The organism is Pedobacter sp. SG908 (genome assembly GCF_011759615.1).
Classification (GTDB): Bacteria; Bacteroidota; Bacteroidia; order Sphingobacteriales; family Sphingobacteriaceae; genus Pedobacter; species Pedobacter riviphilus.
Map to the genome: position 1 here is coordinate 1600827 of NZ_JAAOYY010000001.1, position 115343 is coordinate 1716169.

Sequence of the window (115343 nt, forward strand, 5' to 3'; positions counted from 1 at the left end):
TATTCAGTTTGTATCCACTTCTAAAAGATTTGTTCCGCATTTTCATATTCCACTACAGTCAGGTTCTGATAAAATTTTAGGCTTAATGCGCCGTCGTTACCGTAGCGATTTGTATGTAGAGCGTGTGGCCAAAATTAAAGAAGTAATGCCACATTGTTGTATAGGTGTAGATGTGATTGTGGGTTTCCCTGGCGAAACGAAAGAAGATTTTTTGGATACCTATCAGTTTTTAAACCAACTTGATATTTCTTATTTACATGTATTTACTTACTCTGAGCGCGAATTAACAGCTGCAGCCGAAATGAAGGGTGTTGTGGCAGGAAGTGAGCGTAATGAGCGCAGTAAAATGCTTCATATCTTATCTGATAAAAAGCGGAGGGCTTTTTACGAATCTCAAATTGGTGCTGAAGCTGAAGTGCTTTTCGAAGCCGATCAGAAATCTGGATACATGCATGGTTTTACAAAAAACTATGTAAAAGTACGTGCCAAATACGATCCGGTTATGGTAAATGAATTGAAAGCAGTTAAGCTTTTAGAAATTACTGCCGATGGAGAAGTAGAAGTAGCCGAATTGGAAACCACTCACGTGCACCATTAGTTTATTCCGAAGTCATTAATCGGAAGTCCTACCTCCATATTTTGAACTATCGTTCTGAACGTCGAAGGAAGACTTATTTTTGGAATCTGTTTTTAACACCTGATAATCCTCCAAGAACTTCTCCAGTAAGTTAATAAAACCTGACCGGAGCGGGCACGAATTCCGTTTTAAGCACTTTTTTTTGCTTTTTTATGGTGTGCTTGCTTGTTTCACAGGTTTTCAATCGGAGAGTAAAGTGGAGCGCAGGACTGAAATAACCGATGAAACACGGTACTGCGCTTTTCAAAAACAAAAAAGAGTTTTTTAGCTTTTAATCATCAATTTTGGTCGTTCAGCTTAGAGGCTGAAGCCTTTCCATTTTTAGTCTTTAAGCTTTGGTTTTTAATCTTTCAGCTTTGGTCTTTCTTTCCTATCTTCGCAACAAACTATTTGTATGTTTCCTACCGTTTCACATTTTTTAGAATACTTATTCGGTATTAATTTACCGCTTCCGTTTAATACTTTTGGCGTTTTTGTAGCACTGGCTTTTGTTGCTGGTTATTGGGCTTTTACCAAAGAGCTTAAGCGTAAAGAAGCGTTGGGCATACTCCACCCAATTAAAAAAACAATTGTGGTTGGGAAACCTGCTACCACATCAGAGTTGATCATGAATGGCCTTTTTGGCTTTGTTATTGGTTATAAATTGGTTTATGCACTATTAAACTATAAACTTTTTGTAAATGATGCACAGTCGATTTTAATGTCGACCAAAGGAAATATAATTGGTGGTTTGTTTTTTGCAGGTTTGTTCGCCTATTGGGATTATACCGAAAAGAATAAGCATAAATTAGATAAACCAAAAGAAACACAGGTAACCATTCACCCATACCAAACGATGAGTAACCTGATTGTTTGGGCAGCTATCTGGGGCTTTTTAGGGGCAAAATTCTTCGATAATTTAGAGTATTGGGATGATTTTGTTCAACACCCTATAGAGCGCTTATTATCGTTTAGTGGTTTAACTTTTTATGGTGGTTTAATTTGTGGCGGTGCTGCCGTATTAATTATCGCTAAAAGAAATGGAATTAAGCCCTTGCACATGCTTGACGTAGGTGGGCCTGGAATGATGCTGGCCTATGCTGTAGGCCGAATCGGTTGCCACTTAGCTGGCGATGGAGACTGGGGTATTGTAAATTCAAATCCAAAGCCATTTTCGTGGCTGCCAGATTGGTTGTGGTCTTATAAATACCCGAACAACGTAGTAGGAGAAGGTATCCCGATTCCTGGTTGTACCGGCAAATTTTGTAACGAATTGGCGCAAGGCGTATACCCAACACCGATTTATGAAGTAATTATCTGTTTAATCCTTTTTGCCTTTTTATGGCGCATCAGAGATAAAATAAAGGCACCAGGTTTAATGTTTGGTATATACATGATATTAAACGGTATTGAGCGTTTCTGTATCGAATTAATCCGTGTAAACTCAAAATACCATGTGTTTGGTTTATCGTTTACACAGGCCGAAATGATATCTACTTTTCTTGTAGTAGGTGGCATCGCACTAAGTGCTTATGCTTTAAGGAACAAGAATCAACTGGCTTAAACTTTAATAAGTTCATCTTTAATCCAATAAACGCCTCGTTTGTTAAATAGCTATGAATTACGAATTATTATGCAATAAGATAATCTCTATTGTTAAACTTACCGGAAATTTTATCCGCAAAGAGTCGATACAATTCGATGTCCAAAAAATTGAATATAAAGGGTTAAATGATATGGTTTCTTATGTTGATAAAACAGCAGAGCAGAAACTGGTTCAAAACCTCGAAAAATTAATTCCTGATGCAGGTTTTATAACCGAAGAGAAAACTATTAATAGAACAGGTAAAACTTATACCTGGATCATTGATCCCTTAGATGGTACAACTAATTTTATCCATGGTATTCCAACCTATGGCATTAGCGTGGCACTTTATGAAGATGGATTACCTGTAATTGGTGTAGTTTACGAATTAAATAGGGGAGAAATGTTTTATTCATATAAAGGCGGACCTGCCCTTATGAATAAAAAAGAAATTAGGGTTTCCATCAATCCTGATCTAAAATCGAGTTTATTGGCTACAGGTTTCCCATATTATCAGTTTGATAAACAGCCTCAATATTTAAAATTATTGACGGAAATGATGCAGAAAAGCCATGGAGTGCGTAGAATTGGTGCCGCGGCGATAGATCTTGTATATACGGCCTGCGGACGTTTCGATGCTTTTTTTGAATATAATCTGCAGCAATGGGATTTTGCAGCCGGATGTTTTATTGTTCAGCAGGCAGGAGGAGAGGTGTACGATTTCGCTGGAGGTAATGATTATTTTGAGAAAAGAGAGATATTGGCCACCAATGGTAAGCTAACTGATGAAATGCTAACTGCAATTAAGCAGTATTTTTAGTAGAAGTAACGTTATGCTGAATTTGTTTCAGCATCCTTTTTGCATTAAGACCCTGAAATAAATTACCTTCGGTGAGCTCGCTTAGGCTCGGTTCAGGGTGACGGTTGGTGTACAACAAAAAAGGTCCCGATTCTCATCAGGACCTTTTCACTATATACTATGAAAAATGCACAATTTTAAAGCGCTTCTGAAACGACTTCTGTAACTTCCGGTACCATTCTCTGCAATAAGTTTTGGATTCCTGATTTAAGCGTAATGGTAGATGATGGACAGCCACTGCAAGAGCCTCGCAGCTCTACCGTAACCACACCTTCATCAAAAGATTTGTACGTAATGGCACCACCATCCTGTTCAACAGCTGGGCGTACATAATCGTGCAGAATCTGTTGAATTTTAACTTCGGTTTCTGTACCTTCAAAAGCAGGCGCTTCTTCGGCGGTTGCTTCTTTAATTTTTAATTCAGATTCTACAGCACCCTTTACAAATTCTTTTAGAATGGCTTCAATATCAGCCCATTCTGCATCATCTGTTTTGGTAATGGTAACAAAATTACTGGCGAAAAAAACACCAGAAACAAAGTTGAACTTAAATAACTCTTTAGCAAAAGGCGAATGCTCTGCACTCTCTTTAGTCGCAAAATCCTCACTGCCATTTATTAACAGTTTGTTTACCATAAATTTCATGGTAGCTGGATTTGGAGTCTGTTCTGTATATACGTTAATCGTCATGTCTTAATCAATTTGAATAAACAAAATTAACAATTAGTCACCAATAAAACCCTTGTTAGCTGTCTGCTTAACGTCAATTTAATTTGACTAGAAAACGCCAGTATAGTTAAAAGGTGTAATGGTTCTCAATTGCACTTTTATAGCTTCTGAAACCGCTAAACCTTCAATAAATTCGGCAATACTTGCTGCATTGATTTTTGCGTTTGTTCTGGTTAATTCTTTTAAGGCTTCGTAAGGGTTAGGATAGTTCTCTCTTCTTAAAACCGTTTGAATTGCTTCGGCAACAACTGCCCAGTTTTCATCTAAATCGGCATGTAAGGCAGCTTCATTTAACAAAATCTTGTTTAATCCACGTAAAGTAGAATTTATAGCAATTAAGGTATGTCCAAAAGGAACACCTACGTTCCTTAAAACAGTAGAGTCGGTTAAGTCTCTCTGTAACCGCGAGATTGGTAATTTAGCAGCGAAAAACTCGAATAAAGCATTGGCAATTCCAGCATTTCCTTCCGCATTTTCGAAATCGATTGGGTTAACCTTGTGTGGCATAGCTGATGAGCCAATCTCTCCGGCTTTTATTTTCTGTTTGAAATAGTTTTTAGAAATATACGTCCATATATCTCTGTCTAAATCTATAATAATGTTATTTATCCGTTTTAACGCATCGCATTGTGCAGCAAATTGATCGTAATGCTCAATCTGTGTAGTATGTTGTGCACGGGTTAAACCTAAAGTTTCGTTAACAAACTGGTTGGAAAAATTAACCCAGTTTACTGCCGGATAAGCAATAAAGTGTGCATTGAAGTTTCCGGTAGCACCACCAAATTTTGCGCTATTAGGGATGTTTTTTAAACTCTCTACCTGAATAGCCAAACGCTCGGCGAAAACTAAAAACTCTTTACCTAATTTGGTAGGAGAGGCTGGTTGGCCATGTGTATGTGCCAACATTGGAATATCCTTCCACTCGATTGCCAGCGCATTTATTTTTTCAATTAAAGTGTTAATTGCTGGGTAATAGCTGTTATTCAAAGCCAATTTTATTGAATATGGAATGGCCGTATTATTAATATCCTGAGAGGTTAAGCCAAAGTGGATAAACTCTTTGTAGTTTTGAAGAGATAAGGCGTCGAATTTATTTTTAATAAAATATTCAACAGCTTTAACATCATGATTGGTTACTTTTTCAGTTTCTTTAATTTCTAAAGCATCAGCTTCTGAGAAATTTTCGTGAATTTTGCGTAATTCAGCATAAAGATTTCGGTCAAAATTTTCTAAGCCAGGCAAGTTGATTTCGCAAAGTGCGATAAAGTATTCGATTTCTACAAAAACACGGTATTTAATCAGTGCTTCTTCCGAAAAGTAAGCAGCTAAACTTTCGGTAGTTTTTCTGTAACGACCATCAACAGGTGAAATAGCTTGTAGTGATGTTAAATTCATTATGCGGATTATATTTTTGCCGCAAATTTACTACAATTGGTGGATTTTAAGGTCTTGATGTCTAAATAAAAAAAGCCTTAGGTTACTAAGGCTTTTTTTAAATGCTTTGATAAAACTATTTTTTAACTTTAGTAGTATCAGTTTTAACTGTAGTGTCTTTAACTGTAGTATCTTTTTTAGTAGTGTCTTTCACTGTAGTATCAACTACTGTTGAATCAACTTTAGATGAATCAGCTCCACCTTCTTTTTTCTCTGATTTACAAGCTACAACTGATAAAGATAAAGCTAGAGCTAAAAAGCCCATTTTGAATGCATTTTTCATTTTTTTTCTAATTTGTTTGGTTTCAAAAATTAATTACTTGCTAATTTATACAAAAAACTTAAAAAGGTAACCCAGTATTTTAAAATAAAAAAGGTCGCGATGTGAAATAGCGACCTTTTTACTGTAATTAGTTAATTAAATTAGTGTTTTACTTCGGTTTTTTCTGTTTTAGTTTTAACAGTGGTGTCTTTTACGGTAGAATCTTTTACTAATGTGTCAACTTTGGTTGTATCAGTAACAATTGTAGAAGAATCTGTAACTGTTGTATCTGTGCCATCAGCTTTTTTGCCTGATTCACCACAAGCAGCCACTGTTAAAGATAAAGTTAGGGCTAAAAAGCCTAATTTGAATGCATTTTTCATGTTAATATATGTTTTAGGGTTAATATATACTATTAATACCCAAAATATAAAAAGGTAACCGCCTGTTTTTTATAAATAAAAAAAGCCTTTGAAAAATGAATTTCCAAAGGCTTTTCTTATAAGTAAGTTAGACTAGTGTTTAACTTCAGTTTTTTCTGTAGTAGTTTTTACAGTTGTATCTTTTACTGTAGAATCTTTTACTGTAGTATCTTTTTTAGTAGTGTCAGTAATTACAGTTGAAGAATCAGTAGCTGTAGTATCAGCACCTTCTGCTTTTTTCTCTGAGTTACAAGCAACAACTGATAAAGATAAAGCTAAAGCTAAAAAGCCTAATTTGAATGCATTTTTCATTTTTGAGTATTTTTTTAGTAATTAATTTACCTCTTAATACAGGTAAATGAAAAAGGTAACCCAATAAATTGAAAAAAAATGAAATAAAAATAAAAAAGGCCTTAAAACTTAATTTAAGGCCTTTTTTGTATGTTAAAGTTAGACTAGTGTTTAACTTCAGTTGTAGTAGTTGTAGTTTTTACAGCTGTATCTTTAACTGTAGAATCTTTAACTGTAGTATCTTTTTTAGTAGTGTCAGTAATTACAGTTGAAGAATCAGTTAAAGTTGTATCAGCACCTTCAGCTTTTTTTTCTGATTTACAAGCAACAACTGATAAAGATAAAGCTAAAGCTAAAAAGCCTAATTTGAATGCATTTTTCATTTTTTGAATTTTTTAAGTAATTAATTTCTTATTAATGCCGCAAAGGTAAAAAGGTAACCCGACAATTTAGAAAAAAGTTAAAATATTTTTTTTTGAGATTTGGGTTACCGTTTGCTTTAAGTTTGTATTAAGCATTTATAGTAGCTATAAATATTTTTTTGTCTAATATTGGGTTACTATTTATAGAAAAATGTATTAACTAGTGAATAACAGTTTAAAGAGTTCAGTTCCAACAGATAGAGAGGTTATTTTAGGTATCCTAAATAACTCAGAAGATACACTTAACAAGTTATACAAAGCTTATTATGCGATGGTTTTGCAGTTTATCCTAAACAATAATGGTGATGAGGATGATGCAAAAGATGTTTATCAAGAAGGCATAATCATTTTATATAACAAAATTAAAGCTGGTAATTTTGAGCTCAGCAGCAAACTGAAAACTTATATTTATTCGGTTTGCAGGCGTATTTGGCTAAAAAAACTTAGCTTAAACAGTAAAAAAGCCGGTAATATTACCGATTATGAAGATGTATTTGCTGTTGAGGAGGATGTAGAGCACCACGAAGAGAAAGACGCTGCTTTTGTAAAAATGCAATCGGCACTCGACCACCTGGGTGAACCTTGTAAAACCATTATTCAGGATTTTTATATCCACAATTTATCCATGCAGGATATTTGCGAAAAGTTCGGCTATACCAATACCGATAATGCAAAAACGCAGAAATATAAGTGCCTGCAAAGGTTAAAGAAAATATTTTTTCAACCATAATTTGAAATGAGAAACGATTTGGAATTAGATGCAATTATTGAAGATTATCTTTTAGGTAAACTTAATGCACAGGAAACTGAAGCTTTTGAACAGCTGCGCCTTAATGATGCCACAGTAGACCATAGAGTAGTTTCGCATAAGTTCTTTTTAGCATCTATGGACGCATTTGCTGAACAGTTGCGCTTAAAAGAACAGTTAAATCACATTCATTCAGAAATTGATGTAGAAGGTTTAGCCGATACACTTAAACCCCATCCTTCAAAAATTATTCAGCTTTGGAGAAAAAATAAATCAGTTGTGGCGGTTGCAGCTTCTTTTATTGTTCTGTCGCTCATATCAATTTACTCTATTCAACATAATAACAAGCAGGAAGCCATTTATGAGCGAATGAGTAGAGAGATTTCGCGTGTAAAACAATCTCAAAATAACCTTGTTCTTGATGTTAAAGCAAATACACTGCATAACTCACCTAAAAAGCCTAATTCGGGTAATTTTGGAGGAACCGGGTTTGCTGTTTCGACAAACGGATATATATTAACAAATCTTCATGTTGTAAACGGTGCCGATTCCCTGTATGTACAAAATAGTAAGGGAGAATCTTTCAAAGTAAAATCAGTGTATACTGATCCGCAAAACGATATTGCTATTCTTAAAATAAGTGATAAACATTTTAGCGGCTTATCTACAATTCCTTATACAATTAAAAAGAGCATCAGTAATATAGGCGAAAACGTATACACTTTGGGATATCCTAAAGATGATATTGTGCTAGGAGAAGGTTCAGTAAGCTCGAGAAGTGGCTTTATTGGTGATACTACCCAATATCAGGTTTCGATTCTGGTTAATCCGGGAAATAGTGGTGGACCACTTTTAGATAATAATGGTAATTTGGTTGGTATTATCAGTGGTAAGCAAGATCAGACAGAGGGGGCGGCTTTTGCCATTAAATCAAAATATATTTTAGAAGCCATGAGAGCGATTCCTCAAGATTCGTTAGGTGTAAATAGATTAGGTACAAATAAGAAAAGTTTACTTGCTGGTTTAAAACGTACCAAACAGATCGAAAAACTAGAAGATTATGTTTTTATGATCAAAGTTTATTAAAAAGCAACACCCCAAACAAATTAATATTCTTAAACCCTGAAGATTGTTTCTTTAGGGTTTTTTATTGGAATTGTAATTTTGGGGTCTTAAATTAATATTAAATCTATGTATTTACTATACTATTGTTTAGATTTGTTTTAGTCAAATTTAAATTAATAATATTATGAGTATAAGATTAGGCGATACCGCACCGAATTTCAAGGCCAACACATCCATTGGCGAAATAGATTTTTACGATTATTTAGGCGATAGCTGGGGCGTGTTGTTTTCTCACCCTGCTGATTATACACCTGTTTGTACAACAGAATTGGGTAGAACCGCAGCTTTAAAAGGGGAGTTTGAAAAAAGAAATGTTAAAGTTCTTGCACTAAGTGTTGATTCTGCCGAGTCGCATAAAGGATGGATTAGCGATATAAATGAAACTCAAAATACTTCTGTAGAATTTCCAATCATAGCAGATCCAGACAAAACAGTGGCAAATCTTTATGATATGATCCACCCAAATGCTTCAGAAACTTTAACAGTTCGCTCATTGTTCGTCATCAGTCCTGATAAGAAAGTGAAATTAATCATTACGTATCCGGCATCAACCGGAAGAAACTTTAATGAAGTGCTACGCGTGATCGATTCTTTACAACTTACTGCAAATTATAGTGTAGCTACGCCAGCCGACTGGAAAGATGGAGAAGATGTAATTGTAGTAAATAGCATTAAAACCGAAGATATTCCGGCTAAATTTCCGAAAGGACACCGTGTAATTAAGCCATATCTCCGTACAACTCCTCAGCCAAATAAATAATTCGATTTTTTTTATGGCAACGCAACATTCTTGTTGAATGGACAGAAATGACTTGCTTTATATCCATAAATTATTATATTTGGTAGTTTTGTTTCAAAATTAACGCTTAAACTGGTTGTTTTATTCATAATAATAGTCAATTGGTTAAATGAAATGATGATCAAGGCGTAAAAGGTTTATTTATTTTATACAATTTTTTATTTTTTTATGGCAACCGGAAAAGTTAAATGGTTTAATACTCAAAAAGGCTTTGGATTTATTGTGCAAGAAGACAATAAAGACTTATTTGTACATTTTAAAGATGTTTTAGGTGGAATCGAAAGCTTGAAAGAAAACGATACAGTAGAATTTGAAGTAGCTGAAGGCCGAAAAGGTTTACAAGCAGTAAACGTTAAGAAAGTTTAAGCAATAATATATTTGATTATTTTTTCGTCCCTACAAAAGCCTTTCAAATAGAGAGGCTTTTTGTATTAATTATTCGTTACCCTGAATTTATTCTCGGGTCTGTTACATGAGATCATGAAATCTGGATGAGGGACTGGTTACAGTTAATAATACTGTATAATGGAGGCCTTTAAAATTACATTTTCTCCATTTGCAATCTTTGTAAAAATTAAAAACTGATCCTGATCTGCTTTTATTTTATATTTCTTAACTAAGTCTTCAGGCTTTGCAGGATAATTCCGAACAATTACATTTCCTTTTAAATTTGACGCCTTTTTCAGCTCACCTGTGCTCAGTATGGCCTCAATTTTAAATATACGGCCAGGGAAATCTGCTTTTATAAGATTAGTATTAAATAGCTGCGTTTGAGGATGTAATTTAAAGAGACTGTAAGTTGTCCCAATTAAATTAAAGGCTCCTGATTTTAATAAAGCCGCATCTGGTTCGTACAAGTAATCACCTTGACTTAAATTATCTGTAAATAGCACTGAAGCATTTGAAGATGATCTGTGAAAGGAAAAATCTTTTTCAATCTCGTTATTTAAAGTTACAGCCCTAATTTTAGTGTCATCTTGGTAACCTTTATCTATTATCCATAAAAGTTCTTTGCATTCGTTTTTTATACTTACAATATGGATCTCGCTAACCTGTTTCAATTCTGATAATCCCGCTGAAATATCGAGTAAAGGAGCGGTTTTGACGATTATTCTTGACGATTTTTCTAATAAGGTATCCAGATTACTTACAATGTCGGGGGTACAATCTTTCAGCATAAAAACTTTACCCTTTTCGGCTCTTCGTGCTGGATCTACATAAATGGTATCGAAAGAGGCATCACTATTTTGGATATAAGCAATGCCATCTTCGGCTTTAAATTCGATATTGGTTGTATGTAAAACCCTGGCATTGTGTTGGGCTATTGCCGATAGTTCGGAATTGATTTCGCAATGTGTAACTGCTTTTACCTTTCGCGAAAAGTAATAACTGTCAATTCCGAAGCCTCCGGTGATGTCAATCAATGTATCACCTTTAGCCAGTTTGGATTTATATTCCGCAGTAATTTCAGAAGAAGTTTGTTCAATAGATAATACTGGGGGGTAATAAATATCTTCAGTATTAAACCAGGTGGGCAATTTCTTTTCCGATTTCTTTTTGGAAATAATTTGCGTGGCTAGCTCGGCAGGAGTAATGCCTTCGAACGGACTTTTTGCTAAAGCAACCTGGTTTACATCGGCATTTAAGTTGGCGCTGATGTAATCTTGTACTGCTTTGGCTAAAAGATTATTGTTCATTGTTTTAGGCGTATCAAGTATTAGGTAGCAGGGATCGAGATAAACACTAATCTTCCGACCCCAGAACTTCTGACTATTTATTCTTCATCACCATCTGGCAAGTGTGGCGGCTCTTTACTTCTAATAAAATATCTTTATCAACTGTTACACGATCAATAGTTTGTTGGTTGTAATAACGGATGGTAACTAGTTCAAGGCCCTTATTATACTTTACGGTAAATTCTTTCGACAGATCTTTGATCAGTTTTTCAATCTGAACAGGATGATCATCAACGCTTACGGAAAAGCTGATGGCAGAGTTGAGCATGGTATTGATTTTGATCTTGTGTGTATGGAAAAGCTCAAAAATATTACTCAGATTTTCTTCGATAATAAAGGAATAGTCTTTAGGAAAAATAGAAATCAATGCCTGGTTTACCTTAAAAATAAAAGATGGGATAGGCAATGGGTTATTTTCTTTGGTAATTGCTGTTCCTGAGCCTTCTGGCTGTATAAATGACCTTACAAAAAGTGGAATACCTTTATTTTGAAGCGGTTTTATTGTTTTTGGATGTATCACCGTAGCACCATAATAAGTAAGTTCTATCGCATCATGATAAGAAAGCTGCGCAATCTTCTCTGTTTCATCAAACCATTTCGGATCTGCATTTAGTACCCCTGGAACATCTTTCCAGATCGTTAATGCAGCAGCATCTAGGCAGGACGCAAATATGGCTGCCGAATAATCAGAACCTTCCCGACCCAAAGTTGTGGTGTAGTTTTCGCTTGTACCGCCAATAAATCCTTGTGTTACAATAATGTTGTCGGCTAAAAGCGGTAATAAGTCTTTTTGTATAATCTGATTGGTTTTAGGCCAATCAACTTTTCCTTCTTTATAAGTATTATCGGTCTGGATGTAGTTACGTGCATCGACCCAAAGGGTTTTATTCCCTGTTTCATTTAACCAGGCTGCTACAATTTTAGTAGAAACTACCTCACCTATAGATACAATCTGATCATAAATATAATCAGGATTGTTATCGGGTTCATCTTCAATCAACCAATCAATTTCGACAAAGGTATTGGCCACATCATCATAAACCGGGTGGTGTTTTCCCTGAAATAGTTCGTCTATAATGCTGAAATGGAAATGTTTAATTTCTTCAAAAATTTCATGGGCCTCATCATTTTGCGAGAGGAAAGCATGAGTTAGGTCTTCCAATCTGTTGGTGATTTTGCCCATGGCAGAAATTACGATCAGTAGATTCCCTTTTTTGTAATCGCGTACAATATTGGCCAGATTTTTTACACCTGCCGCATCTTTTACCGAGGCACCTCCAAACTTAAAAATATCCATATTAAAATGCCTTGATCTGTTCTTTAGAGAAAGCCGCATTTAGCCAGCCACTTTCCAAATGTGCTTTATATTTATTGTAGAAGTTGATAGCTGGTTCGTTCCAGTCTAATACTTGCCAAACCATGCCACTATAGTTGCCGTTTTTGGCCTCTTCTATTACTTTTTCGAATAATACTTTACCCAGGCCTTTCCCTCTAAATTCTTCTGTTACGATAAAATCTTCGAGATATAACCTGCATCCTTTCCATGTAGAGTAGCGTGTATAGTATAATGCAAAACCGACAATAGTATTATTTACTTCGGCTACGTAAGCTTTCCATACTGGCATTTTGCCAAAACCAGCATCGATAAAGTGCGCTAAAGTAACCGTTACTTCTTCGGGAGCACGCTCATAAACGGCCAACTCATTAATTAATTCCAATATTCTTGGACAATCTTCTGCAGTAGCAAATCTGATGTTAAAATCCATATTAGTTGGCCGTAATGTTGTTTTTGAAATGTTTGATTACCCTTTTTCCGAAAATACTGCTACCAATGCGTACCATTGTACTGCCTTCTTCAATTGCGATTTTATAGTCGGCACTCATTCCGGCCGATATTTCTTTAAAAGCATCATCTTTGCGAAAAAAACTCATTTTAATTCCATCAAAAAATACTTTTAGTTCGTTAAACTCTATCCTAATCTGCTTTTCATTCTTGGTATTAGTAGCGATGCCCATTAAACCTACAATACGGATGTTTTTCAATTCGGCTAACTCTTCATCCCGCAACAATTCAACCACTTCGTCAAAACCAAGCCCAAATTTGGTATCTTCATCAGCAATATAAACCTGTAATAAACAGTCAATTACTCGGTTATTTTTTGCTGCCTGTTTGTTGATTTCCTGTAGTAATTTCAGGCTATCTACCCCATGAATAAGTTTAACAAAAGGGGCTATATATTTTACCTTATTGCTTTGTAAATGGCCAATAAGATGCCATTCGATATCGTTTGGTAATTGTGCCTGTTTATCTACCATTTCCTGCACATGGTTTTCTCCAAAAATGCGCTGTCCGGCATTGTAGGCTTCTAAAATTGATTCTACTGGTTGTGTTTTTGAAACTGCAATTAGTTTAACCCCGTCTGATTCAACTTCGCTTTTATATTGTTTAAGATTATCAGCTATGCTCATTTATAACTATTTTTGGTAAAATTAATAACCTTGCCGCAATTTGGGCAAAAAATAATATTTAAATTAAGCATGAAGAGATTAATATGGGTTTTAATGACAGCTATATTATGGTTTGGCTGCAAGCCTGGCATACCTGATGGCATTATTAAACCTGATAAAATGGAGAAGATTTTATACGATATGCACATTGTAGATGGGTACCTTTCTAGCATTTACGAAATAGACTCGGCAAAGAAAGTAGCGGCAGCTTACTATATGGGGATTTATAAAAAATTCGGTACAGATTCTGCTGAATATAACAGGAGCTTAATTTGGTATAACACCAACCCTGTACCCTTAGAAGCGATGTATAAAAACATACAAAAAATGTTAGCCAAGCAAAAAAAAGGAACGGAGTTAGCCGATTTAATGATTAAGAAAAAGGAATTTAAAGCCGATTCACTGGTGATAGCAAAGAAATTCAAGGCCGATTCTCTTGCGATCAGAAAAAAAATGAAACCAGATTCTTTATCAAAGGCTAAAGCTGTGGCGGCAATTGCCAAAAAGAAAAAACAGGCCGATTCACTTATAAATATAAAAAAAGCTGGTGTAGTGAGTGCAGTGCCCACACCAACCGTAGTACAATAATATGTTATATCCAGAAAATTGTTTAGAACGTTTAGGTTTTGTCGAGATCAGGCAACTGATTAGCAAACATTGTTTGAGTCCTATGGGCCAAACGATGGTGGGAAAGATGCAGGTGATGAACCGTTTTGATCAGATTGATAAGTTTTTACGACAAACAAACGAATTTAAGAGCATCCTGCAAAATCAGGAACCTTTACAGATTAATACCTTTTTTGATATTAAATCGCTGGTTGAGAAAATCAGGGTTGAAGGCACTTATCTGTTAGAGGACGAGTGGTTTCAGGTATATACTTCATTGCATACTGTTTTCTCTGTACTCCGCTTTTTTGAAGAGCGTGCAGAAGTATACCCTACGTTAGAAGCTTTATTTGAGCACCTGCCGATTGAAAAAAATATCCTTCGTAAGATAGAAACGGTAATTGACGCCAAAGGAAAGATTAAACCCAATGCATCGAAAGAATTGCAGGAGATTACCGCTGCGATTTCGAAAACGGAGCAAGACGTGCGCAAGCGTATGGACTCGATCTACAAGCAAGCTATTGCTAATAATTGGGTTGCAGACGGTAGTTTAACCATTCGTGATGGCAGGATGTGTATCCCGGTTTTGGCCGAGAATAAACGTAAGCTAAAAGGCTTTGTACACGACGAATCGGCTACGGGGCAAACCGTTTATATTGAGCCGGAGGAAGTTTTTACTTTAAATAATAAGCTACGCGATTTAGAATTTGATAAACGCCGTGAAATTATTAAGATTTTAATTGCTTTAACAGATGACTTGCGGCCATATTCGCCATTATTGCTTTCTTACCATGGTTTCTTGACCAAACTTGATTTTGTACGTGCGAAAGCATTGTTTGCAATGGATATCGAAGCTGAAATGCCAGGTTTGTTAAAAGAGCCTAAAACCAAGCTGATTAATGCAAGGCACCCTTTATTATCGATCTCATTTGCAGCAGAAAAGAAGACTGTTACCCCTTTAAATATTCATATAGACGCCGAAACTCGTGTAGTGCTGGTATCAGGACCAAATGCGGGCGGTAAATCGGTTTGTATGAAAACAGTTGGCCTTTTGCAGATTATGTTACAAACCGGACTGTTAATTCCGGTTGACGCTAATAGTGAAGTGGGGATTTTTGAAAACATTTTTGCCGATATCGGTGATGATCAATCGATTGAAAGTGATTTAAGTACTTACAGTGCACACTTGAAGAAGATGCGCTATTTTGTAGAGCATGCCTCACCGAAAACGATGGTGCTGATTGATGAATTTGGTACCGGTACCGATCCACAGTTTGGCGGGCCAATGGCCGAAGCTGTTTTGGAGGTATTGAACAATAAAAAGGTAAGGGGGGTAATTACTACCCACTATTCTAATTTAAAGCTTTTTGCGGGTAATACGCCTGGTTTGGAAAATGCATCAATGCTTTTTGATAATGCTAAAATGAAACCGCTTTATGTTTTAGAAATGGGTAAACCTGGCAGTTCTTATGCATTCGAAATTGCACAGAACATTGGTTTACCAAAAGAAGTAATTGCACTGGCTAAAGAAAAAACAGGTTCTAACCAGAATAGGGTAGATACCATGCTTGTTGATCTGGAGCGCGAAAAGAAAAACGTTTACGATGCCAAAGTAAGCCTGGCCAATCAGCAGAACAAGGCTAAAAACCTGGTTGCCGAAAATGAAAAGTTAAAAAGCTTTTTAGAAGAGAATAGAAAGATATTGATTAAAGAGGCGAAACAAGAGGCACAGAATATTATTAAAAATGCCAATAAACTGGTAGAAAATACCATTGCCGAGATTAAGGAAAAACAAGCTGATAAGGAAGCAACTAAAGAACTTCGCCAGAATTTGCAAAAAGAACTGGTTAAAAATACTGTTCCTAAAGAGCGCCCTAAACCAGTGCAGGTAGTTGTTGGCGGTGAGATTGAAATTGGTGATTTAGTGAAATTTACCGATAGTGAAACCATTGGTCAGGTTTTAGAAATTAACCGCAATGAACTGGTTTTGGCTATTGGCGATTTACGATCAACGGTTAAAAAGAACCGTGTACAAAAGGTGAGTAATCGGGAAGCCAAAAAAGTAATTCAAAGTAGTGCCAATTCTTTTGCAGGGCGGATGAATGATGCCGTATCTGGTTTTAGGGCAGAACTTGATCTCCGTGGGAAACGCACGGAAGATGCCCTCTTCGAAGTAGAGAAATATTTAGATAAAGCCATTATGCTTGGTTTTCCATCCATTAAACTGATTCATGGTAAGGGTGATGGAATTTTGAGAAAAATGATCAGGGAATATCTACGCAAATATAGTCAAGTAAATAGGATGGAAGATGAACATGCTGATAGGGGTGGAGATGGGATTACTTACGTGTATTTGAATTGATTGTGGTGTCAGATGTTACCATCTGACACTATAAATAATATTTTGCGATAAAATCGCAAGGCTATTTATGCACTCGTTAAAAACGAGTGCTGGCATAAGTATGGTTATGGCGTCGGATGTTACTATCCGACACTAAATCATTTTTTTGAAAATCTGTGAGATGGTAGCATCAGGCAGTACATCAACATGGAATAGCACGCTAAAAAAACAAAACTTTATAACCGTAACGTTGTTATTTTTAAAACGTTATGGTTATGAGAGCAATACTACTCTGCTTATTTGTAATGTTATTCGTTACAGCTTGTAAAAAGAATGGTGATGATAATGACGATCCAGGTACTTTACCTGATGTAGAATTAAAATCAAAAGTAGTTGTATCCGGATTGAGCTTCCCCTGGGAAATGGTTTATGGACCTGATAATTTCATTTGGTTTACCGAAAAAGCAGGTAAAATTAGTCGTTTAAATCCTGCCAACGGGCAAGTAACACCTTTACTTACCATAAGCGAAGTACGTACCAATGGAGAAGGCGGCTTGCTGGGAATGACGCTACATCCTGATTTTACCAGTAATCCTTACGTTTATGTGGTTTATGGCTATGGTAGTACCTATAAAGCTAAAGTTGTACGTTATACTTACAATGGAGGAAATTTGACGAATCCACAAGTTTTATTGGATCAGATTCCTGCGGCTTCAATCCATAACGGATCGCGTTTGCTGATCAATGGCGGTAAACTATTTATCAGTACTGGCGATGCTGCTGATACTGGTAATCCTCAAAATGTTAATTCTTTAGCCGGGAAAATTTTAAGAATAAATTTAGATGGCTCTATCCCAGCTGATAACCCTTATCCAAATAATCTGGTTTGGTCTTTAGGTCATCGAAATGCGCAAGGATTGACCCAAGTAGGCAATAAAATTTTCTCTTCAGAACATGGCCCGGATTCTGATGATGAGATTAATATTATTGAGAAAGGAAGAAACTACGGATGGCCAAATGTTAAAGGTTTTTGTAATGAAAGCGGAGAGCAATCGTTTTGTAGTTCGAACAATGTGGTAGAGCCATTAATTAATTGGACACCAACCATTGCGCCCAGTGGTTTAGCTTATTACAATTCAGATTATATTCCTCAATTTAAAAATTCGTTGCTGCTGGCTGTATTAAAAGGAACTAAATTGATGCAGCTTAAATTAGACGATGCACAAACAAAAATTACAGGAACAAAAGATTTTTATGTCAATACATATGGTAGGATCAGAGCCGTTTGCCAATCGCCAGAAGGAAAAATTTATATCTGTACCAGTAATGGAAGCGACGATAAAATTGTGGAAATAGCGAAGTAGGCTTATTTCTTTTTATTGCCCGGACACTTTTTACAGCGTTTACCTTTCTTAAATTTCTCGCAACACTTTTTGTGCTCAGCTGTACAGCTGAAAATAAAACCCATGCCTTTTTGAAATTCAGGATCGGTGGGTAATATGAATAGACTTTCTTCTCTCTCGTAAATCATTGCAGCACAAAAGTAATAGTTATTTAGATTAATTCCAATTAATTAGTATTCCGCAAAGATTTAAAAAATTATAATGCTACATTTCTGAAGGCAATTTGTAATTTAGCGAACTAACCAAAAAATTCATAAGATGATAAATAAAGTGGTATCTGGAGCTGAAGAGGCTATCAAAGATATATCAGATGGTGCTACGCTCATGCTCGGTGGTTTCGGGCTTTGTGGCATTCCAGAGAATTGTATTAATGCTTTGGTAAGTAAGCAGGTAAAAAATTTAACCTGTATCTCTAACAATGCAGGTGTTGATGATTTTGGTATTGGTTTAATGCTGAAACAACGCCAGGTAAAAAAAATGATTTCTTCGTATGTTGGTGAAAATGCTGAATTTGAAAGGCAATTGTTGAGTGGCGAACTTGAGGTAGATCTTATCCCACAGGGTACCTTGGCCACTCGCTGTTTGGCCGCTGGATACGGTATGCCTGCAATTTTTACGCCTGCAGGTGTGGGTACCGAAGTGGCAGAAGGCAAAGAGGTACGCAATTTTGATGGCAAGGATTATTTAATGGAATATGCTTTTGATGCCGATTTCGCTATTGTTAAAGCTTGGAAAGGTGATACAGCGGGCAATTTAATCTTCAGGTCTACCAGCCGGAATTTTAATCCAGTGATGGCTATGGCAGGTAAAATAACCATTGCCGAGGTAGAAGAGTTGGTGGAAGCTGGTGAATTGGATCCGGATTATATTCATACGCCTGGTATTTATGTCCACCGGATTTTTCAGGGCAAAGACTACGAGAAAAGAATTGAACAGCGTACTGTAAGAACAAAATCGTAATGAAGAAAATTATTGCAATTGAAGAAATAGGTATGTTTTTGCTAGCAATATTTGCCTTTTCTAAACTATCGTTTCATTGGTGGGTATTTCCGGCACTTTTGCTTGTGCCGGATTTAAGTATGTTAGGATACGTTGCAGGCCCGAAAGTAGGTGCATGGTTTTATAACGTGTTTCATCATAAGACGATAGCGATAGTAATTTTCTTGATCGGATTTTATGATCAGTTACCCATATTACAGTTATCTGGCATCATCTTGTTTGCCCATTCTTGTATGGATAGGGCACTTGGCTATGGTTTAAAATATAGCGATGCATTTAATCACACACATTTAGGCTTAATCGGAAAAAATAAATAATGGCATTTTCAAAAGAAGAAATCGCACAGCGTATTGCTAAAGAAATAAAAGATGGATACTATGTTAATCTTGGCATTGGTATACCAACATTGGTTGCTAACTATATTCCAAAGGGAATTAATGTAGTGTTACAGTCAGAAAACGGTTTATTGGGTATGGGGCCATTTCCTTTTGAAGGAGAGGAGGATGCCGATTTAATTAATGCAGGGAAACAAACTATTACCACTTTGCCAGGATCATCTATTTTTGATTCGGCCATGAGTTTTGGGATGATCCGTGCACAAAAAGTAGATTTAACCATTCTGGGAGCCATGGAGGTGTCAGAAAATGGCGATATTGCCAACTGGAAAATTCCAGGTAAAATGGTAAAAGGAATGGGAGGAGCGATGGATTTAGTGGCATCGGCCAAAAATATTATTGTGGCGATGCAGCACATTAATAAAGCTGGAGAAAGCAAGTTATTACCGAAATGTACCTTGCCTTTAACCGGCGTAAAATGCATTAAAAAAATTGTAACTGAGCTGGCTGTTTTAGATATCCTGCCAGAAGGCGGTTTTAAGCTTTTAGAACGTGCGCCCGGTGTAAGTGTGGAGTTTATACAGCAATCTACAGTTGGGAGATTAATTGTAGAAGGAGAGATTCCGGAAATGAGATTAGATTAAGGCTTCGACTACGCTCAACCTGACAAAACGTATTATCAAAAAGAAGTCAAGCTTTAAAAGCTTGACTTCTTTGAAATTTATTCGGTGTCTACCAAAATACTATTCCTTAAATCATTCGAAATATCTTCTGTGATGGCAATGATTTCTTCAGGCTCGTTGGTGTTATTCATTACCACCTTATTACATTGTTCGCGATAAGGCAATAAATATTCTTTATAGGCAGGAACCACATGGTTGTGCCATTTGTACAATACATCTTCTTCCGGGTAACCACGCTCTAAACCATCACGTTTTATACGGCGATCTAAAGCTACCAGTTCATCTGCATCAACAAAAATGGTATGATCCAACAGTGCGGCAATTTCTTTGAAGTGGAGGATAAAAAGACCTTCTACAATAATGATCGGTGCCGATTTAATCTCCAGAATTTTAACTACAGCTAATGGGTTATTGAAGTTATATTCTTTTTTGTAAACTACCTCACCACTGATTAATTGCTTAATGTCTCTCAAAAACTGCTCACTATCAATAGTAGAAGGGAGGTCGAAATTGTATAATTTGTTCTCTTCCTGTGTCATCTCACCCGCAGGGATATAATAATCATCTTGAGATACGAGCGTTACTTCATCCTGTTTAAAATGATGAAGAAAGCAGTTTAAGAAAAATGTTTTACCCGATCCGCTACCACCGGCAATACCAATTATAAATGGTTTTTTGTTTAAACTCATTGAGCACTATATGTTAAATTGCAGAAAAAACGTTTGTCTAAAGCGCCTAATGAATCGGCTACAGCTTTAGTCATTACAATTATAACATCTTTTGTGGATTCGTTCTCTGTAAATTTACCAACAACTTTGGCAAAGGTAGTGCGGTTAGTCATTGGGTTGGTAATCTTAATTACCCTGCCAACAGGAGCTGTACGGTGTAAAACCAACATTTTTGTTCCATCAAGATCTTGGTCTGCAATCCAAACGGCGGTCCCTTTTTCTTCGATCTGACTTAAACCGTATACGCTGGGATCGCGGCGAAGTTTAGGATCTTTAACCATAGTACTGTCTGGTTCATTTTCTTGTTCTTCTTTTGACAGATCATTTACCGACTTAGGTTGCGGTGGTTTAGGGATAATCAGTTTCTGATCAACCTTAATGGCATTATCTTCCAGCTTGTTTGCCGTTCTGATCTGATAAGCGGTTAAATTATATTTTTTAGCAATGGTAAAAATGTTTTCTCCGGTAGCTACAGTATGGATAAAACTCTCTTCTTTTGCTGCTGGTGTTTCTTTAACTTTTGTTTCTGCCTGCTTTTCTTTCGGGACCTGAACATCTGTAATAATGCCACCAGGAACTTTTAAAACCTGACCAATGGTAATGGCATTATCAGGTAAGTCATTTAGTTTTCTAATCTGGTAAGCGGTAATTCCGTATTGCTTAGCAATGGTAAAGATCGTCTCGTTTCTTAAAACCGTATGTGTGCCGGCGGCATCTGTAGATTTGTTTTCCTGAACAGGTTTTTCTTCGGCAGCTGCTACTTTATTCTCATCTATATTTTTGGTTGCCGGAATTTTAAGTTTCTGCCCAATGCGCAGATTGCTTCCCGAAAGGTTATTGGCTTTTTTTACCTCTTCAACAGTAGTACCGTACTTCTCTGCAATTTTCCCTAAAAACTCTTTAGGCTGCACGGTATGTTCAATCATGGTCTGATCTGATGGTTGGCTGTTCTCAGCTACCCGCTCGGCATTGTTTTTTGCTGGCGGTATTACTGGTGCTGCTGTATTGCTTTGTTCTGCGTTTTTTGCTGGGATTTTTAAAACCTGACCAATGCTTAAATTATTTCCGCTTAGGTTATTTAAAGTTTTAATCTCGTTTATAGTTGTGCCATATTTTTCGGCCAACATGTTTAAATTTTCTTTTGGCTTTACAATGTGTTCTATCACATTTGATGTTGATGCACTTTGTGTAATATTTGATGAACCATTAGCCGTAAAAGGGATATTTGTAGGTACCTTGATAATTACCCCGATCTGAAGGTACTTGTTGTCATTAAAGGCCATGATATCTTTTGGCGAAACATTATATCTTCTTCCTATGGAATAATAAGTGTCTTTAGCCACGGTTTGGTGCACGATTAGTTTTTTGCCTTTATTATTTTCTACACCGATAGAGTCTCTCGCTGTATTGGCTTTGGCATTTGCAATGTTTAAAGCAAATAACACTACAGCAGATAAATATATTTTATGCATTTATTTTTATGTAAATTTCTAAGTCAAAGAGAGCAATTATACGAATAATATTGTTAACCATCTTATGTTCTGTTGCCCGTTTTTAAGTAAAAATTAGATGACTTTAACAATGTAATATCGATATGCTATTCATTAACAAATGTTTATAAAATTGTTATTTAGTACAATATTGAATATTAAACGATCTAATAAATAACGTATTGTTCAAAAGACAAAATAGGACAAAACTTTTCTAAATTTGGGTTGTTACATAGATATTAAAATACATTCCTAAAAAGTAAAAAAATGGACGCTAAAGAAATAAGCTTAAACGAAAAAGAGGTTAAACCAGTTGTAGATCTGTTAAATGATTATTTGGCAAATTATCATATTCATTATCAAAAATTAAGAGGTTGCCACTGGAATATTAAAGGACAGAACTTTTTTACTTTACATGTTAAGTTTGAAGAATTATATACCAATGCACAACTAACTATCGATGAGATAGCCGAGCGCGTATTAACCTTGGGTAAAGCACCGCATAGCCGTTTTGCTGATTATATTAAAGAATCTAAGATTAAAGAAATTGATACGATTGGACTGAAAGACCTTGATATGGTAGATGCCGTTCTGGATGATATGGCCGCATTGATCGAATTGGAAAGAGAACTTTTAGAAGCTACAGATGCGGCCGGAGACGATGGTTCTAACGATATGGTTAACCGTTTTATGCAGTTTAAAGAGAAAAATACCTGGATGTTGCGTTCTTTCGCAGGGAAAAAGTAATACCAATCTCTTAAGTTAAAAGCCTCGTATAAGTAGCTTTATTGTAAAATCTGCTTATATGAGGCTTTTTTGTTTCGTAGAAAATCTAATTATTTATCTTTGGGCATGGCATACAAAAGTTTAGCAGAATGCGTATCCGATCTCGAAAAGCACGGTCATTTAATCAGGATAAAAGAAGAAGTAGATCCCTATTTAGAAATGGCAGCCATCCATTTAAGGGTTTACGAAAATAAAGGGCCAGCTATTTTATTTGAAAAAATTAAAGGAAGCCCTTTTCCTGCAGTTTCGAATTTGTTTGGAACCTTAGAAAGATCGAAGTTTATTTTTAGAGATACCTTACCAAAAGTACAACAGCTGGTATCGTTAAGAAATGATCCCATAAAAGCATTAAAAAATCCATTTAAATATGCAGGTTCGGCAATGTCTGCTTTATCGGCCTTGCCACTTAAAACATCTTCGGCAAAAAATAAGTTCTTAAAAACAAGTATCAGTCAGTTACCACAGATTGTAAACTGGCCTATGGATGGAGGACCTTTTGTTACCATGCCCCAGGTGTATACGGAAGATGTAGACAAGCCGGGCGTACTAAATGCCAATTTGGGTATGTACCGGATCCAGCTGGCCGGTAACGATTATATTCAGGATCAGGAGATTGGCTTGCACTATCAGATTCATAGGGGGATTGGGGTACACCAATCTAAAGCCAACGCACTAGGTAAACCCTTAAAAGTGAGTATCTTCGTTGGCGGACCTCCATCGCATCCTTTAGCTGCAGTAATGCCGTTACCTGAAGGTTTATCTGAAATGACTTTTGCTGGTGCTCTTGGCGACAGGCGTTTTCGTTATTTTTACGATGATGAAGGTTTTTGTATTTCTGCAGATGCCGATTTTATTATCACCGGAACGGTTTATCCAAATGAAAATAAACCAGAAGGGCCTTTTGGCGATCACCTGGGATATTACAGTTTAACGCATCCTTTTCCTTTAATGAGGGTACACCATGTATATCATAAAAAAGATGCCATTTGGTCGTTTACGGTTGTTGGCCGCCCACCGCAGGAGGATACCAGTTTTGGTACTTTAATCCATGAGATTACAGGTTCTGCCATTCCGCAAGAAATACATGGTTTAAAAGAAGTGCACGCGGTTGATGCAGCTGGCGTTCACCCTTTGCTTTTCGCCATTGGTAGCGAACGTTATACACCTTATTTAAAAGTGCGCAGGCCTCAGGAAATTTTAACCATAGCCAATCACATACTGGGAAAAAACCAATTGAGTTTAGCCAAATATCTATTTATCGCTGCCAAAGAGGATGACCAGAATTTAAGCACGCACCATATTGAAGCATTTCTTAAGCATGTTTTAGAACGGATCGATTTAGCCAGGGATGTTCATTTTTATACCAATACTACAATCGATACGCTTGATTATAGTGGCGATGGATTAAACAGCGGATCGAAGGTTGTAATTGCTGCGGCAGGGGATAAGCAGCGCGAACTATGGGATAAGCTTCCTGAAGGGCTGAAACTGAGCGACGGATTTTACCAACCCAAAATAGCCATTCCAGGGGTTTTAGTTTTAGAAAGTGACAAATATTTAAACCCGGAGAAAACCGCCGCCGAAATTGCTTTGTTGAATATGGCTTTGATGGATCAGGATTTATCTGGTTTGCCATTGATTATATTGGCCGATGATGCGGAATTTACGGCTGCCAATATTGATAATCTGGTTTGGGTGGCCTTTACCAGAAGCAACCCGGCGGCTGATATATATGGTATCAACGATTTTACCATTAATAAACATTGGGGATGTAAAGGTTCGTTGATTATTGATGCAAGGAAAAAGCCCCACCACGCACCTGAATTGATCAAAGACCCTGACATTGAAAAAAAACTGGATGCTTTGGCTCAAGAGGGTGGAAGCCTGCATGGAATAATTTAGTATCGAATAATTCCGATTTACTCCTGTTAATTTTGTGATGAACAAAAAAGGCTTCAGTTGATTCGCTGAAGCCTTTTTTTAGATAAGTTTTATATTAGTACTTAAAATCTTACACCAAAAGTTAAGAATACATTATTTCTATTGCTTTTAACATCTGCAACAGGTTCACTGTAATCATCTAACAAATACGGACTTGAACTGAAGTTTGTTTTGTAGTTCTGATACGCTAAATCGAAGTAATAGTTGTCGATGCGATAGCCAAGTCCGCCAGTATAATACTGGCCTTGGTAAAATTTATTATCGCCACCTTTAACACCGTTTCCATTTACGCCATAACCAGCACGTAAGCTAAATTCGTTTGTTACTTTTACTTCAGCACCTACTCTATAATTAATCGCTTCCTTATAAGATGCTTTAATAAAAGCATTATTATCACTAATGGTTTTACGGTCAGAGCCGTTAGAATCAGAAAAGCGCATAGAGGCATAATCTACATAATCTACATCAGCTGATATTAATGCAGTACCTGCAATTACATAACTGATACCTGCAGAAGCTTTTAAAGGCGTACGCAGATTATAAGTGAATGAATAATATTGGGTAGGATTATTTGATTTGGTAGGAGGGGTATTGGCATTTCCTGCAGTAGTAGCCTGCAAGGTTTCGCTGGTATTATCTTCAATATTCATCCAGGTTGGCGTCTGGAAATTTAAACCGATCCTTAACTCGCTCACCGGTCTGAAAATAGCACCCAATTTTAAATTAAAACCGCCGCCTTTGGTTTCCTGGTTTCTAAAATGGGTAAGGCTATAATTTTCGTTTCCATTGTATGTAGGTAAGGCATCCCCATCATTATATGAGTTAACAATACCTGATTCCGTGAAAGTAGCATCGCTTGTATATTTCACGTTTACAAAACTGGCTGTTGCGCCAATGTAAACTTTGTTACCAAAGTTCAATGCACCCGCAACGTTAAACTCTGATGTAGAACCTAGACGTGCTTCATCCCAGTTTTGATTAAAATTAGCATTGTTATAAGGTTCTGCAGAAAACTGATTTGGAAAAGTAGGAGTGTTTTTATTGATCAAATAACTTTTATAAGCATCACCTGCAATGCTGTTATCAACTCCATAATTGTTAGCCTGATCCACGTAAGAATCTCTGATAGAGCTGTTTGTGTTGATGCCGCCATAGTTAATATTATTTAAAAAATCGTTGTTACGGGTATAGCTCAATCCAAAAACGGTACTTACTAGTCCTTTATTTACATCAGCACCTTTTACTCTTGCCGCTGGGCTGTAAAATACAACACCAATGTTATTCAGGTTAATCTGGTTTTTACTTGCTTTTGTATTATTGCCTAAATAAGCACTGTTATTAGAAACTGAATTAAACTCTGGTGTAAGAATAAATTCTGATTTAGTAAACAAGCCTAATCCGGCAGGGTTCGCGTTAATTGAGCCGACATCACCACCAACGCCAACCTGTGCACCACCCATTCCTTTAAATCGGGCAGAGCTACCATAATTGGTTTGTGAGAACCGGAATGCATCTGGTGCATAACTTTGGGCATACGACGTTCCTATAGCGGCTACTGTAGCTACTAGTGAAGCTAAAATATATTTTTTCATGTTGTGTGTTTAGATTTAAATTAACCTCTTCCTGCTCTAGATGGTCTTGAGCCACCACCACCACCACCGGCTGAACCACCACCACTATTTCCGCCGCCATTTGATGGTGGAGGTGAATAACTTGGCCTGCTCTCGGTTCTTGCAGGAGGATTGTAGCTCTCGTTTCTGGTAGGTCTGCTGCTTTGTGTACCTTGTTGAGGTGAATAGTTGTCATTTCTGGTTGGTCTGCCAGCTTGGGTACCCTGAGGTTGATATCCGCCATTACCCTGGCTTCTGGTTGGTCTTCCTGCATTAATATTTGGAACATACCCTACACCATTTGGATTTGTAACACCAGATCTGCTCGGCCTGCCCGCGTTTCCGGCATTGCCGTTTCCGTATCGTGGTGTGCCTCTATCGTCACTTCCAGGTCTTGGTCTGCTATAACCTCTATTGGTATACACACCGCCACCATAGTATCCGCCGCCGATACCCCAGCCACCGCCCCAACCGTAACGGTCATAATAAGAATAAGGCCCCCATGAATTCCAACCGTAAGGATTATTCCATCCGTAACCAAAGTTGCCATAATAGAATGGATTGTTCCAGATACTGCCATAACCAAAGCTTCCGCCCCAGCCACCTAAACCGTATCCACTGTTCCAGCCTAGGCCAAAACCCAAATAGTTAGAAGGACCATAACTGCTTCCGTAGTAATAATTGTCAAAATAAGGGTCATAGTAGCCTTGAAAGCTATAGCCATTATAAAAACGGTTTATTCTAGACGAGTAATCCATGTCGTAATAAGGATTACTGGTTCCATAATATTCGTCATATTCTTCTTGTCCTTGCGCCTGGTTTTGTGCTTGTTGGCGTTGTGAAGGAAGTACCACTTCGATCTCTCTAGCTTTTGCTACAGAGTTATAAACATCATCAGCTGGCTTAGTTTGAGCCAATTTTGATGTAGAGCATGAAGCCACCAATCCTGCGGCGGCAATCATAACAATGGGTAAAAATTTAATTGGTTTCATTGTGTTTATATTTAGTTGTGTGTGTTCACGAATGTAATAAACAAGTTTCAAAAGTAGTTAATTTCTAACTATTTACTTAGTCTAAAAATGTTAAATCACAATTGATGTCAATTGTTGATCGTTTGTAGGCATAAATTTATAAATTTGCCGTCGGATTTTACACTTTTTAACATACAAATTACGTTCCAAATACATAAGATGAGCAAAGAAATTACAAGTAGAGAAGCAGATTATTCCCAGTGGTATAATGATATTGTGTTAAAAGCAGATTTAGCAGAGCACTCTGCAGTGCGTGGCTGTATGGTTATAAAGCCAAATGGTTATGCTATATGGGAAAAAATGCAAGCTGTTTTAGATAAGATGTTTAAGGATACAGGGCATCAGAATGCCTATTTTCCATTATTCATCCCAAAGTCATTTTTCTCTAAAGAAGCTTCTCATGTTGAGGGTTTTGCGACAGAATGTGCAGTAGTAACGCATTACCGGTTAAAAAATGATGGGAATGGAAATATTGTGGTTGATGAAACTGCAAAATTGGAAGAGGAATTAATTGTTCGTCCAACATCCGAAACCATTATTTGGAATACCTATAAAGGTTGGATCCAATCGTACCGTGATTTGCCAATACTGATCAATCAATGGGCAAATGTGGTCAGATGGGAAATGCGTACGAGGTTGTTTCTGCGTACAGCCGAATTTTTGTGGCAGGAAGGGCATACGGCACATGCTACAGCAGAAGAGGCGATTGAGGAAACAGAACGTATGTTGCATATTTATGCCGATTTTGCCGAAAATTGGTTAGCAGTTCCGGTAATCAGAGGCCGTAAATCGCCGAATGAGCGTTTTGCCGGTGCTTTAGATACTTATTGTATTGAGGCCTTAATGCAGGATGGTAAAGCTTTACAGGCAGGTACATCTCACTTTTTGGGTCAGAATTTTGCCAAAGCTTTTGATGTTAAGTTTACAGGTAAAGATGGGAAATTAGATCATGTATGGGCTACTTCGTGGGGTGTTTCTACACGTTTAATGGGGGCTTTGATTATGGCGCACAGTGATGATTCAGGATTGATTATTCCACCGAAATTAGCACCAATCCAGGTCGTTATTGTTCCAATTTATAAAGGAGATGAAGATTTAACCAAAATATCAACTTATGTAAATGAATTAACCATGCGTTTAAAAGGCATGGGGGTTTCTGTGAAATATGATGATAGAGATACACAGCGCCCTGGATTTAAGTTTGCAGATTATGAGTTGAAAGGTGTGCCAATCCGTATTGCCATTGGTGGCCGTGATTTGGAAAATAAAACGGTAGAAATTGCCCGTAGAGATACAAAAGTGAAACAGACTGTACCTCAGGAAGGCTTGGATATTTACATCATCAAGCTATTGGAAGATATTCAGCAAAGCATGTTCAATAAAGCTTTGGCCTATCGTGATGAGCATATTACTGAAGCCAACAGTTACGAAGAGTTTCAGGAATTGTTAGATACCAAAGCCGGTTTTATTTCTGCACATTGGGATGGAACGCCAGAAACGGAGCAAAAAATAAAGGAAGAAACGAAAGCGACTATACGCTGTATTCCATTAAATAATAAATTGGAAGATGGTGTTTGTATTTATTCAGGAAAACCATCTATACAAAGAGTACTCTTTGCAAGAGCGTATTAAACAGTCTTGAGCCGGAAGTTCGGAGGCGATAGTTTCCTTTCAACTGCTTTAAAAATAAGTTTAAAATCGTTTTTAGAAGGACTGGTTCTTCTGGCGTACAATTTAAATATTAATGTAAAATAGTATCGGGGATGTAGGTGTTTTGGAATCTTATCTCGATACTTGGTACTTGTCAATCTTGATACTATAAAAATGAAATTCGCAACTAAAGCTATACATGCAGGTCAAGAGCCTGATCCAACCACAGGTGCGGTAATGACACCGATATATCAAACCTCTACCTATTGGCAGAAATCTCCTGGAGATAACAAGGGTTATGAGTATTCAAGAGGAACAAACCCAACGCGTAAAGCTTTGGAAGATTGTTTAGCTGCTTTAGAAAACGCTAAATATGGTTTGGCCTTTTCGAGCGGAATGGGGGCAACAGATGCCGTATTAAAATTATTGCAACCGGGCGACGAAGTGATTACCGGAAACGATTTGTATGGAGGTTCATACCGGATTTTTACCAAAATCTTCACTAAATACGGAATCAAGTTTCATTTTCTGGATCTTTCTAAGCCAGAGCATATATTGCCGTATATTAATGATAAAACCAAATTGGTTTGGATAGAAACACCTACTAATCCTACCATGCAGATTATCGATATTGAAGGGGTAGCTAAAATTACAAAGGAGAAAAATTTAATCCTTACGGTTGATAATACGTTTGCATCACCTTATTTACAAAACCCGATCGATCTGGGTGCTGATATTGTAATGCACTCGGTAACCAAGTATATCGGTGGCCACTCTGATGTGGTAATGGGCGCTTTGGTAACAAACGATGAGCAATTGTATAAAGACCTTTGGTTTATTTATAATGCCTGTGGTGCAACACCGGGTCCGCAAGATGCTTTTTTAGTGTTGAGAGGAATTAAAACGCTCCACCTTCGAATGAAAGCACACTGCGAAAATGGGGAGCGCATTGCACATTATTTAAAAACACATCCAAAAGTTGATAAAATCTATTGGCCAGGTTTTGAAGACCATCCTAATCATGATGTAGCTAAAAAACAGATGCGTGGCTTTGGCGGGATGATTTCGATTACACTAAAAGGTGCTGATCTGGAAGAAACTTTTAGAATCTCTTCTAATTTTAAGGTATTCACCTTAGCTGAATCATTAGGTGGGGTAGAATCACTAATTAACCATCCGGCAACGATGACACATGGTTCTATTCCGAAAGAAGAAAGAGAGAAAGTAGGAGTTACCGATAACTTGCTCCGTTTAAGTGTTGGAGTAGAAGATATTGATGATCTTTTGGAGGATCTAGCAAATGCATTAGCATAATATTTCGAGCGGGCAGATAAAATATTTGCCCGTTTTTTTGTAAAGCAGGTCTTATTCTAAAACTAATGGTAGCCCGGCTTTACACTAAATCTTTTTTGTTTAGGTATCTGCTTCATTAAATTAGCACAAACAAAAAAGGATACCGTTTCAATCCGGTTTAAATGGCAACGATTGTGCTGCTATTTACGTCTAAAAAAAAAGCTAACAATGCAGTTTTTGGAGTTAAAGAATTTTCTGGATAGCAAAGTTGAACAATATAATCAGCCAAATTTTATAGCAAACGATCCCGTTTGTATTCCGCATCTTTTTGAAAAAAAACAGGATATAGAAATTGCAGGCTTTTTTGCAGCGATTTTAGCCTGGGGCCAGCGGAAAACAATTATTAATAAATGTAAGGAACTGTTGGGACGCATGGATAATGCGCCTTATGATTTTGTTGTTAATCATACCGATACCGATTTAAAACGGCTGCTGAATTTTAAACACCGTACATTTAACGATACCGACTTACTTTATTTTATTTCGTTTTTTAAGCAGCATTATCAAAACTTCGATAGTTTGGAGCAGGCATTTGTACCAAAACAAAATGTCTTTAGGTCAGAATATTTAGAAGTATCAGCGGCAAAAACTGAAATAAGCTACACTTCTGAGCTATGTTATGCTGCTGCGCTTAATTTCTCGATAGAGCAAGCCTTGAACCATTTCAGACAATATTTTTTCTCCTTGGAAGATTTTCCTCACCGGACGAAGAAACACATTTCCTCGCCAAAGCAAAAATCTACCTGTAAGCGTTTAAATATGTTTTTGCGATGGATGGTTAGGGTAGATCAAAATGGTGTCGATTTTGGTATCTGGAATACGCTTCAGCCAAAAGATTTAATCTGTCCCTGTGATGTACATGTAGATAGGGTAGGGCGGCTGCTCGGACTGATTAACAGAAAGCAGACTGATTGGTTGACTGCAATTGAATTAACGGACAATCTGAAACAGTTCGATCCTTCAGATCCGGTGAAGTATGATTTTGCATTATTTGGATTAGGGGTAGAAAAGTTATTTTAAAGTTTGTAAAATTTAGAAAATTCAAAAAAAAGATCATTTTTCAATTCAATCTTCCTATACTTACATAGTAATCCTGTTAAGATATATTATATAGCAGGATTGCGCCTATCCTAATTTCTTGCTATGATCGCAGTTAATTTATCTGATGGAGATAGGTGGAAGAAATACAACGATTTTTCTCCACTAATCTCAGTTTTTAAGAAATTCCATCCGCTTAATAATGAAATAGAAAAGCGGATTAACCAGCATACCTTTCCAATTAGCTACAAAAAAAATAAATATCTGGTTTCACCAGTAGACCGTAACAAGTTCCTTTTTTTAATTGTTAAAGGTGTAGTTAGGGGTTTTATTAAGGATGGAGACAACGAGATTACCACCTGGATCGCCAAAGAGAATGAAGTTGTAGGTACCATACGTAATTTGTGGATAGATGGCGAATCGGATGAGTATTTACAGGCATTAGAAGATGTTGATTTAGTTGCTATCCCACATGTATTATCAGAATATCTTTACGAAAATTTTCCTGAAGCCAATATTGTTGGCAGAAAGATGATGGAATTATATTATCGTTCGGCAGAGGAACGTGCTTATCTTTGCCGGATTTCATCTGCCGAGAAAAGATATAAACGCTTTTTAATCTCATTTCCTGATTTGATTAACCGTGTTTCTTTAAAATACATTGCTTCTTTTTTAGCCATCCGACTTGAAACATTGAGTAGGATTAGGGCTAAGATTTAATTCCTGTAATTTGATTTTATTTTCTTGTTTTTTAAATAAAGGATTTAGGATTTTAACAGATCTGAAGTTCCTTCGTGAAAAGGAAATACGCTGAACAAGCAATTTTATATAGCCGAAGCCTTATTATTATTGAGCTGACGAGACATTGTTTCTGCTTTCTGAAGATTTTCAGGCTAAACCTACTTTCCTGTTAAAATACGGCCTGGGAGGTCCGACGAGCTTGGATCTGAATGCATTTTTGATGATCGAAGATTTTATCTGGCTTGACTGTTCCTACCAGACAGGAGTAAAGCTGTATGATAAAAACTATTCGCAACATGATCTTACATCCTGGAACGCTGTTGTAGGAGCAGTACAGATTTTTCTATCAGAAAAACTCAGAATTGGTTTATGGTACGGTTTTTCAATTGACCCGCTAGAGGGCAATAACAGCGGCAAACATGAGATTTTCTTTCCATACCGTTCATTAAACCAAAGATCAGATTAGCAGGTCTCAGACGTTTTAAACAAAACTGTGAACTTGTGTATAATAATATTTACACATTTAAACGAAAAATTAACTACAATTGCGTACAAAAAAATAACTTTTTATTAACTTGCAGAATATTCTTAAAATAATGAAAACAAAAAATGCCGTAAGTACTTTTACTGTGCTCATCGCTGATGATCACGAGATCATCCGTCGTGGATTAAAAGGTTTAATATCAGACTTTTGGCCTGGTGTTGAAATCATTCATGCAGCTAGCTTAGAGCAGGCGCTTGTGGAAACAGAAAAATCACCAAGTTTAATCATCATTGACGTGAATTTGCCCGGAGGTAACAATCTTAAGGTAATCGACCAAATTAAATTGGTTCAGCCGAATGCGAAAATCCTGGTATTTTCATCTTTGAATGAAAACATTTATGCTGTTCCATATTTAAAGTCTGGTGCATCGGGTTACTTAACCAAAAATGCAGAAGAATCAGAAATTGTAACCGCTATTACAACCATTTTAGCAGGCAGTCGCTATTCGAGCAGAAATGTTAAGGAAAACATGTTCAACAGCATATTGGGTAACGATGCCGATAATCCTTTTACCAAACTTTCGGGTAGAGAATTAGAAGTAGCAGAATTATTAACTAAGGGGATTGGAGTATTAGAAATTTCTAATCAGCTAAATCTTCAAATGGGAACAGTAAGTACTTATAAATTGAGGCTTTTTCAAAAGCTGAAAATAAAAAGTATTATAGAACTAGCTGAAAAGATGAGTATCTATGAAAGATAAAAAGAGTATTTTACTCTTTTTATCTTTTCTAAGCCTTCCTGTTTTTATTTACCGTACCAAGCCCACTCGCTCCTGATTCGTTAGGTGTGGAGCCAGCCTGACCAAATTTATCTGAAGAACCCTTTCCGTTTTGATCGAAGGAAGCCTTTCCCTTTGAGCTTCCTTTACTTTTATGCTCTTTTTCAGCTGTGTTTTTATCGTTTCTAGTTTTCATAACATAAATATTTTATTACTCACTCAACATTTTAAAACGGTCAAAGTTTTATTTAATTCTTGCCATTCGAACTACTTCTAATTAAAATAATTTCTGATTATTTAAAATGAACGGCCCATATAATAGCTGTATTTGATGTTGTTTGGTATAGGCATAGCTATAGGTTGTATTTATTTATTTGATTAATATCAAAACATCTGAGTGATAGGTGTTTGTGAAATATCTTAATATATGCTTTAAACCAATATTTTAATTGATAAATATCAAATTATTGGTTTTATGTATAATTAATTATACTTATTTTGCACCTAACGTGAAAAAAGTGACCGTTAATAATATATCTTTGCGCATATAAATAAAATAATAAAGTGCGCTGCTAAAAATAATGCTCGTAAAATTTTCTGTTTTTGAAACCATGGGTTTTAAGATTACGTAAATACTTTTTTGAAATAAAACAGCATTATAAAAAGGTATCATTCCCCCTAATGATACAAGCGCATGTCGTCTCAGCCTATGAATAAAAAATTACACTCTCCGTCTCGCTATTTGCGTATTTTTTTTGGTAAGAAAACTAATTTAAGAGCACAATTTCGCTCCATTAACCGAGCATTTTTCGCTATTTCTGTCTTGCTTTTTTGTGTATCTGTTTCAAATGCACAAACGCCTATATGCGCTACACCTGGTGCAGATGGTGCAGCAAATTTAAGTACCGCTGCAAATACATTTTATCCTTCCAAATCTGGAAATATTACTTTGAACTCTGGAAGTACTTCTTTAGAGTTGGATCCAGTACCGGCTTCATTTCAGGTAGGTAGCACTGTATTTTCTTTTGGTAACACACAAATAACCAAAGGTAATTTGTTGTTAATCATTCAGATGCAGGGTGCTGATGCCAATACAACCAATACTTCATCATATGGATCAGGCATAGCTGCCAATAATGGTTCTGGTTATACGGGAACAGTAACGGCTGGCCGTTATGAGTATGTAGTTGCACTTAATGATGTAACCACTGCAGGGGGAACATTGCAATTTAAAGCATCGGGAACGGGCGGTGGATTGGTAAATAGTTATGTGAATTCGGATGCAACTGCTACAAAGGGGCAAAGACGTTTCCAGATCGTGCGTTTAATGCAATATTCTAATCTGACGATGACCACCGATATCAAAACCGTTCCATGGAATGGTAAAGCTGGTGGTTTAATTGCTATTGATGTTGCCGGAACTTTAACGATGAACGGTCGTGTAATTGATGCAAGTACAACTGGTTTCCGCGGGGGCTATTTGCTGCCCAGAACCATTGCAAATACACAGCAAAGTTTATATGTTACCACGAATTCTGTTTTGGCAAGTACTAAAGGAGAAGGAATAGTTGGTACGCCACGTTTTATGTGGGATGGTTACAACCAGGTAGATAATGGTGTGCAGGGTTATCCGGATGGCGATTATGGTCGCGGTGCACCAGGTAACGCTGGTGGAGGCGGTAACGTGCACAATGCTGGTGGTGGCGGAGGTGGTAACGGCTCTGCTGGTGGATTAGGTGGATATGGCTGGAATAGTGGAGATGGAGACAATACGGTTACTGGCGGTAGACAAGGCTCTACAGTGCCATACGCACTAAATAGATTATTTTTGGGTGGAGGTGGAGGTGCCGGAGATGCCAATAATGCAACAAACGGAGTAAGAGGTGGTGTTGGTGGTGGTATTATCCTCATCACAGCCAATAAAATAGACGGAACAGGAACTATCCTGGCCAACGGAGGCAGGGGTGAAGCAGGTGGTTTAGGTAGTGCTGCAGATGGTGCCGGCGGTGGTGGCGCAGGTGGAACAATATTTATTAATGTAGCCAACCCAAGCCCAACAGCTACCTTAACCATACAAGCAAAAGGTGGTAACGGAGGAAATTCTTTTACTACAACTGCACATGGTCCTGGTGGTGGTGGTGGCGGTGGTGTAATTCACTATAAGATTCCTAATGCTACCGTAACTACTAGCACTGCAGGTGGTTTAAGTGGAAGAACAAATGATGGAGTTACAGTAGCGGGAAATGCCAATACTAATATTCCTTATGGTGCCACAGATGGTTCGACTCCGGGAGTAGTAAATCAGTTCACTTTTAATGATTTACCTCCTGAGCTTCAGGGGGTAAGCTCAACCTGTTTACCAAATTTAGTTATCACTAAATCCAGAGCTAATCCAACAGTTTCAGTACCCGCTGGTTCTACCACGGTTTATACGATCAATATTAATAATACGGGTGGTGGTGCAGAAGGCGTTAGGATAAATGACCAACTGCCTGCAGGTTTAACATTTTTATCAGCTACGATTGTTTATTCTACCAGTCCATCAACCGTAGTTACAGTAACCAATAGTGGAACAGCCACTTCACCGGTATTGGGGAATTTTAATATTCCTGCTGGGACGTCGGCAACTATTCAACTGACGGTTACTATCCCAGCTGCAACGGCTCCTGGTACGTATAGCAATCCGGCCCAGGTAACTTATCTTGATCCGACACGTACTGCTGCAAACCCTACCAGGTTAATTTCTCCTGCATCCTTTGCTATAGCAGGTACAAACACCACTTATGAAACTGGTGGAACTGTTGGTGGAAGTAATTATAACCCTGCTTTACCAGATGAAGATTTACTGTTAACCAAACCCAATATATCAATCGTAAAAACGGTTAGTCCAACCTGTATTGCTACCGGTAGCAATGCTACTTATACCATTACAGTTAAAAATGAAGGTACTACAACCTTAAATACATTTTCTGTAACAGATGTAATTCCGACCGGAATGACATTTGTAAGTTCAACGGGAACAACTGCTCCCTGGACTATTTCGAATGCTGGTACAACTTATACCTTTAACTACAATTCAGGTACTGGCCTTACAACGGGACAAACGGTCTCTTTTACTATTACCGCAACGGCAACAACAGTACAACCTTCTGGCAATTGGTCTAATACGGCATCGGTAAGTGGGGGAAGTAATTCGACTGTTTTACTTTATGCAAATCCTACTACGGCCACATCATCAATTACTTCTGGTGGTACGGCATGTAACGACGGTACATTTTTTATTAGGGGGAATACCCCGACAGTAGGCACCGGGCAATGGAGTCTTACTTCGAATCCAGGTGGCTTTGCCACACTTAATAACCCTAATCAGGCAAATGCAACTGTGGTGGGGGTAAGAAATGGCTCGCCTGTAACTGCCCGTTGGACCATTACCAATGGTACCTGTAGCAGTACTTCAGATTTGGTATTAACCAATAATAGTGTACTACCTACTGGTACCTTAAGTATAGTTGGTAATGCCAGTGGTACGGTTTGTTCTTCTTCGCCAACACCCAATCTTCAGGTTGCGCTAACAGGAACGCCTAACTGGAGTATTAGCTATAGAAAACCTGATGGTTTAATAGTGAATGTAACCGGGATAACAGCAAGTCCTTATATTATATCTTCAACAACTGCAGGAACTTATACTTTGGTTTCTGTAACCGATAATACAGGCTGTAGCGGTACTGTTAGTGGTACCATTGTGCTTGAACAAAGCCCAGCAACTGTTGCCGGGACTGCCAGTTCCAACCAAACCATTTGCTACAATACAGCCCCAGCAGCAATAACACTATCTGGTCAAACCGGTAATGTTGTTATTTGGCAATCTTCTCCAAATAACAGTACATGGACTGATATTGCAGGGACTGAAAATTTAACTTCGATAACACCAGGCGCTTTAACTGCTACCACTTACTATAGGGTTAAGGTTAAAAGTGGTGCTTGTGCCGAAGCCATAACGCCTGCTGTTACGGTTACGGTAAACGCATTGCCAACCGGATCGGCAACACCAACCAGTCAGAATATTTGTAGCGGTGCAGCTATAACTACCGTTAATTTTAGCGGGGCAACAAGTTATACCTGGGTAAGAGACAATAATACTAATGTAACAGGAATTGTAAGTAGCGGTTCGGGTACAAGCGTTACCGGAACTTTAACTAATACAACGGGTTTGGCACAGGTGGTTACCTTTACGGTAACACCAATTGCCAATGGATGTTCGGGTAATACATTTACTTTTACAGTAACTGTTCAGGGTGTTGTTACCGCTGGATCTATCGGCAGCAATCAGACGATTTGTACAAATACACAACCAGCGCTTTTAACCTCAGTAGCCAATGGAACAGGTTCGGGTACCATTAGTTATATTTGGGAAAACTCTACAAACGGAACAACATGGTCCGCTATTTCAGGTGCAAATGCTGCAACTTTTCAGCCCCCTGTTTTAACCACCACTACTTTATACAGAAGAACAACTGTTTCAACTGCTGCAACGGCATGTTCGTCAGCGCCATCGTCTCCTGTAACCATAACCGTTAGTGCATTGCCAACAACGGCTAATGCAGGTGCCGATCAAACACAATACAATTCAGGAACATTTACTTTACAAGGAAATGCGCCAACTTCGGGTACCGGTGTTTGGACAGTTGTTAACGGATCGGCCGCAATTACTACACCAACAAACCGCAATACTACCGTAACAGTTGCAAAAAATACCTCTGCTACCTTACGTTGGACAATTACAAGCTCTCCTTGTGCATCTTCTGCCGATGATGTTGTAATTACATATACTGAAAGTACCGATTTACAAATTGCAAAAACAGTAAATAAAACAAACCCTACGGTTGGCGAAAATGTAACTTTTACTATTACCGCAACCAATAACGGGCCAAGTAATGCAACAGGCGTACAGGTGAATGATCTATTAAAATCAGGCTATACCTTCGTAAGTGCAACGCCAGGAACCGGAACCTATAATTCGGCTACAGGTGTTTGGACTGTTGGTGCGTTAAATAGCGCATCTTCGCAAACATTAAGTATTGTTGCTACGGTTAACGCCAATGCCACAGCGGCCAACTATGGTAACGATGTGAATATTACAGGTACAGAAACAGACCCAACACCTGCAAATAATTCGACATCTATTACCAATATTGTTCCGGTCCCTTCAATTGATTTATCCTTAACTAAAACTGCATCACCGAAACCAGCTGTTGCAGGTAATGCTTTAACTTATACCATCACTTTAACCAATAACGGTCCGAGTACTTTAAGATCGACGGATGTAGTAAAGATTACCGACAATCTTCCAGCCGGATTTACTGCAACTACGTTTACAGCATCAACAGGTACTTTTACCAGTGCAAACGGCAATTGGACTGGCTTAACTTTAGCAACCGGACAAAATGCAACCTTAACAATTGCGGGTACACTTGCTGCAACAGCAACTGGTACCATTAGCAATACTGCGAGTGTAACTGCTCCAACTGGCACGGTTGATCCGAATTTGACCAATAACAGCCAGACAGATAATACCACTATTAACAGACAGGTTGATTTAGTGCTTGCAAAAACTGCATCACCCAAACCAGTTGTAGCTGGTGGAGCATTAACCTATACCATTACCTTAACCAATAACGGAAGCAGTGCGCTACTCTCAACTGATGTTGTAAACGTGGTAGATAACCTTCCGGCAGGATTTACTGCAACAACTTTTACTGCTGCTGCAGGTACTTACGACCAAACTAACGGAAATTGGACAGGCTTAACCTTAAGCAACGGTCAATCTACTACATTAACCATTGCCGGAACCGTTGCAGCCAATGCAAGCGGAACCTTAAATAACTCCGCTACAGTTACTGCGCCATCAGGCACAACCGATACTAATACTGGTAATAATACTGCAACAGATGCAACAACAATAAACCGTTCAATAGATTTTGCTATTGCAAAAACCGCTACACCAAATCCGGTAATTGCAGGCGAAGCCTTAACCTACACCATTACGCTTACCAATAACGGAACCAGCCAGTTATTAAACAGCGATATTGTTAAAGTAGTAGATGTTTTACCTGCTGGTTTTACCGCAACGGGTTACAATACTTCATCAGGGACTTATACCAGTACAAATGGAAACTGGACAGGCTTAACTTTAAGCAACGGACAATCGGCAACTTTAACCATAGCCGGAACAGTAGCTGCTGCTGCAACAGGAAGTTTAAGCAATACGGTAACTTTAACTCCTCCAACGGGTATAAGCGATCCAAATACTACAAATAACACCGCTACGAACAATACTACTATAAATGCTAAACCAGTACTTGCCATTACCAAAACAGGATCTTCAGGTTTAACAGCTGGTTCGGCAGTAACTTATACTTTAAGGATTGTAAACAATGGAAGCAGCAATGCTGTAAATGCCGACATTACTGATGCCGTACCTGCAGCCATACAAGGCGTAACCTGGACCAGTACCGCTGAAGGTACAGCTGCTGTTACCACAGGGGCATCGGGTAGTGGAAATACCGTTAATTTAAAAGTTAATATCCCGGCAGGAAGTGCGAATGCTATAAATGTAACCATACAAGGTACGGTAAATCCAGGAGCAACAGGTAGCATCACCAATACTGCAACCGTAACTCCGGCAGAACCACAGGGAACGGGAAGTACCTCAAGTGTAAATTCGAACATTACCAGTACATCAGGTGTAACGATTTCAAAAACTGCGGTATCATCAGCAACTGCAGGAAATACACTTACCTACCAGATTCAGCTTGCAAACAATGGCCCAAGTAATGCAACAGGTGTACAATTGACCGATGTTGTTCCTGCTTCTTTAACGAATGTGACCTATACAAGCCAGGTATTGGGTACAGCTGCTGTAACTGCAGGTGCAACTGGTACTGGGAATAATATTAGCCTTACCGGTAATATTACGGCAGGGGCAGCCAATAAAATCATCATTAATGTTACCGGTACCATCAAACCAGATTTTGAAGGAACCATTACCAATACTGCTACGGCAACACCACAGGAAAGTGGAAGTACACCTGTAAATGCACAGGCCATAACTGCAGTAAGTAGAAACCCGGTATTTACCATTACAAAGAGTGGCCCAAGTACTGCCATTGCCGGTAATAATATTGTTTATTCGATAACCGTAAAAAACACAGGACCATCAAATAGCTTAAATACAGTAATTACAGATGCGATACCGGCATCGATAACGAATACCAGTTGGACAAGCGCTGTAACGGGGGGGACGGCAACAATATCTGCCGGGGCAACGGGTACGGGTAACAACCTGAGTTTAACCGGAAGTTTCCAGGCAAACAGTACGGTTCAGATTACTGTATCTGGAAAAATCGCAAGCAATGCGTCGGGTAGTATTACCAATACCGCAACAGTTACTCCAGCAGAAAGCGGTGTATCTCCAATTACCTCGAGCCCGGTTAACACTTCGTTAACAACTCAATCGGGTTTAACGGTATTGAAGAGTGCGCCTTCCACTATCATTTCTGGCGCAAACATTAGCTATACCATAGAAATAGGAAATAACGGACCAAGTGATGCCATTAATGCAACGTTAAATGATGCCATTTCTGCTCAGGTTTTAAACCCGACATGGACATCAACCGTTCAAGGTGCTGCAGTAATCAACGCTGGCGCAACAGGCAGTGGCAATAACTTGCAAACAGGGCTAACCATCCCGGCAGGTGCAACAAATAAAGTAATCGTAACTGTTACTGGAAAAATAAATCCGGCATTTAACGGTACCTTAAGTAATACCGCAACGGTAACTGCCACTGAAGCTGGAAGTCCTTCTCCGTCATCAACAACCAATACAACGGTTAATAGAACACCAACAGTAGCAATTACTAAAAATGGTCCTACGGCTTTAATAGCAGGAGAGAACATTACTTACACGCTTGATGTATTTAATACCAGTACAGCCGATGCGCAAAATTTAAGCATAGCCGACGTGGTTTCTAACCAGATTAGTAATGTAAGCTGGACGGCTACTGCCTCAGGTACTGCGCAGGTATTAACAGGCGCAAGCGGAACCGGAAATACCGTAGCAATTACGGGTAACCTACCTGCCGGAAATGCAAACCACATTACCGTGACCATTACAGGTAAGGTAAGTGCGGCATTAAATGGTAGTTTAGCGAATACGGCAACTGCAACTCCATCAGAAAGTGGAACAACGCCTGCAACATCAACCGTTAACACTAATGTTAGTAAAATACCAGTTTTAGCTATACAGAAAACAGGACCGTCATCTATCAATGCCGGAGAACAGATCAGTTATACCATTACGGTTACCAACCAAGGTACGGCCAATGCAAATGCATCGGTAATTACTGATGCCATTCCGGCAAGTATTTTAAACCCATCATGGACAACTTCCGTAACCGGAACTGCTGTTGTTACAGCAGGTGCCACTGGAAGTACAAATGCGGTTAGTGTAACAGGTGATATCCCTGCAGGAGCAGCAAATAAAATTGTAATCACCGTAACCGGAACTGTAGATGCGGGTACTGCGGCAACAAGTATTGCAAATAGCGCTACAGTTACACCTGCAGAGAGTGGTGCTACAGCTAAAACGTCTAATACGGTAACCACTTCGGTAGGTAAATTACCATCAATCAGCTTAACTAAAACCGGACCGGCAACGGCTAAAGCTGGCGAAACGGTTACTTATATTATTGAAGCGGTTAATAACGGACCTTCAAATGCCAGCAACTTAAGTATTACTGATGCCATACCAACACAATTAACAGGTGTAACCTGGACAGTGGTGGCTGCGGGAACATCTACCGTGAGTGCAGCGTCGGGTACCGGAAATGTAAGTTTAACCAGCAACTTAAAGGTAGGTACTGCAAATAAAGTAACAATAACGGCAACAGGAACTATTTCTGCTGCTCAAAGTAACGTAACTATTACGAATCAGGCGGTGGCCACACCAACTGAAGCAGGTATATCTCCTGTTAACTCAAATGCGGTAAACACAGCTATTTCTAATAAAAGTACAATCACTATCGTTAAAGCAGGACCTTCATCTGTTAACGCTGGTGAAAATATAACCTATACGTTAAGCATCAAGAATGCAGGTCCAAGTAATGCGGTTGCTGCCGTAATCGCAGACAATATTCCAAGTGGCATAACTAATGTAAGCTGGTCTACAGCTGTTACAGGTTCGGCAAGTATTACTTTAGGCGCATCGGGAGCAGGAAACAACATAAGTATTACGGGTGATATACCTGCTGGGGCAGCAAATGCTATTAATGTAACCATTACAGGTAAAGTAAATACTGCATTTGCAGGTAGCTCTTTATCAAATTCGGCAACTGTAACACCATCAGAGGCTGGTAATCCGGTTGTAACTTCGAATACCGTTACTTCTGCTGTTACAAAACAGGCTGACTTAAGAATAGAAAAAACCGGACCAACAGCAGCAATTGCGGGAGAGCAGGTAAGTTATACCATCACAGTAACCAATGCTGGACCAAGCGACGTTACTGCCGCAAGAATTGTAGATACTTTTGATGCAAACCTTTTAACACCAACCTGGACGGTTACTACACAAGGTACGGCAACAGCTAGTGTAAGTAGTGGCTCAGGAAATATCGATATTACAGGTAATCTTGCAGCAAATGCAGCTGATAAAATTATCATTACGGTTACAGGCAGGATTTCGCCAACATTAACCGCCAGCATTTCGAATACTGCAACGGCAACTCCTCCTGCAGGTGTAACCGATTTAACACCAGCAAGCAGTACCGTTACAACCACTACTTCGAGAAAAGCAAATGTGCGTATTACAAAATCTGGTCCGGCAAATGTTGGGGCAGGAGAAGTAATTTCTTATACTTTGCGTATTGTAAACGACGGACCAAGTACAGCTACTACAACCGCAATACTCGATAATATTCCGACTGAAATTGTAAGTGGTATAAGTTGGAACGTGGTGGCCTCAGGGGGGGCAACATCAACGATAAGTGGAAACCAAACTTCAAGAAATATAAGCTTCGATGCAACAATTCCGCCAACAACCGGGCTTATTCTGGTCAATATTACCGGAAAAGTAGACCCAGCATTAACGCAAGGGCAAACCATTTCAAATACAGCAACAGCTACCGTAAGCACTGGTATTACTGATCCGGATCTTTCTGATAATACTTCAACAAAAGTAACAATTGTAGATAACGATCCGGTATTCAGGGTTTCAAAATCGGGTCCGGCGAATGCGAATATAGGAGACCCGATAACCTATACTATTGTGGTGAATAATACCGGTGCCCGAAATATTACCGATGCCTTTATTATTGATAATGTACCAGTAGATGTGCAGGTAAACAGCTGGACTGCAGTGGCTACCGCAGGTGCTTCAGTTACAGGAACAACTTCAGGGTCAACAAATTCGATATCAACTAAAGGAAATATTAATTCTGGAACAGGAACGATTACTGTTACGGTGAATGGTATTATTAAACAAACCGCAAGAGCGGTGTTTACCAATACCGTTGAAGTAACCGCTAGTGATGTTAAACAAAGTTCTGTTACCACAAGCATAAATAAATCAACAGATATTGCAATTAGCAAAACTGGTCCTCAAACCATATCTGCTGGAGAAAATATCAGCTATGCTATTAATGTAGTTAATAATGGTCCTGTTGATGTTAGCGGATTAACTATTGCAGATGTGGTACCAACAGGCATTACCAATGTAAGCTGGTCGGCAACTGCCAGTGGAACTGCAGCTATAACCGGCCCCACAACAGGTAATGGAAATAATATTTCTGTTGGTGCGAATATCAACGCAGGAAGTACAAATTTTGTTACCATTTTGGTGAGTGGAAAAGTACCATCGAGCACCGCCGCATCAACCTTAACCAATACGGCAACGGTAACTTTACCGACAGAAATAGCAGATTTTAATACCACAAACAATTCATCAACAGTAAATACAACTGTGGTAAATTCACCTAGTTTAGTGGTACAGAAAAGTGGCCCTAGCACTGCCGCTTCTGGAACGCAGATTAATTATACCCTTACAGTTAGTAATAACGGACCAAGTGATGCAGTAGCAGTAAATATTGCTGATATAATACCAGCAGATATTACCAATGTAAGCTGGACAGCTGTAGCAAATGGTACAACTTCCATTACCTCAGGTGCAAGTGGTAGCGGAAATAATGTAGCGGTAGTTGGAAATATTCCTTTTGCTTCTGGCAACTCTATTACCATCAATGTTGTTGGAACCATAAATCCTGCTTTTGCCGGAAATATATTAAATACCGCATCGGCAAAAATTGGTGCAGGTGGAACTCCTGTAAATTCGCCAACGGTTACCACAGTAGTGGCTAAACAAACCAATTTAAGTGTCATTAAATCAGGTCCAGCAACTTTAAGTGCTGGTTTACCAATAAGCTATACCATAGAAGTAACCAATGCTGGCCCAAGTAGTGCAAGCGGAACAGTAATTACCGATGCAATTCCTGCAGCGATACAAAATGTAACCTGGAGTACAACAGCTACCAATGGTGCAACTGTGAGTGCAGGGGCTACCGGAAGCGGAAATACGCTATCTGTTACAGGAAATATTCTAGCAGGTGGTAATTCAAAAATATTGATTACCGTAAATGGTGTTGTGGCCTCTAATGCAACTGCAAACATTGTAAATAGTGCTACAGCAACTCCTGCAGAACCAGGTAACCCACCTGTGGTTTCTACACCAGTAACTACGGTGTTACAGAAAACACCTGGATTAGCGCTTTCTAAATCAGCACCTGGTACAGCATCTAGCGGACAGCAGATTACGTACACTTTAAAATTAACCAATACAGGGCCATCTGATGCAGTAAATACTACTATTGCCGACGTGGTTCCTGCTGATATTAGCAATGTACAATGGACAGCTACGGCTAGCAATGGAGCTGTGGTTAATGGAACGGCTTCTGGCACAACAAATAATGTGTCTACCGCTGTAGATGTTCCGGTGAATGGTGTAATCAACATCGTTATAACCGGTACCATTAATCCAACTTATGTTGGCACCATTGTAAATAACGCTTCAGCAACTCCATCAGAACCTGGTGTTGCGGCTAAAACAGCCAGTGCTGCAACTACGGTTTCGGCTATGGTTAGTCCGGTAATAACCAAAAGCGGTCCAACTACAGCTTTAGCTGGGGAGGAAATTAATTACCAGATCCGAGTTCGGAATAACGGCCCAAGTACTGCCTTAAATGCGGTAATTACAGATGTGCTTTCGAACAACTTAACCAATGTTCAATGGACAGCTACGGCTCAGGGTAATGCAATCATCAACTCAGGGAATTCAGGAAATACCAGTTCAATCAGTGTAAATGCCAACATACCTGCAGGTACAAATGATGTGATCATCATCAATGTTAAAGGAACAATAGCCAGTTCATTCTCAGGTACGATTTCGAATTCTGCTACAATTACGCCATCGGAAGCTGGAAGTACACCGGTTACTTCTGCTGCAGTGGTAACCACAGTAAGTAGAAAACCAATATTAAAAATTAGTAAAGTTGGCCCTGCAACCTTAACAGCTGGCAATAACATTAATTACCTGATTAATGTAAGCAACGAAGGAACAGGTAATGCTGTAAATTTAAGTGTAACCGATGTTGTACCAGCTGCGATTACAAATGTTGCAATTACAGTAAGCAGTACGGGAAATGCTACTATTGCCAATAGCAGTGTTACCGGAAACACCGTTTCTGTAACGGGCGATATTAATGCAGGTAATGGCAATGGTTTTACCATTTCGGTAACTGGAAAAGTTCCGGCAAATTATACCGGTACATTGGCAAATACAGCAACAGCTACACCTTCAGAGGCTGGAGCTGCGTCGTCGTCCGCTACTGCAAATACAGTAGTTAGTAGGGTACCAGTACTCGAAATTATTAAAACCGGACCAGCTACTGCAAACGCAGGTACGGCAATAGAATATATTATTACGGTACGAAATACCAGCACCAGCGATGCCCTGGCATCAGTAATTACAGATGCTGTTCCATCAGGAATCCAAAATGTAAGCTGGACGACAAGTGTTGCCGGAGCTGCAACTGTATCTTCTGGAAGTACAGGGACAGGTAATTCGGTTTCATTAACGGCCAATATACCTGCCGGATCAGGCAATACGGTAAGCATTTCTATAAAAGGTGTTATCCCTTCTGGTGCAGCAGGAAGTTTAACCAATGCGGCTGTAGCTACACCTGTTGAAGCAGGAACCACTGCTGCGACATCGGCAACAGTAACAACCACAATCCAAACCAGTACCGACCTCTATGTTACCAACACTGTTGCTAATGCTTTCTTAAAAGTTGGCCAAAATGCGGTATTTACCATCACTGCAGGTAATAATGGTCCAAGTGATGCAACAGGAGTTAGCGTTGCAGATTTATTGCCAGTTGGATATCAGTTCGTATCTGCTTCGGCAACACAAGGAACCTATAATCAATCTACAGGTGTATGGACTGTTGGTAACTTAAACAGTGGTGCAAATAGCGTGCTAACCATTACTGCAACGGTAAAATTAGGAACCGATTATAACACAACCGCCACTATTTCTGGGGCGCAAAATGATCCTGTTACCAATAACAATAAAGCATCTGCCGGAATAACTATTGTAAATAGCGATCCGGTTTTAGTTGCCGATACCAAATCAACCAACGAGGATGTAACATTAACCGTTAATGCTGCAAATGGTGTATTGAGCAATGACAGCGATATCGACAATAATACCTTAACCATAACTAAATACAGTATTGCAGGTGTTGATTATACTCCGGGTTCTTCAAACCTGATTACGGGTGTGGGTACCATTACGCTTAATGCAGATGGAAGTTACGTATTTGTACCTGTAGCCAATTATAATGGTACAGTTCCGGCTATTACCTATACCGTAAGTGACGGTAATGGAGCTGCGGTAAATAGCACTTTAACCATAACGGTAAATCCAATAAACGATGCGCCTTCATTTGTTAAAGGCGCAGATCAGCTCGTAAATGCGAACGCTGGTGCACAAACAGTAAACAACTGGGCTACAGCTATTGTGGCTGGTCCTGCTGATGAAGTTGCAAGCCAAACGGTAAACTTTGTGGTGAGTAATAACAGCAACACATCGTTTACAGTACAACCTGCTATCGATGCCTCAGGAAAGCTAACTTATACACCTTCAGGAAACTTTGCAGGCAAGGTTACTGTAACTGTAGTATTAAATGATAATGGAGGTACAGCAAATGGAGGTGTAGACCAAAGTGCAGCACAAACTTTTATCATTTCTATTAAACCTGTAGGTTTAACTGATAACGTAAATACTTTGGTTAATACCCCTGTAACTACCGATGTTAAAACCAATGATGGGGCAACCGCTAGCAATACAACTGTATTAGCAGGAAATGGTGCACACGGTACAACCACTGTTGATGCAACAGGAAAAGTTACCTATACCCCAAATGCAGGTTATACCGGAACGGATAGTTATACCTATACCTTAACAACAGCTGATGGAGTAGTAAGTGATCCGATTACGGTTAATGTGAGTATCTATCCAACAGTGGTATTATCAGGACCGACATCCGTTAACGAAAATGCAGGTGTAGTTAATTATAGCGTTACCCTTACTGGAACAGCCGGAACAACCCTGGCATCGCCAGTAACTGTAGTCACCGGAATAACACCGAATACTACAAATGCCGCAGATTATAACTTTAACAGCTCGACCATTACTTTCCCGGCGGGATCGGTTGTTGGTGCAGGTAGTGGTACCATTACTTTCCCTGTGACCATTGTTGATGATAATCTGCTTGAAAATACAGAAGATTATACTGTTTCTATCGGATCGATTACAGGTCCGGCATCTTTAGGAAATGCAAGTGTAAGCACATCTATTATTGATAACGATAATGCTTCTGTTGCCATCAATAATATTTCAGTTGCAGAAGATATAACCGGTGGTTTAGCTACCTTCACGGTAACCTTAACAGGAGCGGTGCAGAACAGCTTTACAGTTAATTTTGCGACTGCCGATGGTACAGCTGTTCAACCGGGCGATTATACTGCAACCAGTGGAACCATTACTTTCCCGACAGGGTCGGTAAGTGGTGCTACGCAAACTTTTACCGTTCCAATAATAGACGATAACATTGCCGAAACAACCGAGACCTTTACGGCCACACTTTCGGGAGTAACGGGGTTGGTAACCATTGCGACAGCAACCGGAACAGCCACCATTACCGATAACGATAGCTCAATTGCAAGCATCACAGCTGGTACACCTGGTAATGAAAATGGTCCTGTTAACGGAACCTTTACGGTAACGTTAAGTAATCCATCATCACAGCCTACCACCATTACCTATACTTTAGGTGGAACGGCAACAGAAGGAAGCGATTACTCAGCTATTGTAACCAAAACCATTACCATCCCGGCTGGTCAGACCACCGGAACGATTACCATCCCGGTATTAACCGACAATATTGTTGAGGGTACCGAAACGGTTATTGCTACTTTAACCAGTTCTGGCAATCCATTGGTAACGGTGAGCAATACACCTGCAAGTATCAACATTCTTGATAATACAACGGCTACGGTAACAGTTGCTACCACTAACGATGGTGCAGAGCCGAGCACACCAGGCCTGTTCACCTTTACCTTGAGCAATGTATCTGCAACCGATACACAGGTTACTTATAACGTAACAGGTACGGTAACAAGCGGATTGGATTATACATCGATCGGTACCACGGTGACGATCCTGGCCGGGCAGACCACTGCAACGGTAAGTGTACCTGTACTGGATGATAACATTGCTGAAGGAACAGAAACGGTGATACTGACGATGACTGCTGCCACCAGCAATCCATCAATTACCGCAAATACGACACCAGCTACGGTTAACATTACCGATAACGATAGCTCAATTGCAAGCATCACAGCTGGTACACCTGGTAATGAAAACGGTCCTGTTAACGGAACCTTTACGGTAACGTTAAGCAACCCATCATCACAGCCTACCACCATTACCTATACTTTAGGTGGAACGGCTACCGAAGGAAGTGATTACTCAGCTATTGTAACCAAAACCATTACCATCCCGGCTGGTCAGACCACCGGAACGATTACCATCCCGGTATTAACCGACAATATTGTTGAGGGTACCGAAACGGTTATTGCTACTTTAACCAGTTCTGGCAATCCGTTGGTAACGGTGAGCAATACACCTGCAAGCATCAATATTCTTGATAACACGACTGCAACGGTAACAGTTGCTGCCACTAACGATGGTGCAGAACCTTCAACACCAGGCCTGTTCACCTTTACCTTGAGCAATGTATCAACAACCGATACGCAGATTACTTATAACGTAACAGGTACGGCAACAAGCGGATTGGATTATACATCGATCGGTACCACGGTGACGATCCTGGCCGGGCAGACCACTGCAACGGTAAGTGTACCTGTACTGGATGATAATATTGCTGAAGGAACAGAAACGGTGATACTGACCATGACTGCTGCCACCAGCAATCCATCAATTACCGCAAATACGGCACCAGCTTCGGTTAATATTACCGATAACGATAGCTCGATTGCAAGCATCACAGCTGGTACACCTGGTAATGAAAATGGTCCTGTTAACGGAACCTTTACGGTAACGTTAAGCAACCCATCATCACAGCCTACCACCATTACCTATACTTTAGGTGGAACGGCAACAGAAGGAAGCGATTATAGTACTATTGTAACCAAAACCATAACCATCCCGGCTGGTCAGACCACCGGAACGATTACCATCCCGGTATTAGCAGATAATATTGTTGAAGGAACAGAGACTGTAGTGGCAACACTGGTTTCTTCCAACAGTCCATTGGTAACGGTGAGCAATACACCTGCAAGCATCAACATTCTTGATAATACCACGGCCACGGTCACAGTTGCTGCCACTAACGATGGTGCAGAACCTTCAACACCAGGCCTGTTCACCTTTACCTTAAGCAATGTATCTGCAACCGATACGCAGATTACTTATAGCGTAACAGGTACGGCAACAAGCGGATTGGATTATACATCGATCGGTACCACGGTGACGATCCTGGCCGGACAGACCACTGCAACGGTAAGTGTGCCTGTACTGGATGATAACATTGCTGAAGGAACAGAAACGGTGATACTGACCATGACTGCTGCAACCAGCAATCCATCAATTACCGCAAATACGGCACCAGCTACGGTTAACATTACCGATAACGATAGCTCAATTGCAAGCATCACAGCTGGTACACCTGGTAATGAAAACGGTCCTGTTAACGGAACCTTTACGGTAACGTTAAGTAATCCATCATCACAGCCTACCACCATTACCTATACTTTAGGTGGAACGGCAACAGAAGGAAGCGATTATAGTACTATTGTAACCAAAACCATAACCATCCCGGCTGGTCAGACCACCGGAACGATTACCATCCCGGTATTAACCGACAATATTGTTGAGGGTACCGAAACGGTTATTGCTACTTTAACCAGTTCTGGCAATCCATTGGTAACGGTGAGCAATACACCTGCAAGCATCAATATTCTTGATAACACCACTGCAACGGTAACAGTTGCTGCCACTAACGATGGTGCAGAGCCGAGCACACCAGGCCTGTTCACCTTTACCTTAAGCAATGTATCAACAACCGATACGCAGATTACGTATAGCGTAACAGGTACGGCAACAAGCGGATTGGATTATACATCGATCGGTACCACGGTGACGATCCTGGCCGGGCAGACCACTGCAACGGTAAGTGTGCCTGTACTGGATGATAACATTGCTGAAGGAACAGAAACGGTGATACTGACCATGACTGCTGCAACCAGCAATCCATCAATTACCGCAAATACGGCACCAGCTACGGTTAATATTACCGATAACGATAGCTCAATTGCAAGCATCACAGCTGGTACACCTGGTAATGAAAACGGTCCTGTTAACGGAACCTTTACGGTAACGTTAAGCAACCCATCATCACAGCCTACCACCATTACCTACACTTTAGGTGGAACGGCAACAGAAGGAAGCGATTACTCAGCTATTGTAACCAAAACCATTACCATCCCGGCTGGTCAGACCACCGGAACGATTACCATCCCGGTATTAGCCGACAATATTGTTGAAGGTACCGAAACGGTTATTGCTACTTTAACCAGTTCTGGCAATCCGTTGGTAACGGTGAGCAATACACCTGCAAGCATCAACATTCTTGATAATACAACGGCTACGGTAACAGTTGCTACCACTAACGATGGTGCAGAGCCGAGCACACCAGGCCTGTTCACCTTTACCTTGAGCAATGTATCTGCAACCGATACACAGGTTACTTATAACGTAACAGGTACGGTAACAAGCGGATTGGATTATACATCGATCGGTACCACGGTGACGATCCTGGCCGGGCAGACCACTGCAACGGTAAGTGTACCTGTACTGGATGATAACATTTCTGAAGGAACAGAAACGGTGATACTGACCATGACTGCTGCCACCAGCAATCCATCAATTACCGCAAATACGGCACCAGCAACGGTTAATATTACCGATGACGATAGCTCGATTGCAAGCATCACAGCTGGTACACCTGGTAATGAAAACGGTCCTGTTAACGGAACCTTTACGGTAACGTTAAGCAACCCATCGTCACAGCCTACCACCATTACCTATACTTTAGGTGGAACGGCTACCGAAGGAAGTGATTACTCAGCTATTGTGACCAAAACCATTACCATCCCGGCTGGTCAGACCACCGGAACGATTACCATCCCGGTATTAACCGACAATATTGTTGAAGGTACCGAAACGGTTATTGCTACTTTAACCAGTTCTGGCAATCCATTGGTAACGGTGAGCAATACACCTGCAAGCATCAATATTCTTGATAACACCACGGCCACGGTAACAGTTGCTGCCACTAACGATGGTGCAGAGCCGAGCACACCAGGCCTGTTCACCTTTACCTTGAGCAATGTATCTGCAACCGATACACAGATTACTTATAGTGTTGGCGGAACAGCAACAAGTGGTACAGATTATACATCGATCGGTACCACGGTGACGATCCTGGCCGGACAGACCACTGCAACGGTAAGTGTGCCTGTACTGGATGATAACATTGCTGAAGGAACAGAAACGGTGATACTGACCATGACTGCTGCAACCAGCAATCCATCAATTACCGCAAATACGGCACCAGCTACGGTTAATATTACCGATAACGATAGCTCAATTGCAAGCATCACAGCTGGTACACCTGGTAACGAAAACGGTCCTGTTAACGGAACCTTTACGGTAACGTTAAGCAACCCATCATCACAAGCTACCACCATTACCTATACTTTAGGTGGAACGGCAACAGAAGGAAGCGATTACTCAGCCATTGTAACCAAAACCATTACCATCCCGGCTGGTCAGACCACCGGAACGATTACCATCCCGGTATTAGCAGATAATATTGTTGAAGGAACAGAGACTGTAGTGGCAACACTGGTTTCTTCCAACAGTCCATTGGTAACGGTGAGCAATACACCTGCAAGCATCAATATTCTTGATAATACCACGGCCACGGTAACAGTTGCTGCCACTAACGATGGTGCAGAGCCGAGCACACCAGGCCTGTTCACCTTTACCTTGAGCAATGTATCAACAACCGATACGCAGATTACTTATAGTGTTGGCGGAACAGCAACAAGTGGTACAGATTATACATCGATCGGTACCACGGTGACGATCCTGGCCGGGCAGACCACTGCAACGGTAAGTGTGCCTGTACTGGATGATAATATTGCTGAAGGAACAGAAACGGTGATACTGACCATGACTGCTGCAACCAGCAATCCATCAATTACCGCAAATACGGCACCAGCAACGGTTAATATTACCGATAACGATAGCTCGATTGCAAGCATCACAGCTGGTACACCGGGTAACGAAAACGGTCCTGTTAACGGAACCTTTACGGTAACGTTAAGCAACCCATCATCACAAGCTACCACCATTACCTATACTTTAGGTGGAACGGCAACAGAAGGAAGCGATTACTCAGCTATTGTAACCAAAACCATTACCATCCCGGCTGGTCAGACCACCGGAACGATTACCATCCCGGTATTAGCCGATAATATTGTTGAGGGTACCGAAACGGTTATTGCTACTTTAACCAGTTCTGGCAATCCGTTGGTAACGGTGAGCAATACAGCTGCAAGCATCAACATTCTTGATAATACCACTGCAACGGTAACAGTTGCTGCCACTAACGATGGTGCAGAGCCGAGCACACCAGGCCTGTTCACCTTTACCTTAAGCAATGTATCTGCAACCGATACACAGATTACTTATAGTGTTGGCGGAACAGCAACAAGCGGATTGGATTATACATCGATCGGTACCACGGTGACGATCCTGGCCGGACAGACCACTGCAACTGTAAGTGTGCCTGTACTGGATGATAACATTGCTGAAGGAACAGAAACGGTGATACTGACCATGACTGCTGCCACCAGCAATCCATCAATTACCGCAAATACGGCACCAGCTACGGTTAATATTACCGATAACGATAGCTCAATTGCAAGCATCACAGCTGGTACACCTGGTAACGAAAACGGTCCTGTTAACGGAACCTTTACGGTAACGTTAAGCAACCCATCATCACAAGCTACCACCATTACCTATACTTTAGGTGGAACGGCAACAGAAGGAAGCGATTATAGTACTATTGTAACCAAAACCATAACCATCCCGGCTGGTCAGACCACCGGAACGATTACCATCCCGGTATTAACCGACAATATTGTTGAGGGTACCGAAACGGTTATTGCTACTTTAACCAGTTCTGGCAATCCATTGGTAACGGTGAGCAATACACCTGCAAGCATCAATATTCTTGATAACACCACTGCAACGGTAACAGTTGCGGCCACTAACGATGGGGCAGAGCCGAGCACACCAGGCCTGTTCACCTTTACCTTGAGCAATGTATCTGCAACCGATACACAGGTTACTTATAGCGTAACAGGTACGGCAACAAGCGGATTGGATTATACATCGATCGGTACCACGGTGACGATCCTGGCCGGGCAGACCACTGCAACGGTAAGTGTGCCTGTACTGGATGATAACATTGCTGAAGGAACAGAAACGGTGATACTGACCATGACTGCTGCCACCAGCAATCCATCAATTACCGCAAATACGGCACCAGCTACGGTTAATATTACCGATAACGATAGCTCAATTGCAAGCATCACAGCTGGTACACCTGGTAATGAAAATGGTCCTGTTAACGGAACCTTTACGGTAACGTTAAGCAACCCATCATCACAGCCTACCACCATTACCTATACTTTAGGTGGAACGGCAACAGAAGGAAGCGATTATAGTACTATTGTAACCAAAACCATAACCATCCCGGCTGGTCAGACCACCGGAACGATTACCATCCCGGTATTAACCGACAATATTGTTGAGGGTACCGAAACGGTTATTGCTACTTTAACCAGTTCTGGCAATCCATTGGTAACGGTGAGCAATACACCTGCAAGCATCAATATTCTTGATAATACCACTGCAACGGTAACAGTTGCTGCCACTAACGATGGTGCAGAACCTTCAACACCAGGCCTGTTCACCTTTACCTTGAGCAATGTATCAACAACCGATACGCAGATTACTTATAACGTAACAGGTGCGGCAACAAGCGGATTGGATTATACATCGATCGGTACCACGGTGACGATCCTGGCCGGGCAGACCACTGCAACGGTAAGTGTACCTGTACTGGATGATAATATTGCTGAAGGAACAGAAACGGTGATACTGACCATGACTGCTGCCACCAGCAATCCATCAATTACCGCAAATACGGCACCAGCAACGGTTAACATTAGAGATAACCGTGCGCCTGTTGCAAGTGCACCTGCCATCACTACCCCTGAGGATACCCCTGTTAACGGAAAAGTTACAGCGACCGATGCTGACGGCGATCCGCTTACTTTTACCGTAACTACACCTCCAGCACACGGAACAGTAGTGGTGAATGTTGATGGTACCTACACTTATACACCTGTTGCAGACTATAACGGTCCTGATACTTTCACTGTAACCGTTAGTGATGGTAAAGGTGGCACTACTACGGTAACCGTTCCTGTTACTGTAAGTCCGGTTAACGATGCTCCTGTTGCAACTGCTCCAGCCATCACGACCAATAAAAATACCCCGGTTAACGGAACTATTACAGCAAGTGATATAGATGGAGATCCATTAACCTTTACGGTAACTACACCTCCTGCGCATGGTACTGTGGTAGTTAACTCAGATGGAACTTATAGTTATACACCAGCCAATAACTACAGTGGTACTGATGTGTTTACCGTAACTGTAAGTGATGGTAAAGGTGGAACTACAACGGTAACAATCAATGTAACCGTTAACCCGACCAATGTTGCGCCTGTTGCAACTGCACCAGCAGTTACTACCCCTGAGGATACCCCGGTTAACGGAAAAGTTACAGCGACCGATGCTGACGGCGATCCGCTTACTTTTGCGGTAACTACACCTCCAGCACACGGAACAGTAGTGGTGAATGTTGATGGTACTTATACGTATACACCTGTTGCAAACTATAACGGTCCTGATACTTTCACTGTAACCGTTAGTGATGGTAAAGGTGGCACCACTACGGTAACTGTTCCTGTTACCGTAAGCCCGGTTAACGATGCACCTGTTGCATCTTCGCCAGCCATTACCACACCACAAAATACAGCAGCCAACGGAACAATAACCGCTAGCGATGTAGATGGCGACGTTTTAACTTTTACCGTAAGTACTCCGTCTGCACATGGTACAGTAGTGGTAAATGCTGATGGTACTTACACCTATACACCAACTCCGGGTTATGTGGGTAACGATACTTTCACAGTAACCATAAGTGATGGCAAGGGTGGTACCACAACGGTAACTATTCCCGTAACGGTAACTTTGGTACCAGCACCAGCGATGAGTCTGACTAAAGTAGCCACCAATTCGGTGAGCAAGGCTGGCGATGTAATTAATTACAACATTGTAGTAACCAATACAGGTAATGTAACCCTAACAAACATTACAGTTACAGATGCCGGTGCCGATGCAGGATCGATATTACCAGCTGGTATTGCGAGTTTACTGCCGGGTGCAAGTGTAACGGTTACAGCTAAACATACGGTTACCTTAACCGAGGTAAATGCCGGTTCGTTTACCAACCAGGCTTCGGCAAGTGCCCAAACACCAAATGGTGGTACTTTAAACAAACCTAAATCTGATGATCCGAATACATCGGCTGTTGATGATGCAACAGTAACAGTAATTGCTCCGGCATCGACCATCACTTTGGTTAAAACAGGTACCTTAAGTAGCGATGGAAATAGCATTACTTATAATTTCAGTGTTAAAAACACCGGAAATGTAACCCTGCATATTATTACGCTGGTAGATGCGAAACTTGGACTGAACAAGGTAATTCCTGGTACACTTGCTCCGGGCGCTACTGTAACCGATAGTTATGTTTACCAGTTAACACAAGCAGATAAAGATGCCGCAAGTGTAACCAATAGTGCAACCATTACTGGCCAAACACCAGCAAATGTTTCTGTTAGCGATATCTCTGGTACAGCCGAAAACAACAATACACCAACCGTAACACAGATTCCGGTTATGGGTGCTATAACTTTGGTTAAAACAGCATCATTTAGCGGTAATCAGGTAACCTATACGTTTACAATCAAGAATACAGGAACCAATACTTTAAATAGCATTACCTTAACTGATGCCAAAATTGGCTTAAACAATAAGGTAATCACGGTACCTGGTGGTCTGGCCCCTGGAGCCACTACAACCGATGTTGAAGTATATACCTTAACACAGGCTGATAAAGATCTGGGAACTGTAACCAATACTGCAACTGTAAATGCCAAAACGCTTGGTGGCGTTAATGTAACTGATGTTTCAGGGACTTCCGAAAACAACAATACACCAACAGTTATCGCATTTCCTAAATCGCCAAAAGCTGTTGATGATGTGGCTGGTACAGTGGCAAATAAACCAGTTATCATTAATGTATTGGCAAATGATGATCCTGGAAATTCTACCCTTGATAAATTAACCGTAGAGATTGTAAGTCAGCCGCTACATGGTAAAGTAACGGTGAACCTTGATGGTACAATTACCTATACGCCAGATCCTGGTTACACCGGAGATGATACCTTTACTTATAGGGTAAAAGATGCTTTTGGCTATTATACCAATGTGGCAGCAGTAACCTTAACGGCTAATTTTGCAGGTCTTACCATACCTAACCTGTTTACACCAAACGGTGATGGTATAAACGATACCTTCGAAATATTGGGAATTAACCAATACCAGGTTAACGAACTGCAAATTGTTAACCGTTGGGGCAATGAAGTATTCCATGCCAAAGGCTACCAGAATAACTGGACGGGCGAAGGCTTGAACGAGGGTACTTACTACTACTTACTGCGGGTTAAAAAAGCAGGAAGCGATCAGTATGAAGTGTTTAAAGGTTACATAACCTTAATCAGAGCGTTTAAAAAATAAGATATGAGGCTTTGTACAGTTTGGTTTTAACCAGACTGTACTTTAAGATATTAAGATGATGAAGAAATTAATATGGTTAATAGCAGGTTCGTTTTTGTTGCTTGCGAGGCAGGCATCTGCACAGCAAGATGCCCAGTATAGCCAATATATGTTCAACGGGATTTATATCAATCCAGCTTATGCCGGGTATAAAGAAGTACTGAATGTGCACAGCTTTTACCGGAGCCAGTGGACAGGTATTACCGGGGCACCACGAAGCATGTCGCTGGCGGTAGATGCCATTGCAAACAGCGGTAACGTAGGCTTGGCCCTTCAGGTGGCAAGCGATAAACTTGGCGCACAAACCAACCTAAGCATTTATGGCAACTATTCGTACCGGATCAGGATGAACGATGATGGTAGTTCGAGATTAGCGCTCGGCCTTGGCATTGGAATGGTACAGTTGGGGATAGACGGTTCGCTGCTGAACCCGAACAATCCGGAGCCTAACCAGCCAGTTGGCATGCAGAGCACCATTGTGCCCGATGCAAGGGCAGGTATCTACTTTGCCAACGATAAGTTTTATGCAGGTTTTTCTGCCGATAACCTGATTGCCACTTATATCAATATAGACCGCTACGCCTTTATTCCACAGCCAAAACCGCATTACTACCTTACCGCGGGGGCATTGTTTCCGCTTTCTGAAGATTTTCAGGTTAAACCTTCTTTCCTGTTAAAAGACGACCGGGGAGGCCCAACGAGTTTGGATTTGAATGCATTTTTGATGATCAAAGATTTTATCTGGGTTGGCGGTTCGTACCGCACCGGAGTAAAACTGTATAATAAAAGCTATTTGCAGCGCGATCTTACGCCCCGCAACTCTGCCGTAGCAGCGATACAGATTTTTCCATCACAAAAACTCAGGATCGGATATGGTTACGATTTCTCAATCGGTCCGCTACAGGGCTACAGCAGTGGAACACATGAGATTTCTATCGCTTACTCTTTTATCAGACAAAACGTAAGATTGGCAACTCCAAGGGTATTTTAAATTAACTATATTCGGCATTTTTGACCAACTATTCCTACAACATAATGAAGAAAATTTTAATAGGTACTTTCCTTTCTGCATATTGTTTATTTGCATTCAGTTTTTCGGCAAATGCGCAGTATGTATTAAAAGATGCTGATAAGCAATACGAACTGTTTAATTACAGCAAGGCAATAGATTTATACGAACAAGCCTATAAAAAGAAAGAAACTTTACATGCCGCAGAGCGATTAGCAAATGCTTATACGTTTGTTTATAACTACAAACAGGCCGAAAGCTGGTATGCCATTGCAGCTAAAATGCCAGGTAGTAATCCTGAGAATATTTTGGGTTATGCCAAAGCTTTACAGAGTAATTCGAAATATAGCGAAGCAAAAACCCAGTATCTCAATTACATCGATAAAAAGAAAAATGTATCAGAAAAGCAGCAGGCTGTTTGGCTTGCCTCTTGCGATTCTGCTTTGAAATGGATCAGAAATCCAAAGAAAATTGAGCTCATCAACCAAAAAGCTTTAAATAGCGCACAGTCAGATTGGGGTGCAGTTAACTACCAGGGAGGAGTTGTATTTACTTCCGATAGATTAAACAGTAAATTAAACTCTTCAGAAAGTAAACCATTTTTAAAATTCGACGGATCTAAAGAACCCGATAAAAAAGTGTACGGCTGGACGGGTAATGGATACCTGAAACTATACATCAAACCGTCGCCAAGCGATAGCCTTCAGTTATTTCCTATAAAAGCAGGTACTAGCTACCATGTGGGTTCGGCAAGCTTTACAGCTGATGGCAAAACCATGTATTTTACGCTAACCCGTATTACCGATGAGCTGGAGCGCTTAAAAAAACAGCCAACAACCGTTAATGTAGAAATTTTTAGTAGTACAAAAGGTACTAATGGTATTTGGGGCGAACCGGTTTCATTTGCTTATAATAATGTAAACGGTTACTCCGTAGGTGATCCTTTTATTACCAGCGATGGAAATAGTCTTTATTTTGCTTCAAATATGCCAGGTGGGTTAGGCGGTACCGATATTTATGTTTGCCTAAAAACAGATGCTGGTACATGGGGTAAGCCCATTAACCTGAAAGACGTAAATACCGAAGGTAACGAACGCAGTCCGGTTTTTGATGGAAAGAATAACTTCTACTTTTCTAGCGATGGTAGAATTGGAATGGGCGGATTAGATGTGTATCGGGCCTTAAGAGAGAAAGACAAGATTAGCCAGATCGAAAATATGGGTTACCCTTTTAACTCCCCACAGGATGATTTTGGCTTTAGTTTAAACGAAAAAGGTAATATTGCTTATCTTTCTTCTAATCGCGAGGAGGGAGTAGGTAGCGATGATATTTATACCATCGATCAAAAAATGATCCTGGCTTTCAAATTAGAAGGCAGGGTGTTTGATAAAGATAGCAACCAGCCTATTGCAGGTGCATTGGTAACGTTGGCAAAAGTAAACGGTAATATTTTAAAAACCGAAACCGATGAGAGTGGAGCTTATCAATTTAACTTGGCAAAAGAATCTGAATACAATGTTTCGGCAGAGAAAACCAACTATAGGTCTGATATAAAAAACCTGACAACCATTGGCTTAACAACTTCGAGTGTACTTACACAAAACCTGCATTTAGAAGCTGTTGTAATAAATAAAGCAATTAAGCTGGAAAATATCTATTACGATTTCGATAAGTGGAATATTCGTGCTGATGCTGCCATAGAATTAGATAAACTGGTTAAAATCATGACTGATAATCCCACCATCTGGATCGAATTAAACTCCCATACCGATAGCAGGGGCAAGGATAGTTATAACTTAAATCTGTCACAAAAAAGAGCCGAATCTGCTGTACAGTATATCATATCAAGAGGTATTAATAAAAACCGAATTGCTGCAAAAGGTTATGGCGAAACACAACTGTTGAACAAATGCGGCAACGGGGTAAACTGTACCGAAGAAGAACACCAGCTCAACAGAAGAACGGAGTTTAAAATTGTAAAACAATAAGCACAGTTAAGATTTACAATACATTTTAATTTTTTAGTTCTATGCCTCTGATGAAAATTGGAGGCATTTTTTTGTTTGTGCAATCGTAATTCTCGTTTTCTGTCATTCTGAACACAGCGAAGAATCTTCTAATTCTGATGTCATGGCCTGTGTCTTCACAAGCTATTTTTCTTAAGGGTTTCTTTTGATTAAAAAAAACTAAAACTGTTAGTATTTTGTTTGAAAATAATCAATCATGATTTTTTATAAAACTAAAAATATTAGTATTTTTGATCTTGATCATCCTTATAATACGATAATGGATAAAGAAAGGCAGATTATTCATATGGATCAGGATGCATTTTTTGTATCTGTAGAAATCAGAAAAAATCCCAAGCTGTTGGGTAAACCCGTAATTATTGGTGGTGGTGGCGATAGGGGTGTGGTAGCCTCTTGTAGTTACGAAGCACGCCAGTACGGCATACATGCTGCAATGCCCGGCAGGACGGCAAAATTGCTGTGTCCACAGGCTATATTTTTAAAAGGTGATATGGAAGAATATTCCAAGGCATCACATGATATTACCGAAATTATTGCCGATAAAGTCCCCCTTTTCGAAAAAGCCAGCATTGACGAACATTATATCGATATGACGGGCATGGACCGCTTTTTTGGCTGTATGAAATTCGCATCAGAACTTAGGCAAACCATTATTAAACAGATGGGATTACCCATTTCCTTCGGGTTGTCTATCAATAAAACCGTAGCCAAAATAGCCACGAACGAATCTAAGCCTGGTGGCGAACGGCAGGTTACTTTTCCTGAATTGCGGCCCTTTCTCGATCCTTTGTCTATCCACAAAATTCCAGGTATTGGTCATGCTACCTATAAAAAATTAAGCGAAATGGGCGTCCGCGAAATCCTTACGCTTACACAGATTCCTCAACAGCTCATGTTTAAAATTTTAGGCCAGCATGGTTTAAGTTTATGGCAAAAAGCAAACGGTATCGATCTTTCACCCGTGGTGCCTTACCGAGAGAGAAAATCAATCGGTACACAGGCCACTTTCGAAAGTGATACTATGGATATGGCCAAACTAAAAGCCATTATTACGGGAATGGTTAGCGGACTAACCTTCCAGCTGCGTAACCAGAAAAAACTAACGGCCTGCATTACCGTAACTGTACGTTATACCAATTTCGAAACCGTTACCCAGCAAGAACGCATTCCTTATACCTCGCTTGATTCGTTTCTGATTAACAAAGCACATAGCCTGTTCGAGAAGGTATATTCAAAACGGATGTTGTTGCGGCTGGTAGGCGTGAAACTTTCGCACTTGGTAAGCGGCTATGAGCAAATTGGTTTATATAATATCGCCGAAGAAGAATATAGTCTTTACCAGGCCATGGATAAAGTACGCAACCAGTATGGTGCCGAAGCGGTGGTAAAAGCCTGTATTGTTACCCAACCCCCCCGCGATGAAACGGGGAAAATAATCAAGTACAATCCCCGTAAAAAGAAAATATTAATCGAAAACCAAACAGAAGAAGAACAGCAGGAAGTAAGGAAACGCTCAAAAATCAGAAGCTTTATGAGCGAAAAAGGAACAATAGGTACTAAATCTTATGATTAGCAATGTTTTTAAATGTACATTCTTCTTATAGCCTAAAGTATGGCACACAGAGTATCGGTCAGTTAATTGCTACTGCCCGGCGTTTAGGTATTCACCAAATGGTACTCACTGATATCAATAACTCAACCGGTGCAGTAGAGTTTATTCGCGAGTGTTACAAACAAGGCATTGCCAAAGAATCCGACGAAATACATAAAGGCAATATTCCGTATCAGATTAAACCGGTAGCAGGGATCGAATTCCGGATCGATAACAGACTGTTGTATGTTGGTATTGCAAAGAATAAAGAAGGAATGCGTGAGTTGAATGAATTTTTAAGTCATCATAATATTTACAACATTCCGCTGCCAGAAGTTCCGCCTGAAATGGAGAATGTCTACATCATTTATTCCTTTCAAAAATCTTTTAACCGAGCACTAAAAGCAAATGAATTTGTAGGCATCCGGGCCAAACAGCTTAATCTTTTATACCAGCACCCACTTTTAAAACAAAAAGAAAAATTGTTGGTGTGGCATCCTGTTACCGTTAGTGATAAGATTACCTATCGCCTGCACGAATATTTTAGGGCGATCGAGCTAAATACCCTTTTAAGTAAAGTACCCGATGAGCAGAAATGCGATTCGGATGAATTCCTGATTCCGGAAGTAGAATTAACCCAGCAATTTGAACAGTATCCTTTCATCGTTCAGAATACACAGAAACTGATCAATAGCTGCGATTTAAGTGTTTATTTTGAAGATAAACCCACGCCTACTTCTAAAAATAAATACTACTACACGAAGCAAGGTATGCTAGGCGATAAAAAAATGCTACGTAACCTAGCTCAGATAGGCCTGAAATATCGTTATGGAGAAAACAATAAGATTGCAAAAGAGCGGCTGGAAAAAGAATTGCGCATCATTGAACTTAAAAATTTCTGTGCCTATTTTCTCATCACCTTCGATATTGTAAGGTATGCCATGAATAAACGTGGTTTTTACCATGTGGGCCGTGGCTCGGGTGCTAATAGCATTGTGGCTTATTGCTTGCGCATTACCGATGTAGATCCGATCGATCTTGATCTGTATTTCGAGCGTTTCCTGCACGAAAAACGGACGAGTCCGCCAGATTTTGATATCGATTTCTCCTGGGACGAAAGGGAGGTGATACAACGTTATATTTTTGAACGCTATCCCAAATGGCATGTTGCTTTTTTAGGTACCATGAGCACTTTTAAAGACCGGGCAATTATCAGGGAGATTGGTAAGGTTTTAGGTTTGCCCAAAGGCGAAATAGATAGTTTTACCGACCCGACCAAAGAACACGAAAATTTAATGAATGTTACTTACCAGAAGTTATTGGCTGTACACCATTACATGAAAAGTATGCCCAATCAGCGTTCTATCCATGCCGGAGGGATTTTGATTTCTGAAGAACCGATTACCTATTATACCGCCTTGGATATGCCACCAAAAGGTTTCCCAACCGTACAATGGGATATGTACGAAGCCGAAGCCATTGGTTACGAAAAATTCGATATTTTAAGTCAACGGGGTATTGGCCATATCCGCGAAGCCGTGCAGCTCATTAAAAAAAATAAGGGAAAGGATATCGACATTCACGATTTTAAAACTTTTAAAGAAGACCAGAAATTGAACGGTATCCTTAAAGAAGGGCAGCCCATCGGGTGTTTCTATATCGAATCGCCAGCCATGCGGCAATTGCTCAAAAAACTGAAATGCGATAACTACCTTACCCTGGTGGCAGCCAGTTCCATTATCCGTCCAGGGGTGGCCAGTTCGGGCATGATGAAATCCTATATCGAACGTTACCATGCCCCCGATAAAGTGGTGTACCTGTGCGATGTAATGAAACAGCAGCTTAGTGAAACCTATGGCGTAATGGTTTATCAGGAAGATGTAATCAAAGTATGCCATTATTTTGCAGGCTTAGATCTGGCCGATGCCGATATTCTCCGTAAAGCCATGAGTGGTAAATACCGGTCTAAACTGGCTTTTGATGAACTGGTGAATAAGTTTTTTGCCTCAGCCAGAAAGGAAGGGCACTCAGAAGAACTCATTACCGAAGTTTGGCGACAGATTTCTTCTTTTGCAGGTTATAGTTTTTCTAAGGCACATTCTGCCTCTTTTGCAGTAGAAAGTTATCAAAGTTTGTATCTCAAAACCTATTACCCCATGGAATTCATGGTAGCCGTACTGAATAACTATGGCGGTTTTTACAGTCGATGGGTTTACGTACACGAACTGCAAAAAACAGGAGCTAGGGTACATTTACCCTGTGTTAACCATAGCGATGAGGTCGTGAATATAAGTGGCGAAGATGCTTATCTGGGCTTTATTGGTGTACAGGGACTGGAAGAAAAAAACATCAAAATCATCCCGCACGAACGCAGGACGAACGGCCCGTATCTTGATCTCGAAGATTTTGTAAAAAGGAGCTGTATTTCGCTGGAGCAAGCGATTATTTTAATCCGTTTGGGTGCCTTGCGCTTTACCGGAAAAGATCGGAAAACCCTGCTTTGGGATGTGCACAACTACCTTGGCTTTAAGCAGAAGAAAGTGAACCACGCCGAACTGTTTAAGTTAAGTTACAAAACCTATCAGCTCCCCGCATTGGCCGATTCGGAATTGGAAAATGCTTATACCGAACTGGAGTTATTGGGTTATCCGCTTAATTATAAAATGTTCGATTTTCTGAAAACCCCTTATCGTGGCGATACCATGGCAGCCGATATGCATAAACACTTAGGTAAAACGGTAAAGATGGTAGGCAATTATGTATGCGAAAAAACAGTGCATACCATTAAAAATACCAAAATGTGGTTCGGTACTTTTTTAGATGCCAACGGCGATTTTTTTGACACAACCCATTTTCCAAATACCACGCCCATATATCCTTTTAAAGGAAAAGGTTGTTACCTTATTCTGGGCAAAGTGGTCGAAGATTTTGGCTTTCAGAGCATCGAGGTTTTAAAGTTCGCTAAATTGGATATTCAGATGAATCCAGTGGCGATTGATTAAAATAAAAAAATATGAATTTAAAATTAAAAAAAGACTGGTATTCAATAGTTGTTTACCCGCAAAGAGAAGTTATTAATGATGTTAAAGTTTTAAAAGATAGGCTAGCAGCTAAAATAGGATGGTATGCCAGTAGAAATTCGGAGGCACACATTACCGTAGTTACGTTTTTAGCAGATCGATATGAATTTGGTTTTTACAAAAAATGCATTGAGAAAATTTGTTGCTCACAACGGCCGCACAAAGTAATTTTTGACCATGTAAACGTATCAAAATTTAGCCATGCCATTGTTCTGCTTCCTAATGATTCATGCAAGTTATATTTAAAAGATCTTTTAAATGTATTTCGGGAAAGGCTTAAATCTAAAAATACTGTAAATGGGGCTAACGCGCATATATCAATAGGACGTGACCTGAGTTCGGTTCAAATTGATCGGGCAGCGCATTTGTATGGTAACATTAACTTAGAGTTTAACTGTGATACAATTGCCATTCGTAAACTTGATAAAGTTAAACAACAATTTGTGGTAATTAATGAGTTTAAATTGTTGGGTAGCCCTTTAAATCATTATCAATATTCTTTATTATAACTAGTTTATTTTGGTCATGAGCCGATTAAACTTGCTAATCGGCTCATGATTTAGCTTGTTTTTGAGCCGATTAAATTGTGTATTCGGCTCATGCAGTATAATTGGAGTTAAAAACCTGACCAAAATTTACTTTTAAAGTTTGCGCTCGTTTCCAACGAGCGCACAAATAGCCTAACGATTTAATCGTTTACTTGTTTAAACATAATTTTTATATTTAAACCATGATCCACTTCAAAGCAGAAATAGAACGTTTCGACACCATGGGCGAAAAAACCGGATGGAGTTATGTATTTATTCCCGAAGCTTTAGCCAATGAAATTAAGCCCGGTTGTAAAAAGAGTTTCAGGGTAAAAGGAAAAATAGATCAGCTGGAGATTAACGGTATGGCAGCCATGCCAATGGGAGCGGGCGATTTTATTATTGCCTTAAAAGGCGAAGTCCGTAAAAAACTGAGAAAAGAAGCGGGAGCAGCGGTAGAACTTTATTTAGAAGAGGATAAAGATTTTAAAATCGAAATGCCCGAAGACCTGGAGATTTGCCTGTCAGAAGAAGCACATTTAATCGGGAACTTTTTAAAACAGCCTAAATCGCATCAAAATTATTATATCAACTGGATTAACCAGGCTAAAACCGAACCTACGCGCACCAAAAGAATTGTAATGACTGTTAAGGCGATGGATAAGGGCCAGGATTTTGGGGCAATGATACGGGAATCGCAGGGGAAGCCTTAATTTATAGTTCCTAAGTCTATAGTCATTAGTCGGAAGTTAATAGAACTAGGCGATGTGGACTTAAGTCTCTGGACTTCGGACTCTAGACTTAAGACTCTCTATTATAATTCCTAAACCAACTCCAAACTTTCATCTGGATTACACCTAAAAAAGCTTCTCTGAAAATACGGGTGCTCATTTTTGATGTTCCTTCCGTACGATCGGTGAAGATGATCGGAACTTCGACTACTTTAAAGCCAAACTTAATGGCGGTGAATTTCATTTCGATCTGAAAAGCATAACCAACAAACTTAATTTTATTTAACGGAATGGTTTCCAATACAATTTTGCGGTAACATTTAAAACCGGCAGTAGCATCCTGAATGTTGATCCGGGTAATCATACGCACGTACATTGAAGCAAAATACGACATTAAAACCCTACCCATTGGCCAGTTTACCACATTTACGCCTTTAACATACCTGGAGCCAACGGCTACATCGGCACCATTTACACAGGCTTCGCGCAAGCGCGATAGGTCATCTGGGTTGTGCGAGAAATCGGCATCCATTTCAAAAATGTAGGCATAATCGTGTTTTAATGCCCAGTTAAAGCCATAAATATAGGCTGTACCCAAACCTTGCTTACCAGCACGCTCTTCAATAAATAAATGCCCTTCGTATTCTTGTTGCAACGATTTTACAATTTCAGCAGTTCCATCAGGAGAACCATCATCAATAATTAAAACATGAAAAGGCTGTGTTAGCGAAAAAACCTTTCTAATGATTTTTTCGATGTTTTCCTTCTCGTTATAGGTGGGAATGATGACTAAACTATCTGACACGTTTGTTGTGGTTTTTTAATATAAGCTTTTGGCCTTTATATGTGCTATGCTGTACTTATTTGTGCTTGCAATTGCTTTTAATGTGCGAAAGTAAATATTTAATATGAAACCTTTATGAATTTTCGTTAATTCGGGATAATTCGTCTTCCAGAACTTGTTTCAGTATCTATCTTTTGATGTTATAGCATGTAGGATTTTCTTTTAGTCCGGAACTTCGTTCTACAGATCTGTAACTTGGTTTAGCAGCACGAACCATTGTTCCTAAACCCGACAGCAGCGGCAGCTCCCGATTGAAAAGAGGGACTATAACGAATGGCGGGACTGAAGATGCCAAGCACTCCAGTCCGTTCCTTTCCAAATTTTATTGAATATGCTTCTTAAAACAATGTCAGTCTGGGGGCGCTCCAAAACCTTCTATTTACACTTTTAGTACAAAGATTTGCTTCGCAGCACCTTTGTGTTCTTTATTGCATTCAGAATGACAATATTACCTCACCTCCTGCATTAACTTTTTAACCAACCGCGAAAAAATAATTAATGCCAAACCTGCAATTAAAGAATATAAAGCCAGGGCCTTATAACCCTCGGTGTACGCCATTAATTTAGTCGGTAAAGATGCATTATCGATACTCGACATTTCTGCACCCAGTTTTCCGGCAGCCAATTGTCCGAAAGCACTCGATAAAAACCAAAGTCCCATCATCATCCCGAACATTTTTTTTGGCGATAGTTTAGTAATGATCGACATGCCTATCGGGCCTAAACAAAGTTCACCTAATGTAAATAATAAGTAGGCTAAGGTAAATACATTTAACGAGCTAATGCCCTGAGTATTGGCGAAGAACCTTGTCGCATAAAAAAGATAAAAACCTAAAGCCAATAGAATGAAACCAAGTCCAAATTTTACCACGGTATTCGGTTCAATTTTGCGCTTGTACAGGCCAAGCCATAAAATACCTACAATTGGACTAAAAACAATAACAAAAAACGAGTTAACGCTATTGTTTACCACATTCGGATCAATATTGAAAAAGAGGACTTTATGATCCAGATTATCTTTCGCAAATAACGATAACGAGCCACCGCTCTGCTCAGATATGGCCATGAAAATGAAATAACAGAAAATAAAAACGAAAGCTGCCAGTAGTTTATACTGTGCTTTTTTATCTTTTATTTTAAAGGTTTCGTACAAGAAATAGATCAGTGCAATAATACCTATCGTGTACATGAAATAATCAGTAAAGGTGGTGTTTTTCACCATAATATAAATCAATGGGATACAAAGTATCGATCCCACATAAACAGCTGTTTCCCATAGCTGCTGTTTTGATTTTTTAAGGTGCAACAAAGGCGAATTCCCAATCGGACCTAAATGTTTTTTTGTGAAAATGAATGTGCCTAAACCGAACATCATTACCAATGCGGCTGATAAGAAACACAAGTGCCAGTTGTAATATTTACCTAAATAAATACACATGGCACCGCCCAATAATCCACCTACGTTAATGCCGGCATAAAAAAGCCCATAACCCGCATCTCTACGGTTGTCTTTTTCGTGGTATAATTCGCCAACCATCGATGAAACATTGGGCTTGAAGAAACCGGTTCCAATAATAGATAAGGTAATTCCTGCATAAAATAAATCGTGTGGAGAGAAGGCCAAGATTAAGTTCCCGATAATCATTAAAGCCCCGCCCCAAAAAAGAGATTTTCTGAAGCCTAAAATTTTATCGGCAAAAATACCGCCTATAAAAGTAAAAGCATAAACAAAGGCTTGTATGGCACCATACTGTAGGTTCGATTTTTGGTCGCTTAAACCCAGTTGCTCTACCATAAAAAAAGCCAATACCCCGCGCATGCCGTAAAAGCAGAAACGCTCCCACATTTCTACCAATGATAGATGCCAGAGCTGTTTCGGGTATTTTCCTTCAAAATTTTGAATATCTTCTATTGAAACTGTTTTTTCCATTAAATAGGTTTAAAAATTAAAAGCCCGATGGAGATCGGGCTTTTTGGTAAAAGTTTTTTTTTGATTAGTGAACACCATGCATCCATTTGCGCAATAATGGGCTTAACGCAAACATAATTAAGCCTGCAACAATAGGAATAATGGTAAATATTAAGAAGAATGTAGAAATTGAATATGCTGAACTGATTTTATCAATCAACGATCCTGTTGCACCAGCGAGGTAATTACCGATAGCGGTACAGGTGAAAAATACACCGAACATCAAACCGACTAAATTTGAAGGGGCAAGTTTACTTACATAAGATAAACCAACTGGAGAAATACATAGTTCACCAACAGTGTGGAAAAAATAAGCAAAAATTAACCAGAATAAACTTACTTCTGCCGAGGTTGCCCCTTGCGGAATCGACGATCCGCCATAAGCTAAACCAGCGAAACCAATTCCAACGAAAATTAATCCAAAACCGAACTTTACAGGTCCGCTTGGGTTGAATTTGGTTTCCCATATCTTCGAAACAATAGGTGCCAGTGATACAATAAAAAAAGAATTTAATACACTGAACCAGGATGCTGGAACTTCGGTGCTTACTGACCCCATTTCCCTGCTTACTTTCCAGATAGCCAGCACCCAGATAATGGCAAAACTCAATAATGTAAACAAAATGGTTGCAGGGTATTTTTTGAAAATTTTGCCCGCCAATGAAAGCAATACGAAAGTTACGGCTACCAATGGAAATATAGTAAGGATAGCATCTACCCATTTAAAGGTTGTAGCTGCTCCACCTGTTAAGTTTCTTAAGGTATAATCTTTTGCGAAAATGGTCATCGAACCACCAGCTTGTTCAAATACCATCCAAAAGAAAATGGTAAAGATAGACAGAATGGCAATTACCCACAAACGCTGGGTTCTAACTTTTTTAGGGATTACTTCTACTGTAGGGTCTGCTTTTTCTACTGCTTTTGCTTTATCAACAGCAGCACCAATTACACCAAATATTTTCTGCCCGAAATAGAACTGTAACATACCAAAAAGCATAAAAACACCAGCTAAGCCGAAACCGTAATGCCAGCCCACTTTTTCGCCGATATAACCACACATTAACATGCCGATAAAAGCACCAGAGTTAATGCCCATGTAAAAAATAGCATAAGCGCTATCTTTTTTGTCGCTGATAGGAGGGTAGAGTTTACCTACAATTGAAGAAATATTTGGTTTGAAAAATCCGTTACCAATTATTAGTAGCAATAAGCCAACATAGAAAAAGTTGGTGCTAAAGCCTTCTAATGCCATCGCTGCATGACCTAAGGTCATAATAAAAGCGCCGATGATAACAGCTCTTCTATATCCTGTAAATCTATCGGCAATTAAACCACCAAGTATTGGGGTAAAGTATACTAAACCTGTATAAATAGCGTAAAGCTGTAAAGCTTCTGGTCGTGGCCAGCCCCAACCGTTTTTACTTAAATCACTAATCAGAAATAAAACCAAAATGGCCCGCATTCCATAGTAACTAAATCTTTCCCACATTTCGGTAAAAAAGAGTACAAAAAGGCCAACTGGGTGGCTAAATAATTTTTCAGGGGAAACGCCTTGACTGTTTAAGTGAAGGTCTAGTTCCTTATCATGGTCAATACTAATGGTTTCATTAGAAGTTTGCATAAAACATTTGTTGGTTTTAGTTTATGAATTCAGAATTTGTGTGTTGTTTAAGTTAGTTTAGCAGGGCGCAATATAGTCAGCGGATGCCAAACTCACAAATTTTTAAATGATGTATCAGGTAATGAAGTTGTTAAGTTTTGTTAAAAATTAAAACTTTCTGATGGGTTTAACATTTTTCTTCGGATCCGCGTAAAGTTCATCGTTCGAATTAGGATCGTTGTTAAGCGTAAGTTCTTCCTGTAATTTTAATTTGCCGCCAATAATTTTGAAACCATCAAATGTGCCGTCCGACCCGTGATATTCAAAGGTATCTTTCATTTCCGGATTGAAGGATGCTAAATGGTCAAACACAATCATACCGGCTTTTGCATCACTTTTTAACATCATGGCATTCGATTTGGCATATTCAAATATAACCCTGTTTTTCCCTTTCAGGTCTTTTCCATCAAAAACCGGGGCACCAAAAGTAATATTGTCCTTATTAAACGAAAGGATTTCGATGACTTTTTTGGTCGTGTACGGTGTATTGCCTTTCCATCCCAGTAGCACATAATAAGGTAAGCGGTTTCCACTGGTTACCGGAATAACTTCATAATACCTGGCGCCGAACCATTTCTGGTTATTCGTAATGCCATTAGGGTCGCTAAGATTATCGGTCTGATCGATTAGGGGATAAAGTTTCAATGGGCCACTTTGGGTATTCATCTGGATGGCACCATAATAGCGGTAAGAGCCATCTGCTAATGGTAGGTACCAGCTCAAAATCCTGAAAGCCTGATCGGGTGATTTAATTACCGATACGTTTTTAAGTGAATCGAAGGGGTAAGAAAAAGAATTAGGAGCTTTTAAAGCCTCTACAAGGGTTTTTACAAAATTGCCGTTTATTTCTAATTTTTGCGTATCGCTTTGAGCAGCAATAACCCTTGCCGATATTTTAATCAGTGTATCTTGAAAAACGGCCAATTTGTTTGGCGTTTGCTGCGCTTTTAGGCTAAAACTTAGCGTTCCAAAGATTAAAAGGATATAAAATCTGAAAAGTTTCATATATGATCAAATGCGAAGATGCTGCAAAAACAAAATTATAACTTCTCGATAACAAGGGCACTTGCACCGCCACCACCGTTACAGATTCCAGCTACACCAATTTTTCCGTTGTTTTGTGTCAGTACCGAAAGCAAGGTAACTACAATCCTGGCACCCGATGCACCAAGCGGATGACCTAATGAAACGGCACCACCATTAACATTAACCTGGCTGTCGTTTAGCGCCAAAAGTTGATTATTAGCGATAGAAACTACAGAAAAAGCTTCGTTGATCTCAAAAAAATCTACATTCTTTATATTTATATTGGCTTTGTGTAAAGCTAATGGGATTGCTTTTGATGGTGCAGTTGTAAACCATTCAGGTGCCTGCTGTGCATCAGCATAAGCTAAAATTTTAGCTAAAGGTTTTAAGCCTAGTTCTTTCGCTTTATCGGCGCTCATTAAAACCAATGCCGCTGCACCATCATTTAAAGTTGATGCATTAGCCGCGGTTACAGTCCCATCTTTTTTAAACACTGGTTTTAATGTAGGTATTTTATCAAACTTAACAGCCGTAGGCTCATCGTCGGTATCAACCAAAGTAATATCTCCTTTACGGTCTTTAACCTCTATGGCTACAATTTCGTTGGCAAATTTACCTGAGCTTTGTGCAGCCTGCGCTCTTTTGTAAGATTCGATAGCAAAATTATCCTGTGCCTCGCGACTAATGTGGCATTCGGTAGCGCAAAGCTCGGCAGCCGATCCCATGTGGTAATCATTGTAAACATCCCAAAGGCCATCTTTTACTAAGCCATCTGTAATCTGTCCGTGCCCCAGGCGATAGCCGTTCCTTGCCTTATCCAGATAATAGGGAACATTACTCATGCTTTCCATGCCACCGGCTACAATAATTTCATTATCGCCATTTGCAATACTTTGTGCAGCAAGCATTATTGCTTTTGTGCCCGAAGCACATACTTTATTTATGGTTGTGGCAGGCAAATCTGGTAAACCTGCAAGTTTTGCAGCTTGTGTAGCTGGCGCTTGACCTAAGTTTGCAGATAAAACATTACCCATGTATATTTCTTGGATCTGTTCTGGTTTTAATCCAGCTTTTTCAATGGCAGCCTTAATGGCAAAGCCACCAAGCTGAGTAGCAGAAAATTGAGCTAATGAGCCTCCAAAACTACCAATAGGCGTTCGCACAGCTGATACAATTACAACTTCTTTCATGTATACTAAATTTTATGAATTTTTGGTTAGGCCGCTAAGTTATACATTTTTAATATTGCAATAACGTATCATTGTTAGTTTTTGCATATTTCAATTGAAAAATAAAGAAGAGTTGTTTGAGAACTCTAATTCATTTGGATTAAAATAAAGCTTGTTTTTTTATTTGAAAAGTGATATCAATAGGATTTAGGAGGGCGTTGTTACTCCCATCCTTGTTTTAAGGAGGGGTGCTCGTAGGGCGGGGTGGTTAAATCATGTCAATTTATTTGGAAAGGTACTGTAGCATTGCTTGGGTTTGTCAAGCCCTGCTGTTCGCTGTAGCCCTCATACTTCGGGGCTGCCGCTGCCATCAGGTTTAAGTTACTTGGGCTGGTGGTTCTTTGGCTAAGTTGCCTTTCTAGCGGTGATTATTCCCATCCTTGTTTTAAGGAGGGATGCTCGTAGGGCGTGGTGGTTAAATCATGTCAATTTATTTGGAAAGGTACTGTAGCATTGCTTGGGTTTGTCAAGCCCTGCTGTTCGCTATAGCCCTCATGCTTCGGGGCTGCCGCTGCCATCAGGTTTAAATTACTTGGGCTGGTGGTTCTTTGGCTAAGTTGCCTTTCTAGCGGCGATTATTCCCTCTAGTTTTAAGGAGAGGGCGTAGGGCGGGGTGGTTAAATCATGTCAATTTATTTGGAAAGGTACTGTAGCATTGCTTGGGTTTGTCAAGTCCTGCTGTTCGCTATAGCCCTCATACTTCAGGGCTGCCGCTGCCATCAGGTTTAAATTACTTGGGCTGGTGGTTCTTAGCTTAGGTTGCTGGGGGCAGAAATTTATTAATATACATTAAAATATACAAACCTATCAGGTTTTAGAAACCTGATAGGTTTAGATTAGGGATCAGTACCGGTTCTTCACTGGTACCGGAGCGAAGCGCAGCCCTGAAAAGCCCGACCCTTGCGTAGCTTGGGGAACGCCCATATTATCACAATTCTCAATTTGCAGTTGGCTAACGTTCCGGGCTTTTGAATCTTCGGAAGCCTTGCTGTTATTCCTCTTTTGTTTTCCCTTTTTTTCTCGATTTTATAGCCTGCGTAAGTAAAAACTCAATCTGCCCGTTCGTACTTCTAAACTCATCGGCAGCCCAGGTTTCTACTTCTTTTAATAAAGCAGGGCTAATTCTTAATACAAAAGCTTTTTTATCTTTCTCCGCCATTCTTTTACTGTATTGCTTGTATATTATACTTTGTTTTTAAATTAATAAGGAACATTTCCAGCTCGTCTATTTTATTGCTGCTAAATAATAGCTTTTTGCCATTTTTAAATTCAATCTGTAAACCTTTATCCTTATCATTTAAGATATAAGCTTTATCGTTAAATTTAAACCAAAGTCTGTTGCGAACACCAAATCCACCATAATCTCCTAAAGCGTTGTATTTATTGATATAAACTTTCTCGATGTTGCCCCAACTCAATAGCTTCAGTTTGGTTTGAAATGGGAAATACTTGTAAGAAATGCCTTCGGTACCGATCTGCAAAGTCATTTTGTTTTTTTGAAGCAGATAGATAATTGCAAAAGGAAGGAGAACTGCCCAAAATGGAGCAAAATAATTGGCTTTTAAAGTTTCAAAGCTCATCCCACCTTTATCGAAAAGCACAATGCTCAGCACTATAACCGCATCAATAGCCAGCAAAATATAGAGCCACCAAAGTTTTAAGCTTTGTTTTTCCTCAAATTCCATTTTTCCTAGTTATATAAGGTGCCGGTGTTTACCACAGGTTGTACATGACGGTCGCCACAAAGCACAACCAGCAAATTACTTACCATAGCTGCTTTACGCTCTTCATCCAGTTCAACAATTCCTTTTTGCGATAATTTCTCTAATGCCATTTCTACCATACCCACGGCACCTTCAACAATTAATTTACGGGCGGCAATAACCGCTGTAGCCTGTTGGCGCTGTAACATGGCGCTGGCAATTTCCGGCGCATAAGCCAAATGCGAAATTCTGGCCTCCAGAACTTCGATACCCGCACGCGATAAACGCTCATTCAGCTCGTTTTCTAAAAGTTCACTTACTTTTTCAGCGCCGTCTTTTAAAGTAATGCTGGTTTCTTCACCTTCAGCATGGTCGTACGGAAAAATGTTGGCTAAATGCCTTACAGCCGCTTCGCTCTGGATGTTTACATATTGCATGTAATTTTCTACAGAGAAAACAGCTTTAGCCGTTTCGTTTACTTTCCAAACCACCACGGCAGCAATTTCGATCGGGTTACCCAGTTTATCGTTAACCTTTAACTGCTGTCCGTTTAAGTTGTTCGCTTTTAATGATAAGCGCCTTTTAGTAGTTAAGGGATTTACCCAAAAAAAACCGTCGGCTTTTACTGTGCCAATATATTTTCCGAACAGGGTGAGCACCATCGATTGGTTGGGGTTAATGATTAAAAATCCCGGAAATATCAAAAATATATCTATGGCTAGTAAAATCCCTCCCCATAGAAAAATTTCTGAAACAAAACAGAAAATGGATGCGCCTAGCAATGTTATGCATAGTGCGAATGTTAGATAGCCCGATGGCGGACTTATAATTTTTTCTTGATACATAATTGATATTAATTTGATATCATAAAGTAAAATATAAAATCTGGTAATTGCAAACAAAACCCGTAAAATGTATATTAGATAAAAATGTTATTTTTGACAATACAATAATTACATCGTTTTGGCCAAAATCAAGAGAAATTCCCACAAGATCCTTTACCGGAAGTATTCATCAAACCTAAAATATGTGATGATGATATTTACCGTTTTCATTATTACGCTATTCCTGCCTAAACAACCCCGGTTTAGATATGAGTTTGAAAAAAATGCGGTATGGAAAAATAAGGACCTGATTTCACCTTTCAGTTTTGCTATTTTAAAAACCAATCCGCAGGTTAGCGCTGATAAAAAAAATGCCTTAAAAGATATTTTGCCGGTTTACCAATTCGATAGGGGCATTACTGCAAATGCGCTGGAAGAGTTTGCCAATGAATTTGATGTGAAATGGAAATCAAAACAACTTAACGAAAAGGATAAAGATATATACAAAAGTGCTGCCTATAAATTGTTGCAGAGTATTTACCAGAAAGGAATTATTGGCTTAAATGTGAAACACCAGGCAGGCGGGAAAAATTACGACTTTTCTTTGCTTGAAAATAATGTGGCTCAAGAGAAAAACACACAGGATGTTTTTACTGCAGAATCGGCCCTGAAGTTTTTCAAAGATAATTTTAAAGCACCAAATCAGGTAATGGGCGATCTGATTGCAAACCTCGCAATAGATCATATTACCCCAAATATTATATTTGATGAGCGGCTGACGCAAACCATACAGGATAATACGGTTAACAATATCTCCACAACCAAGGGTATGGTACAAAAAGGAGAGCTAATTGTGGCCAAGAATGATGTTATTGATGAAGAAATTTATCAGAAATTAGAATCTTATAAGGCAACCTACGATGCACAAACCAAAACAATTGGCAGCAGGGCATTGGTTTATCTGGGGCAGGTTATATTGGTTGGCTTTATACTCGCTATTTTAATGTCGTTCCTTTTTCTTTTCCGGAAGGATATTTTTGCCGATAACCGTCAGCTTTCCTTAATCCTTATTGTAACCACAGGAATGCTACTTGCATTGACCTGGGCTATTAAGATGGAAATCCCGAGTTTGTATTATATACCTTTCTGTGTGGTGCCCATCATCATTAGGATTCTGTTTGATACGCGTTTGGCACTTTACCTCCATATGCTGGTCATTTTAATTGCCGGCTTCTTTGTGGCCAATAGTTTCGAATTTGTGTTTTATCAGGTTACCGCAGGGATGGTTGCCATATTCAGTATTAAAAATTTTGTTAAGCGCGAAAGATTCCTGGTTTCGGCCTTGTTTATTCTATTGGCTTATTTAGTTTCTTTTGTAGGCATTGCCCTACTGCGCGAAGGATCTTTCCGCGAAATAGAATGGATGAATTTTATTCCTTTTGTTTTTAGTGTACTTTTATCACTTTTAGCTTACCCCTTAATTTATCTGTTCGAACGTATTTTTGGTATCACTTCTGATGTGGCTTTAATTGAGCTGACCAATACCAACAATAAATTGCTAAGAGAACTTGCTTTTAAAGCGCCCGGAACATTTCAGCACTCTTTACAGGTGGCAAACCTTGCAGAGGCTGCAATATTTAAAATTGGCGGTAATTCTGTGCTGGTTAGGGCAGGGGCTTTATATCATGATATCGGTAAAGTAGACAATCCACAGTATTTTATTGAAAACCAGAATACGGCTGTGAGCCCGCACGATAAATTACCTTATGAGCAAAGTGCGCAGATTATTATTCAGCATGTGCACAAAGGAATCGAGATTTTAAGAAAAAACCAGATTCCTGAAGCAATTATCGATTTTATCAGAACACACCATGGAAATACCCGGGTTGATTATTTTTATCAATCATTTTTGAAAAATACACCTGAAAAATTTGTCGACGAAAACATTTTTCGCTATCCCGGCCCCATACCTTTTAGCAAAGAAACAGGGGTGTTAATGCTCGCCGATTCTGTTGAAGCTGCCTCAAGAAGTCTGAAAAATCCCGATGCGCAGAGCATAAATGATATCGTTGAACGTATAATTAACTACAAATTGGAGCAAAATCAGTTAGATGACTGCGATTTAACGTTAAAAGATATTGAGACTATCAAATTGATATTCAAGACAATGCTGATGAGCATCTATCATGTGCGCATAGATTATCAACAAATTTTGTAATTTTTTTTTGTTGGATAACTTGTTTTACTATATTTGCAGACCTCAAAACAACGCCGGTAGGGCAGAAAATAGAGGTTTGAAAGGAGAGGTGCCTGAGTGGCCGAAAGGAACAGTTTGCTAAACTGTCGTACTGGTAACGGTACCGCGGGTTCGAATCCCGCCCTCTCCGCAGAAAATAAAAATTTGCAAATAAAAATGGAATTATCAATTTAAAACCGTTACTTTGCAATCCCTTCGAAAAAGGGAGTTAAAAAAAAGAAGATACCAAGTTCGGGATGTAGCGTAGCCCGGTATCGCGCCTGCTTTGGGAGCAGGAGGTCGTAGGTTCGAATCCTGCCATCCCGACAAAAAGTTGATCCACTTTTAAAACAGGATAAAAAAAAGATCGATACCAAGTTCGGGATGTAGCGTAGCCCGGTATCGCGCCTGCTTTGGGAGCAGGAGGTCGTAGGTTCGAATCCTGCCATCCCGACAAACGAAAGCCCTTTTTGCATTGCAAGAAGGGCTTTTTGTTTTTATGCAGGATCAAGCTTATCTTGGATCAAGCGGAAAAATTTGGGGGAGTTATTCTCTAGGCATATTTTTCCTTAAATTAGCTTATTATTTAGTTCTTTTGAGATACATCAATACGGGTCAGGTCATTAGGGAGCCTACTTGATCATATTGATGAAAATAGCTAACATCGCGCCTTTAAGATAAAAAAACTGATCCCATCGGGATCGAATGATACTTATTCCTTTAAAATGCCAAGTTTTGATAAAGAATTACAAATAACCTACATCAGCAGCCTTAATAAGGCGCTACAATTTATAGATGAAAATCTTGATACAAGTTTGTCTTTAGAAATGATTTCAAAAGTAGCTTGTTTTTCACCGTTTCATTTTCACAGGATATTCAAGGCTATTACAAATGAGACATTAAATGCTTACATCAATAGAAAGAGAATTGAAAAAGTAGCTTCTGTTTTAATGCATAAGCCGGAAGCAAGCATTACTGAGCTTTCACTTTTGTTCGGTTTTAACAGTAATTCTTCCCTCACAAGATCCTTTAAAAAATATTATAATATAAGTCCATCTGAATTCCGTAAACAAAAAAAAGGGAAATTTAGCAAGATCAGTAAAATTGAAAGCAAGAATGGACAAGAGTTGGTCGCTTTTGAGGAATACATTTGCAGCATTGATAATCTTAAAAATTGGATAGAAATGAATGCAAAAATTGAAATCAGGGAAATGGCTAATTTAGAATTGGCTTATGTAACAAGCATTGGAGAGCAGGGAATTGCTACATCTTATGACACTTTAGTTAAGTGGGCAACCCCATTAGGTTTACTGAAAAATCCTGAGACAAAAATGGTCACTATTTATCACGATAGTTTTAAAATCACAAGTCCAGAAAAAGTTAGAATAAGCGCTTGCATTACGCTAACGGAACCAATTAAACCATCAGGAAATATTGGGAGAACCTCCATCGAAAAAGGGAAATTTATTGTTGGAAGTTTTGTAATTGGGATTACGGAGTTTGAAAAATCCTGGAATAGCCTTTTTGTATGGATGGCCGAAAATGGATATAAAAAAGCTGATCGAGATCCTTTTGAGATCTATCATAATGATTATAGGGTACATCCAGAGAAAAAATGTATTGTAGATTATTTTATACCGATTTCGTGATATAGCTCAACACTTCTTCTTATTCCTTATTGTATAGCAATGGAATAGCAAAAAAACTATTGGGCTCGAACCAAAATCAGCTTTAAATAACTATTAAGGCAGATAATTTTCCAGTGAAAAAGCAAACCCTCTTTACGGACTGTAAAGAGGGTTTGTGAACCCAAGTGGGCGCTTCTCGAACCATTTTCTGTCTGATTTGCGTTTAATCGTGGATTTTTTTGATAATAAGATAAGTGTAGGAAACAGGACATCGTTTCCTTTTGCTGGGTAACTGATTTCGGGGGCTCGATCCAGGTCACTGATAAAAAGAGCAAAGCTTTTATGCGTATTTCAATGAAACTGCCGAAATACCCACATAATAGCCTATTTTAGGGTGTTTTAGCATGTACTCATTTGTGTTAAAATCCTATTAGAGCAACCAATGTCATTTGCATCCATCATAAAGATAAATTTTCCACCGGACCTTTTGATGCCTTTACTTCTGGCCGCGTAATTTCCGGAAGGATACACTATATGTTTACTGCATCGCTCAGGTTGTGTTGGCGTTATTTTTGCAGGCCTGCAGGGATATTTTGAATTGAGCACTTTGCTCATCGGCATTTTTTCTATTTAATATGGGAAGATCAATTGATACTTTACAGAAATTATTGTTTGATTTAGCAGGTGTACTGCCTGCCGATACCGCACCATTATTTGCCATGGCGACTCCGGTATCGCTTGAAGCCAATGAAGCCTACATCCGCGAAGGAGAAAACAGCCGTCGATTGGCTTTTATTGAACGAGGTGTCATCCGAGCGTACACCATTAAGGAAAATGGAGATGAGGCTACACTTCTGCTGCGCTGGGAGGGCCAGTTTATTGCCTCACATGATACCATTATTAACCGCCAACCTTCACGGTTTATTTACCGTGCACTGGAGCCTGTGGAGTTACTACAGATCGATTATGATATTTTGGAAGAGGTTTTGAAAATCCACCCAGAGTATGAACCGCTCCGAAATTTTTTCCTGATGAAAATGCTGGCCGAATCTTTAAAAATGCTAGAATCCTTTGTTACACAATCGCCAGAAGAGCGTTACCGGGAACTACTGTCCGAGCGTTTTGACCTGGTAAACCGCGTGCCTGATAAATATATCGCATCTATGCTCGGTATCACCCCAGTATCATTAAGCCGAATTCGCAAAAGGATGCATACAAAAGGAAAAACAATAACATAAATTATCTTTTGTTAAGCCCCTAAATTATCTTTTGTTAACGGTGCAAAAACCATTTGCTTTATACTTTTGGAGTATAAAAATAAAATAGATATGGAAAAGATAATAGAAACCATAGTGGGGATTTTTAGTGCTTCGGCTATCCGGTATTTTATACTTGCCGGAATTCCTTTTGCGCTGTTTTATCTGTTTATGCCTGTTAAGCTTGGTAAATCTAAAATTCAGCAAAAACTAGCCACAAAAAAAGATTTCATCCGTGAGGTATGGCATTCCATGCAGAGTACACTGGTATTTTCAATCATCGCAGCTGGGCTGGTTTTTACACCTCTGCATCAATACACCAGAATTTATACACACATCAATGATTTTCCAATGTGGTACATGGGGGTTGCGCTGGTACTGAGCTTGATTATACATGATACTTATTTTTATTGGATGCACCGATTATTGCATCACAAAAAATTGTTCAAACTTACCCATCTGGTCCATCACAAGAGCACCAATCCCTCACCATGGACATCCTACAGTTTTCATATACTGGAAGCCATCACCGAGGGACTTGTTTTAGTGCCAATCGTGATCCTGCTGCCGATGCATCCCTTAACAATATTACTCTTTACCGTAACCGGTTTCATCATTAATGTGTACGGACACCTGGGCTATGAAATTATGCCTAAATGGTTCCGCTTTACCTGGACATTCGAAATCCTGAATACTTCGGTACACCATAACCTCCATCACAGTAAATTTAAGGGGAATTATGGCTTGTATTTCAGAATCTGGGACCGGGTGATGGGCACAGAACATCCAGATTATGTAAAGGAATATGACCGCTTGCAGGATCAGCGCTTCAATTAAATTATATTTGTTTGGAGGGAAAGAACCTTTAGCGCTTCAGCACAACGGGTTTAACCAATTGAATAACAGTAAGGTAAACGACGGTACGTAAAGCCTGTAAAACTGCCTGGCGGTGATCGTTTTTACATGAAAGATTTACTGGCTGCCTAAAAAAAAAGCCAGTGAAAGGACCATATTTGATTACCCTTCCTTTACCTGTTGTTTACCCTTTCTTGCTACCAGGTTAACCCCAGGCTTACCCCAGGGTTACCCCGGCTTTACCTTTTCTTTACCTAAAAGGTAAAGCCAGTGCCTGTTTTTGCAGAATGCCGCCACCGCCTATGGTTATGCTGCCCTTAAGCAGGCTGCCACAAACCCCAAGCCCCTTGTACCATTGCCCGACAACTATAACGGCTCATTTTAGCTCAATAACGGTCTCATTTAGCTCAATTTGGCTCATTTTAGCTCAAAATCAGGCGCCAATGCTGTTCAACCGCTAAGTTTGGGCATGGATTTAAACATACCGGTATAAACAGAAATCCTTTTTTGAACAAACATTTTTTCAATAAAAAACAAAAATGATGGTAACTGTCGAAAAATCTTTCTATAAAGGTAAAAATGCCTTAGTCCTGCAGATAAAAGGTGAGGCTAATGGAGACAATACACTTACAATCTTGAAGGGTATTGAATTTCATAATGGGGTAATTGAAGCTACAATTTGTGGACAACCACTTGCAAACGCTGCAGAAACAGCCCGTGGCTTTGTAGGTATTGCGTTCAGACCGGCTTTAAGCATCCTGTTCAAAATATCTATACCTGTTGTGGATTCCACTAAGAGACGAAAACTGATCACATCTGTTTTCCTGGTCTCATTATGGTCATTCAGCGTATCTAGTATATAAAACCACTCCATCTCCGGGATCTGCCTTAGTGCCAGGCGGTAATTAGTTTTACTAAAGGTTTCATGTTGCTAATCTAAATCAATAGATATTATATTCCGTTGTATTTGCATCGAATTCGTTTTATTTTTACTGAAAATATTTTTTTATGAAAGATTATATCATTTTATTCCGCGAGCCAGATGGAAGAATGGATGAACATCCTGCTGAATATTTGCAGGTTCATCAGCAGCGTTGGAGCAATTGGCTGACCCGGTTAAAAGCTGAAGGCCGTTTAGCCGGGGGGAGTTCCTTAACACTGGAGGGGAGACTCATCACTGGGGATGGAACAACAATCACCCATGCCACTCATAAAGTAGGAACGGAGATCGTGGGTGGATTTTTATTGTTAAAGGCAAACAGCCTGGATGAGGCGGCAGAGATCGCATCGTCATGTCCAATCTATGAATCTACCGGTTATTCGGAAGTCCGCGAATTTAAGAATTAAGCCAGGCTGGTATGGACGAAACTGGCTAATATGGCAGCATTGACTTTATGAAATAAATATTAGGCAATATTGAACAGAGATTTTATGTTTCAGTTCAATATAGCCGGTACTTCCAGAATTGTAAGGAACCTTCTTCATTGTTCATATCAGCTTTCTCTTAGCATCGTGTATCTTTAGCGCCCAGCTGAAAGATGCCAATGTATCAAATACTTGAGAACTGTATTTTATATTCCAGCGGTTTTTTATTCATAATTTCCTTAAACTGCTTGTTGAAATTGGACAAGGTGTTAAATCCACTTTCATAGGAGATTAAAGATACAGGCATATTGGTTTCCATCAGTAGTTTACAAGCGTATTTGATGCGTAGTTCCATAATAAATTTGGAAAATGTCCTGTTGTTCCTCGCCGTAAAATATCTGCTGAATGAGGATGGAGTCATACACAATATTTCTGCCAGTTCCGGCAAGGAAATCCTGCTCCGAAAGTTTGCGAGTGCATATTCGTAAACTTTGTTCATCCGGTCGGTCTCATTCTCATTAACAGGATCACTATATGCTGTATGTGAGATGTAATGATAAGTTTTCGAATTTGCCAGTACTTGAAGGATTTTGAGTAGTTGGATTAAGCTCTCTAATCCACTCATTAGTGTGAGCGCTTTCATCATACGGGTAACAAGGTCTTTGCATTCCCCGTAGAACTCCAATCCTCTGGCCGATTTTTTTAATAACTTTTTGATCAGCAGCATTTCTTCCTTTTGCATCATCTGTTCACCCATGAAGTTTTCCTGTAGGTAGATGACAATCCCATGGACGCTCAATTGACTATCCTTTTTGAAATAAGCCTCATCACTTCGCCAAAGATGCGGCAGGTTGGCACCTGTGAATACCAGGTCGCCACGCCCGAAGGATTTAATACTATCGCCGATAAATCTCGTTCCTGTACCTTCTAACACCACAAATAACTGGTATTCGCAATGCGAATGCCAGACTGGATCGAAATGTTTGTCCTCCAGTTTTTTGATGATAAACATTTGTGTTTCGGGGATCGTAGATTTTTGAACAGCTGCTTTCATATTCGACTCAATAACATTAATACATCCTTTTTGTTGACATGTTAGTGGTCAAATGTAATAAACTGATTGATAAAATACAGTCAGTATTGGACAAAAAAGTAGGAGGCATTGTACGCTTATTTCTAGATATTAGCTTTTAAATGCTAACCAAAATAGACACACACAATGAAAAAGTACTTAGCGATAGGCGTTATTTGCCTGATCGCACTATTCAGCTTTAACGCTAGTTTAATAACAGATATAAAATCGCCGCGATTGGAGATCTTGCTCCTGGGGCACGACAGCCAGCACCATAATTCTGAAAAATTTGCAGAAATCATTTCCCAGGAATTCTTTAAAAATGGAATTAATATTTCATATACAACTGATGTAAATGATCTGAATGCAGAAAACCTGTCAAAGTACGACGCACTAATGATCTATTCAAACCATGATCAAATCACAGGGCCACAGGAAAAGGCTCTTCTGGATTATGTGAAAAGTGGTAAGGGATTTATTCCCGTTCATTGTGCATCCTTTTGCTTTCAAAACTCAGCTGCTTATATCGATATGGTAGGCGGACAGTTCAAGAGCCATAAAACAGGCGATTTTTCTGCAACAATTGTAGATGCCCAACATCCCGTTATGGAAGGCATAACGTCATTTAGCACCTGGGACGAAACTTATGTGCACGATAAGGTTGCAAAAGATATTCATGTACTTACAGAGCGGGTGGAAGGCGATCATCATGAACCTTATACCTGGGTGAAGAACTATGGTAAAGGCAAAGTGTTTTATACTGCTTATGGCCACGACGAGCGTACCTGGAAAAATCCATCTTTCCTTAAATTGCTGGAGAACGGGGTACTATGGGCCGTTAATGATGAAGCAAAAAAGCGATGGGAAGAATTGCCTAAACCAGCTCCGGAATATAGTGATGCCAAACTTCCAAATTATGAAAAAAGACCTGGTGGCTTTAAACTGCAAGCTGCGCTGAGTCCCACAGAATCGCAATTGATGACCCAGATTCCGGTTGATTTTAAGTTGGAGATGTTTGCTTCGGAGCCTGATATATTGAAACCAATTGCCATGGCCTGGGACGAGCGTGGCAGGTTATGGATCGTAGAGACAGTTGACTACCCAAATACCGTTAGAGATGTTAAGGGCGAAGGGCATGACAGGATTAAAATTTGTGAAGATACAGATGGAGATGGCAAGGCTGATAAATTCACCATTTTTGCTGATAAGTTAAATATTCCAACTGGTATTGTTTTCGCTAACGGAGGGGTCATTGTTGCTCAGGCACCTGATTTCATTTTTCTGAAAGACACAAATGCCGACGACAAGGCTGATATCAGGGAAACCATAATTAGCGGATGGGGCACATTTGATACCCATGCCGGTCCTTCAAGTCTACATTATGGATTCGATAATAAAATCTGGGGTACAGTAGGCTACTCAGGTTATAACGGAACGGTTGGTGGTAAAGCAATCAAATTTGGTCAGGGTGCCTTCCGTTTTGACGGTGACGGGAAAAATCTGGAGTATTTAGGTGGTACCAGTAACAATACCTGGGGCCTGGGATTCTCCGAAAACAATGATGTATTCCTTTCTACAGCAAACAATACCCATAGTGCTTTTTTAGGTATTCCGAGTCCTTACCTTGATAAAATCGGTGTTCTGGCTAACCAGGCCATAGATAAGATAGACGGACATTATGCGATGCATGTGGTGACCAAAAACTTACGTCAGGTGGATGTTTTTAACGGCTTTACCTCTGCAGCAGGACATAATCTATATACGGCCAGAAATTTCCCTAAAGCTTACTGGAACCGGATTGCTTTTGTTAATGAACCAACCGGACGTGTAGTTCACCAGGCCATACTGGAGCCTTCCGGATCCGGATTTAAAGAAAAAGACGGTTGGAACCTGGTAGCCAGTGCCGATGAGTGGTTTGCGCCTGTGCAGACTGAGGTTGGTCCTGATGGTGCTGTTTGGTTGCTTGATTGGTATAATTTCATTATCCAGCACAACCCAACTCCTCCAGGTTTTGAAACTGGTAAAGGAAATGCTTACGTTAATCCGCTCAGAGACCGCGTACACGGACGGATCTATAAAGTGGTCTATAATAAAGCAAAGCCATCAGCCATCAAATCATTGGATAAAAATGACCCAAAATCACTATTAAAGGGTTTACAAAGTGATAACCTATTCTGGCGTATGACGGCACAGCGCCTAATTGTTGAAAAAGGGGATAAAACATTGGTGCCTGATTTATACAAAATGATCCGCAATCAAGAGGTGGACGAGCTCGGGATCAACGCACCGGCTATACATGCCTTATGGACATTGCATGGCTTGGGGATGTACAGCACAACTGAAGCTTTCCAGGTAGCAGTGCATGCATTACATCACCCTTCTGCCGGGGTTCGAAAAGCAGCTTTACAGGTATTGCCTAATACGGCTGCCGCTCTGGCGGCTATCCAAGGAACAGGCTTGTTAAAAGATAAAAATCTAAATACCCGTTTGGCTGCATTTTTGAAAATTGCTGACCTGCCGGCATCGCCGTCTATTGCGAATGACCTGCTTGCCGCTCAAAAGGATTCTGTAAACACTGGCGATAGATGGATTAAAGAGGCACTAAAAATTGCGGGTTCAAAACACGTTAAAAATGCTTCGGAGTTAGCAAAAACACCAGCTACAAAACCTGCAGATAAAACGAAAGCAGACCAGGTGATTACCATAAAACCTATTGTAAATGCAATGAAGTTTGATAAAAAAACTTTTACTGTAAAAGCCGGGACGACAGTTGAGCTGGTGTTCGATAATATTGATTTTATGCAGCACAATTTGCTCATTCTTAAAAAAGGGAGCATGGAGAAAGTGGGGGCAGCCGCAGATAAACTGGCTCGGAATCCTAAAGGTGCAGAAATGCAATATGTACCTAAAATACCTGAAGTATTGTTTTATACCCCCCTGGTAAATCCGGAAGCGAAGTTCAGATTGAGATTTAAAGTACCGGATGCAGTGGGCGACTATCCATATATCTGCTCTTTTCCTGGACACTGGAGAATTATGAATGGGGTAATGAAAGTAACTAAATAACCAAATATAAACTAAACCTCTTCATCATGTCAAAATTAAGTGCTGAAAATTCCGGGGCTCAATCTGTTCCGGATATGAAACTCTTTTATGCCTGCTTTATATCGCTGGTTACCACAGCATTCGGATTTATTCTGAGGGCTTTGATTTTACCTCAATGGGGCATTGACTTCAATTTAACCCAGACTCAGCTGGGGGAGATTGCGGGAGTGGGCTTATGGCCTTTCGCCATCAGTATTGTGCTTTTTAGTCTGGTAATCGATAAAATAGGTTATAAAACAGCCATGATATTTGCTGTAGTGTGTCATATATCCTCGGCATTTCTCACCATATTTGCGAATGGATACTGGATGTTATATCTGGGCTCTTTCATTGTAGCCATAGGCAATGGTACTGTTGAAGCGGTAGCGAATCCGGTAGTGGCCACGATGTTTCCCAAACAAAAGATCAAATGGCTCAGCATCCTTCACGCAGGCTGGGCAGGTGGCTTAGTTTTAGGAGGCGTAATGGCACTGACATTAGGTGTTGAAACCAGGTGGGAATATAAAATAGCTTTGATATTGATTCCTACGTTGATTTATGGAATCATGATACTGGGTCGTAAGTTCCCGTTAAACGAAAGGGTTCAGGCAGGAGTGTCTTACAAAGAGATGCTTCAGGAAGTGGGGGCAGGTGGAGCACTGATTATTGTTACCCTGATTATCTTTCAACTTGGTGCCGTATTTGGATGGTCTATCCCAACCAATGTAATCATTACCCTGTTGATCACTGGAGCATTTTGGTATTACACCAGAAGCTTCGGCCGTCCTTTGTTTATTATTCTACTATTGGTAATGATTCCTCTGGCTACTACAGAACTGGGTACAGATAGTTGGATTACTGATTTGATGACTCCCGAAATGACCAAAATCGGACTTCAAGCCGGTTGGGTACTCGTTTACACCTCAGCAATTATGTTTGTATTGAGGTTTTTTGCGGGGCCGCTCGTGCATAAGATTTCCTCATTGGGCTTGTTGTCACTATGCTCCGGAGTTGCTGTAATTGGCTTATATATGCTTTCTGCATCTACCGGAATGATGATACTCGTAGCTGCAACCATTTACGGATTAGCTAAATCTTTCTTTTGGCCTACCATGTTGGGCCTCGTTTCAGAACAATTTCCAAAAGGGGGGGCGCTGACACTAAATATTACCGGCGGACTAGGAATGATTGCCGCAGGGGTAATCGGCGCAGGGATTCTTGGTTTTATCCAGGATAAATCTGTAGATAGGAAAATTGCACAATATGATGTTGTAAACCACACGGTTATCCATAATACCTATGTAACAGAAAAGAAAACCAGTTTATTTGGCGACTATGAAGGGTTGGACCAAACTAAGCTTTCAGGAGCTAGCCCTGAAGACCAGAACACTGTAACTGCCATACGTGATGGCGCAAAGAAAGAAGCCCTTCGTTACATTGTCATCTTTCCGTTAATCATGTTGGGTAGCTACCTTTTGCTGATGCTGTATTTCAGGTCAAAAGGAGGATACAAAGTTGTGCTGTTAGAAAATCGAACGACACAGGAGAATTAAATATGTCAGTAAATATAAAATATGGAGCAAGTACCTGGTTGTGGACTTCTCCATTCCAAACCTCATCTGTCGAAGAACTATTTTCTAAAATTTCGGCGCTCGGATTTGATGCGGTAGAGATTGCTGTCGAAGATCCGTCCCTGGTGGACGTTGAAACGGTACGTTTAGCGCTTCAAAAATATAAGTTAAAGGCGGTTGTTTGCGGTGCTTTTAGTGCTAGCCGTGATCTGACCAGTGAAGATCCAGATGTTCGGCAAAACTGTTTGAAGTATATTGAAACCTGCCTGGATTTATGTGTATCCTGGGGTGTTTCCATTTTTGCGGGCCCAATGTATTCTGCAGTAGGCAAAGCCAGGATGGTACCGCCAGAACAGCGTGAAAAGGAATGGCAATTAGCCGTTTTTAACCTGCAGATTGCTGCTGAAATGGCTGAATCTAGGGGAGTACGTTTGGCTATAGAACCGCTTAACCGATTTGAGTCGGATTTGGTAAACACTGCCGAAGATGTACTGCGCCTGGTAAAGGATATTAACCATCCTTCAGCGGGAATATTGCTCGACGGATTTCACATGGCCATAGAGGAAAGGAATATAGAAACTGCGATTAAGTTGGCTGGTGATCAGCTGCTGCACCTGCAAGTTTCAGAGAATTACAGGGGATCACCTGGTACAGGACAAACACCCTGGGCTGCCTATAAGGCAGGACTAGAAGCTATAAACTACCAGGGGATAGTCTCGATAGAGAGTTTTACGCCAGCAAACCAGGATTTGGCGGCAGCCGTATGTATCTGGCGTCCATTTGCTGATAGTCAGGATGATTTTGCCAGAGAAGGACTTGAATTTTTAAAATCACATTTCAATAAATAATGGAGCAAAGAAAAATAAACATTGCCATAGTAGGCCTCGGTTTCGGTGCAGAGTTCATACCGATTTACCAGAAACATCCCAACGCTAACATGTATGCCATTTGTCAAAGAGATGTGGAGAAACTTAACCATATCGGGGATGCCTTTGGCATTGCTAAAAGGTATACCGACTTTGACGAATTACTGAAAGATCCGGATGTAGATGCGGTACACATCAATACGCCGATCCAAAATCATGCTGAGCAATCGTTAAAAGCGCTTAGGGCAGGTAAACATGTAGCATGTACAGTTCCTATGGCTACCAGTGTAGAGGAGTGCCGGCAAATTGTTGCAGCGGTTCAGGAAACGGGATTAACTTATATGATGATGGAAACGGTGATCTACAGCCGTGAATTTTTATTTGTAAAGGAGCTTTATGAAAGCGGTGAGCTGGGCAAACTACAATTTTTACGGGCCTCGCACCAACAGGAAATGGCTGGGTGGCCAGGGTATTGGGAGGGTTTGCCTCCAATGCATTATGCTACACATTGTGTTGCACCAGTTCTGGCATTGGCCAAAGCCGACGCCGAATATGTATCTTGTTTTGGTTCAGGAACAATCGATGCACATCTAATCCCCAAATATGGATCACCATTTGCTGTGGAAAGCTGTCATATTAAATTTAAAGACTCAGATCTGGCGGCTGAAGTAACCAGGTCATTGTTCAATACAGCAAGACAATATAGGGAGAGCTTTGATGTTTATGCATCGAAAAAGAGCTTCGAGTGGACGCTGATAGAGCACGAGCATTCTGTGATTCATACCGGTGAAACTCCTCAAAAAGTAGCCATTCCAGATTATGCACATTTGCTCCCAGAAGAGATACAGCACTTTACTACTGGTGGTGTGTACGATGGAGAGAACAATCAGCACCTGTCATTTATTCAGGGAGCTGGCCATGGTGGCTCTCACCCTCATCTGGTACACGAGTTCATCTCTGCATTAATCCAGGAGCGTGCACCTTTCCCTGATGCAAGGCAATCGGCAAATATTACCTGTGTAGGCATCCTTGCCCACGAAAGTGCGATGGAAGGCGGTCAGAAAATAAAACTCCCTGACTTCACAATCTCTTAAATCGGAACTTATTTAAAATGGGGTTCAGGCAGCCGTTTGTAAAAATAGCAGCTGTCTAACCCCTTATTAATTATGAATGGACAGACAACGAATACTTTCTTTTGTCCAATCAATATTAGTAATCGATATTTCCATTCTCCAGATGAGCGATACGGAATATTTCTCTGGAAATGATGGCAATATTTTCTTTTAGCTCATCCAAACAGCAATTTATTGTGCCGATAGGAACGGGCAAGCCTATAATTTCTTCCAGAAATTCTATTTTTAATGAACATCCGGGTGCATCTTCTGCGCTACCCTTTAAAAGTAAAAAAATTTCGGTGGCTTGCTTTTTATCCCGGCCAAGAGAAAATTTGCCATAGGTAATTTTTCCACCCGGTCCCTGAAGGCTGATATTGATGGTGAAACGGGTTTCCATAGTTAAACTATTGTATTTTTTCTAAAGGGATTTCAATACATTATTAATAAAAAGTGCCGCAAAATGCGGCACTTGGGAGTTTACTGTATTTCGATCTGTCTGGAGATCGCTTTGGCTTCTTCTTTTTTTGGAATATTGAGTTTGAGTATGCCATCTGTATAAGCGGCCTCGATACGCTCTACATCAGCACTTTCTGGAAGGGTAAATGCCCTGCTAAATGAAGAATAGCTATATTCCCTTCTGTTATAGGTTTTACCCTCCGTATTATTTTCGGTATGCTGTCCCGTAGAAATTGTCAGCATATCCCGCTCTACCGATACCTTGAAATCTTCTTTTTTTAATCCAGGTGCCGCCAGTTCGATGTGGTATTCTTCATTAGACTCGGAAATGTTGACTGCAGGTACGCTGCTTAAACGACGGTCGTTAAAAAAGGTATCCCCTAATACGGATTCAAAGATATCATTAAAGCCTGGCAATAATGAACTGTTCTTTTTTTCTGGATTGAATTTAACCAATGTCATAGTGTTTTCTCCTTTTAATGTTTTAATAATAAATGGACTATAAATCAATTAATTTAACGTTTTAACCTTCTTTTAAAGGTTACGCCTCAAGGGGATCAAGTGCTGTGCCAAGGCGCTTACAACGGTCTGGCGAACGGTTTTTACTGAAAAAATTTCATAAAAAATGAAATTTTTTCAGTGCATTTGCTGAAGTTTTTTCAGTTTTGGCTATTTGGATCAACACTATTGGTGAGCAGGTGGGGACAGAATGATTACAAGGTTATTTTGGTGTTTTGAGCGAAGCTGGCCTGTAAATTGGTTCAGGCCAGCTTGTTCTATTATTCAGAAACCGCTTGTGCGTTTACTGCTCCCACTGCAATTTCAGTTAGCGTAACGTCTGTTGCTTTTTCATTTTCCAGTGTTTGGCTCAAAAGGCCCACAATATCATCACGGCCAATGTTTTGCGCAAATACCCGCAAGGTTCCATAAGTGGCAATTTCATAGTGTTCTACCTTTTGTGCTGCTAAAATGAGCCCGGCATCACGTATCATCGTTCCCTTATCTGTGTCCGAAATAATCCCGTTTGCTTCTTCCAGAAGCCCAGCCATCGCATCACATTTTTTTGCAACAGGTTTTTCTTCCAACAGTTCAAATACTTCTTCAAGTGTTGCAACATGTCCCTCTGTCTCTACAGCATGTTTTTCAAAGGCTGCTGCAAGTTCGGGGCTTGTTGATGCCTTTTGAAGTTTCGGTAACGCTTTCGCCAGGTGTTTTTCTGCCCAATAAATATCCTTTAACTCATCAACAAAGAATTCATGAAATTCAGTGTCCTCAATTTTTCCGGTTTTTGCTGCGCTCTTAGCAGCTGCTTTTGTACTTGCCATAATTACTGTTTTTTAAAAGGTTGATATCTAATGAACAAGGCGAATAAGCCAATGGTTTTGACCAATCGAAATATTAAATGATAAACCAATTGAAATGGCTGAAGTCGGAGATTGAGCCAATTCTGAAAAATACCTCTGGCAAAAAATGCCAATTGTACTAAAACTGCTGCAAAAGAAAGTTTTGGAAGACTTAAAAGGGAGTTATATTTGTTGGGAAAATAGATGATGTGATTAAATACATCATTTAATTTAATATCCATTTGATAATAGCAGATCATTAATCATTCAGTATACCATTCATGCAACTCTCCAGATTTATCGTAGTTCTTTTACTTGTTTTTTTTAGCCTGGCCATTAAGGCTCAAAATGTTACCATTAAAGGTATTCTTATCGATCAGCAGACCAAACAGCCGCTCGAATATGCCAGTATGGCGCTCTTAAAAAAAGCAGATTCGACAGTAGTTGGAGGTGTATTAACCAGGCCAAACGGATCATTTGAGATCAGTAAGCTGCAGATTGGCCAATACGTACTGAAAATAGCTTATATTGGATACAAGAACAGGTTTATTCCTGTAAATATTAACGATACAAGAATGGTTAACCTAGGTTCGGTTACGCTCACACCAACGAGCGAGTTGTTAAACCAGGTGAACATTAGCAGTGGAAAGGTTAATGCTTCCAATAAGATCGATAAACAATCTTATCGCGCAGACCAGTTTGAAAGTGCAAAAGGTGGAACTGCAATTGATGTATTGAAGAACCTGCCTTCTGTCGCGGTTAACGGAGAGGGGCAGATCAGCGTTAGGGGATCGACCGGATTTCTTGTCCTGGTAAATGGCAAACCAGTACTTACTGATGCACAGAGTGTTTTAAGCCAGTTACCTGCCAACAGCCTGGAGAATATAGAACTGATTACCTCTCCCTCTGCAAAATATGATCCCGATGGAAAGGCGGGTATTATCAATATCGTTACCAAGAAAGGTGCTAACGACGGATTTACCTTGACCGCCAATGCCCAGGCCGGACTTCCAAGTACCACCGACTATGACAACAAGGAAAAGCCCAAGCGCTTTGGTGGCGATGTTACGCTGAATTTCAGAAAAGATAAATGGGATATTTCTGTTGGTGGAAATTACCTTAGAAATGATAATGCGGGCTACCGTGAAGGAGATGTGTACACCAAGAATTTTACCAATAATACCATTACACGTTTTCCTTCGAACGGTGAGCGTAGTTTCGATAAATATAACTACGCAGGCAGATTATCTGCCATTTATGCTCCAAACAAAAACAACTCCTTTTCTGTTGGCTTTTTCAGTGGGAAGCGTTACCAGGCGCGATTGGCAGACCTGGTTTACACCAATAGCACGTCAGATCTTTCAACAGGGGTTCCTATTAGATCAACCACTTATTACAACTCTAACCTGCAAACAAAGGAAGGTACTTTTACACTGGGCAATCTGGATTATACCCATACTTTTGCAGATAAATCCTCATTGACAGCTTCGTTATTATATGAAAATGCAAATCTTTATGGCAATACCAGGAACAGGAATCTGGGATATCCCAATACAACAGATACGATTCAGTATGTTTTTAATCCCTATAAGAACCCGATTAATGGCTACAGGTTTAAGTTAGATTACGCTGTTAATGTTGGCAAAGGGAAATTCGAAAGCGGTTATCAGTTCAGGTATGATACCCAGGATGGACAGTTCGATTATTTTGTAAGCCCTGCGATTTCGCAGCCGGATGCCAACCGGTTTAGAGGGACTGCCGGCGCAAAGAACCAGATCCATTCGGTTTATTCGCAGTATTCTGGAAAAGAGGATAAACTGGAATATATTGGAGGACTGCGTTACGAATATGCCACCAGAAGGTTAAATCTTTCTTACGATCCTGCAGTACATAAGCTTAACCTTTCCAATCTTTTTCCTTCTTTAAACCTGCTTTATAATATTAACGACGGATTGAAGCTAAAGGCTGGCTATTCCAGAAGAATTCAGCGTACCAATAACTATGAGCTTAACCCTATACCCGAACGAGAACACTCAGAAACATTAGAACAGGGCGATCCAGACCTAAAGCCGTCTTTTATCGATCTTGTAGAACTCGGACTGACCAGAAACTTTAAAAAGGGCTCTTTTTTTTCAACCCTCTACTATCAGAACATCAAAAATCCTATACAGCGCGTAAATAGTGTTTATGCCGATACGATCCTGAACAGGGTATTTACGAATGCAGAAAAAGCACGTTCCTTTGGCCTTGAGCTGGGAGCCAATCTACAGCCAGTTAAATGGTGGTCCCTATACGTGGGAGGCAATGTTTATAATTATAAGGTATCTGGAGATTTAAATGTACTGGGTAGCAGTTCGGTAATAAATAATGCTAACTGGGTATTTTCTATAAACGCCAATACCAGTTTCAAACTGAGCAAAACCTGGAGTGTGCAGGGAAATGTGAATTATTTATCGAAGCGGCCAACTGCACAGGGCGAAGATTCAAAGTTTCTGGTTCCGAATACCGCTGTTAAGAAAACATTTATGGATGGACGTTTTTCTGCAACGCTGCAATGGCAGAACATGGATCTTGGCATGAACCAATCGAACAGGCAAAGGATAACAACATTCGGAAAAGACTTTTATACTACTACCAACTATATTTATGAAACCGATGTTTTTTTACTGAATTTCAGCTTTAACCTAAATAAGCTTACCGGTAAAGCTAAACTTCCTACCAGTGAATTTGGTGATAAAGAATTTTAAGCCCTTAATAGGTGGGTATTTTGGGTGTTATTATCAATAATATGGACTTGCTAAATGGTAATGAGAAGTGAATTCAAGGTGTAAACCGGGTTATATCTGTATTGTTATAATCTTTTTTTGCCTTGCAGAAACTGTGTGTTTAGTCCTGGGCGAAGCGGCATCCCTGAAGCGCAGTGAAAGGATATAAGAGAGAACAGGAATAGACTTAAATTTTGCTAAGCCCGTGCGCTCCAAAAAATGCATAACATATATAGTTTTTTGGGAAAGCAAATGTAACGTGCTTCGGTTTAGGCAGTCCTTCTTTCCGCTTTTATCTTTTTGTGAATGTTATTGCTCGGTTGTTTATCTGCGCAACAAAAAGGATAGCCGCTACAATAAGGTTTATTTGGCAGCAGGCAGTGCAAAAAAAAGACAAACACTCCTTTCCTAATGCGAAACTGTGTGTTTAGCCCTGGGCAAAGCGGCATCCTTGAAACGCAGTGAAAGGATATAGCAGAGAACAGGAACAGACTTAAATTTTGCTAAGTCCGTGCGCTCCAAAAAATGCATAACATATAGTTTTTGGGAAAGCAAATGTAGCGTGCTTCGGTTTAGGCAGTCCTTCTTTCCGCTTTTATCTTTTTGTGAATGTTATTGCTCGGTTGTTTATCTGCGCAACAAAAAGGATAGCCGCTACAATAAGGTTTATTTGGCAGCAGGCAGTACCAAAAAATAGATGAACCCCTGATTTAACCCTGCATGCCATTTTAGTTCCAATATTTTATAAAACCGGTGAGGGGAGAACGTTCTTGATCTATAGTATGTTTCTATGATGATGTGCCATGATCTACGGTGATAATTGTTAAAAATTGTTAAAATATTTTGAAAAAAATACAACTTTTTTTTGTTTTGGGGCCTAATCAGATAACAAGATCAGAAAGCATTTTTTAGAGCAATTATTAATATTTTGGTTTAGATTATGTCAGTACAATTACTACCCAAACCCTTGCGAAAAGGTTTATTTCGCACATTTTTATTATTAACTTTTTTTGCTGCAACGAAACCCCTTCATGCGCAAAATCAAGGTGCCCCGAAAGAGACATCGGGATTTACGGCCAAGCTGGTCAACATCGAATCGGCTGTTAACGAGCCGTTCCGTTTTTCAGCTTCGCTGCACAATGGAACAGCTACTCAACAAGTTTATGAACTCAAGTCTGAATTGCCTATAGGGTGGCAGATTAGCTACCGTGTAGATGGCAGTCAGGTTACTTCTGTTAACTTAGCGAGTGGCCAAACGCGTGAAATAGCCATCGAAATTACTGCATCAGGTAACGCTGCTGTTAGGAAATACATTATTCCTATCAAAGCCGTATCATCTTCGCTGACATTGCCGTTGCAACTGGAAGCTGTTGTTAAGGGATCTTATGGTGCCAGCCTTAGTACGCCGAGCGGAAGGTTGAGTGAAGAGCTTACGGCCGGTTCTCATAAAGATATTGAGCTTGAATTGCATAATACAGGCACCTTGCCATTATCCTCGCTGAGTATTTCTTCTCAACTGCCAACCGGATGGGAAGCAACTTTTTCGCCAAGCCAAATTGAAAGGTTGGATGGCGGGAAGAAAGTAAGCATTAAAGCGACGCTAAAAGTGCCAGATAAAACAATTGCAGGAGATTATAGTGCCACTTTTACGCTTGGAGGTAACAACACCAACGCTCAGGCAGCCTTTAGAATCTTCGTTAAAACCTCTGTACTTTCTGGCTGGATTGGTATACTCATTATCGCCTTGGCAATTTCAGTAGTATACGTGCTCATCCGTAAATACGGTCGTAGGTAACCATTTTTTAAGAAACGTTAAAATCTTCAACCAAAAAGATGGAACCTATCATAGATTTAAAGAACCTATGCAAAAGTTATGGTTCGCATGTTGCCGTTGATAAGCTTAACCTAAAGATTTCCCAAGGCGAAATATTTGGGTTACTGGGGCCAAACGGTGCAGGTAAAACAACCAGTATACTCATGATGCTCGGCCTAACTGAGCCTGATAGTGGCTCGGCCATTGTTTGTGGCCATGATGCCACAAGAGATCCGATTGAAGTAAAACGAAAGGTGGGTTATATGCCCGATAACCTGGGCTTTTATCCGCAGTTAACTGGTCTTGAAAACCTGATATATATGGCAAGGCTTAACGGCTTGGCCGAAAAAAGCATCGTCGAAAACGCCCGTAGGGTAATGGAATTGGTAGGGTTGAAGGCCGCTTCAGATAAGCCTGCCTCTAATTATTCACGAGGTATGAGGCAAAGGCTGGGACTGGCTGAAGTGCTCATCAAAAAACCGAAACTGATTATCCTTGACGAGCCTACTTTAGGACTAGACCCGAACGGTGTAAAGGAGTTTCTTGAACTTATCAAATCGTTGCAGCAGGAGCAGGGCTTAACTGTACTGCTTTCATCACACCACCTTCACCACGTTCAGCAGGTGTGTGATAGGGTAGGTATATTCGTGGATGGAAAGTTGCTTGCTACTGGAGATCTGCCTACACTCTCCTCTGAGCTCTTCGGAAGCACGGGTGTAGAAACCAATATTCGGCTCACCAAAGTACCAACAGCTATTGATGTAATAAAGGATAAATTTAGTACTTATCCAGAATTTAATAGCCTTAATATTAGCGGTGTGAACCTGCAATTTAATACCACTCAGAATATTATCCCAAAACTCATTCGCGGGCTTATTGAATTGGGAGCAGATATTGAAGCTGTAAGCCAAAAACAATACGGACTAGATGAGATTTATGAAAAATATTTCGAAAAAAACACAAATTTAATCCCAGAGCATGAAAGCGCTTAGCGAAAGCCATTTTTGGGCAACAAACAAAAATAATTCAAAGGAAACTTACCAGCTTAGTCCTTTTAAGGTGATGGTGAGAAAAGAGGTGTCGGACCACGTGCGTAGCTGGCGTTTTATCCTACTGCTTGCGCTGGTGGTGCTTACATTTTTTGCTTCATTGTACATTTCCATGTCTAACATCCGGGCAGCCTTTACCAATGTCAATGACCCTGATCATGCATTTTTTTACCTTAAGTTGCTTAGTGCTACAGACGGATCTATGCCGCCTTTTCATATCCTGATGAGTTTTTTAGCGCCATTGCTTGGTATCACTATGGGCTTCGATGCGATTAATTCTGAACAGAATAGCGGCTCATTGACGAGATTGTTGGCCCAACCTATATACCGCGACAACATCCTGTTAGCTAAATTCTACAGCGCAATGCTGATTATCGCGACGCTATTTATTTCCCTTACATTGCTGATGATCGGTGGGGGACTGTTCCTTACCGGGGTAAGGATTGAGCCTCAGGAACTCTTGAGAATTCTTGGCTTTGCGGTACTCACCATGGTTTATGTTGGTTTTTATTTAAGCCTGTCTATCATGCTTTCTGTCGCCTTTCGCCATGCGGCTACCTCAGCCTTAACTGCCCTGGGAATCTGGCTGTTTTTTACGGTGTTTTATCCGATTGTAGTTAATCTGGCTATTAGGGCCTTTTTACCAGATGCTGCTTATCTGACTCAAAGTGAAACTATGGCTTATAATGAATTGATTATGAATGTTATGCGTGTTGCCCCTGGGCAGTTATACAGTGATGGCGCAACTACCATGCTTATGCCATCTATCAGAAGTTTAGGGCCAATGAGTATGGAGCAGCTTTCCGGTGCCATTCCATCGCCACTTCCGTTACGGGAGAGCCTGATGATTGTGTGGCCACAACTTACCGGGCTTCTGGCAGGTAGTATCGCCTGTTTTGCACTGTCTTATTATCTTTTTATGCGCAGGGAAATCAGAAGTTAATATGAGGAGGATGAATCAGTCTGTATTTCTGCTTAATTCCTAATTACAGATCGCATATATAGTTGCCTAAAACTATATAAACCAGCTTAATGTGTTGCTTAGGTTATTTAATTTTGCAAACAAGGACCAGATCGGTGATGATTAAACCATCCTTATCTGGAGAACTATAGCGTTTTAAAATGAGGGTTTCAAAGTTATTCTCCCTGAGTGCAGTAGATAAGTAATCTTCCTTATGGTAATTTACATATACTTGGTCGCCTGTACTGGATATTTGATACCTTGATTTATTATTTTCGTTTTCCTCCATGGTGCTCAGATAAAAAACACCATTTGGTTTTAACAATTTCGAAACATTTGCAATTAGATTAATGGCTTCTTGTGGGGTTAAATAGGGCAGACAAAAGCCGCAGGTAATCCCGTCAAATTTCGCTCCTATGGTGTCAATCTCTCGGCAGTCCATAAGTTGGAATTGAGCTTTAGGATTGTTGATCTTGGCAAGTTTGAGCATTTTTGATGACAGATCGATCCCCAAAATTCGGTAATCAGGTTTCTTATCCAACAGGAATTTGGTGATGTTTCCAGGGCCGCAGGCAATATCCAAAATACTGGCATTGTTTGCCGATATATTATCGAAAAAGACTTTGAATGCTTCGGTATATAAGCTAACATCCATAAATTTTTCCTGGTATATTTTTGCTGATTTGTTAAATGCTTCAGCAGCTTTTAATATTTTCATCCCTTCATCAGATTGTAAATAATAGAATTAAAAATGGCGTATATCCGGTGTTATATTTTTTTGTTTTCGCTTGATCGGATCCTGCTCAGCGTTTCCAGCCGTAAGCCAAGGAACGAAGCAATATATCGGAGCGGTACACGGTTAATCATCCAGGGAAACGCCTGAAGCAGATGTTTATAGCGGCCAGTAGCAGATGGAATCTGGCAGATAAAACCCCTGTCATATGCTGCTCTGTAATAAAGCTCCATAATCTTTCTCCCAATGATGTTCGCTTCTGCAAAATTTTCATAAAGCATAGTCGAGAGTTCATGAGGAATGGCAATCAAATCTACATCCTCTATTGCCTGGAGGTATTCGTCTGATTCTTCTGCAGTCCATAGATTGCGGATGGTTCCTACTATTTCATATTCCTGGCATATCCATGAAGTAATCTCGGTTCCCGAGTCCTTGTAAAATCCCCTTACTACTCCTTTTAAAATCAGGTAAAGATATCTATTGCGGTCTATTGGGGAAATAATGTATCTGTTTTTACGGAAACTCACCGGAAAGGTGAGGGCATCGATAAGTGCCTCCATTTCTGTTGTTAGCGGGTGAAAGGTATTGTATAGGGCAATAAGTGGAGAAACGCCGTTATAAGAGTCCCATTTGCTGTTTTCTTGTGCTCCGGCCATGATATAGTAGTTTAGCTTTTTCAGATAGCATAATAAAAGTAATTAAAAGACCAAACTTTTCAAATTTTCGCGTTTAAGATTAGCCTGTTAAGCTGATCATTTTGCTGGCACCTGTACCTTTTTATTTACTGTTTTTAAAAGGTTGATTGCAAAAAAAAAATATCCTGTTTTGAACCTCTTGTTTGGTCTGCAATTAGACCATGTATTGCAATTTAACACTTATTACGTTCAAAATAGATGATATTATTATCGAAGTTGCCCTGGTAAGGATTCCCTTTTGCTCGAAAACCATTGGCTACAAGAAAACGCTGACTGCTGGGGGTAGCTGTTGTAGAAAATACAATACCATGGTGATAACTGATTTTTTTGAGTAACATTCTCTTTAATGTGCTGCTGATTCCCTTTTTACGGACCGATTCGCGGGTGAAGGAATAACCAATCTCTAAAAACGGTTTATCTATGTTCGTAATAATTCCAGCTTTTTTATACACTTCTTGCAGGTAAGAAATAGTAGGCCTTTTAATAGCCGAAATGCCAACCAGCTTTTTGCCATTGTAGCAGAATGCAAGAAACGCTGCATTGAAAATCTTTAAGGGCAGATCAACAGGCGAAACTTTATTTCCCTTTCTCAATAGTAAATAAAAGTGATGGAGCTGGATCATCGAACAATCGCATGGCCTTTTGATTTCAAAGTAGCAATTGCCGAGAAAATTCGGTTGATCATTATAATCCTGATAAAATACCAGGCCGGTAGATATATTGTGGTTCATCAGGATAAATTTAGGTGAGGGTTGAATTTGCCTGTTCTCGTGGCAACTTATTTGTGTTTAGCACTTAACGATGTACGCAAAGGACCTGATAAGGCAAGCATTTCGCATACTTTATCATTCCAGTCTATCAACGCATCTTCGGGCGAAGTTCCAAGACCTGAAACATCGTGTTCCTCTTCAAAGGATAATACCGCGTAAAAGCAATCGCCATCCTGATATACGGATGGTCTAAACTGCATCACAAAAGTGGGTAACCTGTACTTGTTATAATCAAAATCCACAAGTTTTCCCGGGATCGTTCGGGCCTGCTGTTTCATGGCTTGCTGTTTTATTGAAACGTTGTTGTTTAACTTTTTTCTTACGATAAACAAACGTACCTGTAAAATAGCCAATCAATGTTTCCTTAAGGTTAGCAGGTTATTGTTTGTTTGTTAAGTATTTGGTGAGCTGTGTTTGGCGAAAATAACAGGTCATATATTTCTGATAGGGTAGGTCATGTTGTATTACCATAACATGTTGAGCAGGAAAATAAAGGTGATAGATGTTTTGACCAATAAAAATAAAATTTTCTTCCGTTAATCTTTTTGGCATAGATATAGTCAAATCAATCTATACAGTACTGGCAATGAAAGTTGAAAAGAAAACTTTAAACACATCAGATAAAATCGAGAATGAGGTGGATGAAAGCGTCTTCCCCAAAGGGATGATATTTTTTATCCTTGGGCTAAGTGTGCTATTCATAATTTTGATCTTGTTTAGAGTTTAATGAGCTAAAATGTTTCTTGAGTATTTAGGTACCCGTTTATTCTGGCTACGGTGTTTAAAGCGTGGCCGGCTCATCCTGGAGATAAAAGATCAGTTCCCCACCCTGAACCAGCAATTGATGTGTGATTTGGTTTTGGGTAAAAGGTTTTCCATTTAAAATGATTTTTGCGTTATAAATAGATTTTTTACTCTTTTTAATGGTTGTTATGGTTAATTTTTTACCGTTGTTGAAAGATATTACAGCCTGTTTAAATAAAGGACTGGTTAGCTGATAGTTTCCTGAAACAGGATCTACCGGGTAAAAACCAAGAGCTGCAAATACATACCAGGCCGACATCTGTCCGGCATCGTCGTTACCGCTTAATCCGCCTGCACCTTCACCATACTCTTCTGCCATAATGCGTGAGACCTGCAGCTGTGTTTTCCATGGAGAGGAGGTATAATTGTACAAAAATGGAATTTGGTGGCCAGGTTCATTTCCATGCCAGTATTCTTTTTTATGAAAGAGCGAATCGAGCTCGTTTTCGAAGTTTTTACGTCCACCCATCAACCTGATCAGTCCAGGCATATCATGCGGAACATAAAAAGTATACTGTCTTGGGGTTCCTTCTGTAATATAGGATTCGCGATGATCGGGATGAAAAGGTTTATACCAGCTGCCGTTGGCAAAGCGCCCTCTAACCATTCCAACATTTGGATCAAAGATATTCTGGTAGTTGAGTGATCGTTTAAGAAGTTGTTGGTAATCGGCTTCTTTACCCAGATCTTTCGCGATACTTGCTAGTGCATAATCATCGTATGCATATTCCAAAGTCCTGCTTACCTGTTCCTTTTTATGAAAAGCGTTAGGGATACTGTCTTCTAACGGAATATAGCCGTATTTTAAGTAACTGTTAATGCCACGTCGACCTTTTCCATTCAGATAATCGACAGAATCGGGCATTTGAAACGCATTTTGCCTCATCAATCGGTAAGCTTCATTAATATCATAATTACGGATCCCTTTATTATATGCCGAAGCAATGAAAGCAGTAGCGTGATCACCGATCATGGCGGCAGTATAACTGTTCCAGCAGGGGAAAATGGGTAGCCAACCGCCTTGTTGCCCTTTTAGTACCAATGAATTTGCGAAATCGTTGGCCAGGTTCGGTTTTAAAAGTTCTATAAGTGGTAATTGGGCACGGTAAATGTCCCACATTGAAAAATCATCATAATAGTTCCCCTTTTTTAAGACTTTTTTTATGTAGTTACCTGCAAATTGTGGGTATCCACCGTCTACATCATTAAATAAACGTGGGTGTTGCTGCGCATGGTAAAGTGCAGTGTAAAAAATCCGCTTATTTTTTTCATCAGGATCGCTAATCTTTATGTGGCCAAGCGATTGCTCCCAAACCTGGCTGGTTTTAGCCACAACTGTTTCGAAATTGGCTGTATTGATCTCGGTTTCGAGGTTAAGTTTTGCTGCAGTTATGCTGGTAAAAGAAGTGCCAGCGTAAATATTAATGGTTTCTCCTTTTTGTAGTTTAAAGCCCAGATAGGCACCTAAATCTTTTTGGTTTTTAATAGATTGATGTGCTGAAACACTGGCTCCGGTAAACACACCACTTGTTGTAAAGCCTTTGTTTATGCGAATAAAAAAATAGCCGCTAAAGCCCGCCGGCTGTCCCCAGCCCTGGTAAATACGATGAACAGGGTTATAACCCGAAATTTCGCCTTTCTGGCGGTCAATTTTGATATATCCTTTACGTTGATCACTATTTGGAGTAATTAACAGATAAACACTGTCTGCCTTTAGTGCTGTAATTTTAATTAGGCCACAACGCAAAGTTGCGGTAGCCTCAGTGAGCAGGTTATAACCTGGTAAATTGGTTTTGTAATACGCAGGTGTAGCTACTTCATCCGTATGTGCATAATCAACAGCGTAATCTGTTGGACTGGTTTTCAGTTTTCCAGCAATGGGCATAATGGTAAAGCTACCATAATCTTGCGTACACGAGCCGCTGATCCAATGACTGGCCCTGATGCCATAAAATTTCTTATTGTTGTAATAATAGGGGGCAAGGCATTTTTTTTCCGAAAGCTGGGTTTGTGGCGTCCACTGGGTCATGCTAAAAGGTGGCGCAACGGCTGGTATGGTGTTGGCCAGCCTTTCTGTTTTGTCTTCTACATGTTGGCTGGCCAGTGTAGTACTGATCGAGGTACCCGAAAATGGCTGTACATATTTGATAATAGATTGCTGCGCAAAAGCCATGCTACCGGTAAGTATGAAAAGCAATAAACTGGATAGGAAAAATGTGAGCCAGCGAATAGTATTCTGACCTCGCATTGTAAATTGGATAACATTTTTCATCGGTAAAACTATCATATAAAGCTTTTAATAACCTTTTTGCCATAGAGAAATTACTGGTGTATTATCCCCATGGTTTTGCGGTATTTCTGATACATTTCCAATGCTAAATTTACCGGATTCCCAATAGCCTTGGTTGGATAGTCTTTTCGCTGGTTTACCCATTTCCATTCCCAGTTGCTTACATCTTCATTAAACTGGCTGCTATTAAAATCGCTATGCTGTTTTAAAGATTGTTCGACGCGGGTAAAGAAAAGTTGCCACCTTGGTTTATAAAAATCAGTAAGCAAGCCACTCCACTGCCTGCAGGCATACTCGTTCAATGGGCTTTTGGCGTCACCCCAAAGGGTAATCAGGTCTTTGGCATTCATTTCGTAAAGTGCTTTTTCAGCTGGGGTTTCTCCCCATCGCCTGGCATCACTTACCCATGGCCCAAGCATAAAATCTTTTCTGCTGGCCAAAAGCCTGTCCATATCATCAATCAACTGTATAAATTTGCTGCTTTCTTTTTTAAATGTAACCAGATCTTTTTTGCGATAAGCTGCAACAATGTTTCTTTGTATAGGCAGGGCGTAATTGGCCATTACCTGCCGGGTAATATCAACCAGATCGTATTGAAAGCCATCACTGGTTTTGCAAAGTGCTGCAGCTTTTACAAATTCATCCCAGCCGAAGAGCAAATCCTTTTCCCGGTAATTTAAGGTGGTTTTTGCCCAACGGGTTAACGAATCGAAGGTAGGGCGTGCCTGAATAATCGATTCGGCACCATCTCTGATATATTTATCAGCCGGCACGTTGTAAACGGTTTTTCGTAATATTTCCCAGCCTTTTAAAGCATTTACATTACTTTTTCCGTAGCGGTTGCGTACGAATTTAGGTAACCAGGTTTTCAGATCTATAGGTTTAGCTTGCCAGACATTGTCCATCATCAGCTCATAAAGTACCGGATTTTGTTCTATACCTTCCATGCTGAGACCTATGCCTTTCATTTTGCCACTTTGTGGATTATTAAGGGCTTCGGCTGGCGCAGTTGCCACCACATCCATCCGGCCAAACAGGTTGGTGTTGCCACCAAAGTTGTGTAGCATATTCCAAATCCAGGGCTTACCGTCAAAGCCTTGTGTGCGTTTCCAAACCGGTTCAATTTCAGTTGCCAGGTCCAGTAAAATCATCTTATCGTTTGGTACCGCCTTTAATAAGGCCTCTGTTTGTGGCTCTTTCCAAAATTTTCGATCGCTGTAAAACAGCCATCCCTGCATCACCCATATGGCCTTCGGATCAGCCTGTGCCATGCCATCGTAAACCCTTGCACTCAGTTTACCTAAAAAATCGGGATCGGCTGATGGCGGTTCGTTCTCGTTAAAAGTATCGGCCGAGTAAAGGTGATCGGTGCCTAATAATTCGGTTTGTTTCTGTAGAAATTTCTTGCCGATCTGCGCAAACATCGGATCTTCAGAATCAAGGATATAGGTGTCGGCAAAACCATTGGTCCAGTTGGTTGCTTTTAATTTAGCATTCGGGAATTTATTTTTGAACGCTGCTGGCACATGTCCGGTAAAGGCGGGCAGTACTGGTTTCATCCCCAGCGATCTTTGCCGGGCCAAAATTTTCTTTTGCAGTTCAAAGTGGCTTTTCATCCAGCTTACCGGAAGCGGACCACCCCAACCATCAATATTACCCATCCAAAACCACGAGAAATAAGCAGGTCCGGTAAAAAAACCTTTAAGTTCTTCATCTGAAAAGCCCATTTCTTTATATAAAAGGTACCAGGTATATTCTTCGCCTGTAATGGCAAGGGGCATGTTGATTCCATGTAAGGCCATCCAGTCTATCTCTTTTTCCCAACGCGACCAATCCCACCAGCTCATACTATAATTAAACGTACAATAGTTTAGATAGTAGCGGTAATCGTAAGGTGTTTCCTTTCTTATTTTCGTTTTTATAGGAGGTAGGGTAGCAGGTAGGTTTAAATTGGTGCCATTCCAGGTAATCTGGCAGTGCGCATATTCGGTTAAATAATAATAAAAAGCCGAAGCCAGAGCAACACCGCTGCTGCCACTAAGGATGATCTTATTGTGTTTACTTTCAATTTCAAATACATCCTTACCGTTTACTTCGGCAATACTTTTGGTAACGAATGCCTGGTGTTGTTTCGGTAAAATCCGTGCAATAAGTTGATCAGAAGCGGATAGGTATGCCTGAGACCACAGGTTATTGAACGATAGTACAAGCAGTGCTACAAATAATATTTTTATTTTCATATTAAATTTTTAGGAACCACTTTTTATCAAAGAGGAACTTTAAGCCAAACAATTGTATTAGAAGTACACCAGTCCATACGCCTGCCTGTTGCCATGCGGTAGGGATGGTATTAATGATTCCGCCGAAGAGGAAGTTGGAAGTAGATTCGAAATTAAACAGGCCGTGAGCAAAAATGTAAATTAAGATCGAATTGGTACCTATCCATACCATGGGCATGCACCATTTTTGATAACTGCACACATCGATAAAATAATAGAAAAGTGAAAAAAGTATCATGCTCCAGCCGCCCGCAAAGAGTACGAAGGTGCTGGTCCACATGGTTTTGTTGATGGGAAAAAGGAAGCTGCCAACTAGTGCAGTTAACAGGAGTGTAATGCCTGCAATAATTAAATACAATACTTTTTTATTGGGGTTGGGGCACACTGTTTTATTCTTTATAAATGAACCGGTAAATATACCCAGCATGGCCGAGCAGATGGCCGGTATAGTGCTCAGTAAACCTTCCGGATCGTAAACTGTACGGTGAAGTTTGCCGGGAAGTAATAAACGGTCTATATAGGCAGAAAGGTTGCCCTCGGGCGTGAATACGCCACTGCCAAAACCTGGAACAGGTACAAAACGCATTAGGAGGTAATAGCCAACCAGGATAGATACAAACCAGATTATCTGTTTTTTAAGTGGGGTATTGAGGTAAATTAAAGCCGCAAAAAAGGTTGCCAAACCAATACGGCCCAGTACACTAGCAAAACGGATATGCTCATAACCTTTCCATTGCAGCAGGCCGTTTACGACCATACCCAGTAAAATTAAAATCAAGGTTCTTTTAATCAGCGCATAATAAATCTTACCTGTTGAAGCATTTCCGGTCTCTTTATCCGTAAAATACTTCTGATAAGAAAAAGGCATAGATACCCCTGAAATAAATATAAAAAGCGGGAAAATAAGATCGTAAAAGGTAAAGCCATTCCAGGGCGAGTGGTGCAGCTGGTTACTGATGCCTACCAATATCCTTTCAAATGAGGAAAGGCCCGGATTGGTTGCAATGGTCCAGTCGTATGGGTTTTGCACCAATGCATGGTCTTCTTTAATGCCATGGGCCAAACCATGAAAAATACCTTCGCCGCTCACAATCCAAAACATGTCAAAGCCACGTAAGGCATCGAGCGAAAGCAGCCGTTTAGGTTTAGCTGCTGGTTGGGCTGTTGAAGTAACTGTGCTGCTTGGTTGATCCATGGTGCTGACGACGCTTATTTGTGGATTATTTTTTAATTAGGGTGTTATAAATAATCTCACCCTGATCGTTAATGGCTTGTACGCGTAACTGGTTGTTGTTAACAGAAAATAACATAAAACCATATTCTGATGCCACCATTTCGGCATCGGTGATGAGTTTTACAGGTGTTTTTTCAGAAGCTGAACCAGAAATAAAATAATGTGTTTTTCCGGCAGGTTTAATGTACTGCATACTGTGTTCGTGCCCGGTAAGATACACATCTACGCCGTATTTTTCAAAAGTTGATTTTAATGAATTGCGTACTGCTTTGGTATCATATGCCTCGGTTCGGCTGCCGCCAGTATAAATAGGGTGGTGGCCTACCACAATTTTCCATTTAATTGCAGGGTCGGTATCCGCCAGTGTTTTAATCAGCCAGCGTTTCTGTGCTGTGGTATCTTGTCCTTTAACATTTGGACCATATTCGGCATTACTATAAAATTCGGGAATAAGTGGGTTGGTGTCAATAAAAGCAATTAACACCTGGTTATTGAGGTCGCCATTGATGGGGAATTTTTTTGCATAGTAACGGGCAGGCATTTTCCACCTGCGGCTGATTTTGGAATAATCAACCTGTGCATCGGGGTTTGACTTATAATCGTGGTTGCCCAGTACAGGGTACCAGTCCCATTGCAAAGAAAAGTCGGTATATATATCTTCGAAAGAATATTTAAAAGAGGGATCTTGTGCGCTGATTACGCCGCTGGGATAAAAGTTATCGCCGGTAGAAATAATAAAATTAGCCTTAACATCGGATGCTGTAATACCCATCTGCTTGGCTACCTGCTTTTGATGATCAGCACCATTACGGCCCCAATCGCCCATGGCGATGAAATTTAAAGCATTACTTTCTTTAATCAGGTTTTTTGTTGCTGATGAGGCCTGGGGTAAATTTTTTATTAAAGTTTGTGCATGTAATACGGAAGGAAGCAACAGAATAGATAAAAGTAATTGTTTAATCATAAAGGGGGATTGAAATGTGTAAATGAGTTAGGCACCAATGCGAAGAAGAGGATGTATCGTAAATGTAGAATTGTCATCCTGAGTCTGTCGAAGGGCCTGTCGCAACAGCTTATAAAGCGTTTTGACAAGCTCAACGTGACAAACTTTTAGAGAAAATTGTGTTATGATACAACCTCTTCTAAGAAAAATATATATTAATTGTATCCGGGATTTTGTTTCAATTTAGGATTTAATATAATGGCTGATGCCGGTATTGGCATTAACCTATGGAAGGTCTGTGCATCTGTTTTAAAGCCCCATGTTCCTTCATACTTACCGAAACGGATCATATCGTTACGGTGCCAGCACTCCCAGGCCATTTCTCTGCAGCGTTCTTTATATAAATCGTCTAAGGTAACTGATGTCCATGCAGGTGAAGTTGTACGAACAGCACGTAACTGGTTTACCAATGATAAAGCTGTTTGACCTTGCGTAGGTGTTGCACCCCTTAATATGGCTTCGGCTTTCATTAATAAAATATCAGAATACCTAAAAACAGGTACATCGTTATTTTGGTTTCTGCTCGATGAGGTACTATCGCAATAAAATTTATTGTTTCTGTAACCCATATTCCAGGCTATTTCATCATTTCCGGCATCAAAAGGTCTGGATGCATCCCTGAGGGTAACATTCGGTGTAATATCTACCTGGTAGGTGAGTGCAGCTGAACCATCAGAACCGGCATAAAATTGATCGTATCCTTTTTTAGTGGTAGCTACTGTTACTGGTCTGCCGTCATTCAAAAATTGTGGTCCCTTAATCCATTGTGCATTTCTTTTATCGTTAGGATCGTTGAAATTTGCATAAAATTCTGGTAAAGTACTCATCGGGGCACTTGGTGTAAATTTTAAGCTGTATTTTGCCTGTAGCGATCTTGGTAACGAATACCTCGAATAGATCATATATCCGTTACTAAATCCAGGATCGAAAGGGATAGCAAAGATAAATTCCTTTATCTGAGGACCATTATCAATGAAGAACATTTTTCTATAATCGCTTTCCAAGCTGTAAGGAGCTCCTGAGGCACCAATAATGGCATCACACATGGCCACAGCATCGTTATACCGTTGAGTCCCGGTATATACTTCTGCATTTAAGTACATCTTGGCTAATATAGCATAGGCTGTATATTTATTTGGGCGGCCATAAGTAGCTGTTCCTACAGCACTGCTTAAATTGGGCAATACTTCTTTAAGTTCCGCTTCAATAAAATTGAAAACTTCCTGGCGTGATTTGGTTTCGGGTGGGGTTGTTTGTCCGAAAGTGGTTACAATTGGGATATTACCCCATAAATCCATCATCATGAAAAATGCTAAGGCTCTTGTCGCCCTCACTTCAGCTACTGCTGCTGTTTTTCCTGGAGATTCAGCAGCGTCTTTCAATAAAAACAAGCTTTGGTTTGCCTTACTGATGGTTGCTGAAAGCCATCCCCAACCGCTATTAATATGCCCATTGTCTTTAGTCCACGAGTGTTTGTGGTGCATTTCGAATACGCCACCGTCGTACCAGTTTCCGCCTCTGGCTGGCATAATGGATTCGTCGGTACTTAACGACTGCATAAAGAAATAATCGGTACTCCAGTTTTGACGAAGCTGTACATATACCTGACCGGTTAGCTGTATAAAGTGTTGGTCTGTTTGCGGAAATGTTTCAGGAGTTAGCTGTGTTTCCACTTTTAAATCTAGTTTATGGCAGGAAGTTAATACGCCTAGCGATAACGCAGTTCCTGCAATGTATTTGATAAGATTTTTCATCTTCTTAAGTTTTAGTTAAATGATACGTTTAACCCGAATAAAAATGTTCTGGTTTTAGGATAAAAGTTATTGGTATCTACCCCTGGTGCGGTACCACCCTGATTGATCTCTGGGTCTATTCCTTTATAACCGGTAATTACGAACAGGTTATTCGCTGTGGTGTACAATCGAATAGAATTTACACCAGGAATAAGGCCTTTTTTGAAAGTATATCCAAGTGTAGCATTATCTAAACGCAGGTAACTGCCATTCTCTAAGAATCTGCTCGAATATTTATAGGAGTTGAAATCAGATACTGATTCATTTTCAACCTCAACAGGGATATTGGTGAACTGGGCAGTGCTGGGGCGGAATAAATCAGCGCGTGTAACGTTCATAATTTTAACGCCTAATGCCGCTCTCATGAATACGCTTAAATCAAAATTCTTATACCTGATGTTGTTTGACCAACCTAATAACGCTTTCGGTTGTGCATTTCCAAGAATATAATAATCGGTTTTGGTGAGCGGGGTCTTTGTGAGGTTACCGTTAGCATCATAATACTGTGAAACACCATTTGCATCTTTACCTGCATATTTAAATGTGAAAAATGTTCCGATTGGTTGCCCTGGTTTAAGGGTCTGCAGTGTTAAACCACTTTGTCCGGCACCATCAGGAGAAACAGTCAATCGGTCTTCAATGTTAAATCTTGGATCATCCGATAGGGTAATAATTTTATTTTTATTATGCGCTAAGTTAAATCCGGTAGTCCAGCTAAAGTTGTCGGTACTTACTGGCGTACCATTTAGAACCACTTCAATACCTTTGTTGCTCAAACTACCAACATTTGCTGTATAAGAACCTGCTGGGAATAAGTTATTATCAACGCCAAATGTCAAAATCAAATCAGTTGTTTTTTTATCATATACGTCTACCGATCCGTTTAATCTGCCATTAAATAGTCCGAAATCTAAACCAATATTGGTCGTGGCTGTTTTCTCCCATCTCAAATCAGGGTTTTCGTTTTGGATGGCGCCATAAGCACCTTCTCTTGGCGAACCGTTATAATAAAACTGTCCTACCTGTCCGTAAATAAGTTTAGTGGTAAGTGGTGCAAATCCAAGCGAGTTACCTGCAATACCGTAACTACCCCTTAATTTAAGGGTTTTAAGAACGCCAGTGTTTTTAAAGAAACCCTCCTGATCAATGTTCCATGCTGCACCTACAGATGGGAAATAGCCCCATTTTTCGTTGGCACCGAATACATTCGACCCATCTTTTCTGATCGATCCCTGAATGAGGTATTTGTTTTTATAATTGTAATTAACCCTTGCAAAATCAGAAATCATTAAAATTTCCTGGTAAGTTACGTTTGGATTAAAATCAACTCTAAAATCAGGCACCGCGTATGGGTTTCCTAAACTTAAATTGTTATAACTAACCTGGTTGATCGGGAAATTTGTAGAAGTAGCCTGAAAACCATCGTTATTTAGCGATTGCTGATAAGAGTAACCCACTACGGCATTGATATCATGGTCGCCAAATTTTTTATTCCAGGTTAAGTACGTTTCTATAATTTTATTGGTGTTTTGATAAGCATTTCTTACCGCTACACCATCTTTACCCACCAGGTTTACAAAGCTTGGAGTTGCAGGTGGCTCTGGCGTATTACGAACATTGTTATACCTGGAAGTATAAATGCTGTTATAAAATGCACCATAAACGTTTTGGCTATTTTGGTAAGATGCAGAAACATCGTAAGAGAAGCCGAACGGTAATTTTAAGTTAACGGTTAAATTTCCTAGGATGTTTTTATTCTTCAGGTTCTCTGTACCGTTTTCGAGCATAGAAACCGGGTTATAGTAGCTGGTTTGGATTAAGTTATCAAAATAAGATCCATCCGGATTCTTTACCGGAGATGTTGGCAGGTAAGTAAGCATCTGTGCCAGTACCGTATTACGGTAAGGAACCAGGTTGGCGTTAGTTACCGAGTTGCTAATATTCAATCCAATCTTCAATTTGTCGTTTAAAGCCTTTTGTTCAATGCCAATGCGGCCAATAAACCTGTTTAAATCGCTGGTTTTAATAATACCATTTTGTTTAAAATAATTTAAACTGGCGTTGTAAGTGGTTTTCTCGGTACCACCGCTCAAAGATACATTGTGGTTGTACGATAAAGCATTACTGCGTTGTACCTCATCCTGCCAGTTGGTATTTGCTCCCTTATCATTTGCAGGGGTGAGGGCAGAATTATTTTTTGCCAGGAATGCCTTTAATTGATCGGCGTCCATCATGTCGTACCGGTTAGATACGTTTTCTATGCCAAAGTAACCATTATAAGCAATTTGTGCTGCACCTGTTGTACCTTTTTTAGTGGTTACCATGATTACACCATTGGCAGCCCTGTTACCATAAATAGCCGCAGCGGCAGCATCTTTTAATACGTCGATCGTGGCGATATCATCCGGTGCCAAAATCGAAATGTCGGCACCAACTACACCATCAATTACAAATAAGGGCGATTGCGCACCGTCACGCAGGGTAGATGCACCACGCATAATGATTGCTGCGTTACGGTTCGGGTCGCCACTTCTGGTAATGTTTAAACCTGGAACTTTACCTTGTAACATCTGGCCAACATCGCTAATGGCACCTTTATTCAAATCATCGCCTTTAACAGTAGAGATAGAGCTGGTTAATGCTTTTCTTGAGCTTTTTCCGTAACCAACAACTACTACATCAGTAAGCGATGAACTGGCCTCGCTAATGATTACCTGGTAGGTAGATGCATTGGTTACGGTAAGTTCTTTTGTTTGATAGCCCAAAAAACTGAAGAGGATTTTATCTCCTGTTTTTGCAGAAATGGTAAAGGATCCGCCAGCACCGGTTGAGGTAACTTTAGTGGTTCCTTTAACGGTAACTGAAGCACCTACAATAGGCAGTTTAGTTTCGTCTATTAAATTTCCGGTAATTTTTCGTTCAATTTGCGCAAAAGCAGTGTTGAACGACTGGCTGATCAGTAAAAGTAGCAAAAAGATGCCGGCATACTTTAAGCTCGTACATTTAAATCTCATAATTTTGTAGATTTAGGTTCATAAATTGGTTGTTTTGTTTAGTTATTGTTTTGAGATAGAATGTTAAAATTTAATAGTCGCTGGTAGATATTTGGCCACAAGTGCCTTGTAATAGGGCTCAAGCTCTGCCCAGCTTTTTTGATTTGGATTTTTAGAATACAGGTCGTATGGGTTAAACAGGTTAACCCATTTAAACATTTCATGATCCTTTTCATTCATCAGGTGATCGTAGGCATTTTCCCTGTGCTGTGAGTAAAAGGAATGGTAACGGAGCATGTATAAACCTGGCTCAGGGATGTAGGGCTTCATCATATGGTACACATATTCATCATGGCCCCAAGACATATCTACATTATCCAACCCGCAATTTTGAGTATAAACACCCAATTTGGTTTGATAAATTTCATTGTTGTAATCGGGATTCTGACTGAAAAATTCCGGATAAACAATTTTGTCTGAATAGGCACAACCTACAGGGAAAGTATCGCCCACTACAGCCCACTGTGGCTCGCCGAACAAACAAAGTACTTTACCCATATCGTGGATCAAGCCTACCAATACCATCCAATCCGGGTGTCCATCATTTCTGATGGCTTCTGATGTTTGCAGCAGGTGCTGCATCTGGTCTAGATCGGTATCAGGATCAGAATCATCCACCAGCTTGTTCAAAAAATCAAAAGCACTCCAAATTGGCATCTCTTGTTTGTCGAACTTTAAATAATCTGCTTTTTTCTGTTTTACGAAATCGTATGTTTGATAAGTATGGTTTAGCCTGTAAAATTCTTTTACACTATCCTTTTCT

General features: G+C 39.9%; 80 protein-coding genes and 3 tRNA genes (2 of these 83 cut by a window edge). 45 read left to right on the top strand and 38 right to left on the bottom strand.

Annotation, left to right across the window (positions count from 1 at the left end):
• From mtaB to FHT21_RS06540, 3 genes are all read left to right on the top strand, one after another.
• Positions 1 to 598, top strand: the final stretch of a protein-coding gene (gene mtaB / locus FHT21_RS06530; RefSeq protein WP_167293922.1) for a tRNA (N(6)-L-threonylcarbamoyladenosine(37)-C(2))-methylthiotransferase MtaB. 725 nt of this gene lie to the left of the window's left edge; 598 of the gene's 1323 nt are visible here — the last part of the coding sequence; its start codon lies beyond the left edge, outside the window; its stop codon occupies positions 596 to 598.
• 433 nt (positions 599 to 1031) lie between these two features.
• Positions 1032 to 2180, top strand: a complete 1149-nt coding sequence (locus FHT21_RS06535; RefSeq protein WP_167293923.1) for a prolipoprotein diacylglyceryl transferase family protein — start codon at positions 1032 to 1034, stop codon at positions 2178 to 2180.
• A gap of 52 nt (positions 2181 to 2232) precedes the next feature.
• A complete protein-coding gene (locus FHT21_RS06540; protein WP_167293924.1) occupies positions 2233 to 3021 on the top strand; it encodes an inositol monophosphatase family protein in 789 nt (262 codons plus the stop codon).
• A 176-nt stretch (positions 3022 to 3197) separates the two neighbouring features.
• Here the strand turns inward: FHT21_RS06540 and FHT21_RS06545 are convergent, their stop codons facing one another.
• From FHT21_RS06545 to FHT21_RS06570, 6 genes are all read right to left on the bottom strand, one after another.
• Positions 3198 to 3749, bottom strand: coding sequence for a NifU family protein (locus FHT21_RS06545; RefSeq protein ID WP_167293925.1), 552 nt, complete (start codon positions 3747 to 3749; stop codon positions 3198 to 3200).
• Between the two features lie 87 nt (positions 3750 to 3836).
• Positions 3837 to 5183, bottom strand: a complete 1347-nt coding sequence (purB, locus tag FHT21_RS06550) for an adenylosuccinate lyase (protein WP_167293926.1) — start codon at positions 5181 to 5183, stop codon at positions 3837 to 3839.
• 115 nt (positions 5184 to 5298) lie between these two features.
• A complete protein-coding gene (locus tag FHT21_RS06555; protein WP_167293927.1) occupies positions 5299 to 5505 on the bottom strand; it encodes a hypothetical protein in 207 nt (68 codons plus the stop codon).
• A gap of 140 nt (positions 5506 to 5645) precedes the next feature.
• A complete protein-coding gene (locus tag FHT21_RS06560) occupies positions 5646 to 5867 on the bottom strand; it encodes a hypothetical protein (protein ID WP_167293928.1) in 222 nt (73 codons plus the stop codon).
• 132 nt (positions 5868 to 5999) lie between these two features.
• Positions 6000 to 6218: a hypothetical protein gene (locus tag FHT21_RS06565; RefSeq protein WP_116251789.1), complete on the bottom strand. Its 219-nt coding sequence runs from the start codon at positions 6216 to 6218 to the stop codon at positions 6000 to 6002.
• 143 nt (positions 6219 to 6361) lie between these two features.
• The gene (locus tag FHT21_RS06570; protein WP_167293929.1) at positions 6362 to 6580 is read right to left on the bottom strand and encodes a hypothetical protein; all 219 of its coding nucleotides are present in this window, start codon (positions 6578 to 6580) and stop codon (positions 6362 to 6364) included.
• A 202-nt stretch (positions 6581 to 6782) separates the two neighbouring features.
• Here FHT21_RS06570 and FHT21_RS06575 point away from each other — a divergent pair, with 202 nt between their 5' ends.
• The 4 genes from FHT21_RS06575 to FHT21_RS06590 all read left to right on the top strand — a co-directional run bounded on the left by FHT21_RS06575 (position 6783) and on the right by FHT21_RS06590 (position 9657).
• A complete protein-coding gene (locus FHT21_RS06575; RefSeq protein WP_057934273.1) occupies positions 6783 to 7349 on the top strand; it encodes a sigma-70 family RNA polymerase sigma factor in 567 nt (188 codons plus the stop codon).
• A 6-nt stretch (positions 7350 to 7355) separates the two neighbouring features.
• Positions 7356 to 8453 carry a serine protease gene (locus FHT21_RS06580; protein ID WP_167293930.1) on the top strand — a complete coding sequence of 366 codons (1098 nt, stop codon included), beginning with the start codon at positions 7356 to 7358 and terminating at the stop codon, positions 8451 to 8453.
• 163 nt (positions 8454 to 8616) lie between these two features.
• The gene (locus tag FHT21_RS06585; RefSeq protein ID WP_167293931.1) at positions 8617 to 9252 is read left to right on the top strand and encodes a peroxiredoxin; all 636 of its coding nucleotides are present in this window, start codon (positions 8617 to 8619) and stop codon (positions 9250 to 9252) included.
• A gap of 207 nt (positions 9253 to 9459) precedes the next feature.
• A complete protein-coding gene (locus FHT21_RS06590; RefSeq protein ID WP_029276380.1) occupies positions 9460 to 9657 on the top strand; it encodes a cold-shock protein in 198 nt (65 codons plus the stop codon).
• A 143-nt stretch (positions 9658 to 9800) separates the two neighbouring features.
• On the opposite strand, the gene FHT21_RS06595 is transcribed toward FHT21_RS06590, so the two are convergent.
• From FHT21_RS06595 to FHT21_RS06610, 4 genes are all read right to left on the bottom strand, one after another.
• A complete protein-coding gene (locus tag FHT21_RS06595) occupies positions 9801 to 10988 on the bottom strand; it encodes a class I SAM-dependent methyltransferase (protein WP_167293932.1) in 1188 nt (395 codons plus the stop codon).
• Between the two features lie 73 nt (positions 10989 to 11061).
• Positions 11062 to 12324: an aspartate kinase gene (locus tag FHT21_RS06600; RefSeq protein ID WP_167293933.1), complete on the bottom strand. Its 1263-nt coding sequence runs from the start codon at positions 12322 to 12324 to the stop codon at positions 11062 to 11064.
• A gap of 1 nt (position 12325) precedes the next feature.
• On the bottom strand, positions 12326 to 12793 hold the full coding sequence (locus tag FHT21_RS06605) for a GNAT family N-acetyltransferase (protein WP_167293934.1): 468 nt from the start codon (positions 12791 to 12793) through the stop codon (positions 12326 to 12328).
• 1 nt (position 12794) lies between these two features.
• Positions 12795 to 13496 carry a YggS family pyridoxal phosphate-dependent enzyme gene (locus tag FHT21_RS06610; protein ID WP_167293935.1) on the bottom strand — a complete coding sequence of 234 codons (702 nt, stop codon included), beginning with the start codon at positions 13494 to 13496 and terminating at the stop codon, positions 12795 to 12797.
• A gap of 69 nt (positions 13497 to 13565) precedes the next feature.
• Between FHT21_RS06610 and FHT21_RS06615 the strand changes: the two genes are divergently transcribed.
• From FHT21_RS06615 to FHT21_RS06640, 6 genes are all read left to right on the top strand, one after another.
• The gene (locus FHT21_RS06615) at positions 13566 to 14123 is read left to right on the top strand and encodes a DUF4296 domain-containing protein (protein ID WP_167293936.1); all 558 of its coding nucleotides are present in this window, start codon (positions 13566 to 13568) and stop codon (positions 14121 to 14123) included.
• Between the two features lies 1 nt (position 14124).
• On the top strand, positions 14125 to 16503 hold the full coding sequence (locus FHT21_RS06620) for an endonuclease MutS2 (RefSeq protein WP_167293937.1): 2379 nt from the start codon (positions 14125 to 14127) through the stop codon (positions 16501 to 16503).
• A 254-nt stretch (positions 16504 to 16757) separates the two neighbouring features.
• The gene (locus FHT21_RS06625) at positions 16758 to 17846 is read left to right on the top strand and encodes a PQQ-dependent sugar dehydrogenase (protein ID WP_167293938.1); all 1089 of its coding nucleotides are present in this window, start codon (positions 16758 to 16760) and stop codon (positions 17844 to 17846) included.
• Between the two features lie 297 nt (positions 17847 to 18143).
• Complete coding sequence (locus FHT21_RS06630; RefSeq protein WP_167293939.1) at positions 18144 to 18845, top strand: CoA transferase subunit A; 702 nt, start codon at positions 18144 to 18146, stop codon at positions 18843 to 18845.
• A complete protein-coding gene (locus FHT21_RS06635) occupies positions 18845 to 19201 on the top strand; it encodes a DUF4260 domain-containing protein (protein WP_167293940.1) in 357 nt (118 codons plus the stop codon). Before FHT21_RS06630 ends, FHT21_RS06635 begins: the two co-directional genes overlap by 1 nt.
• Entirely contained in the window at positions 19201 to 19863 is a 663-nt protein-coding gene (locus FHT21_RS06640) for a CoA transferase subunit B (protein ID WP_167293941.1), read from the top strand. The genes FHT21_RS06635 and FHT21_RS06640 overlap by 1 nt, the downstream gene beginning before the upstream one ends.
• Before the next feature lie 77 nt (positions 19864 to 19940).
• Here the strand turns inward: FHT21_RS06640 and FHT21_RS06645 are convergent, their stop codons facing one another.
• Positions 19941 to 20591 (bottom strand): P-loop NTPase fold protein, encoded by a 651-nt coding sequence (locus tag FHT21_RS06645; RefSeq protein ID WP_167293942.1) that lies wholly within the window; start codon positions 20589 to 20591, stop codon positions 19941 to 19943.
• A complete protein-coding gene (locus FHT21_RS06650) occupies positions 20588 to 22102 on the bottom strand; it encodes a LysM peptidoglycan-binding domain-containing protein (RefSeq protein WP_167293943.1) in 1515 nt (504 codons plus the stop codon). Before FHT21_RS06650 ends, FHT21_RS06645 begins: the two co-directional genes overlap by 4 nt.
• A 285-nt stretch (positions 22103 to 22387) precedes the next feature.
• On the opposite strand from FHT21_RS06650, the gene FHT21_RS06655 reads away from it, so the two are divergent.
• Positions 22388 to 22867 carry a DNA starvation/stationary phase protection protein gene (locus tag FHT21_RS06655; RefSeq protein WP_167293944.1) on the top strand — a complete coding sequence of 160 codons (480 nt, stop codon included), beginning with the start codon at positions 22388 to 22390 and terminating at the stop codon, positions 22865 to 22867.
• 105 nt (positions 22868 to 22972) lie between these two features.
• Positions 22973 to 24808 (top strand): UbiD family decarboxylase, encoded by a 1836-nt coding sequence (locus tag FHT21_RS06660; protein WP_167293945.1) that lies wholly within the window; start codon positions 22973 to 22975, stop codon positions 24806 to 24808.
• A 101-nt stretch (positions 24809 to 24909) separates the two neighbouring features.
• Here the strand turns inward: FHT21_RS06660 and FHT21_RS06665 are convergent, their stop codons facing one another.
• Together FHT21_RS06665 and FHT21_RS06670 are read right to left on the bottom strand one after the other, a co-directional pair.
• Positions 24910 to 26439: a hypothetical protein gene (locus tag FHT21_RS06665; protein ID WP_167293946.1), complete on the bottom strand. Its 1530-nt coding sequence runs from the start codon at positions 26437 to 26439 to the stop codon at positions 24910 to 24912.
• Positions 26440 to 26459: 20 nt separating this feature from the next.
• Positions 26460 to 27449 (bottom strand): hypothetical protein, encoded by a 990-nt coding sequence (locus FHT21_RS06670; protein WP_167293947.1) that lies wholly within the window; start codon positions 27447 to 27449, stop codon positions 26460 to 26462.
• A 198-nt stretch (positions 27450 to 27647) separates the two neighbouring features.
• On the opposite strand from FHT21_RS06670, the gene proS reads away from it, so the two are divergent.
• The 6 genes from proS (at position 27648) to FHT21_RS06700 (ending at position 33514) form a co-directional block, all read left to right on the top strand.
• Positions 27648 to 29120, top strand: a complete 1473-nt coding sequence (gene proS, locus FHT21_RS06675) for a proline--tRNA ligase (protein WP_167293948.1) — start codon at positions 27648 to 27650, stop codon at positions 29118 to 29120.
• 192 nt (positions 29121 to 29312) lie between these two features.
• Positions 29313 to 30452 (top strand): cystathionine gamma-synthase, encoded by a 1140-nt coding sequence (locus FHT21_RS06680; protein ID WP_167293949.1) that lies wholly within the window; start codon positions 29313 to 29315, stop codon positions 30450 to 30452.
• 207 nt (positions 30453 to 30659) lie between these two features.
• Positions 30660 to 31511, top strand: a complete 852-nt coding sequence (locus tag FHT21_RS06685; protein WP_167293950.1) for a TIGR02757 family protein — start codon at positions 30660 to 30662, stop codon at positions 31509 to 31511.
• A gap of 123 nt (positions 31512 to 31634) precedes the next feature.
• Complete coding sequence (locus tag FHT21_RS06690; RefSeq protein ID WP_167293951.1) at positions 31635 to 32249, top strand: Crp/Fnr family transcriptional regulator; 615 nt, start codon at positions 31635 to 31637, stop codon at positions 32247 to 32249.
• A 145-nt stretch (positions 32250 to 32394) separates the two neighbouring features.
• Positions 32395 to 32736 (top strand): type IX secretion system membrane protein PorP/SprF, encoded by a 342-nt coding sequence (locus FHT21_RS06695; RefSeq protein WP_167293952.1) that lies wholly within the window; start codon positions 32395 to 32397, stop codon positions 32734 to 32736.
• A gap of 130 nt (positions 32737 to 32866) precedes the next feature.
• Positions 32867 to 33514 (top strand): response regulator transcription factor, encoded by a 648-nt coding sequence (locus FHT21_RS06700; protein WP_167293953.1) that lies wholly within the window; start codon positions 32867 to 32869, stop codon positions 33512 to 33514.
• A gap of 28 nt (positions 33515 to 33542) precedes the next feature.
• Here the strand turns inward: FHT21_RS06700 and FHT21_RS06705 are convergent, their stop codons facing one another.
• Positions 33543 to 33728 carry a hypothetical protein gene (locus FHT21_RS06705; RefSeq protein WP_167293954.1) on the bottom strand — a complete coding sequence of 62 codons (186 nt, stop codon included), beginning with the start codon at positions 33726 to 33728 and terminating at the stop codon, positions 33543 to 33545.
• A 513-nt stretch (positions 33729 to 34241) separates the two neighbouring features.
• Here FHT21_RS06705 and FHT21_RS06710 point away from each other — a divergent pair.
• The 7 genes from FHT21_RS06710 to FHT21_RS06740 all read left to right on the top strand — a co-directional run bounded on the left by FHT21_RS06710 (position 34242) and on the right by FHT21_RS06740 (position 67218).
• Positions 34242 to 58232: a Calx-beta domain-containing protein gene (locus FHT21_RS06710; RefSeq protein ID WP_167293955.1), complete on the top strand. Its 23991-nt coding sequence runs from the start codon at positions 34242 to 34244 to the stop codon at positions 58230 to 58232.
• 55 nt (positions 58233 to 58287) lie between these two features.
• Complete coding sequence (locus FHT21_RS06715; protein ID WP_243853887.1) at positions 58288 to 59262, top strand: type IX secretion system membrane protein PorP/SprF; 975 nt, start codon at positions 58288 to 58290, stop codon at positions 59260 to 59262.
• Between the two features lie 44 nt (positions 59263 to 59306).
• A complete protein-coding gene (locus FHT21_RS06720; RefSeq protein WP_167293956.1) occupies positions 59307 to 61268 on the top strand; it encodes an OmpA family protein in 1962 nt (653 codons plus the stop codon).
• Between the two features lie 235 nt (positions 61269 to 61503).
• Positions 61504 to 62880 (top strand): DNA polymerase IV, encoded by a 1377-nt coding sequence (gene dinB, locus FHT21_RS06725; RefSeq protein ID WP_317169941.1) that lies wholly within the window; start codon positions 61504 to 61506, stop codon positions 62878 to 62880.
• Between the two features lie 2 nt (positions 62881 to 62882).
• On the top strand, positions 62883 to 65900 hold the full coding sequence (gene dnaE, locus FHT21_RS06730; RefSeq protein ID WP_167293957.1) for a DNA polymerase III subunit alpha: 3018 nt from the start codon (positions 62883 to 62885) through the stop codon (positions 65898 to 65900).
• An 11-nt stretch (positions 65901 to 65911) separates the two neighbouring features.
• A complete protein-coding gene (locus tag FHT21_RS06735; RefSeq protein ID WP_167293958.1) occupies positions 65912 to 66487 on the top strand; it encodes a hypothetical protein in 576 nt (191 codons plus the stop codon).
• A gap of 221 nt (positions 66488 to 66708) precedes the next feature.
• On the top strand, positions 66709 to 67218 hold the full coding sequence (locus FHT21_RS06740) for a YdeI/OmpD-associated family protein (RefSeq protein WP_167293959.1): 510 nt from the start codon (positions 66709 to 66711) through the stop codon (positions 67216 to 67218).
• A gap of 88 nt (positions 67219 to 67306) precedes the next feature.
• On the opposite strand, the gene FHT21_RS06745 is transcribed toward FHT21_RS06740, so the two are convergent.
• The 8 genes from FHT21_RS06745 to FHT21_RS06780 all read right to left on the bottom strand — a co-directional run bounded on the left by FHT21_RS06745 (position 67307) and on the right by FHT21_RS06780 (position 76512).
• The gene (locus tag FHT21_RS06745; RefSeq protein ID WP_167293960.1) at positions 67307 to 68041 is read right to left on the bottom strand and encodes a polyprenol monophosphomannose synthase; all 735 of its coding nucleotides are present in this window, start codon (positions 68039 to 68041) and stop codon (positions 67307 to 67309) included.
• A 487-nt stretch (positions 68042 to 68528) separates the two neighbouring features.
• Positions 68529 to 70010 (bottom strand): peptide MFS transporter, encoded by a 1482-nt coding sequence (locus FHT21_RS06750; protein ID WP_167293961.1) that lies wholly within the window; start codon positions 70008 to 70010, stop codon positions 68529 to 68531.
• Positions 70011 to 70074: 64 nt separating this feature from the next.
• Positions 70075 to 71670, bottom strand: a complete 1596-nt coding sequence (locus FHT21_RS06755) for a peptide MFS transporter (RefSeq protein ID WP_167293962.1) — start codon at positions 71668 to 71670, stop codon at positions 70075 to 70077.
• 147 nt (positions 71671 to 71817) lie between these two features.
• A complete protein-coding gene (locus FHT21_RS06760) occupies positions 71818 to 72714 on the bottom strand; it encodes a hypothetical protein (protein ID WP_167293963.1) in 897 nt (298 codons plus the stop codon).
• 35 nt (positions 72715 to 72749) lie between these two features.
• Complete coding sequence (locus FHT21_RS06765) at positions 72750 to 73925, bottom strand: acetyl-CoA C-acyltransferase (RefSeq protein ID WP_167293964.1); 1176 nt, start codon at positions 73923 to 73925, stop codon at positions 72750 to 72752.
• Between the two features lie 1030 nt (positions 73926 to 74955).
• A complete protein-coding gene (locus FHT21_RS06770) occupies positions 74956 to 75123 on the bottom strand; it encodes an Arc family DNA binding domain-containing protein (RefSeq protein ID WP_167293965.1) in 168 nt (55 codons plus the stop codon).
• A 4-nt stretch (positions 75124 to 75127) separates the two neighbouring features.
• Entirely contained in the window at positions 75128 to 75649 is a 522-nt protein-coding gene (locus FHT21_RS06775; RefSeq protein ID WP_167293966.1) for a hypothetical protein, read from the bottom strand.
• Positions 75650 to 75654: 5 nt separating this feature from the next.
• The gene (locus tag FHT21_RS06780) at positions 75655 to 76512 is read right to left on the bottom strand and encodes an SPFH domain-containing protein (RefSeq protein ID WP_167293967.1); all 858 of its coding nucleotides are present in this window, start codon (positions 76510 to 76512) and stop codon (positions 75655 to 75657) included.
• Between the two features lie 190 nt (positions 76513 to 76702).
• Here FHT21_RS06780 and FHT21_RS06785 point away from each other — a divergent pair, with 190 nt between their 5' ends.
• The 9 genes from FHT21_RS06785 (at position 76703) to FHT21_RS06825 (ending at position 83813) form a co-directional block, all read left to right on the top strand.
• A complete protein-coding gene (locus FHT21_RS06785; protein ID WP_167295497.1) occupies positions 76703 to 78709 on the top strand; it encodes an HDIG domain-containing metalloprotein in 2007 nt (668 codons plus the stop codon).
• 82 nt (positions 78710 to 78791) lie between these two features.
• A tRNA-Ser gene (locus FHT21_RS06790) sits at positions 78792 to 78878 on the top strand.
• Between the two features lie 102 nt (positions 78879 to 78980).
• A tRNA-Pro gene (locus FHT21_RS06795) sits at positions 78981 to 79054 on the top strand.
• A 53-nt stretch (positions 79055 to 79107) separates the two neighbouring features.
• A tRNA-Pro gene (locus FHT21_RS06800) sits at positions 79108 to 79181 on the top strand.
• A 271-nt stretch (positions 79182 to 79452) separates the two neighbouring features.
• Positions 79453 to 80376: an AraC family transcriptional regulator gene (locus FHT21_RS06805; RefSeq protein WP_167293968.1), complete on the top strand. Its 924-nt coding sequence runs from the start codon at positions 79453 to 79455 to the stop codon at positions 80374 to 80376.
• Between the two features lie 614 nt (positions 80377 to 80990).
• Positions 80991 to 81593, top strand: coding sequence for a Crp/Fnr family transcriptional regulator (locus FHT21_RS06810; RefSeq protein WP_167293969.1), 603 nt, complete (start codon positions 80991 to 80993; stop codon positions 81591 to 81593).
• Between the two features lie 90 nt (positions 81594 to 81683).
• The gene (locus tag FHT21_RS06815) at positions 81684 to 82448 is read left to right on the top strand and encodes a sterol desaturase family protein (RefSeq protein ID WP_167293970.1); all 765 of its coding nucleotides are present in this window, start codon (positions 81684 to 81686) and stop codon (positions 82446 to 82448) included.
• Positions 82449 to 83005: 557 nt separating this feature from the next.
• Positions 83006 to 83329, top strand: coding sequence for a hypothetical protein (locus FHT21_RS06820; RefSeq protein WP_167293971.1), 324 nt, complete (start codon positions 83006 to 83008; stop codon positions 83327 to 83329).
• A 145-nt stretch (positions 83330 to 83474) separates the two neighbouring features.
• Positions 83475 to 83813 carry a YciI family protein gene (locus tag FHT21_RS06825; protein ID WP_167293972.1) on the top strand — a complete coding sequence of 113 codons (339 nt, stop codon included), beginning with the start codon at positions 83475 to 83477 and terminating at the stop codon, positions 83811 to 83813.
• Between the two features lie 202 nt (positions 83814 to 84015).
• On the opposite strand, the gene FHT21_RS06830 is transcribed toward FHT21_RS06825, so the two are convergent.
• Positions 84016 to 84885 (bottom strand): AraC family transcriptional regulator, encoded by an 870-nt coding sequence (locus FHT21_RS06830; RefSeq protein ID WP_167293973.1) that lies wholly within the window; start codon positions 84883 to 84885, stop codon positions 84016 to 84018.
• A 165-nt stretch (positions 84886 to 85050) separates the two neighbouring features.
• Between FHT21_RS06830 and FHT21_RS06835 the strand changes: the two genes are divergently transcribed.
• Genes FHT21_RS06835 through FHT21_RS06850 form a run of 4 tightly spaced genes read left to right on the top strand, consistent with a single transcriptional unit; the run spans position 85051 to position 91518 of the window.
• A complete protein-coding gene (locus tag FHT21_RS06835) occupies positions 85051 to 87969 on the top strand; it encodes a PVC-type heme-binding CxxCH protein (protein WP_167293974.1) in 2919 nt (972 codons plus the stop codon).
• Positions 87970 to 87995: 26 nt separating this feature from the next.
• Positions 87996 to 89540 carry an MFS transporter gene (locus FHT21_RS06840; RefSeq protein ID WP_167293975.1) on the top strand — a complete coding sequence of 515 codons (1545 nt, stop codon included), beginning with the start codon at positions 87996 to 87998 and terminating at the stop codon, positions 89538 to 89540.
• A 2-nt stretch (positions 89541 to 89542) separates the two neighbouring features.
• Positions 89543 to 90406 carry a sugar phosphate isomerase/epimerase family protein gene (locus FHT21_RS06845; RefSeq protein ID WP_167293976.1) on the top strand — a complete coding sequence of 288 codons (864 nt, stop codon included), beginning with the start codon at positions 89543 to 89545 and terminating at the stop codon, positions 90404 to 90406.
• Positions 90406 to 91518: a Gfo/Idh/MocA family oxidoreductase gene (locus FHT21_RS06850; RefSeq protein WP_167293977.1), complete on the top strand. Its 1113-nt coding sequence runs from the start codon at positions 90406 to 90408 to the stop codon at positions 91516 to 91518. The genes FHT21_RS06845 and FHT21_RS06850 overlap by 1 nt, the downstream gene beginning before the upstream one ends.
• A gap of 115 nt (positions 91519 to 91633) precedes the next feature.
• Here the strand turns inward: FHT21_RS06850 and FHT21_RS06855 are convergent, their stop codons facing one another.
• The 3 genes from FHT21_RS06855 to FHT21_RS06865 all read right to left on the bottom strand — a co-directional run bounded on the left by FHT21_RS06855 (position 91634) and on the right by FHT21_RS06865 (position 93320).
• Positions 91634 to 91936 (bottom strand): hypothetical protein, encoded by a 303-nt coding sequence (locus FHT21_RS06855; protein WP_167293978.1) that lies wholly within the window; start codon positions 91934 to 91936, stop codon positions 91634 to 91636.
• A gap of 80 nt (positions 91937 to 92016) precedes the next feature.
• Positions 92017 to 92457: an Hsp20/alpha crystallin family protein gene (locus FHT21_RS06860; RefSeq protein ID WP_167293979.1), complete on the bottom strand. Its 441-nt coding sequence runs from the start codon at positions 92455 to 92457 to the stop codon at positions 92017 to 92019.
• Positions 92458 to 92774: 317 nt separating this feature from the next.
• A complete protein-coding gene (locus FHT21_RS06865; protein WP_167293980.1) occupies positions 92775 to 93320 on the bottom strand; it encodes a ferritin-like domain-containing protein in 546 nt (181 codons plus the stop codon).
• A 299-nt stretch (positions 93321 to 93619) separates the two neighbouring features.
• Between FHT21_RS06865 and FHT21_RS06870 the strand changes: the two genes are divergently transcribed.
• The 4 genes from FHT21_RS06870 (at position 93620) to FHT21_RS06885 (ending at position 99908) form a co-directional block, all read left to right on the top strand.
• Positions 93620 to 96085 carry a TonB-dependent receptor gene (locus FHT21_RS06870; RefSeq protein ID WP_167293981.1) on the top strand — a complete coding sequence of 822 codons (2466 nt, stop codon included), beginning with the start codon at positions 93620 to 93622 and terminating at the stop codon, positions 96083 to 96085.
• 958 nt (positions 96086 to 97043) lie between these two features.
• Positions 97044 to 97898: an NEW3 domain-containing protein gene (locus tag FHT21_RS06875; RefSeq protein ID WP_167293982.1), complete on the top strand. Its 855-nt coding sequence runs from the start codon at positions 97044 to 97046 to the stop codon at positions 97896 to 97898.
• A gap of 38 nt (positions 97899 to 97936) precedes the next feature.
• The gene (locus tag FHT21_RS06880) at positions 97937 to 98908 is read left to right on the top strand and encodes an ABC transporter ATP-binding protein (RefSeq protein WP_167293983.1); all 972 of its coding nucleotides are present in this window, start codon (positions 97937 to 97939) and stop codon (positions 98906 to 98908) included.
• Entirely contained in the window at positions 98895 to 99908 is a 1014-nt protein-coding gene (locus FHT21_RS06885) for an ABC transporter permease subunit (protein WP_208398881.1), read from the top strand. The genes FHT21_RS06880 and FHT21_RS06885 overlap by 14 nt, the downstream gene beginning before the upstream one ends.
• Before the next feature lie 103 nt (positions 99909 to 100011).
• On the opposite strand, the gene FHT21_RS06890 is transcribed toward FHT21_RS06885, so the two are convergent.
• From FHT21_RS06890 to FHT21_RS06940, 11 genes are all read right to left on the bottom strand, one after another.
• Positions 100012 to 100644 (bottom strand): class I SAM-dependent methyltransferase, encoded by a 633-nt coding sequence (locus tag FHT21_RS06890; protein WP_167293984.1) that lies wholly within the window; start codon positions 100642 to 100644, stop codon positions 100012 to 100014.
• Between the two features lie 50 nt (positions 100645 to 100694).
• Positions 100695 to 101315, bottom strand: coding sequence for a cyclic nucleotide-binding domain-containing protein (locus FHT21_RS06895; protein WP_167293985.1), 621 nt, complete (start codon positions 101313 to 101315; stop codon positions 100695 to 100697).
• A 212-nt stretch (positions 101316 to 101527) separates the two neighbouring features.
• Positions 101528 to 102085, bottom strand: a complete 558-nt coding sequence (locus FHT21_RS06900; RefSeq protein ID WP_167293986.1) for a hypothetical protein — start codon at positions 102083 to 102085, stop codon at positions 101528 to 101530.
• Between the two features lie 47 nt (positions 102086 to 102132).
• On the bottom strand, positions 102133 to 102402 hold the full coding sequence (locus FHT21_RS06905) for a hypothetical protein (protein ID WP_167293987.1): 270 nt from the start codon (positions 102400 to 102402) through the stop codon (positions 102133 to 102135).
• A 503-nt stretch (positions 102403 to 102905) separates the two neighbouring features.
• Positions 102906 to 105200, bottom strand: a complete 2295-nt coding sequence (locus FHT21_RS06910) for a GH92 family glycosyl hydrolase (RefSeq protein ID WP_243853888.1) — start codon at positions 105198 to 105200, stop codon at positions 102906 to 102908.
• A 50-nt stretch (positions 105201 to 105250) separates the two neighbouring features.
• Complete coding sequence (locus FHT21_RS06915) at positions 105251 to 107458, bottom strand: alpha-N-acetylglucosaminidase (protein ID WP_167293988.1); 2208 nt, start codon at positions 107456 to 107458, stop codon at positions 105251 to 105253.
• 1 nt (position 107459) lies between these two features.
• Entirely contained in the window at positions 107460 to 108692 is a 1233-nt protein-coding gene (locus FHT21_RS06920) for a DUF5009 domain-containing protein (protein ID WP_167293989.1), read from the bottom strand.
• 25 nt (positions 108693 to 108717) lie between these two features.
• Complete coding sequence (locus FHT21_RS06925) at positions 108718 to 109695, bottom strand: metallophosphoesterase (protein WP_167293990.1); 978 nt, start codon at positions 109693 to 109695, stop codon at positions 108718 to 108720.
• A 194-nt stretch (positions 109696 to 109889) separates the two neighbouring features.
• Positions 109890 to 111488, bottom strand: a complete 1599-nt coding sequence (locus FHT21_RS06930) for a RagB/SusD family nutrient uptake outer membrane protein (RefSeq protein ID WP_167293991.1) — start codon at positions 111486 to 111488, stop codon at positions 109890 to 109892.
• An 11-nt stretch (positions 111489 to 111499) separates the two neighbouring features.
• The gene (locus FHT21_RS06935; RefSeq protein ID WP_167293992.1) at positions 111500 to 114541 is read right to left on the bottom strand and encodes a TonB-dependent receptor; all 3042 of its coding nucleotides are present in this window, start codon (positions 114539 to 114541) and stop codon (positions 111500 to 111502) included.
• Between the two features lie 63 nt (positions 114542 to 114604).
• Positions 114605 to 115343, bottom strand: partial view of an inositol oxygenase family protein gene (locus FHT21_RS06940; protein WP_167293993.1) — the 3' portion only. 149 nt of this gene lie beyond the right edge of the window; the window shows 739 of its 888 coding nt (coding positions 150-888); its start codon lies beyond the right edge, outside the window — the gene reads right to left on this strand; the stop codon is at positions 114605 to 114607.

Bases quoted from the DNA above. Each gene is read 5' to 3' on its own strand.
- FHT21_RS06535 (WP_167293923.1), top strand. From the start codon at position 1,032: ATGTTTCCTACCGTTTCACATTTTTTAGAATACTTATTCGGTATTAAT.
- FHT21_RS06540 (WP_167293924.1), top strand. From the start codon at position 2,233: ATGAATTACGAATTATTATGCAATAAGATAATCTCTATTGTTAAACTT.
- FHT21_RS06545 (WP_167293925.1), bottom strand. From the start codon at position 3,749: ATGACGATTAACGTATATACAGAACAGACTCCAAATCCAGCTACCATG.
- purB (WP_167293926.1), bottom strand. From the start codon at position 5,183: ATGAATTTAACATCACTACAAGCTATTTCACCTGTTGATGGTCGTTAC.
- FHT21_RS06555 (WP_167293927.1), bottom strand. From the start codon at position 5,505: ATGAAAAATGCATTCAAAATGGGCTTTTTAGCTCTAGCTTTATCTTTA.
- FHT21_RS06560 (WP_167293928.1), bottom strand. From the start codon at position 5,867: ATGAAAAATGCATTCAAATTAGGCTTTTTAGCCCTAACTTTATCTTTA.
- FHT21_RS06565 (WP_116251789.1), bottom strand. From the start codon at position 6,218: ATGAAAAATGCATTCAAATTAGGCTTTTTAGCTTTAGCTTTATCTTTA.
- FHT21_RS06570 (WP_167293929.1), bottom strand. From the start codon at position 6,580: ATGAAAAATGCATTCAAATTAGGCTTTTTAGCTTTAGCTTTATCTTTA.
- FHT21_RS06580 (WP_167293930.1), top strand. From the start codon at position 7,356: ATGAGAAACGATTTGGAATTAGATGCAATTATTGAAGATTATCTTTTA.
- FHT21_RS06585 (WP_167293931.1), top strand. From the start codon at position 8,617: ATGAGTATAAGATTAGGCGATACCGCACCGAATTTCAAGGCCAACACA.
- FHT21_RS06590 (WP_029276380.1), top strand. From the start codon at position 9,460: ATGGCAACCGGAAAAGTTAAATGGTTTAATACTCAAAAAGGCTTTGGA.
- FHT21_RS06595 (WP_167293932.1), bottom strand. From the start codon at position 10,988: ATGAACAATAATCTTTTAGCCAAAGCAGTACAAGATTACATCAGCGCC.
- FHT21_RS06600 (WP_167293933.1), bottom strand. From the start codon at position 12,324: ATGGATATTTTTAAGTTTGGAGGTGCCTCGGTAAAAGATGCGGCAGGT.
- FHT21_RS06605 (WP_167293934.1), bottom strand. From the start codon at position 12,793: ATGGATTTTAACATCAGATTTGCTACTGCAGAAGATTGTCCAAGAATA.
- FHT21_RS06610 (WP_167293935.1), bottom strand. From the start codon at position 13,496: ATGAGCATAGCTGATAATCTTAAACAATATAAAAGCGAAGTTGAATCA.
- FHT21_RS06615 (WP_167293936.1), top strand. From the start codon at position 13,566: ATGAAGAGATTAATATGGGTTTTAATGACAGCTATATTATGGTTTGGC.
- FHT21_RS06620 (WP_167293937.1), top strand. From the start codon at position 14,125: ATGTTATATCCAGAAAATTGTTTAGAACGTTTAGGTTTTGTCGAGATC.
- FHT21_RS06625 (WP_167293938.1), top strand. From the start codon at position 16,758: ATGAGAGCAATACTACTCTGCTTATTTGTAATGTTATTCGTTACAGCT.
- FHT21_RS06630 (WP_167293939.1), top strand. From the start codon at position 18,144: ATGATAAATAAAGTGGTATCTGGAGCTGAAGAGGCTATCAAAGATATA.
- FHT21_RS06635 (WP_167293940.1), top strand. From the start codon at position 18,845: ATGAAGAAAATTATTGCAATTGAAGAAATAGGTATGTTTTTGCTAGCA.
- FHT21_RS06640 (WP_167293941.1), top strand. From the start codon at position 19,201: ATGGCATTTTCAAAAGAAGAAATCGCACAGCGTATTGCTAAAGAAATA.
- FHT21_RS06645 (WP_167293942.1), bottom strand. From the start codon at position 20,591: ATGAGTTTAAACAAAAAACCATTTATAATTGGTATTGCCGGTGGTAGC.
- FHT21_RS06650 (WP_167293943.1), bottom strand. From the start codon at position 22,102: ATGCATAAAATATATTTATCTGCTGTAGTGTTATTTGCTTTAAACATT.
- FHT21_RS06655 (WP_167293944.1), top strand. From the start codon at position 22,388: ATGGACGCTAAAGAAATAAGCTTAAACGAAAAAGAGGTTAAACCAGTT.
- FHT21_RS06660 (WP_167293945.1), top strand. From the start codon at position 22,973: ATGGCATACAAAAGTTTAGCAGAATGCGTATCCGATCTCGAAAAGCAC.
- FHT21_RS06665 (WP_167293946.1), bottom strand. From the start codon at position 26,439: ATGAAAAAATATATTTTAGCTTCACTAGTAGCTACAGTAGCCGCTATA.
- FHT21_RS06670 (WP_167293947.1), bottom strand. From the start codon at position 27,449: ATGAAACCAATTAAATTTTTACCCATTGTTATGATTGCCGCCGCAGGA.
- proS (WP_167293948.1), top strand. From the start codon at position 27,648: ATGAGCAAAGAAATTACAAGTAGAGAAGCAGATTATTCCCAGTGGTAT.
- FHT21_RS06680 (WP_167293949.1), top strand. From the start codon at position 29,313: ATGAAATTCGCAACTAAAGCTATACATGCAGGTCAAGAGCCTGATCCA.
- FHT21_RS06685 (WP_167293950.1), top strand. From the start codon at position 30,660: ATGCAGTTTTTGGAGTTAAAGAATTTTCTGGATAGCAAAGTTGAACAA.
- FHT21_RS06690 (WP_167293951.1), top strand. From the start codon at position 31,635: ATGATCGCAGTTAATTTATCTGATGGAGATAGGTGGAAGAAATACAAC.
- FHT21_RS06700 (WP_167293953.1), top strand. From the start codon at position 32,867: ATGAAAACAAAAAATGCCGTAAGTACTTTTACTGTGCTCATCGCTGAT.
- FHT21_RS06705 (WP_167293954.1), bottom strand. From the start codon at position 33,728: ATGAAAACTAGAAACGATAAAAACACAGCTGAAAAAGAGCATAAAAGT.
- FHT21_RS06710 (WP_167293955.1), top strand. From the start codon at position 34,242: ATGAATAAAAAATTACACTCTCCGTCTCGCTATTTGCGTATTTTTTTT.
- FHT21_RS06715 (WP_243853887.1), top strand. From the start codon at position 58,288: ATGATGAAGAAATTAATATGGTTAATAGCAGGTTCGTTTTTGTTGCTT.
- FHT21_RS06720 (WP_167293956.1), top strand. From the start codon at position 59,307: ATGAAGAAAATTTTAATAGGTACTTTCCTTTCTGCATATTGTTTATTT.
- dinB (WP_317169941.1), top strand. From the start codon at position 61,504: ATGATTTTTTATAAAACTAAAAATATTAGTATTTTTGATCTTGATCAT.
- dnaE (WP_167293957.1), top strand. From the start codon at position 62,883: ATGTTTTTAAATGTACATTCTTCTTATAGCCTAAAGTATGGCACACAG.
- FHT21_RS06735 (WP_167293958.1), top strand. From the start codon at position 65,912: ATGAATTTAAAATTAAAAAAAGACTGGTATTCAATAGTTGTTTACCCG.
- FHT21_RS06740 (WP_167293959.1), top strand. From the start codon at position 66,709: ATGATCCACTTCAAAGCAGAAATAGAACGTTTCGACACCATGGGCGAA.
- FHT21_RS06750 (WP_167293961.1), bottom strand. From the start codon at position 70,010: ATGGAAAAAACAGTTTCAATAGAAGATATTCAAAATTTTGAAGGAAAA.
- FHT21_RS06755 (WP_167293962.1), bottom strand. From the start codon at position 71,670: ATGCAAACTTCTAATGAAACCATTAGTATTGACCATGATAAGGAACTA.
- FHT21_RS06760 (WP_167293963.1), bottom strand. From the start codon at position 72,714: ATGAAACTTTTCAGATTTTATATCCTTTTAATCTTTGGAACGCTAAGT.
- FHT21_RS06765 (WP_167293964.1), bottom strand. From the start codon at position 73,925: ATGAAAGAAGTTGTAATTGTATCAGCTGTGCGAACGCCTATTGGTAGT.
- FHT21_RS06770 (WP_167293965.1), bottom strand. From the start codon at position 75,123: ATGGCGGAGAAAGATAAAAAAGCTTTTGTATTAAGAATTAGCCCTGCT.
- FHT21_RS06775 (WP_167293966.1), bottom strand. From the start codon at position 75,649: ATGGAATTTGAGGAAAAACAAAGCTTAAAACTTTGGTGGCTCTATATT.
- FHT21_RS06780 (WP_167293967.1), bottom strand. From the start codon at position 76,512: ATGTATCAAGAAAAAATTATAAGTCCGCCATCGGGCTATCTAACATTC.
- FHT21_RS06785 (WP_167295497.1), top strand. From the start codon at position 76,703: ATGATATTTACCGTTTTCATTATTACGCTATTCCTGCCTAAACAACCC.
- FHT21_RS06805 (WP_167293968.1), top strand. From the start codon at position 79,453: ATGCCAAGTTTTGATAAAGAATTACAAATAACCTACATCAGCAGCCTT.
- FHT21_RS06810 (WP_167293969.1), top strand. From the start codon at position 80,991: ATGGGAAGATCAATTGATACTTTACAGAAATTATTGTTTGATTTAGCA.
- FHT21_RS06815 (WP_167293970.1), top strand. From the start codon at position 81,684: ATGGAAAAGATAATAGAAACCATAGTGGGGATTTTTAGTGCTTCGGCT.
- FHT21_RS06820 (WP_167293971.1), top strand. From the start codon at position 83,006: ATGATGGTAACTGTCGAAAAATCTTTCTATAAAGGTAAAAATGCCTTA.
- FHT21_RS06825 (WP_167293972.1), top strand. From the start codon at position 83,475: ATGAAAGATTATATCATTTTATTCCGCGAGCCAGATGGAAGAATGGAT.
- FHT21_RS06830 (WP_167293973.1), bottom strand. From the start codon at position 84,885: ATGAAAGCAGCTGTTCAAAAATCTACGATCCCCGAAACACAAATGTTT.
- FHT21_RS06835 (WP_167293974.1), top strand. From the start codon at position 85,051: ATGAAAAAGTACTTAGCGATAGGCGTTATTTGCCTGATCGCACTATTC.
- FHT21_RS06840 (WP_167293975.1), top strand. From the start codon at position 87,996: ATGTCAAAATTAAGTGCTGAAAATTCCGGGGCTCAATCTGTTCCGGAT.
- FHT21_RS06845 (WP_167293976.1), top strand. From the start codon at position 89,543: ATGTCAGTAAATATAAAATATGGAGCAAGTACCTGGTTGTGGACTTCT.
- FHT21_RS06850 (WP_167293977.1), top strand. From the start codon at position 90,406: ATGGAGCAAAGAAAAATAAACATTGCCATAGTAGGCCTCGGTTTCGGT.
- FHT21_RS06855 (WP_167293978.1), bottom strand. From the start codon at position 91,936: ATGGAAACCCGTTTCACCATCAATATCAGCCTTCAGGGACCGGGTGGA.
- FHT21_RS06860 (WP_167293979.1), bottom strand. From the start codon at position 92,457: ATGACATTGGTTAAATTCAATCCAGAAAAAAAGAACAGTTCATTATTG.
- FHT21_RS06865 (WP_167293980.1), bottom strand. From the start codon at position 93,320: ATGGCAAGTACAAAAGCAGCTGCTAAGAGCGCAGCAAAAACCGGAAAA.
- FHT21_RS06870 (WP_167293981.1), top strand. From the start codon at position 93,620: ATGCAACTCTCCAGATTTATCGTAGTTCTTTTACTTGTTTTTTTTAGC.
- FHT21_RS06875 (WP_167293982.1), top strand. From the start codon at position 97,044: ATGTCAGTACAATTACTACCCAAACCCTTGCGAAAAGGTTTATTTCGC.
- FHT21_RS06880 (WP_167293983.1), top strand. From the start codon at position 97,937: ATGGAACCTATCATAGATTTAAAGAACCTATGCAAAAGTTATGGTTCG.
- FHT21_RS06885 (WP_208398881.1), top strand. From the start codon at position 98,895: ATGAAAGCGCTTAGCGAAAGCCATTTTTGGGCAACAAACAAAAATAAT.
- FHT21_RS06890 (WP_167293984.1), bottom strand. From the start codon at position 100,644: ATGAAAATATTAAAAGCTGCTGAAGCATTTAACAAATCAGCAAAAATA.
- FHT21_RS06895 (WP_167293985.1), bottom strand. From the start codon at position 101,315: ATGGCCGGAGCACAAGAAAACAGCAAATGGGACTCTTATAACGGCGTT.
- FHT21_RS06900 (WP_167293986.1), bottom strand. From the start codon at position 102,085: ATGAACCACAATATATCTACCGGCCTGGTATTTTATCAGGATTATAAT.
- FHT21_RS06905 (WP_167293987.1), bottom strand. From the start codon at position 102,402: ATGAAACAGCAGGCCCGAACGATCCCGGGAAAACTTGTGGATTTTGAT.
- FHT21_RS06910 (WP_243853888.1), bottom strand. From the start codon at position 105,200: ATGAAAAATGTTATCCAATTTACAATGCGAGGTCAGAATACTATTCGC.
- FHT21_RS06915 (WP_167293988.1), bottom strand. From the start codon at position 107,458: ATGAAAATAAAAATATTATTTGTAGCACTGCTTGTACTATCGTTCAAT.
- FHT21_RS06920 (WP_167293989.1), bottom strand. From the start codon at position 108,692: ATGGATCAACCAAGCAGCACAGTTACTTCAACAGCCCAACCAGCAGCT.
- FHT21_RS06925 (WP_167293990.1), bottom strand. From the start codon at position 109,695: ATGATTAAACAATTACTTTTATCTATTCTGTTGCTTCCTTCCGTATTA.
- FHT21_RS06930 (WP_167293991.1), bottom strand. From the start codon at position 111,488: ATGAAAAATCTTATCAAATACATTGCAGGAACTGCGTTATCGCTAGGC.
- FHT21_RS06935 (WP_167293992.1), bottom strand. From the start codon at position 114,541: ATGAGATTTAAATGTACGAGCTTAAAGTATGCCGGCATCTTTTTGCTA.